The 115,343-nt window shown below is 41.2% G+C and carries 84 protein-coding genes, 1 other RNA gene and 5 pseudogenes (1 of these 90 cut by a window edge); 38 read left to right on the top strand and 52 right to left on the bottom strand.

Annotated elements, in window-relative coordinates:
• Positions 1–342: 342 nt before the first annotated feature.
• Together NSTCB13_RS14355 and NSTCB13_RS14350 are read left to right on the top strand one after the other, a co-directional pair.
• Entirely contained in the window at positions 343–1,656 is a 1,314-nt protein-coding gene (locus NSTCB13_RS14355; protein WP_445627978.1) for a TldD/PmbA family protein, read from the top strand.
• Between the two features lie 289 nt (positions 1,657–1,945).
• The gene (locus tag NSTCB13_RS14350; RefSeq protein ID WP_448272777.1) at positions 1,946–4,618 is read left to right on the top strand and encodes a chloride channel protein; all 2,673 of its coding nucleotides are present in this window, start codon (positions 1,946–1,948) and stop codon (positions 4,616–4,618) included.
• A gap of 24 nt (positions 4,619–4,642) precedes the next feature.
• Here the strand turns inward: NSTCB13_RS14350 and NSTCB13_RS14345 are convergent, their stop codons facing one another.
• The 4 genes and pseudogenes from NSTCB13_RS14345 to NSTCB13_RS14330 form a co-directional block, all read right to left on the bottom strand.
• Positions 4,643–4,834: a hypothetical protein gene (locus NSTCB13_RS14345; protein ID WP_448265275.1), complete on the bottom strand. Its 192-nt coding sequence runs from the start codon at positions 4,832–4,834 to the stop codon at positions 4,643–4,645.
• A 29-nt stretch (positions 4,835–4,863) separates the two neighbouring features.
• On the bottom strand, positions 4,864–6,009 hold the full coding sequence (locus NSTCB13_RS14340) for a glycosyltransferase family 4 protein (RefSeq protein WP_448272776.1): 1,146 nt from the start codon (positions 6,007–6,009) through the stop codon (positions 4,864–4,866).
• Complete coding sequence (locus NSTCB13_RS14335) at positions 6,006–7,268, bottom strand: O-antigen ligase family protein (RefSeq protein WP_448272775.1); 1,263 nt, start codon at positions 7,266–7,268, stop codon at positions 6,006–6,008. Before NSTCB13_RS14335 ends, NSTCB13_RS14340 begins: the two co-directional genes overlap by 4 nt.
• Positions 7,269–7,672: 404 nt before the next feature.
• Positions 7,673–9,746, bottom strand: a pseudogene (locus tag NSTCB13_RS14330) (protein kinase domain-containing protein).
• 544 nt (positions 9,747–10,290) lie between these two features.
• On the opposite strand from NSTCB13_RS14330, the gene NSTCB13_RS14325 reads away from it, so the two are divergent.
• Positions 10,291–11,529: a peptidase gene (locus NSTCB13_RS14325; RefSeq protein ID WP_448265270.1), complete on the top strand. Its 1,239-nt coding sequence runs from the start codon at positions 10,291–10,293 to the stop codon at positions 11,527–11,529.
• A 114-nt stretch (positions 11,530–11,643) separates the two neighbouring features.
• Here the strand turns inward: NSTCB13_RS14325 and NSTCB13_RS14320 are convergent, their stop codons facing one another.
• The 5 genes and pseudogenes from NSTCB13_RS14320 to NSTCB13_RS14300 all read right to left on the bottom strand — a co-directional run bounded on the left by NSTCB13_RS14320 (position 11,644) and on the right by NSTCB13_RS14300 (position 18,536).
• Complete coding sequence (locus tag NSTCB13_RS14320; protein WP_448265269.1) at positions 11,644–13,524, bottom strand: ABC transporter ATP-binding protein; 1,881 nt, start codon at positions 13,522–13,524, stop codon at positions 11,644–11,646.
• A 33-nt stretch (positions 13,525–13,557) separates the two neighbouring features.
• Positions 13,558–14,544: a glycosyltransferase family 2 protein gene (locus tag NSTCB13_RS14315; RefSeq protein ID WP_445627986.1), complete on the bottom strand. Its 987-nt coding sequence runs from the start codon at positions 14,542–14,544 to the stop codon at positions 13,558–13,560.
• Positions 14,545–14,727: 183 nt separating this feature from the next.
• Positions 14,728–15,940 (bottom strand): annotated as a pseudogene (locus NSTCB13_RS14310) (glycosyltransferase).
• Positions 15,941–16,022: 82 nt separating this feature from the next.
• Positions 16,023–17,210 carry a glycosyltransferase family protein gene (locus NSTCB13_RS14305; RefSeq protein ID WP_445627988.1) on the bottom strand — a complete coding sequence of 396 codons (1,188 nt, stop codon included), beginning with the start codon at positions 17,208–17,210 and terminating at the stop codon, positions 16,023–16,025.
• A 78-nt stretch (positions 17,211–17,288) separates the two neighbouring features.
• The gene (locus tag NSTCB13_RS14300; protein WP_448272774.1) at positions 17,289–18,536 is read right to left on the bottom strand and encodes a glycosyltransferase family protein; all 1,248 of its coding nucleotides are present in this window, start codon (positions 18,534–18,536) and stop codon (positions 17,289–17,291) included.
• Between the two features lie 310 nt (positions 18,537–18,846).
• Here NSTCB13_RS14300 and NSTCB13_RS14295 point away from each other — a divergent pair.
• Positions 18,847–19,471 (top strand): annotated as a pseudogene (locus tag NSTCB13_RS14295) (4Fe-4S single cluster domain-containing protein).
• A gap of 36 nt (positions 19,472–19,507) precedes the next feature.
• Here NSTCB13_RS14295 and NSTCB13_RS14290 read toward each other — a convergent pair.
• The gene (locus NSTCB13_RS14290; RefSeq protein ID WP_448272773.1) at positions 19,508–19,771 is read right to left on the bottom strand and encodes a hypothetical protein; all 264 of its coding nucleotides are present in this window, start codon (positions 19,769–19,771) and stop codon (positions 19,508–19,510) included.
• Positions 19,772–20,343: 572 nt separating this feature from the next.
• Here NSTCB13_RS14290 and NSTCB13_RS14285 point away from each other — a divergent pair.
• The gene (locus NSTCB13_RS14285; protein WP_448272772.1) at positions 20,344–21,636 is read left to right on the top strand and encodes a serpin family protein; all 1,293 of its coding nucleotides are present in this window, start codon (positions 20,344–20,346) and stop codon (positions 21,634–21,636) included.
• On the top strand, positions 21,623–21,859 hold the full coding sequence (locus NSTCB13_RS14280; RefSeq protein ID WP_448272771.1) for a hypothetical protein: 237 nt from the start codon (positions 21,623–21,625) through the stop codon (positions 21,857–21,859). Before NSTCB13_RS14285 ends, NSTCB13_RS14280 begins: the two co-directional genes overlap by 14 nt.
• Here the strand turns inward: NSTCB13_RS14280 and NSTCB13_RS14275 are convergent.
• Positions 21,819–21,959, bottom strand: a pseudogene (locus NSTCB13_RS14275) (AI-2E family transporter); the annotation flags it as partial. The gene NSTCB13_RS14280 and the pseudogene NSTCB13_RS14275 sit on opposite strands and share 41 nt — an antisense overlap.
• On the opposite strand from NSTCB13_RS14275, the gene NSTCB13_RS14270 reads away from it, so the two are divergent.
• From NSTCB13_RS14270 to NSTCB13_RS14260, 3 genes are all read left to right on the top strand, one after another.
• Positions 21,958–22,974, top strand: a complete 1,017-nt coding sequence (locus NSTCB13_RS14270) for a FecCD family ABC transporter permease (RefSeq protein WP_448272770.1) — start codon at positions 21,958–21,960, stop codon at positions 22,972–22,974. The pseudogene NSTCB13_RS14275 and the gene NSTCB13_RS14270 sit on opposite strands and share 2 nt — an antisense overlap.
• 287 nt (positions 22,975–23,261) lie before the next feature.
• Positions 23,262–23,453, top strand: a complete 192-nt coding sequence (locus tag NSTCB13_RS14265) for a cyclic nucleotide-binding domain-containing protein (protein WP_448272769.1) — start codon at positions 23,262–23,264, stop codon at positions 23,451–23,453.
• 4 nt (positions 23,454–23,457) lie between these two features.
• A complete protein-coding gene (locus tag NSTCB13_RS14260; protein ID WP_448272768.1) occupies positions 23,458–24,660 on the top strand; it encodes an ATP-binding protein in 1,203 nt (400 codons plus the stop codon).
• Between the two features lie 832 nt (positions 24,661–25,492).
• Here the strand turns inward: NSTCB13_RS14260 and NSTCB13_RS14255 are convergent.
• Positions 25,493–26,950 carry an alpha-amylase gene (locus NSTCB13_RS14255; RefSeq protein WP_448273204.1) on the bottom strand — a complete coding sequence of 486 codons (1,458 nt, stop codon included), beginning with the start codon at positions 26,948–26,950 and terminating at the stop codon, positions 25,493–25,495.
• 341 nt (positions 26,951–27,291) lie between these two features.
• Here NSTCB13_RS14255 and NSTCB13_RS14250 point away from each other — a divergent pair, with 341 nt between their 5' ends.
• Complete coding sequence (locus NSTCB13_RS14250; RefSeq protein WP_448265260.1) at positions 27,292–29,355, top strand: YfbK domain-containing protein; 2,064 nt, start codon at positions 27,292–27,294, stop codon at positions 29,353–29,355.
• 296 nt (positions 29,356–29,651) lie between these two features.
• On the opposite strand, the gene NSTCB13_RS14245 is transcribed toward NSTCB13_RS14250, so the two are convergent.
• From NSTCB13_RS14245 to NSTCB13_RS14235, 3 genes are all read right to left on the bottom strand, one after another.
• Complete coding sequence (locus tag NSTCB13_RS14245; RefSeq protein WP_448265259.1) at positions 29,652–30,467, bottom strand: ABC transporter ATP-binding protein; 816 nt, start codon at positions 30,465–30,467, stop codon at positions 29,652–29,654.
• Positions 30,468–30,668: 201 nt separating this feature from the next.
• Positions 30,669–30,779 carry an iron chelate uptake ABC transporter family permease subunit gene (locus NSTCB13_RS14240; protein WP_448265258.1) on the bottom strand — a complete coding sequence of 37 codons (111 nt, stop codon included), beginning with the start codon at positions 30,777–30,779 and terminating at the stop codon, positions 30,669–30,671.
• Positions 30,780–30,916: 137 nt separating this feature from the next.
• Entirely contained in the window at positions 30,917–33,043 is a 2,127-nt protein-coding gene (locus NSTCB13_RS14235; protein WP_448272767.1) for an acylase, read from the bottom strand.
• A 593-nt stretch (positions 33,044–33,636) separates the two neighbouring features.
• On the opposite strand from NSTCB13_RS14235, the gene NSTCB13_RS14230 reads away from it, so the two are divergent.
• Entirely contained in the window at positions 33,637–33,780 is a 144-nt protein-coding gene (locus NSTCB13_RS14230; protein WP_448265256.1) for a hypothetical protein, read from the top strand.
• A 50-nt stretch (positions 33,781–33,830) separates the two neighbouring features.
• On the opposite strand, the gene NSTCB13_RS14225 is transcribed toward NSTCB13_RS14230, so the two are convergent.
• The 4 genes from NSTCB13_RS14225 to NSTCB13_RS14210 all read right to left on the bottom strand — a co-directional run bounded on the left by NSTCB13_RS14225 (position 33,831) and on the right by NSTCB13_RS14210 (position 37,034).
• Positions 33,831–34,484, bottom strand: a complete 654-nt coding sequence (locus tag NSTCB13_RS14225; RefSeq protein ID WP_448265255.1) for a DUF642 domain-containing protein — start codon at positions 34,482–34,484, stop codon at positions 33,831–33,833.
• A gap of 260 nt (positions 34,485–34,744) precedes the next feature.
• Positions 34,745–35,350 carry a DUF642 domain-containing protein gene (locus tag NSTCB13_RS14220; RefSeq protein WP_448265254.1) on the bottom strand — a complete coding sequence of 202 codons (606 nt, stop codon included), beginning with the start codon at positions 35,348–35,350 and terminating at the stop codon, positions 34,745–34,747.
• A gap of 66 nt (positions 35,351–35,416) precedes the next feature.
• Complete coding sequence (gene modA, locus NSTCB13_RS14215; protein ID WP_448272766.1) at positions 35,417–36,271, bottom strand: molybdate ABC transporter substrate-binding protein; 855 nt, start codon at positions 36,269–36,271, stop codon at positions 35,417–35,419.
• 580 nt (positions 36,272–36,851) lie between these two features.
• Positions 36,852–37,034, bottom strand: coding sequence for a hypothetical protein (locus NSTCB13_RS14210; RefSeq protein ID WP_448272765.1), 183 nt, complete (start codon positions 37,032–37,034; stop codon positions 36,852–36,854).
• A gap of 170 nt (positions 37,035–37,204) precedes the next feature.
• Here NSTCB13_RS14210 and NSTCB13_RS14205 point away from each other — a divergent pair, with 170 nt between their 5' ends.
• Positions 37,205–37,606, top strand: a complete 402-nt coding sequence (locus NSTCB13_RS14205) for a fasciclin domain-containing protein (protein ID WP_322673082.1) — start codon at positions 37,205–37,207, stop codon at positions 37,604–37,606.
• Positions 37,607–37,798: 192 nt separating this feature from the next.
• Here NSTCB13_RS14205 and sfsA read toward each other — a convergent pair whose 3' ends face one another.
• A complete protein-coding gene (gene sfsA, locus NSTCB13_RS14200) occupies positions 37,799–38,524 on the bottom strand; it encodes a DNA/RNA nuclease SfsA (RefSeq protein ID WP_448272764.1) in 726 nt (241 codons plus the stop codon).
• A 239-nt stretch (positions 38,525–38,763) separates the two neighbouring features.
• On the opposite strand from sfsA, the gene NSTCB13_RS14195 reads away from it, so the two are divergent.
• The gene (locus NSTCB13_RS14195; RefSeq protein ID WP_445628005.1) at positions 38,764–39,432 is read left to right on the top strand and encodes a 2OG-Fe dioxygenase family protein; all 669 of its coding nucleotides are present in this window, start codon (positions 38,764–38,766) and stop codon (positions 39,430–39,432) included.
• Positions 39,433–39,434: 2 nt separating this feature from the next.
• Here the strand turns inward: NSTCB13_RS14195 and NSTCB13_RS14190 are convergent, their stop codons facing one another.
• Complete coding sequence (locus NSTCB13_RS14190) at positions 39,435–40,583, bottom strand: DUF711 family protein (RefSeq protein ID WP_448272763.1); 1,149 nt, start codon at positions 40,581–40,583, stop codon at positions 39,435–39,437.
• A 222-nt stretch (positions 40,584–40,805) separates the two neighbouring features.
• Between NSTCB13_RS14190 and NSTCB13_RS14185 the strand changes: the two genes are divergently transcribed.
• On the top strand, positions 40,806–42,074 hold the full coding sequence (locus NSTCB13_RS14185; protein ID WP_448272762.1) for a tetratricopeptide repeat protein: 1,269 nt from the start codon (positions 40,806–40,808) through the stop codon (positions 42,072–42,074).
• A gap of 225 nt (positions 42,075–42,299) precedes the next feature.
• On the opposite strand, the gene NSTCB13_RS14180 is transcribed toward NSTCB13_RS14185, so the two are convergent.
• Positions 42,300–43,133 carry a DUF4114 domain-containing protein gene (locus NSTCB13_RS14180; protein ID WP_448272761.1) on the bottom strand — a complete coding sequence of 278 codons (834 nt, stop codon included), beginning with the start codon at positions 43,131–43,133 and terminating at the stop codon, positions 42,300–42,302.
• A gap of 726 nt (positions 43,134–43,859) precedes the next feature.
• Between NSTCB13_RS14180 and argS the strand changes: the two are divergent.
• The 3 genes and pseudogenes from argS to NSTCB13_RS14165 all read left to right on the top strand — a co-directional run bounded on the left by argS (position 43,860) and on the right by NSTCB13_RS14165 (position 46,813).
• A pseudogene (argS, locus tag NSTCB13_RS14175) lies at positions 43,860–45,616 on the top strand (arginine--tRNA ligase).
• A gap of 125 nt (positions 45,617–45,741) precedes the next feature.
• Positions 45,742–46,305 (top strand): Uma2 family endonuclease, encoded by a 564-nt coding sequence (locus tag NSTCB13_RS14170; RefSeq protein ID WP_445628010.1) that lies wholly within the window; start codon positions 45,742–45,744, stop codon positions 46,303–46,305.
• 37 nt (positions 46,306–46,342) lie between these two features.
• Entirely contained in the window at positions 46,343–46,813 is a 471-nt protein-coding gene (locus NSTCB13_RS14165) for a cobalamin biosynthesis protein (RefSeq protein ID WP_445628011.1), read from the top strand.
• A 4-nt stretch (positions 46,814–46,817) separates the two neighbouring features.
• Here the strand turns inward: NSTCB13_RS14165 and NSTCB13_RS14160 are convergent, their stop codons facing one another.
• From NSTCB13_RS14160 to NSTCB13_RS14125, 8 genes are all read right to left on the bottom strand, one after another.
• A complete protein-coding gene (locus NSTCB13_RS14160; protein ID WP_094347683.1) occupies positions 46,818–47,171 on the bottom strand; it encodes a phage holin family protein in 354 nt (117 codons plus the stop codon).
• Positions 47,172–47,694: 523 nt separating this feature from the next.
• Positions 47,695–48,690, bottom strand: a complete 996-nt coding sequence (locus NSTCB13_RS14155; protein WP_445628012.1) for a peptidoglycan-binding domain-containing protein — start codon at positions 48,688–48,690, stop codon at positions 47,695–47,697.
• A gap of 107 nt (positions 48,691–48,797) precedes the next feature.
• Positions 48,798–50,072 carry a M16 family metallopeptidase gene (locus tag NSTCB13_RS14150; RefSeq protein ID WP_448273202.1) on the bottom strand — a complete coding sequence of 425 codons (1,275 nt, stop codon included), beginning with the start codon at positions 50,070–50,072 and terminating at the stop codon, positions 48,798–48,800.
• A gap of 132 nt (positions 50,073–50,204) precedes the next feature.
• Positions 50,205–51,470, bottom strand: a complete 1,266-nt coding sequence (locus tag NSTCB13_RS14145; protein ID WP_448272760.1) for a M16 family metallopeptidase — start codon at positions 51,468–51,470, stop codon at positions 50,205–50,207.
• Positions 51,471–51,637: 167 nt separating this feature from the next.
• Complete coding sequence (locus tag NSTCB13_RS14140; RefSeq protein ID WP_448272759.1) at positions 51,638–57,058, bottom strand: trifunctional serine/threonine-protein kinase/ATP-binding protein/sensor histidine kinase; 5,421 nt, start codon at positions 57,056–57,058, stop codon at positions 51,638–51,640.
• Between the two features lie 136 nt (positions 57,059–57,194).
• Positions 57,195–57,378, bottom strand: a non-coding RNA gene (gene ssrS / locus NSTCB13_RS14135) — 6S RNA.
• 60 nt (positions 57,379–57,438) lie between these two features.
• On the bottom strand, positions 57,439–58,605 hold the full coding sequence (locus NSTCB13_RS14130; RefSeq protein ID WP_448272758.1) for a 5-(carboxyamino)imidazole ribonucleotide synthase: 1,167 nt from the start codon (positions 58,603–58,605) through the stop codon (positions 57,439–57,441).
• Positions 58,602–59,126 carry a pentapeptide repeat-containing protein gene (locus NSTCB13_RS14125; RefSeq protein WP_448272757.1) on the bottom strand — a complete coding sequence of 175 codons (525 nt, stop codon included), beginning with the start codon at positions 59,124–59,126 and terminating at the stop codon, positions 58,602–58,604. Before NSTCB13_RS14125 ends, NSTCB13_RS14130 begins: the two co-directional genes overlap by 4 nt.
• A gap of 732 nt (positions 59,127–59,858) precedes the next feature.
• Here NSTCB13_RS14125 and NSTCB13_RS14120 point away from each other — a divergent pair.
• The gene (locus NSTCB13_RS14120) at positions 59,859–60,182 is read left to right on the top strand and encodes a slr1957 family protein (RefSeq protein ID WP_445628017.1); all 324 of its coding nucleotides are present in this window, start codon (positions 59,859–59,861) and stop codon (positions 60,180–60,182) included.
• Between the two features lie 299 nt (positions 60,183–60,481).
• Here the strand turns inward: NSTCB13_RS14120 and NSTCB13_RS14115 are convergent, their stop codons facing one another.
• Positions 60,482–60,967, bottom strand: a complete 486-nt coding sequence (locus tag NSTCB13_RS14115) for a beta-lactamase hydrolase domain-containing protein (protein ID WP_194040625.1) — start codon at positions 60,965–60,967, stop codon at positions 60,482–60,484.
• 322 nt (positions 60,968–61,289) lie between these two features.
• Here NSTCB13_RS14115 and NSTCB13_RS14110 point away from each other — a divergent pair, with 322 nt between their 5' ends.
• From NSTCB13_RS14110 to NSTCB13_RS14090, 5 genes are all read left to right on the top strand, one after another.
• Positions 61,290–62,006 (top strand): DJ-1/PfpI family protein, encoded by a 717-nt coding sequence (locus tag NSTCB13_RS14110; protein WP_445628018.1) that lies wholly within the window; start codon positions 61,290–61,292, stop codon positions 62,004–62,006.
• Between the two features lie 114 nt (positions 62,007–62,120).
• Positions 62,121–62,624: a GNAT family N-acetyltransferase gene (locus tag NSTCB13_RS14105; RefSeq protein ID WP_445628019.1), complete on the top strand. Its 504-nt coding sequence runs from the start codon at positions 62,121–62,123 to the stop codon at positions 62,622–62,624.
• 112 nt (positions 62,625–62,736) lie between these two features.
• A complete protein-coding gene (locus NSTCB13_RS14100; RefSeq protein ID WP_445628020.1) occupies positions 62,737–63,345 on the top strand; it encodes a TetR/AcrR family transcriptional regulator in 609 nt (202 codons plus the stop codon).
• Positions 63,346–63,521: 176 nt separating this feature from the next.
• The gene (locus NSTCB13_RS14095; RefSeq protein WP_448272756.1) at positions 63,522–63,902 is read left to right on the top strand and encodes a DUF120 domain-containing protein; all 381 of its coding nucleotides are present in this window, start codon (positions 63,522–63,524) and stop codon (positions 63,900–63,902) included.
• Positions 63,903–63,955: 53 nt separating this feature from the next.
• Positions 63,956–64,735 carry a class I SAM-dependent methyltransferase gene (locus tag NSTCB13_RS14090; RefSeq protein ID WP_448272755.1) on the top strand — a complete coding sequence of 260 codons (780 nt, stop codon included), beginning with the start codon at positions 63,956–63,958 and terminating at the stop codon, positions 64,733–64,735.
• A gap of 11 nt (positions 64,736–64,746) precedes the next feature.
• Here NSTCB13_RS14090 and xylB read toward each other — a convergent pair whose 3' ends face one another.
• From xylB to NSTCB13_RS14060, 6 genes are all read right to left on the bottom strand, one after another.
• On the bottom strand, positions 64,747–66,213 hold the full coding sequence (xylB, locus tag NSTCB13_RS14085) for a xylulokinase (RefSeq protein WP_448272754.1): 1,467 nt from the start codon (positions 66,211–66,213) through the stop codon (positions 64,747–64,749).
• 573 nt (positions 66,214–66,786) lie between these two features.
• Positions 66,787–68,295, bottom strand: coding sequence for a mannitol dehydrogenase family protein (locus tag NSTCB13_RS14080; protein WP_448272753.1), 1,509 nt, complete (start codon positions 68,293–68,295; stop codon positions 66,787–66,789).
• Positions 68,243–69,400: an ABC transporter ATP-binding protein gene (locus NSTCB13_RS14075; protein WP_448272752.1), complete on the bottom strand. Its 1,158-nt coding sequence runs from the start codon at positions 69,398–69,400 to the stop codon at positions 68,243–68,245. Before NSTCB13_RS14075 ends, NSTCB13_RS14080 begins: the two co-directional genes overlap by 53 nt.
• Before the next feature lie 129 nt (positions 69,401–69,529).
• Entirely contained in the window at positions 69,530–70,351 is an 822-nt protein-coding gene (locus tag NSTCB13_RS14070; RefSeq protein WP_448272751.1) for a carbohydrate ABC transporter permease, read from the bottom strand.
• Between the two features lies 1 nt (position 70,352).
• Positions 70,353–71,276: a carbohydrate ABC transporter permease gene (locus tag NSTCB13_RS14065; protein ID WP_322692251.1), complete on the bottom strand. Its 924-nt coding sequence runs from the start codon at positions 71,274–71,276 to the stop codon at positions 70,353–70,355.
• A gap of 111 nt (positions 71,277–71,387) precedes the next feature.
• Positions 71,388–72,734 carry an ABC transporter substrate-binding protein gene (locus NSTCB13_RS14060; RefSeq protein WP_448272750.1) on the bottom strand — a complete coding sequence of 449 codons (1,347 nt, stop codon included), beginning with the start codon at positions 72,732–72,734 and terminating at the stop codon, positions 71,388–71,390.
• Between the two features lie 148 nt (positions 72,735–72,882).
• Here NSTCB13_RS14060 and NSTCB13_RS14055 point away from each other — a divergent pair, with 148 nt between their 5' ends.
• The 3 genes from NSTCB13_RS14055 to NSTCB13_RS14045 all read left to right on the top strand — a co-directional run bounded on the left by NSTCB13_RS14055 (position 72,883) and on the right by NSTCB13_RS14045 (position 74,766).
• A complete protein-coding gene (locus NSTCB13_RS14055) occupies positions 72,883–73,683 on the top strand; it encodes an SDR family NAD(P)-dependent oxidoreductase (RefSeq protein ID WP_445628028.1) in 801 nt (266 codons plus the stop codon).
• Between the two features lie 101 nt (positions 73,684–73,784).
• A complete protein-coding gene (locus tag NSTCB13_RS14050) occupies positions 73,785–74,360 on the top strand; it encodes a sugar-binding domain-containing protein (protein ID WP_448272749.1) in 576 nt (191 codons plus the stop codon).
• Positions 74,296–74,766, top strand: a complete 471-nt coding sequence (locus NSTCB13_RS14045) for a sugar-binding domain-containing protein (protein WP_448272748.1) — start codon at positions 74,296–74,298, stop codon at positions 74,764–74,766. Before NSTCB13_RS14050 ends, NSTCB13_RS14045 begins: the two co-directional genes overlap by 65 nt.
• A gap of 289 nt (positions 74,767–75,055) precedes the next feature.
• On the opposite strand, the gene NSTCB13_RS14040 is transcribed toward NSTCB13_RS14045, so the two are convergent.
• Both NSTCB13_RS14040 and NSTCB13_RS14035 read right to left on the bottom strand, forming a co-directional pair.
• Positions 75,056–75,805 (bottom strand): SDR family NAD(P)-dependent oxidoreductase, encoded by a 750-nt coding sequence (locus NSTCB13_RS14040; RefSeq protein ID WP_334700088.1) that lies wholly within the window; start codon positions 75,803–75,805, stop codon positions 75,056–75,058.
• Between the two features lie 128 nt (positions 75,806–75,933).
• Positions 75,934–77,421 carry a DHA2 family efflux MFS transporter permease subunit gene (locus NSTCB13_RS14035; protein WP_448272747.1) on the bottom strand — a complete coding sequence of 496 codons (1,488 nt, stop codon included), beginning with the start codon at positions 77,419–77,421 and terminating at the stop codon, positions 75,934–75,936.
• 473 nt (positions 77,422–77,894) lie between these two features.
• Between NSTCB13_RS14035 and NSTCB13_RS14030 the strand changes: the two genes are divergently transcribed.
• The 3 genes from NSTCB13_RS14030 to NSTCB13_RS14020 all read left to right on the top strand — a co-directional run bounded on the left by NSTCB13_RS14030 (position 77,895) and on the right by NSTCB13_RS14020 (position 80,686).
• Complete coding sequence (locus NSTCB13_RS14030; RefSeq protein WP_448272746.1) at positions 77,895–78,275, top strand: hypothetical protein; 381 nt, start codon at positions 77,895–77,897, stop codon at positions 78,273–78,275.
• A gap of 369 nt (positions 78,276–78,644) precedes the next feature.
• Positions 78,645–79,673: an Npun_R2821/Npun_R2822 family protein gene (locus NSTCB13_RS14025; protein WP_448272745.1), complete on the top strand. Its 1,029-nt coding sequence runs from the start codon at positions 78,645–78,647 to the stop codon at positions 79,671–79,673.
• 65 nt (positions 79,674–79,738) lie between these two features.
• Positions 79,739–80,686 carry a glycosyltransferase family 2 protein gene (locus NSTCB13_RS14020; protein ID WP_448272744.1) on the top strand — a complete coding sequence of 316 codons (948 nt, stop codon included), beginning with the start codon at positions 79,739–79,741 and terminating at the stop codon, positions 80,684–80,686.
• Between the two features lie 134 nt (positions 80,687–80,820).
• Here NSTCB13_RS14020 and NSTCB13_RS14015 read toward each other — a convergent pair whose 3' ends face one another.
• Positions 80,821–81,552 (bottom strand): ParB N-terminal domain-containing protein, encoded by a 732-nt coding sequence (locus NSTCB13_RS14015; RefSeq protein ID WP_448272743.1) that lies wholly within the window; start codon positions 81,550–81,552, stop codon positions 80,821–80,823.
• Complete coding sequence (locus tag NSTCB13_RS14010; RefSeq protein WP_448272742.1) at positions 81,552–82,916, bottom strand: AAA family ATPase; 1,365 nt, start codon at positions 82,914–82,916, stop codon at positions 81,552–81,554. Before NSTCB13_RS14010 ends, NSTCB13_RS14015 begins: the two co-directional genes overlap by 1 nt.
• 259 nt (positions 82,917–83,175) lie before the next feature.
• Here NSTCB13_RS14010 and NSTCB13_RS14005 point away from each other — a divergent pair, with 259 nt between their 5' ends.
• Positions 83,176–83,547 (top strand): zinc ribbon domain-containing protein, encoded by a 372-nt coding sequence (locus tag NSTCB13_RS14005; RefSeq protein WP_322678886.1) that lies wholly within the window; start codon positions 83,176–83,178, stop codon positions 83,545–83,547.
• Between the two features lie 612 nt (positions 83,548–84,159).
• On the opposite strand, the gene NSTCB13_RS14000 is transcribed toward NSTCB13_RS14005, so the two are convergent.
• Entirely contained in the window at positions 84,160–88,956 is a 4,797-nt protein-coding gene (locus tag NSTCB13_RS14000) for an amino acid adenylation domain-containing protein (RefSeq protein WP_448272741.1), read from the bottom strand.
• A gap of 453 nt (positions 88,957–89,409) precedes the next feature.
• Here NSTCB13_RS14000 and NSTCB13_RS13995 point away from each other — a divergent pair, with 453 nt between their 5' ends.
• The gene (locus NSTCB13_RS13995; RefSeq protein ID WP_448272740.1) at positions 89,410–89,580 is read left to right on the top strand and encodes a hypothetical protein; all 171 of its coding nucleotides are present in this window, start codon (positions 89,410–89,412) and stop codon (positions 89,578–89,580) included.
• 66 nt (positions 89,581–89,646) lie between these two features.
• Here the strand turns inward: NSTCB13_RS13995 and NSTCB13_RS13990 are convergent, their stop codons facing one another.
• The 3 genes from NSTCB13_RS13990 to purD form a co-directional block, all read right to left on the bottom strand.
• Positions 89,647–95,088, bottom strand: a complete 5,442-nt coding sequence (locus NSTCB13_RS13990; RefSeq protein ID WP_448272739.1) for a trifunctional serine/threonine-protein kinase/ATP-binding protein/sensor histidine kinase — start codon at positions 95,086–95,088, stop codon at positions 89,647–89,649.
• A gap of 398 nt (positions 95,089–95,486) precedes the next feature.
• Positions 95,487–97,433, bottom strand: a complete 1,947-nt coding sequence (nblS, locus tag NSTCB13_RS13985; RefSeq protein WP_445628039.1) for a two-component system sensor histidine kinase NblS — start codon at positions 97,431–97,433, stop codon at positions 95,487–95,489.
• 125 nt (positions 97,434–97,558) lie between these two features.
• Positions 97,559–98,836 carry a phosphoribosylamine--glycine ligase gene (gene purD, locus NSTCB13_RS13980; protein WP_448272738.1) on the bottom strand — a complete coding sequence of 426 codons (1,278 nt, stop codon included), beginning with the start codon at positions 98,834–98,836 and terminating at the stop codon, positions 97,559–97,561.
• Between the two features lie 486 nt (positions 98,837–99,322).
• On the opposite strand from purD, the gene NSTCB13_RS13975 reads away from it, so the two are divergent.
• The gene (locus tag NSTCB13_RS13975; protein WP_448273201.1) at positions 99,323–100,282 is read left to right on the top strand and encodes an NAD-dependent epimerase/dehydratase family protein; all 960 of its coding nucleotides are present in this window, start codon (positions 99,323–99,325) and stop codon (positions 100,280–100,282) included.
• A gap of 38 nt (positions 100,283–100,320) precedes the next feature.
• On the opposite strand, the gene NSTCB13_RS13970 is transcribed toward NSTCB13_RS13975, so the two are convergent.
• Positions 100,321–100,683: a hypothetical protein gene (locus NSTCB13_RS13970; RefSeq protein WP_445628042.1), complete on the bottom strand. Its 363-nt coding sequence runs from the start codon at positions 100,681–100,683 to the stop codon at positions 100,321–100,323.
• 234 nt (positions 100,684–100,917) lie between these two features.
• Between NSTCB13_RS13970 and NSTCB13_RS13965 the strand changes: the two genes are divergently transcribed.
• From NSTCB13_RS13965 to NSTCB13_RS13955, 3 genes are all read left to right on the top strand, one after another.
• The gene (locus tag NSTCB13_RS13965; RefSeq protein WP_448272737.1) at positions 100,918–101,289 is read left to right on the top strand and encodes a hypothetical protein; all 372 of its coding nucleotides are present in this window, start codon (positions 100,918–100,920) and stop codon (positions 101,287–101,289) included.
• Positions 101,290–101,675: 386 nt separating this feature from the next.
• Positions 101,676–102,545, top strand: coding sequence for a hypothetical protein (locus NSTCB13_RS13960; protein WP_448272736.1), 870 nt, complete (start codon positions 101,676–101,678; stop codon positions 102,543–102,545).
• Between the two features lie 25 nt (positions 102,546–102,570).
• The gene (locus NSTCB13_RS13955; protein ID WP_448272735.1) at positions 102,571–102,945 is read left to right on the top strand and encodes a hypothetical protein; all 375 of its coding nucleotides are present in this window, start codon (positions 102,571–102,573) and stop codon (positions 102,943–102,945) included.
• A 79-nt stretch (positions 102,946–103,024) separates the two neighbouring features.
• Here NSTCB13_RS13955 and NSTCB13_RS13950 read toward each other — a convergent pair whose 3' ends face one another.
• The 3 genes from NSTCB13_RS13950 to NSTCB13_RS13940 form a co-directional block, all read right to left on the bottom strand.
• The gene (locus tag NSTCB13_RS13950) at positions 103,025–103,156 is read right to left on the bottom strand and encodes a hypothetical protein (protein ID WP_445628046.1); all 132 of its coding nucleotides are present in this window, start codon (positions 103,154–103,156) and stop codon (positions 103,025–103,027) included.
• On the bottom strand, positions 103,147–107,106 hold the full coding sequence (locus NSTCB13_RS13945) for a DUF2157 domain-containing protein (protein ID WP_448272734.1): 3,960 nt from the start codon (positions 107,104–107,106) through the stop codon (positions 103,147–103,149). The genes NSTCB13_RS13950 and NSTCB13_RS13945 overlap by 10 nt, the downstream gene beginning before the upstream one ends.
• A gap of 188 nt (positions 107,107–107,294) precedes the next feature.
• A complete protein-coding gene (locus NSTCB13_RS13940) occupies positions 107,295–108,908 on the bottom strand; it encodes a glycosyltransferase family 39 protein (protein WP_448272733.1) in 1,614 nt (537 codons plus the stop codon).
• 934 nt (positions 108,909–109,842) lie between these two features.
• On the opposite strand from NSTCB13_RS13940, the gene NSTCB13_RS13935 reads away from it, so the two are divergent.
• Positions 109,843–110,811, top strand: coding sequence for a TauD/TfdA dioxygenase family protein (locus NSTCB13_RS13935; RefSeq protein ID WP_322665055.1), 969 nt, complete (start codon positions 109,843–109,845; stop codon positions 110,809–110,811).
• 163 nt (positions 110,812–110,974) lie between these two features.
• Complete coding sequence (modA, locus tag NSTCB13_RS13930) at positions 110,975–111,784, top strand: molybdate ABC transporter substrate-binding protein (RefSeq protein WP_448272732.1); 810 nt, start codon at positions 110,975–110,977, stop codon at positions 111,782–111,784.
• 305 nt (positions 111,785–112,089) lie between these two features.
• Here modA (NSTCB13_RS13930) and NSTCB13_RS13925 read toward each other — a convergent pair whose 3' ends face one another.
• The 3 genes from NSTCB13_RS13925 to NSTCB13_RS13915 all read right to left on the bottom strand — a co-directional run bounded on the left by NSTCB13_RS13925 (position 112,090) and on the right by NSTCB13_RS13915 (position 113,757).
• Positions 112,090–112,647: a peroxiredoxin gene (locus NSTCB13_RS13925; protein WP_445632201.1), complete on the bottom strand. Its 558-nt coding sequence runs from the start codon at positions 112,645–112,647 to the stop codon at positions 112,090–112,092.
• A gap of 57 nt (positions 112,648–112,704) precedes the next feature.
• Positions 112,705–112,947 carry a regulatory protein SipA gene (gene sipA / locus NSTCB13_RS13920; RefSeq protein ID WP_322682666.1) on the bottom strand — a complete coding sequence of 81 codons (243 nt, stop codon included), beginning with the start codon at positions 112,945–112,947 and terminating at the stop codon, positions 112,705–112,707.
• Positions 112,948–113,244: 297 nt separating this feature from the next.
• A complete protein-coding gene (locus tag NSTCB13_RS13915) occupies positions 113,245–113,757 on the bottom strand; it encodes a Spy/CpxP family protein refolding chaperone (RefSeq protein ID WP_448270051.1) in 513 nt (170 codons plus the stop codon).
• 368 nt (positions 113,758–114,125) lie between these two features.
• Between NSTCB13_RS13915 and NSTCB13_RS13910 the strand changes: the two genes are divergently transcribed.
• Positions 114,126–115,343: the 5' portion of a sensor histidine kinase gene (locus tag NSTCB13_RS13910; RefSeq protein ID WP_448272731.1), read on the top strand. Its footprint extends 48 nt past the window's final position; 1,218 of the gene's 1,266 nt are visible here — the first part of the coding sequence; its start codon is at positions 114,126–114,128; its stop codon lies off the right edge, out of view.

Below are 115,343 nucleotides of genomic sequence, written 5' to 3'. Positions count from 1 at the left end.
TAAATAACTAATGACCAATGACCAATGACAAATGACCAATGACAAATGACAAATGACAAATGACAAATGACCAATACTTCGACTACGCTCAGTACAAGTGACAAATGACAAATGACAAATGACTAGATCCGTTGAGACATGACAATGATTTGGGATAATTAACTGCGTCCATCAGTGTCGATCTGCGGTTTCAAATCGTAACTGTAAAGAAACACTGATGATTTTTGGATAGTTATCTGCGTTCATCACTGGAAAGTGCGTAGGCGTAGCCCGTCGTAGACATCGCACTTCTCAAAAGATAGCGTTGATATGCGGTTCAAAATCCACAATTCACTAAGGGTCATGGGTTCTGAAAATTTGTCACAAGATACACTAGCCGAACAGTTGCTGGAACTAGCTATAAAATCTGGAGCAGAAGCTGCTGAAGTGTATCAGTCGCGATCGCTTTCTCGTCCCGTGTTTTTTGAGGCAAACCGACTCAAACAGCTAGAAACTAACCAATCTGAAGGCACAGCACTACGACTTTGGCGAAATGGGCGTCCGGGACTGACGGTGGCTTACGGTTCTGTCTTAGCCGAAGTAATGGTAGAAAAAGCTCTGGCTTTGAGTCAACTAAATCAACCGGAAATTGTCGAATTAGGCTCTAACTTTCAGCCTGACTACCCCAATTTAGGAGAAAGTTTCCCGATAGAGGTTTTGGTGGACTGGGGCAAAGAAGCGATCGCACTCATCCGTGATGCCTATCCCGATGTTGTATGCAATGGTGACTGGGAATGTGATATTGAAACCACCAGACTAGTCAACACCAAAGGTTTAGATTGTCATTATACAGACACTACCCTCAGCTGCTATATATCAGCAGAATGGGTGCGTGGTGATGATTTTTTAAGTGTTGCTGATGGTCAAACCAATCGGGGGGAACTCGACTCACAGAGATTAGCTAACCAAATTTTACAACGGTTAATTTGGTCTAGTGAAAATATTTCACCTCCGATTGGTCGGGTCCCGATTTTATTCACTTCTAAAGCCGCCGATATGCTTTGGGGTACTGTACAAGCCGCTTTGAATGGCAAGCGAGTTTTAGAAGCAGCTTCACCTTGGGCAGAACGTTTGGGTAAGGAAGTAGTTGCACCTAGTCTCACCATCTACCAAGATCCAGAAGCTGGTCCTTACAGTTGCCCTTTTGATGATGAAGGCACTCCGACTCAATCTCTGGTATTTATCCAAAATGGGATTTTACAGCATTTCTATAGCGATCGCACTACTGGCTCTCAACTAGGTACTAATACCACTGGAAATGGTTTTCGCCCTGGTTTAGGTAGCTATCCTACCCCTGGTTTATTTAATTTTCTCATCCAGCCCGGATCGGCATCGCTACCAGATTTGATTCAACAACTAGATGATGGCTTGATTGTCGATCAAATGTTGGGTGGTGGCGGCAGTATTTCTGGAGATTTTTCGATCAACGTTGATTTAGGCTACCGCGTCCAAAATGGTCAAGTAATTGGGCGCGTTAAGGATACGATGGTTGCAGGTAATGTTTACACAGCCCTGAAGCAATTGGTTACATTAGGCAGCGATGTTGATTGGAATGGTTCTTGTTATACTCCGTCTCTGATCGTAGAAGGGCTATCTACTACGGGAAGAAGCAATTAAATAATTCGTAATTCGTAATTCGTAATTCGTAATGGGCTACGCCCCGCTACGAAGACAGTAATTCGTAAGTGGGGACAATGCTTGTGTGGTAGCGAATTATATTTTGCCAACGACTTTTAAACATCTTCTGAAGATTCCACCGAACAGCTTTTTAGTTAAGATTTGTCATCAAAAATCGTTCGACTGAGCGTTCGCGAATGCGTCTCGCAGAGAAGTCGTACCCCTCTGGGGAGGCAAGCTACGCGTAGCGTTTTGCAGGAAAGTCCAAAATCTCAAATCCAAAACTGGTATGAATCAGCGTTTTCGCACCTGGTGGCAGCCTAGAAGAGGTTTAGCGATCGCCGAAGCCTGTATTATCGGTCTGGTTGCTGCCCTATCTGCGGTATTCCTGAAAGTCGGATCGGGATGGCTGGGGACATGGCGAGTGCATACTACCCACCTTTTGCCAACATGGCTGGTACTACCTGCAATTGGTCTTGTACTGGGATTTCTGGCTGGATGGTTGGTGGATAGATTAGCACCAGAGGCTTCTGGTAGCGGTATTCCACAAGTCAAAGCATCTTTGGCCAATGTGCCTGTGACATTATCTTGGCGGGTAGCAGGTGTGAAGTTACTCAGTGCCATCATCGCCATCGGTTCTGGCATGACTCTGGGACGGCAAGGCCCTACTGTCCAAGTGGGGGCAGGTTTGGCAGCAGGGATGAGTCGTTGGGTTCCCACTTCCCCAGATCACCGACGGCAGATGATTGCAGCTGGTGCGGGTGCGGGTTTGGCTGCTGCTTTCAATGCCCCGATCGCAGGTGTATTGTTTATCATTGAAGAATTACTCCAAGATTTATCAGGATTGACTCTCGGAACTGCCATTATCGCCTCCTTTATTGGTGGAGTGATATCCCGACTGTTGGGTGGTGGCTCTCTTGACCTTAACTTACAATTAGTAAAATCTTCCAGCCAATTTTCCATCCCAGAAATTCCCTTTTTCATCCTGTTAGGTATTTTGGCAGGCTTGTTTGGTGCATTGTTTAATCGCGGTATTATATTTAGTATTAAATTTTACGAAAGATTACACATCAGCTTACCCTGGCGGGTAGCTTTAGCTGGATTTATCTCTGGTGTTGTCGTGGCTATGCTCCCTCCATCCTTCCGTGATAATACGGGGTTACGGGAGTCATTAATTACTGGAGATTCTCATCCTAGCGTCGCCGCGATCGCCTTTGCGGCCCAGTTTATCCTCACACTGATTGCATTTGGTTCGGGTGCGCCGGGGGGATTATTCTCTCCCAGTCTGATTTTAGGTTCTTGCTTAGGACACATCATCGGTGTATCTGAGTTATATATCACCGGAGTTGGTTCTCCTACTACCTACGCCCTAGCGGGTATGGGTGGATTTTTTAGTGCTGTCTCGAAAGTGCCAATCACAGCGATTGTGATTGTCTTTGAGATGACGACAGATTTCAACTTGGTACTACCTTTGATGATTGTTTCTGTCGCTGCTTACCTGGTTGCGGATAAGGTAATGCCTGGTTCGCTTTATGAAAAACTTTTGGAGTTAAAAGGGATTACTCTCACCAAAGAAGTTGCGATGGAAGGAGCATTAACCAAGTTAACTGCAAAAGATGTGATGCAAAAACGGGTAGAAACTCTAGATGCAGAGATGAGCTTGGAAGAAGCAATGCAAGCTTTTGCTCGTTCCCATCATCGCGGTTTCCCTGTGGTAGAAGATAGCAAGTTAGTGGGGATTGTAACGCAATCAGATTTGTTAAAAATCCGCGAGAGTACAAACCACACATTTCGCGATCGCAATTTAGCCGATATTTTCTTAAAAGAAATTATGACATCTGTGCCGATGACAGTATCACCAATTCACACTTTAAGTAATGTACTATATTTACTCGATCGCCATCAAATCAGTCGCTTACCGGTGGTAGATAGACGAAAACTGATTGGGATTATTACCCGTGCAGATATTATTCGGGCGGAAGCAGATCATCTCAATGGTGAAAATGCCACACCGAAACTGCGACCAGAACCTTCATACATAGTTTACCAGACGCGATCGCCCAGCACTGGTAGAGGTAGATTATTAGTACCCGTAGCTAATCCCGAAACAGCAGGTGTTTTATTACAAATGGCAGCAGCTATTGCCCGCGATCGCCATTATGAAATAGATTGCGTGCAAGTGATGCTGATACCCCGCCACAGTTCCCCATCAGAAACACAGGTAAGAACGGCAAAAAGTCGCCGCTTGCTACGACAGGCAGAAGTCTTAGCAAAAAAGTGGAAAATTCCTTTGCACACGCAGATTCGAGTTACCCACGATGTGGCGCAGGCAATTTTGGAGACAATCAACGAACAACACATCAACCTAATTTTAATGGGGTGGAAAGGTAACACATCTACCCCTGGTCGGATTTTTGGCAGCGTTGTTGATACCATAATTCGCCAAGCCACTTGCGAAGTCGTATTAGTAAAATTAGGCACTACTCCCCACTCAAAACTCCCCACTCAGCACGGGCTAAACGCCCCGCTTCCGCTAACAGAACTCAGCACTCAGCACTCCTTTAACCGTTGGCTAGTTCCAGTGGCTGGTGGTCCCAATTCCCCACTAGCAATTAAATTGCTACCGGCTTTAATTACATTGGGAAACGATCCGAAAATTCGCCTGACACAGGTGTTTAAGCCATCTGAACTCAAGCCAGATATGTCAATTTCAGAACAAGCCATCCGCCGTTTGATGCGTCGCCGTAAATTGTCGAATACTGTAATTGCTCTCCCGGTGCAAGCTAATTCAGTCGCCGAAGGTGTGATTAACCTAGTGGAAACCGAAGGTTACGACGTTGTAGTTTTGGGAGCTTCCCGCGAGGGATTGCTACAGCAAGCGATTCAAGGTAATATTCCCGAAGCGATCGCCTCTGGTGTTGAAAGTACAGTGATTTTGGTTAGAGGTGCGATTCAAAAGTAAAAAAACATAGATTTTAGTGAGTTTTTAATGATAAAATACACCAATAATTAGAGTAACAATTATTGGTATTAAGATGGGAATAGCAACTATAAGTCCCCACTTACCAAACTTAATTTCCTCACCCTCAGATTTGAGAAACGCAATCCAACCTACAACTCCCATCAAAACCCAAATAAATCCAAAGGCAAGAAATATAACAAATATTGAATCGTCCATTTTTTTTACCAAATTTTATTAAATTGTAACTAATTACTACTAATTAACTTTGCTAAACTTTCCCGAAACTGGCTAAAATCAAAAGCTTCAATAGTTTTTTGTTGTAAGTATTCTGGTTGGTAAATTACTGGATTAGAGCAATCACCTTGTAGGATTTGAATTAGATTATCGGCAATTTCTTCAACATTATCAGGATCGACCAAACATCCCAACTTCCCCTCAGCCAAGGGATCTATAGAACCATCTTGATTACCCGCCAATACAGGTTTACCACAAGCTAAAGCTTCTAAAAAAACAATTCCAAATCCTTCTCCTTTACTAGGCAGAGCAAAAACATCGCAGAGATTGTAATGATCGCACAATTCTTGCTCTGGAACAAATCCGGCGATTGTCACACAATCTTGGAGATTTAAGTTGGTAACTAAAGTTTTAATTCGAGGTATATCATCTCCTTTACCTGCAAGAATAAAGTGAACATTAGGGAGATGCGATCGCACTTTCACTAAAGCATAAAGGATTTGGTCATAACCCTTGTATTTTGCCATACTTCCCAGCCGCGTTACTGTTAAAATTATCGGCTGTTCATCTGTTAAGTTATATCGCTTGAGTAAGTAGGTAGGTTTAGAATTTATTGGAAACTTACTAGCATCAAATGTATTAGGCAAAATAACTATTTTGTCGGAATCAATATTTGGATCTTGAAGCAAACGCTGGCGAGTATAATTACTAACACTAATGATTTTATCTGCTTTTTGTAAAGCAAATTTTGTTGCCTTATTTTCGATATCCCAAACTTCTAAGCCATGAGCAACCACCCAGTAAGGAGTTCTAGTAAAAAATTTAACAATATAACAAACAATCGCGTAGTTAACATGAGTGGAAATCACTATAACGGGATGGTGAAGAATAGCTAAAATAATTATTTTCGTGGCAAATAAAATTGGTTGCAATAATTTTGGTAAATCTCCAAAATAATGAAATGTTGTTGAACTTAAAAACTGCAATTGATCTGGCTGTTTTAAACTATACTTATCATATTTGAGAAACACATCATAATCAGCTTCAGGATATATATCTTGTAAAGCTTTCAGCAAAAACTTTGAGTAAACTTGAATACCTCCCTTGAAATCAAATATATTCGGAAATATTAAGTAAAGACGAGGTTTAACACTCATAGTTTTTTGGCATTTTCAATAATTTCAGGTTTTAATTGGGTGATAACATCTTTTCGAGAATTGATAGCTGCTGCGATAAAATAAAACTCAATAGTTGTAAAAGTATAGTCTTCAGTAAAAACATCTGGAATTTGAGACACTAAAAACATAATAATTGGAACAGTAATTAAAGGATTAGCATATTTAACTTTCAATGCTATTCTCGTTAAAAAATTAGTAAATAGCAATAATCCAGGAATTCCTTGCTCTGCTGACACATTTAAAAATATATTATGTGCGTGATAACTTTTTTTCCCCCAAACTTTCACTCCTATTTGGTCTGGAAAAACTCCTATGCCTATACCAGTAAATGGTCTTTTAATAGTTTCATTAATAGCTGCCTGCCACATTTGAAACCTTGAAAGACCTGTTCCCATAAGAGTAGGAATTTTTTTTTGATTTGGATTGACTGAACTTGAATTATCTAAAAATATATTAGTTAATGGAAATATTTTACTATCTGTTAAACCAATTCTCCGTGTAGAAACTGGTGCAGTTACAATGAATAAAAACAACAAGCTGATTAAACAAATCATTTTTCTAAAACTAATGATTTTATATATTAGTAAAAGAAACATGCCAATTATAAAAATTACCCAACCATTCCCGCTGGCAGACAAGGCTAAGGGGATTAGAAAAATGAATTCGCTTATATGTAATTCAATTTTAGAAATTTTATTCTGTTTTTCTAAAATCAGACTTAAACATAATCCAATGGCAACTATAACCCCAAACTGATTAGGGTTTTGCATAATCGAACCAATCTCAGGATAAAAGCTAGGAAACTTTAATAATTTAAAAATCCAGTTATTAGGAAGGAAAACTTCTAAAAAACCCAAACCTGCAATTATCTGTAGTAAGTATAATATGCAGCGATAATAAAATGTTAAAGCTGGTGCGGCCATATTCTTAAAAGTTAATACTAAAAAAGCAAAAAATAATATGTAATAAGTTGAGTATTTTAGACTATAAATAATAGCAATATTTGGAAAGTTGCTCATTAATGAGGAAAGCCACATCCACAAATACATCAGACCTATAGATATCACAATTATTTTATGCTTTTTAACAACTTCTGGTAGAGATTTTAAAGATAAACTAATGATTCCAAAACTAAATATAGGAAGTAATAAATAATGAATACCAATATTTATTCCTGGAAATTTAATTCGCCCTAAAATTGAAGAAAATAGTATGAGTAGAAAATATATATTAATCATAGCTTTTTATTTAAAGATATTTTTTCACAGGAGAAAAACTATCAACCCACTTTTGCAGGTTTAAGGATAGATTTTGAGATTTTTTTCAAGCTATAATCCCAAATACGTAGAGAATATTAGCATAATATAGTCTTCGCCAATATCATCTTTTGAAGCTAGATTAATTTGGGATTTTTGCACAGCAAAATGTTCTTTCTGAGGTAGAATCCAAAAAAGTCGCAATGTATTCCGTAGGACTTACGCAAGTGTCACAAAAAAATCGGATTTTTTAGTTTGTAGTAAGCGGCTTTAGCCCTTATTTTGTTCGCTACGCGTAGCTTGCTTCCCCGGAGGGGTACACTACGAACTGAAAATAATATGCCAGTTACATAAATCCTGTTCTGAATGTACGCTATCAAATATTTTTAATTAGTCATTTGCCAAATTTTGAGAATGTTCTCACCACTTCCACCACCGGCAATGGTTTGTCCATCTGGGCTAATGGCAACAGCATAAATATATCCAGAACCTGTCTCCAAAGTGCGGATTTCCTTTCCGGTGACTGGGTTCCAAAGTTTGATTGTCTTGTCACTACTGCCACTTACAAGGGTGATACCATTTGAACCTACGCTTCGCAAAAAGGCGACAGAATTAACCTTATCATTATGTCCTTTTAAGGTGTGGATTAACTTTCCTGTTTTCAGATTCCACAATTTAATTGTCTTGTCTTTACTACCACTGGCAAGGATGACGCCATCAGGAGCAAAAGCGACTGAAAGAATCGATTCTGGACTTCCCTCTAAGGTGCGGATTAACTTTCCTGTCCCTAGATTCCACAATTTAATTGTTTTATCCCAGCTACCGCTGGCAAGGGTTTTACCATCAGGACTGAAAACTACAGATGCAACACCACTGGTATGTCCTTCTAAGGTGCGGATTAACTTTCCTGTCTCCAGATTCCACAGTTTGATTTTCATATCCTTACTAGCAGTGCCACTGGCAAGGGTTTTGCCATCAGGACTGAAAGCTACAGAAGTAACTCCGTCGTTATTTCCCTGCAAAGTGCGGATTAACTTTCCTGTTTCCACATTCCACAGTTTGATTGTCTTATCCGCACTGCCACTAGCGAGGATTTTGCTATCAGGACTGAAAGCTATAGTCCAAATCCAATTGGAATGTCCTTCTAAAGTGCGGATTTCCTGTCCACCTGTCAGATTCCATAGCTTGATTGTCTTATCATCACTGGCACTGCCAAGGGTTGTACCATCAGGACTGAAAGCTACGGAATTCACGTCACTAGAATGCCCTTTGAAGGGTTTGGGTGAATAAGAATTTTCTGAAACGTTCTTTTGGGGCTGAATAGGCTGAGAAACAGGCTGAGAAACAGGTTGAGGAGCCTCGCTGACTATCTGGGGACGAGACTGAAAATACCAAACTCCCCCTAATCCCAAGACTAAAATGCTAGAACCTAACAGCAGTTGACTTTTCAGATTGTTATTTGATTTTGGTGAAACTAGCACCTTGTTTGCTGGAGGAGCTGCAAATGTTGTTGTCAGTATAGTTGGGGGCACTGATGACAATGATGGCATTTGAGGTGTCAAGTCATTGATGACTTCATCAGCCGATTGATAACGCTTTTGGATGTCTAATTGCAACAGCTTATCCAAAACTTCACCCAACTCTACAGATATAGAAATGCCATCCCTACCTGAACTGGTTAAATGTTGCCGCCAAGATGCAACCCAACCATAACCCTGGTGTATCCACAGTTGAGATGGGCGAACCCCAGTCAGGAGATGAAAACAAGTAGCCCCCAAACTGAATAAATCACTAGCTGGGTAAGCTTTTCCCTCTTGCATCTGTTCAAGTGCAGTGTAACCGTGTGAGCCAATCACAGTGCCCATTCTAGTATGCACTGTTGCTGTCAACAGCTTGGAAGCTCCAAAATCAATGAGGATTAATCGCCCGTCACTTTGACGGCGAATAATATTCTGTGGCTTGATATCTCGGTGAATCACTCCCCGCAGATGGATAAACTTCAGTACTGGCAATAAATCTAGCAAAAGTTGGCGAATCTCCGTTTCGTTATAGTTTGCCCGCGTTTCCGATTCTTTGAGCAAGTTTTGCCCATCGATAAACTGCTGCACCAAAAAGAGATAGCTATTTTGCTCAAAATAAGCCAATAAAGTTGGAATTTGTGGATGTTCTGCCAGTTCTTGCAGTCGGCTCGCTTCTTGTTTAAATAGTTCAACGGCCTTGTTTAGCGGCCCAGTTCCCTGAAGTTTTGGCGCGAATTGCTTGACAACACAGCATTCATTCAGTTTGTGTACATCTTTGGCTAGATAGGTTCTACCAAATCCACCCTCGTCTGATAAAACCTGAGTGGGACGATAGCGACCCTCCTAGCAGGGGTATCAATTCCGCTCTACAACTGTGGCAATAGTTGTTTTTATCAGGATTTAAGGGTTTTTGGCAATCGGGATTCACACAACAGAGCATACTGGGAATCCATTTCAGTTGGGGTATATATTCATCTTAAGTCATGCAGTATAATCTCTGTTGTTAGTAAATATTACTGAGACAGCATACAAATCCCCAATTTCCTTACCTCATCAGGTATTGAACAATTTAGATAAATTGCAAAAAATTGTGTTTGAGCGATGCCTTTTGACGAATTGATAGGCGTCAAGTCTTTATGTATTACATCTGTATGAGCAATTTAGTCAGGTTTACAAAAATATCTGGGCAAAATTCCGAAAAGCAGCAATTTAAGTTTGTAGCTCAGTATATACCTACGAAATTGAGATTTCCTCTAGTAGTCTAAATTGAAAATACAATTTTTCCGATTTGATTGAGGCAAACATTTGGGTATCTAGGATATAGGAATTCATTTGATTACAGGCGATGCCTTTAGCAAGCCGCTAAAGTATATACGCTAAATTTCCCTTTTCATTTACATAACTGCTGTGGCTAAAACAGCAACTAGTATTAATTTTGTTTTTCAAGAAAAGACAAAATTATCAGCAAAATTAGGAACGTAATTATGCTATTAGACAACAAAAACTATCGTCGCAAATTAAGTCATGTTTTAATTAGTTGCGTGAGTAGTAGTTTGTTAATTACAAGTAATGTGCTGCCTATAAGTGCTTTGGTGAAATCTCACAGTTCTCAAGATTTCATAATTGCTAAATCACCAGATGAGAGACAACCAGAAGCAGTAAAAAAAGGAATTGAGCAAATTCCTGCTTCTCAGGCATCAACATCTCCAAGACGGAAGATATCTATTGAGTCACCAGTACAAAAGGCTCCTCGTGTATCGTCTCATAGAGAAAATTCTCAGCGAACTTCCAGGGTTTCAGATAATAGCTCTACTCCTAGAGCATCTAGACGTAGAACTTCTAACTCAAATTCTAATCGTTCTAATGGTGGTGGCTATGCATCTAGATCGTCTAGAGCTAGAATTGCTAACTCAAACGCCAATCGTTCTAATGGTGGTTCTGGGAGAGTTCGCAAGCCAAGTTATAATGTCGCTACAGGAAACCAAAATCTCGATAATTCAGCGATTTCTTCACCTGCAACCCCAACTTACAAACAGATTAACTTTGTAGATGTTGCATTAGGTATTCTGAGTAAAGGTGACTTTCAATCTGAAGGTAGATATTTTCATTTCTATGAGTTTGAGGGCAGAGAAAATCAATTAGTTCAAATTAGATTGATTGGCAGTAATGATACACGCAGATCCAATAACTTGAGTTTAAAACCGTTGTTGTTTCTGCACGATCCTGATAACAATATCATCGTTAAAAAAGGCGCTTTGGATAAAAGCAGTGGTGGTGATGATGCATTTATTTTTGCGCGACTGCCTAAAAATGGCATTTATAAGATTGCTGTTACTAGTCAAGATCCTGGAGATACAGGCCGCTATAGTTTGGCTCTCAGGAATGATAGAGCTAGCTATACTTTAGATGAATCAGGCCAACTAACTGCTAAAAGCTCAACCTTGAAACAAAATGGAGGCGCTTACAATGTTTCTAATTTTCAAGGTAGAAAAAATCAACTGATAAGTATTCGTGTAGATAGTGTTGATGAAGAGTTTTCTCCCTATGTAGCTTTGCTAAATTCTAAAGGACAGACGATCGCGATTGATAAAGACAAAGACAAAAGTGGTGTCTACAGTGCTTTAATTGACCGAGCTAGGTTGCCTGAAGATGATACATACTATATAGTTATTACTTCCAAAAATCCACAGGAACGTGGTAAATATAGATTGACTATTTTCTGAAGTAATTACCAAATCTTGTATCGAGACTATTGCTATGAGTGGATATAGCCCGGAATATTTTTTTATTTACCGTAATAGTCTCGATGCCATTGTACAAAGTTCATTTAAGGGTTATTAGTGTAGATAATTGGTCTTTAAAGACGCGATAAATCGCGTCTTTACATGATGACTTTCATGGGAATTTCCCGCAGATTTCAAGGCATACATTGCGCTGTAATGTCCACCTAAGCGCAGTAATTCTTGATGCGTACCTTGCTCTAAAATCTGTCCGTCTTCGATGTAGAGAATTAAATCGGCTTGTTTAACGGCTCTAAGATTATGAGAAACTATAAAGGTTGTGCATTTCTGAGTCAAGCGATCGAGTGCTTCATTGACAGCGTGTTCGTTTTCGTTGTCTAAACCAGTGGTTGGCTCATCTAAAATTGCAATCGCAGCTTCACGAATAGCAGCACGAGCAATAGAAATTCTCTGCCGTTGTCCTCCCGAAAGCGTTGCTCCTCTCTCACCCAAAATAGTCTCGTAGCTTTCGGGTAGCGCCATGATAAAATCGTGAGCATTTGCTAAACGCGCAGCTTGTTCAATTGCTTGGTCTGAAGCTCCCAAACACCCGTAGGCAATATTGTCTTTGACGCTGGCAGCAAATAAAATGCTCTCTTGTAATACCACGCTAATTTGCTGGCGAATAGATTGCACCTTGTATTGCCGCAGGTCGTGACCATCAACTAAAATCCGCCCTTCTAAGGGGTCATAAAGTCGCAACAACAAACTTACTAAGGTGGATTTACCGCCACCAGACGGCCCCACTAAGGCGACGTGTTGACCAGGTTGCACCTCAAAGTTGATGTTGTGTAAAGTTCTCTTGGTCGGTTTGTAGGCAAAGGTGACATTTTCAAACCGCACACCTCCCAACAAAGGCGTTGCATCCATTGCTTTTTGCGAATCGCGGATTTCGGGTACTGTATCCAGCACATCCAAGATACGCTCCCCGGAAGCAGTAGCTTTAGCGATTTGTCCGGTGTATTTGGCAAGTTGTCGCATCGGCTTAAAAGCAATCCTGAGATAGTTGACAAATACGAGCAAATCCCCAGGTGTAATTGCCTTTGCCAATACCAACTGCACACCCCGCCATAACACTAAAGCAGTGGCAATTCCTACCAGCAGTTCCACCATCCGTTCTAAACCGGCTGCGAGTTTTTGCGCCTTGGCACTTTCTTTTAAACTTTGGCGATTATGACCGTAAAAGGTAGTTTCCAGCATATTTTGCAGAGAAAGAGCTTGCACTACTTTGATTGCCCCGATGGATTCCGCCGCCGTTGCCGCCATTGCACCTTCGCGTTGACGTTGCGATCGCACTACTTGTCGGATGCGTTTTGTCAAGCGCGTGGTGAAGAAAATAAATAAGGGAAACACGGCGACAGCAATCAGCGCTAGTTCCCAATTCAGCCAGAACATGACAAAAATCATCCCGATTAAGGTGAGGGAATGGGCAATTAAGGGTAATACTGCCATCACCGTCACCTCTCGCAGTCGTTCAATATCGGAGGTAACGCGGGTAATTAAATCGCCGGTCTTGACTTTGTGGTGAAATGATAAAGAGAGATTTTGGAGATGGCTGTAAAGTTGAGAGCGAATCTCAGTTAACACATTACTAGCTGCCAGTGCCATGCCCACTACACTGAAGTAAGCAGCAGTAGCACGAAGTAAAGCGATCGCAACTAACCCCAACGTCAAGCCTGTTAATAGGGCAAACGAACTAATTCTTGAAAGTAGGGGAATACCCAAAGACTGAGACTGAAAACCAGCTACAAGGATGTAATCAAAAATAAACTTTAGCGGCCAAGGTTCTAGCAGGTGCAAGAAAATCTCAGCTATCAGTGCCACAAAGGATACAATTAGCAGCGCCTTTTGTTTGCTCAACTGGGGCGAAAACCGCTGCAAAATCCGTACTATTCCTGGTAAAGCAGCTTTCAGACTTTTGGGATCTCGATGCGCCATATCATACCAACCAATTCTCCAAAACCTGACGAATTACGAATTATGAGTATAGCGATCGCTAATGTAGTAATTTAATTTTCTTTCAAGAGCGATCGCTATTTTCTCCAGCCACAGGGGATTTTGCCCAAAGGTAAGACGACTTAGCAACGGTTTTAAAAATCCCTGATGGCGACGATGCCCCATCCGCTTATAGCGCTTCTTGAAATACTTGTCATTCATTGTCAAATTCCACTTTTTAGAAAAGTGTTCTAAACTAGCAATTTCCCAAGCATTACTCCAACGCAGCATAAAGAATGCTAGTTCCGATAATTCAAACTTTAGCCCTGGTACATAAGTAACTACCGAAGTCGGTTGACAGTAAAATGTACCTCCTGCCTCAGCTACTTTTAGACCAAAATCGATGTGTTCTCGTGTGCTTAGAAATCCTTCATCTAACAGCCCGATTCGCCCAAAAATCTCGGTGCGAACTAACATACAGTGAAACTCGGCAAACTCACATTGTTGGCGATGAAGTCGATCCTGCACCTCAGCAACTTTCCGATTTACAAAGTAATGTTTTTCATGCACCCGTCGCTTAATTCCAGTCTCTTGCGATTCCACAACAATATGAGCTTCACCACCTGCTAAATGTACTGTTTCTCCCAATGGCTTACCAATACAAGTTAGCGGACAGACTACAGTCGCTTTTGTTTCTTTGGCGCATTCAAGTAAGGAGTTGAGCCAACCTGGACTGACAATTACATCGTTGTCAATAAATACTAAATAATCGCTATTAACTTGTTGTAAACCAAGGTTACGGGCTTGGTTGGGTGAAAGGTAATGTTCTGTGCGGATTAATTGAAATCCTTTTGCTGCGGCTTGTTCTTGAAGGTAGCGCTGGATATGCTGAGGTGAACCGCCATCGATATAAATTAGGGAAAAAGGTAATTGAGTGTGTTCATAAATGCTTTCTAAAGATTCGCGGGTGTAACTGAATCGCTCACGTTGCGAAACAATTATCGTGATTTGTGGTTTGTTCATGGTTAATTTTTAATTTTAAATTCCAAGCAAAGTGACTTAATATTTTCTATTAAGAATTCAGTACCCAGGAGTCAGAATTTATCAGGAATCTAGAGTGATTGATATATTTATTCATCAAATGCTCTGCTGATTTTTTAACTATTCACCAATCCTGAGTTCAGAAGAACTGAATTCTGACGTTTTCTATACGAGATATATTTCGCCTAACAAACCTGCATCAGATATTCCTAAGACTCGTTGGTAAACATTCATCCAGTTTTGATATTCTACTGATGGGGCAAGCTGTTGAGTTACTTTTGTCTTAGCTGATGCACCCAACTTTTGTCGCAGTTCTGGTTGTGTTGCCAAATATCGGATTGCAGCAATTAATTCCTCTGTACTGCCGGGGTTGATAAGTAAACCGTCTACACCATCTTCTATGATTTCTGCGATCGCATCTACACGAGTGCCAATTATTGCTCGACTCGCCAACATTGCTTCTAAGAGGGTATTCGGGACAACCATCATGCAGTGAAGGAATTGCAAAAATATCTAGATGTGGTAAATAAGCTAAAGCTTCTTGTCGGCTGGTAATTCCAGTAATATGGAGGCGATGGCCAATTTCACTTTGTTGTATTTGTTCCTGCCAATACTTTCCTTCTTTTTCAACAAAATCACCTATCAGTAAGAGTGTTAAATCTAACTCTTTACCCAAATCGGCGCAGGCATCGAGGAGAAATTCAATTCCCTTCTTATCTCGGAATCTACCCGATGAACCGATAACAATACCTGGCAATTCTTTAACTAAAGATGGGGTGGGGAATTGTTCAAAGTCAATAGGTGCAATGGAATTCCAGAAAGCGGATGATTTTAACTTTACACTTGGAGTAATAACACTAGCTCTTTTGAGCAAGTCACGGCTGACAAATGTCACCCAATCAGAACTCTCTAAAATCCATGCTATCTGAGCATGATTTTTAGGATTAAAAATATGTTTGTGCAAGTCGCTACCGCGAACACTATTGATTATTGGAAGATCATTTTCTTTTGCTAAAAGCGTCGTTACATAACCTGTTTCATTCAGAAAAAAGGCGTGAAATAAGTCAAAATTATGTTTTTGATGCAGACATTTGAGTTGAAAATAAACGTCGCTAAAAAAGTCTTGAATTTCTGTTGTTTGAGTGCGAACGGCTGACTTAATGCGATGCACAAACACACCATCTTGAAGCCTTGAGATGCAACTTGCTCGTCTGTGACTTCCATCAGAAACTAGCCATTGTTTCGAGCGAAACACTGCAATGTGAACTTCATAGCCTCTGTCTATTAGCATCTTTGCAATTCGATGCACTGATTCACCTACCCCGCCGAAATCGGGTGGATATTCAAGCGTAGTAATACAAATTTTTATTTTATCCATGATTGGATTTTCTGCGATTCGATCGATTATTATTTTTTGTATTTTGGAGAAAAAATCAATATACTCTACTCACTTTCTCAAACTAGGCAATTTTTTGCTTGAATACTAAAGCTTTTAATATGTTTGCAGTTTTTTCAACTCCTCCAAAATCAAAGCTAATTTTATTAGGCTGCTCTTTGAGGTAATTAATAATATTAATTGCCAGGTAATCAGGTTGTAAATAATTATGATTAAGAAATTTGACAACTCCTAAATTGCTTAACTTTTCGGCTCTAATTGTTTGTTCTCTATCCTGATTACCTGTGAATGGAAGAATCATCGCTCGTACACCTGTAGTTAAAATATTCATTGTGGTGTTATAGCCAGACATATTGATCGAAAGGTCTGCTTTTTTCATGTAATTTAGTAAGTAAGGAGTATAGCGTCGAATATAGATGTTTTTACTAAATTTTGCCATTTCTTGCAGTTCCTTAAATTTGGAATTTGGGATGAATGGCCCGGTAAAAACCTGAATATTATGTGGCAATACTTTCTCTAAGAAAGGGGCTGTATTCACTACACGTTCAAGCAACTCATGACCAAATCTACCACCTCCTACACTGGCTAGAATCAGGGGTTTGTCTGATTTAATAATTTCCCGGTCTTCATCAGTTAAAATAGGGTTTTTTGGTGGCTCTTGCACTACATATCCGGTGTAATATAATTGACATTTGAGGTCATTGACTCTCGAAAATGTTGCTTCTAGTGGGACTAATTCTGGGTCGCTGTGAACCAACAGTATATCGAAATATTTGTTGATTAAATTACATACTTTTTCTTCATGTTTTACTTGTTTTTCAGGTTTAACAACTACAATGTCTCGCAAACTAGAAACTATTTTAGTTGACCCTTTATTTGATTTTGCCAATTTTAATAATGGAATTAATTCAAAATAAAAACGTCTTCTCCCAAAAGGAAATAACTCAACAATCAAAATATCAGGCTGGAATTGCTGAAAGATTTTTAGAAGTCGATTTTTTCTAATTTCTTTGGCTTCGTCAAGGCTAAAAGCATCATCTACTACTTGTAGTTCAGAAAATTCTGGGTCAGTTTTAATTGCAGGCAGATTGATAACTTCCACACCAGCAGGAATTTCAAATCCTTGAATTATTTCACCACCATTAATAAAACAAACTTGGAAGTCTTTAGTTAAGCCTCGCACAATTTCGCGGCTGCGAACCAGATGCCCCATACCTAAAATATGTTGGCAGTAAAACATAATACGTTTCATAACAATTTTACCTCTGTGATTTTGGATGGTTGGAATCAGGCAAATGAAAGATAAAAAAATAATTTTCTTACTTTTTACTTAAACAATTTTGGCAATCATTGCTAATTTCGGTAATTGGACAACTGGGTTGTAGCAAAATGGAATCGCGCTCTTTTTTTTTGCTAGTAAGGTAGAGATGTATTGGCTAATTTTGGGCAACCCATTAAGATTAATTTTCGGTTGGGAAATCTGCGGAGTTTGGAGTTGTTGTAACAGCGATCGCAGTAATATATCTGGAGTCAGATAATTAGGATGAATCGCTGCTAAAATCCCCAAATTTGCCAAGTTTTCTGCACGAATGCACTGTTCTCGTGATGGCTTAATTCTGGGTACTACTACTGCTGGCTTACCCACTGAAAGAATCTCGCAAGTTGTGTTGTAGCCACCCATTGCGACTACGGCATCTGCGGCGGCGATGTAACTCATTAAATCATCGGTAAATTCGTCTATCTGCACTTGGGGATATACAGCAGCTTTTAGTTTCAGTGCAGCTTGGTGTTCTAGGGGCATTTCTGGGCCACATATAACTAAACTTCGTAATTTATGGGACGCTGGCAACAATACCAAACTCGCTAAATATGTGTCAATTAAGCTGTAACCATCTTCGCCACCACCTGGCGTAACTAAAATGAGTTGTTCTTCTGGATTTAATCGCAACTCACTACGGATGATATTTGGACTTTTACGCCCTAGTTGTTTGCGTATATAGCCACAAAACTGTACCTTTTGGGCAACCATTGACGGTAGTTGATATTCTTGGCAAATGTCGAAAACTTCAGGATTACCAACAACAAGCACGCAATCGTAAAATTTTTCTATTGCTTCGTAGTAATTATGCTTTTGCCATTCTGGGATTGTCACATCTGGATGATCTAAAATGTCGCGCAGCAGGAGAATTAGGGAAGTTTCCGGCAACTTTATTTTGAGATATTCGATAGCCGCTTTTAATTCATTACAGATACCATAAGGCTTTTTATCTACTAGAAATATATCAGGTTTAAAATTAGCGATCGCAGATAAAATTAACTCTGAGCGTAATTTCATTGTTTCATTAATTTCTGCATCCAGATACTTGACAGAGATTTCACCTAATGCATCCCGATTTAAGCAGGGTAATTTAATATAATCGAGTCTTTTCGGAATCCGAAAGCTGTGCAGCATCGGCGAACCAGAAACAACTAAAATAGAAAGCTCTGGAATCGAATCAAGTAAGTGAGTGCAGATTGCCAGCATTCTGCGAATATTACCGAGACCGAAGCCATCGTGGGAATATACCATCAGTCTCATGGTTAAATGTCCCTAAGTTATTCAGTGAATCGATGCCATACTAACTTAAGTAGCTTCCTAAGGTTACATGAGTCTTTTATGAAACTTTGATGAGAAAATTTTCATCATTATGTTTGTAGCAATTGTGTAATAGATTTGACAAAAATCTTACAAGATTCAGTCTAGTAAGTTAAAGCAGACTTTTCCAAAGCACCAAAAGTTTTTGAGAGATTAATCATCAATTAAATCTCCAGTTATATAACTATTGTCACGGTTATCTAACTGGAGATTCGCTATATTTAACAGTTAACGGCTAAAAGGAGTTAAAGAGATGGAAATTAAGCCAACTGACCCATCGCTAGCACTCATAGAAATTCCCCCAGGCTATCTCAATATTATGGGTTACGTCGATCAATCAGAAGTTAATGGCCCTGGTTGTCGTGCAGTCGTCTGGGTACAAGGTTGTCTGCGTGAATGTCCTGGCTGCTTTAATACTAACTCCTGGTCTTTTGAGGCTAACCAATTAATTGCCGTTGATGCTCTTGCCGAAAATATTCTCAGCAATCCCCGCAACACGGGTGTAACATTCTCTGGTGGAGAACCATTTTGGCAAGCAGCTGCACTGGCATCTTTAGCCCAGAAAGTAAAAGCTGCTGGTTTAAATGTCATGTCTTTTTCTGGCTTCACTCTTAAGCAGCTACAGTCTCAATCTGCGCCGCCAGGTTCCCAAGCATTGTTAGAACAACTCGATATTTTGATTGACGGGCCTTTTGTACAATCTCTAGCAGTTAATTCTCCCAATTCTCCAGTTTCTTCTAGCAATCAACGGGTTCGGGTGTTGAACCCGGCTTTCCAAGACCAAATTACTTGGGCTAGCGACCCAGATCGAAATCCACATCCTCAAGGATGGTGGACGCATTGTCACTGGCTATCAAGGTGGACTGGAACTAACGTAGGGGCACGGGCACGGGGGAAGAACAGGGAGTTAAAATTTAAAAATTGAGCTTCTGAAGGTCAACATTGAGCTTCCGAAGGTCAACATTGAGCTTCTGAGGGTCAACATTGAGCTTCTGAGGGTCAACATTGAGCTTCTGAGGGTCAACATTGAGCTTCTGAGGGTCAACATTGAGCTTCTGAGGGTCAACATTGAGCTTCTGAGGGTCAACATTGAGCTTCTGAGGGTCAACTTTCACCTTCTGAGGGTCAACTTTCACCTTCTGAGGGTCAACATTGAGCTTCTGAGGGTCAACTTTCACCTTCTGAGGGTCAAATTTTTAGATTCCTGCTCTCTCATCGAGAAGCTATAGCCGTAATCACACAGGTTAGGACATTTGGAAAGGGTGAATGCTAGAGTTTTGTAGGTTGGGTGCAGCGATAGCGTAACCCAACATAAAATTTGGTAGTAATGTTGGGTTGCGTTTCACTCCACCCAACCTACAAAAATATATTTTTTAAAAAACTCTAGGTTTCAACCTAGATGAGGTTTAACTTGCTGTTACAAAAACTGTAACAGTTCGATTTTGTTGATTAGAGCAAATGCAATATTTAACCCTGTTTAAACACTCTCAAAAAATAAAAAGAAGAGCCAAATTTTCAACTATAGATACAATAGGAATTTGAGCGTTTATTTTCTAATAGAACGACTTAAATCAAGTTTTTTTATATCCTTATTCCATAAGCATTCTAGATTATTCCCTCGCAATATTAATATAAGAGAGTTAATCATTGATATAGTATCTGCGTTAACTCTGAGCACAGAACGGGAATCTTTGACAAGTGAGGTGGTAAAATAAATCGGCAGAAATTTAGTAGTGTGAGAGAAAATTTTATGCAAAGACTTTACGGTGCTAGTCTCGGCAGACGTTATGCTCTGGCATCTGCAAGTGTTGTTCTATTTAGTGTATTAGGCTATTCTCAAATTGATAGTAATAAAAGTGTCCTTGCCAAATCTAGCTTACCTCAGCCAGAAACTCCATTACAAACAAAAGCGGCCAAAACTGATACAAAAATTGTTGCGTCTAGCAATAAGTTTGGCTTCAAACTATTTTCAGAAGTTCAAAAAGGTGATAAAAGTGAGAAGAATGTTTTTATCTCACCTTCGAGTGTTGCGATCGCTCTAGCTATGACCTACAATGGCGCAAGCGGCACAACTCAACTAGCGATCGCAAAAACCCTGGAATTCCAGGGGTTGAATCTATCAGAAATCAATTCTTCTTACGCGGCTGCATTAAAGCAGCTTTTAGATAATTCCGATCCGAAAGTGCAACTGAATATTGCTAATTCACTTTGGGCAAATAAAAACTTTAGCTTTCAGCCAGACTTTCTCCAAAGAGTACAATATTTCTATAAAGCTAAGGTCAGCAATTTAAATTTTAAAGATCCCACAGCGTCTAGTATTATCAATAACTGGGTCAAAGATAATACTAACGGTAAAATCAATAAGGTCGTTGACAAAATCGAGCCATATCAGGTGTTGTTTCTGATTAATGCCATATATTTTAAAGGTAAATGGAGCCAAGAATTTGATAAAAATCAAACTGCTCAATACCCTTTTTACAGGACATCTGGCAAACCAAAACAACACCCGATGATGTCACAAAATGGTGACTATAGATACTATGAAAGCAAACAATTTCAAGCAGTTAGTTTACCTTACGGCAAAGATGGTAAATTCAGTTTTTATATTTTCCTGCCGAAACAAAACTCTAATCTAAAAGCCTTCTATCAAAACTTGAATGTTGAAAACTGGGAAAAATGGATGACTCAGTTCAGCAAACAAAAAGGGTTTATTCGCCTACCCCGCTTCAAAACGGATTACGACGTTACACTCAATGATTCCTTGAAAAGTTTAGGCATGGAGGAAGCTTTCAGCAACAAAGCCAATTTTTCCGGTATGGGTAAAAATCTTCAGATTAGCGAAGTTAAGCATAAAACTTTTGTCGAAGTGAACGAAGAAGGCACAGAAGCGGCTGCTGTTACTTCAGTTGCTATATCAGCAACATCTTCTATTGATATAAATCTACCATTCCAAATGATTGTTGACCGTCCCTTTTTCTGTGCCATTAGGGATAATCAGACGGGAAGGGTTTTATTTATGGGTTCAATTATTGACCCACAGTAAAAAAGTCAAAATTTCTTCATTTTTAATTGAACTTGAGGGTAATGTCACTTCAGAAATGCTCAGAGTATTTTTAGCGCCAGGTTTCGGGGACTTGTTTGGTGCAATAGGTGCAGTTATTTCCCCGGTGGCGCTTTCGTCTGTCTTGCTGCTTAGACTACCAAAACACAAGGCGCTTAAGATTGAAATAGTAAACCAAATGGTACTTTCAGCCACAAGAAGGTAGGGATAAGGGCTGATGTTATACAGGTAGATAAAATTAACTGAGTGACGAAGAAATATTGGAAGCTCAGGCGGACTGTTTTGGAGAAAGGATCGCGAAATTTGATTAGACCATTTCAGACAATTTTTACTGAACACCGCGTATTTTGGGCTGTTTTACTTTTTGGTACAGCACTGGTGGTAACACTAGCACTGTCGCTTTCTCAAGGAGCAGTACCTTTAAATATGTCGGAATTGTGGCAAGCCATTCTCCACAAAGGCGATCCGGTTAAACAGACAATTCTCTGGGATTTACGTCTCCCGCGCATTACTGCTGCGATTATTGTCGGCGCAGCTTTGGGAATGTCAGGGGCACTGCTGCAAGGAATGTTACGCAATAGTCTCGCCGATCCATTTATTTTGGGCATTTCAGCAGGTGCAGGACTACTTGTAATTCTGATGATTGTGTGCCACATATTCCCGATCGCAATTCCTTTAGCAGCATGGATAGGAGCAATTTTAACTGCGGCGATCGTTATTTTACTGGGTCGTTCCGGGTCGGGAATTTCTGTTGAGCGGTTGATTTTAGGCGGAGTAGCGGTGAGTTCTTTATTTGGTGCTGTACAAAGTACATTGCTGCTTTTAGCTGAAGATGGGCAAATTCAAGTTGCGCTCAGTTTCCTGGTTGGTAGTCTTAATGGACGGGGTTGGCAAGAAATTGCTACGACTGGCCCTTATATCATCGTTGCGTTGATCGGGGGATGCTTGCTGGCGCGATCGCTAAACATACTTGCTTTGGGAGATGATTTAGCTGTGAGTTTAGGGCTTTCGTTGACGCGATCGCGCTTGTTAATTGGTGGTGTCGCCACTCTATTAGCCGCAGGTGCAGTCAGCATCAGTGGCTTGGTTGGATTTGTCGGTCTTGTTATCCCTCATGGTGTCCGCCTGATTGTTGGTACAGATCATCGCTTTGTTTTACCACTTTCCGCCCTTGCAGGTGCATGGTTACTCACGTTTGCAGATTTACTCTCTAGACTAGGAGCAGTAGAACTACCAGTAGGTTCCGTCACTGCTTTGTTGGGTTCACCCGTGTTTATCTGGTTACTTTATCGTCGTTCTGCTGGGTTTAATAAATTTTGAGCGATCGAACCGCTATCCATCTCCACCATATATACGGATCGGGTTTTTTGCGCATTCTGATAAACTGAGACAAAGCCTTCTTCAACTATTTAAGCCAAAATTCTCCATAGGGAAACACAGCTGTATAACCCTACTTTCTTATCCCTGCTCCCTGCCCCCTGCTCCACTTCGACTACGCTCAGTGACCACCTGCCCCCTACCCCCTGCTCCACTTCGACTACGCTCAGTGACCACCTGCCCCCTGCCCCCTGCCCCCTGCCCCCCCGCCCCCTCAAGGAGGTTAATCGATGTTATGTGTTGAGGAATTAATCAACTTAGACCCATTTCAACAACTTCCCAAAGAGCGATTGCAGTGGGTTTGCGATCGCGCTCAAACAGTTGAACTTTCCCCCGGAGATGTGTTGTCCCATGAGGGAGACCCTGTATGTCGCTTATTTATCTTAGTCAAAGGTAAAATCAACATGACCCCGCCGCAGTGAAGGAGTGGAAATTCCCATTGGGCAACACGAAGCCCCATCCTTTTTTGGTGAAATTCCAGTACTCACAGATGAACCTGCACCTGTGACAATGCGGGCATTTTCTAATTGCCACATCTATGAAATGAAGGGAGAAGACTTCCGCAAACTGCTGCATGAATGTCGTGATTTTGAGCGGATGGTCTTCCGAATTATGCAACGTCGTGTCCGGGGGCTAGAGTCTTTCATTCGTGGGCGGGAAAAGATGGCAGCTTTAGGGACTCTTGCCGCCGGTCTTGCTCATGAACTCAACAACCCAGCCGCAGCCTTGGTTCGGACTTTAAAAGAAATGCCAGCCGCCATCTTAGAGTTACAACGAATGAACTTAGTTTATGGGCAACGCAATGTTGAGGAAGCCCATACTCAACACTGGTTGAGAGTACGCGATCTTGGCTATGATGCGATTTTGAATAATCGTGTAGATCCGGTGACACTAAGCGATCGCGAAGAGATATTGCTGGAATGGTTAGAAGACTATGGTGTAAACCAAGCCTGGAAATTGGCAGAACCTTTAGCAGAAGGTGGTGTTGAAGTTGAAACCCTAGAGCAACTCATGAAACGTTGGCGCAACGACAACACAGAATTGCGAGAATTGGGATTGCACTGGCTAGCGCTTTCCTTTGAAGTCATGTCGATGATTAAACATGGTTTGCGAGGATCTGAGAGGATTTCCGAACTAGTGCAAGCGATGAAGTCTTATTCTTACCTCGATCAAGGCACTCAGCAAGAAGTAGATATACATCAAGGTTTGGAAGATACCTTGCGATTGTTTGCTCATAAACTCAAGTGCGGTGTCCAAGTGCAACGCAATTACGATCGAAGTCTTCCAAAAATCTTTGCCTATGGCAGCGAACTGAATCAAGTGTGGACGAACTTAATTGACAACGCCATCGATGCAATGGATGGTAAGGGATTGCTAGAAATTACAACACACCATTGCGATCGCTATGCCCATATTGACATCATTGATTCTGGCAGTGGAATTCCACCTGAAATTAAAACCCGTATTTTTGAACCTTTCTTCACTACCAAATCAGTAGGACATGGTTCAGGACTTGGTTTAGAAACCGTTCGCCGAATTGTAGAAAATCGCCATCACGGTACGCTTTCATTTGAATCGCGCTCAGGTAGAACTTGTTTTACCATTTGTCTACCCTTATCAAAGCAATAAATCAATCAGAAATGGGATTAGAGATGAAAAAAAATGGGAACCAATGGTTCCCAAAATCTAGCAGCAAGTGAATATTTTTGTCAGACTTCTAGTTTTTTATTGTCTCCTACACTAGAATTTGTCTTATAGTTATAAATCAATACAGTTCAGGATGAGCAACAAAACCTTCATGTAGAGACGCGATTTATCGCGTCTTCAAAGACCAATTATCTACATCAATAACCCTTAAGCCAAGCGTATTGAGCTATAAATAAAATATTGGAGTAAAAAAATTATTTATCTGATAATTCTGATCTTGTGGGCTGTTGATCGGAGTTAATAAATTCAGTCTTAGGTGGTCTTCCTATAGTATTAGGAGGTTGTTTTTTTGTTTTGGGTTGTGGATTATTATTCTCGCTCATGTTCATTTATCTCCTTAATAGCTTTAATTATTTGGCTGTTTTAAGATTTCTTGCTTGGAGTTGAACAAGCAAAAAATTCAGCGAACGCAGTCAGTTTGTGTTCTGATGATTATGACTTCAAGCGATGCGATCGCAATTCCGTAATTCTGTTGAAAATTTTGTTCCATTTCTATATTAGACTTCTTGGCATTTGTCGGGAAAAGGGGAAGGGGGGGCCCCCTCTGGGGATAAGGGGAAAGTGGGGTCCCAAGAAGGGGATAAGGGGCGAGGGGAAGGGGAAAAAGGTACTGCAAAAGTCCTTTCCCCTTTAACCTTTACCCTTTTCCCCAAGAGTGCAAAAAGCACAAATGCCAAGAGGTCTATTGTCAAAGAGGTAGATAGTGAAAAAACTCCTTACTATCTACCTCTTTAACCTTAGTTTTCTATTCAAACTATTTTTGCAGCCAGACCGATATTGAACCACCAGGACATGGAAAATTTCCCCATCCGTCGTTATTGGTGTGAATGATATCGTTTATATGTCCCGTGGCATCGTAAAATTCCTGATTGGGTCGGAACATATTCATCCACTTGTTCCCTGGTGAGCCATTGGTCAGCACTACAGCCATTGCACCTGGATGATTACTATTACCTAAGCGCGTCCAACCGATAGTATTGGGATGGTCAAAGTAATCATGCTGGTCGCCAAAACCGTATTCTCTCCGCGCCTTTAAGAACTTGTCAATTAAAAAACGGTGAGAGTAAAGGGTATTATCGCGTCCATTATCTTGATATTGTGCCCCGTAATAATCTGCATAAAAAACGCAAGGATAGCCTTCGCGACGCAGTAAGATTAGTGCATAGGCTAAGGGCTTAAACCAAGGTTCAACAGGCGACTCTAGAGATTGACAAGGTTGGGTATCATGGTTTTCAACAAAGGTAACAGCTAGGGCAGGTTGTTCTTTAGCTAGAGTTCTATCAAAAATCGATCGCAGATCGAAACTACTACCCTGGCGACTTGCTTGGTGAAACTTGAAATGTAGAGGCACATCAAATAACGATAAACGCCCATCACTGGAAGTAATATAACCGTGTAAGGCATCGATATCTTGAGACCAGTACTCGCCAACGCTAAACAGTTCCCGCCCACCAAAATGAACTCGCAGATGATTTAACCAATCACGGAAAAAAGTAGAGCGAATATGTTTAACAGCGTCAATGCGAAAGCCATTTACACCTGTGGTATCAACAAACCAACGCCCCCAATACATCAACTCACCGCGCACGAGATCGTTACCTGTATCCAGGTCGTTAGCCATTAAATAATCGTAGTTGCCGTGTTCGTGGCTAACTTCCGTCTCAAAATGTTTATCTTTAAGGCGATAGAGTTTGTCTGCCTTTTTGGTATCTACATTGTATGATAATGAATCAAAGCACCACCAATACCATTTCATACTAGAATATTTATCTCCACGACCAGAAAAATTGAACTTTGTATAAGCTCCAATTTCGTACCAATCACTGACTGGACGGTTACGGTCATTCCAATCCATTTCTTGAGCTGAGATCCGTTCTATTTCATCCCCACCATCTTTGTGGTTGAAAACCACATCGGCATAGATTTGAATACCTGCATCCTGTGCCGTTTTAATAGCCCTTAAGTATTGCTCGCGTGTTCCATATTTTGTCCGAACAGTATTTTTTTGATCGAACTCACCCAAATCGAACAAATCGTAGACTGCGTATCCAACATCCCATGTTCCACCACTGCCCTTATAAGCTGGCGGCAGCCATAAAGCAGTGAAGCCTGCATCAGCTAGCTCTTTGGCTGTTTTATCCAGCTTGTCCCATAACGTACCATCATTGGAGATGTACCAATGGTAATACTGCATTATTACGCCGTTAGTCATGCGATCGCCTTTGTAGAATCTTTGATTTTCCAGATTTCTGTCAGAAATCCTGATGCTAGAATATGTTACTTTTGTCACACATCGTAACTTCATCTGAATTTATTTAGGTTTCAATGACGACTGAGTAGCTGAAGTTAAGCGATTAAGTAATTTATTTAACCCAGATTTTTGAGTTGATACCAACAAACACTGTGATATTCCCTAATGCCAAATGGAAATGGTTAGTGTTGTATAAATTACAGTTACCAAAACTGAAACGCTTATCAAATCCCAAGCTGCTCAGGACTATTCTGGGTAAATAGTCAAATGTGACAGAAAAAATTTAGTGTGAGGATTTAGCCGTGTCTTACCCGATTCCATCCAAAATGTGGCAACGAGTCAGTATTGTAATATTGTTTTTATTGATACCCTCAATAGGAATTGCCGTTTTACGCCAGTCTGCTACGGTTGCAGTTCCAGCCAATCAGAATCCTGCCAGTTCTACTCCAAAAACTTCCGTTCTCCCCAATCACCCTGACTACCAAGCACTCCAGACATTGGTAAAACAGTATAGTTGTGTCGTTCCCGTTCAAAATTTTGGCACTCTTCCTGTAACCCGAACTGAATTTGCCACAGTCTTGAATGCCTGTGTGAATCGGAGCAATGAGCTAATAGCGACCGATCCCAAGATAGTTACCCCAGCAGATATGAAAATTCTGCAACGCTTGCAGTCAGAATTTGCACCGGAGTTAGCAACCCTAAAAAGTCCAATAGAGGAATTGGAAGCTCCTAGTCCCATCACTTTGAATCAGCCTAACAGAGAACGAATTCAAACTGAGTCTAACCAAAAGACTCAACCCTTACCTATAGCCCCACCCCTTAGTATTCCGTCTGGCTCATCTGTCCAGGATCGAGTTGCTAATCGTGCGAATATGCCTAAACTCCAAACTCGTGACAGTATTGGAAGGGTTGCCCCGGAACCTCAAATAGGTAGCGGATTCAATACAGAAAACTACAACCGGATTGAAGATAATCCCTTTCATCGCGTTGGAAACGATCCCCTTTCCACCTTTTCCATTGATGTAGATACAGCATCTTACAGCAACGTGCGACGGTTTATTACTCAAGGAGAATTACCACCCAAAGATGCAGTGCGAATTGAGGAATTAATCAATTATTTTACCTACAATTATCCCCAACCAAAAGGCGAACGTCCTTTTTCCATCACCACTGAAGTTGCTGCTGCTCCCTGGAATCCTCAACACAAGTTGGTACAGGTGGGTTTGCAAGGTAAACGCCTAGAAACCAAAACCTTACCGCCAAGCAACTTAGTATTTCTGATTGATGTCTCCGGTTCTATGGATGACCCGAATAAATTACCCTTAGTGCAACAGTCGCTCAAATTGTTGGTGAATCAACTGCGTCCTGAAGATCGGGTAAGTTTAGTAGTCTATGCGGGGAATGCTGGATTGGTGTTACCGGCTACTGCTGGTAGTCAAAAATCAACAATTCTGGCGGCGATTGACCGCTTAAAGGCTGGAGGCTCCACTGCTGGCGGTCAGGGTATTGAATTAGCTTACAAGATAGCCAAAGAAAGCTTCCTCAAGTCTGGTAATAACAGAGTCATTTTAGCTACTGATGGAGATTTTAACGTCGGGGTTTCCAGTGATGGCGACCTGACGCGATTAATTGAACAAAAGCGAGAGCAGGGAATTTTTCTGACGGTGTTGGGATTTGGCACCGGCAATTATAAGGATGGAAAAATGGAGCAACTGGCTGATAAGGGTAACGGCAACTACGCTTATATTGATACCCTATTGGAAGCCAAAAAGGTTTTAGTTAACGATCTTAGGGGAACTCTATTTACTATTGCCAAGGATGTAAAAATTCAGGTGGAATTTAATCCGGCGAAAGTTCAAGCATATCGCTTGATTGGTTACGAAAATCGCCTGCTGCAAAACCAGGATTTCAATGACGACAAGAAAGATGCAGGGGATATTGGGGCTGGTCATTCTGTGACAGCGCTTTATGAAATAATTCCCACTGGCACGAAAAGCGATGTGAAACTGCCAGAGATAGATCCTTTACGGTATCAGCGTTCTAGTGAAACTGTCTCGGATGCTGCTGGTAATGAGTTGATGCAGGTGAAACTGCGCTATAAGTCGCCCCAGGACAGCACCAGTCAACTAATTACCCAAACCATCCAAGATGATGATTTGAGAACTGACCCCTCCACAAACCTGAGATTTGCTGCTGCGGTAGCGACCTTTGGGATGGTGCTGCGTGACTCTGAGTATAAGGGAGATGCTAATTATGATTTGGTGATGAAATTGGCAACCCAAGGAAAGGGGGAAGACCAGGAGGGCTATCGGAGTGAGTTTATTCGCCTAGTGGAGCAATCTAGAGCGTTGATTACAAAAAAATGATTTTAGACCATAAATGAGACGGCGAGTAGGGAGTGGTGTAGTTGAATTACTTGAAAACCGTTATCATCTCTGGGAGATATCACAATCTACATCAAAGGACATCAAAGGCGATCGCTCTCCACTGTATTAGATATCTGCAATAAATACAGCAATTTAATTTCAGAAGAGAGCATTGCATATCTGCAAGATGTTTTGCGATCGCTGCTAGTCAGAAAAATTATTCCCTACTCTGCAAGACAAGAAAGAAGAAATGCTTAACTGAACTGTATTCTGCTGTGTAAGGTTTTGATTTGTTTTTATGTTCTCCCCTTTCTTCCCACTGGTATACACATCGGTGTGCCGGAAACCGGGTCTGGGATAACCCGACATTCCAATCCAAATACTTCCCTTACCATCTTCTCAGTAATCACCAAATTAGGTTCGCCAACAGCAAAAATTTGACCTTCTTTCACTGCTACTAAATAATCAGCATAACGACAGGCGTGATTCAAATCATGTAACACCATAACAATCGTTCGTTGCTGATTTTGGTTCAAATCATACAATAAATCTAAAACTTCTATTTGGTGCGCCAAATCTAAAAAAGTAGTTGGTTCATCTAACAATAAAATATCTGTATCTTGAGCTAATGCCATTGCAATCCAAGCACGTTGTCGCTGTCCACCGGAAAGAGTATCTAACTCGCGTTCTGCCAAATATTTAATTCCAGTAATTTCTAACGCTAGTTCCACTAATTTTCCATCTTCTTTTGTCCACTGCTGCAACCAATTTTGATAAGGAAACCTTCCACAAGCTACCAAATCTCGAACGGTTAATCCTTCTGGTGGAACGGGGCCTTGGGTAAGAATTCCTAATTTTTTAGCAACATCTTTTGTTGATAGCTTAAATAAATCTGTTGTATCTAAATGAATTGTGCCAACGCGAGGTTTTAATAATCTTGCTAAACCCCGTAATAAAGTGGATTTTCCAGAACCATTTGCACCAACTAAAGCAGTTATTTTTCCTGGTGGTATATCTAAATTTAAATCCTTAATAATAGTTATATTATCATAACCCAAAGTCAAATTCTTCGCTGACAGTTGGTAATGTAACTTATCGCTCAATATTGACATAATTAAACTTAAGAGAATCTTTGAGAATTTTGTAAATATGTAATATCATATCTACTTGATTACTTAATTAAACCCAAAGAACCCCACCCCACGAAATCAGCGCTTTGCTTCCCCTGACCGCAGGTAGATAGGGGATTAAAGGGAGCCAGCGCGGTCATGGCATGAGCGGCGCGTAGGGTGCAAGTACTATGAGAATCATAACTAATTATCTTGCCAATATAGAACAATACTAATTATTACAGCAAAAACCGCACCTGCATTCATCCCCAAAATACCAGGCTCGGCCAATGGATTACAAGTCACACTCTGCATAATTGCACCAGAGTAGACATTGCTGCACCTACCAATATTGTCAAAAGCGATCGCGTGCGTTTGTATTTAGCATTTCGGTTGCAGCTGTAACATAATCAGTCAGCATTTTGATGCATAACTTATGGTTAGCGCAGCTCTTAAAAAGTTTTGCGTTCCTCCAAATGTGCTAATACTTCTTTTCGAGTTCGCCAAACAGAACGCAATTGCTTGCGAGTAAACAGTGGTAATTGGTCAGTAATGTGGGGCGAACCGGGTTGAGTCGCGTTACCGTAGCCGATCAGAGCCATTGCTTTTACTGGTTGTGAAAACTCAATGGTTGCAACATAACTATCACCAGCGACAGCTTGAAAGCGTTCATCGTTAGCTGGAGCAAAATTTAGGGTGCGGAATATTCCTAGATCCCCATCGCCACCATTGGCAGGTAAATCTAAGTTTCCGCTATGTACTCGGAAGACTTCACCCCAAGCAACATCTAGCTTTCCATAAGCTTTTTCGACTTTTGTTGCTGCTATTTGTAGCGCTTTCGCCGCACTTTCTGGGTTTTTTAAACCATCGGGTGTGGTGCGCGGCGAGTTCTCACTCCAAGGAATACTGAAGGTTTGGTTTTTATCCATTTCTTGCCACCAAAAAGCAAACAATACCGCGCCTCGACTATCAGCATCAGCATTGCGATTCCAAGCAGCTAAAATATCAGCAGCATGACGGGCTAATTCATCGCCATATTTTTGAGCTGCGGGAATTAAATCATCAAGGATGCGTTCTGCAAGTTCCATTTTGGTGGAATGTTTGTACTTAATCATTTCCGCAAAAGAAATTTTTGGATCTTCAGCCAGCATTTTTGCAGAACTTTGTGCCCGAAAAGACATCTCTCCTCGTGGAGCCATATAAGCAGGGTAATCATCTGCTTTGATGACAGCGGGGAAAGTCGTTGTCCAAGGTGGATCGTTGGCATTTTGCAACCAACCGCTAGGCGGGTCAATTACACGCGGTAAATCTTTGTATGGGTGCATTTTTGTCCACAAAGTCTGAGATGTGTCGCCAGGAATTAAACCTTCCCAGTATTGAAAGTCTCCCTGTTGACGAATCGGCACCAGACCGTTGAATAAGTGCATGATATGTCCTTCTCGGTCTGCATACATGACGGTAAACATTGGTAGTTGCAAGCGTTTCAATACCTTTTGAAATTGGGTTAAGTTTTGGGAACGCGCCATATCCCACCACTGTTCCAACACACCGGGACGGTCTGTACCGACAACCCGCAGTGCCACAGCAAACCCATCTTTTTCTTGAATGACTGCACCGTGGACGGAACTTTTGACTAATAATGGTTGTTCGACTAACGAGCCATTCTTTTGCTTAACTTTTAACAAAAACTTTGATGTTGTAAAAGGACGGACTTTGCCATCAAAAAGATAACCATCATCAGCTAATTTCAACTTATATACATCCCAACCATCATGAGTATTGACGGTATGAGTCCAACCCAAATAATCGTTAAAAGCGATCGCTAAAACCGGAATTCCCACCAGCGCTGCTCCCGAAGCATTCATCCTTGGGGCAGTAATTTGGGCTTCGTACCAGACAAATAAATCCGACCATAACAAGTGGGGATTTGCCAGCAACATCGCCTTGCCACTGGCAGAATGTTTAGGTGCGATCGCCCAACCGTTAGAACCAGCTTCAGATTGAGTATGAGTCATATCTGCTACCTGTTCTTGATTGACAACAAAAGTAAAATACAGCACTCTTTGCAAATGTGCCAACACATCCTCTGGCTTTACAGGTAATACTATTTTTACTTGCTCGTCAATTAAATCAGGATGGGCTTTGGCATAAGTATTTATCCCACTAACAAAGGCATTTATATAACTACGGAAAGTTGGACTTTGTGCCTGATACCAAGAATTAGCACGATCGGATACTCCCATCGTCAGTACCCATTTATCAGATTCTAAATACTCTTCTCCCCAGTATTCGGCTGCTTTTCCCCTAGCTTGACCATAGAGGCGCAACAGCAAGTTAGCGTGACTCTGCATTTGTGCCCAACCAAACGCCTGAAAAGCGCTTGAAGCATCTTTACTATATATATGTGGTATGCCGTAAGTATCCCATAATATCTCTGTAGTTTTGGGTGCAGTCGCAAAACTGTTATTTGCCAAAACGATAACTAAAATCGCACTAAGGATAAAAGCTAAAAATCTAGAAAATTTTCTTTTCAGTATTGACCGATCGAATTGCCACAAATAAATTCCAATATTCAACATGATGGTTCGATTAAATTAATTTGACTGGAAAAATTTAGTGACTTTCGTCTGTATTCCGTAACAAACAGACATTAAATCTACACTCACTAGCAACATACATAAAGAGGCATCCCAGCACCTTTGTTTATGCCACCATAAGTTGATAAAAATTCCATACTAATAGCGCCATACTACTAGCGTGGAAATAATGCTTTTGAAGTAGCATTAATCCCACTGATGCCGAATAGACGAGCGATTGTATATTATCAATAATGTTTAACACTAGTTCTAGAATTCTCAAAAGCTATCTGCGACTGATTTGCATCTAACTCTAGTGCTATTAGGAGACATTATCATAAAGGCTACACCTGAGCAAGCATTTATCAAAACTTCTGAATTTTATAAATCTGACTTATGTTGTGCGATCAATCCTTATAGATAAGTCTTTTTAAGGTATTGGTATAGCAGCAGCTAAGTTTTTTAATCTAAATTAAATTATTGTCATCTATCTTTTGATATACTTTTGGAAGATTTTTGGGAATAAAAGATAATAATAGTTTTTAATTAAAATTACTTGCTATCTTAGCTAAGTTGCTTTAAAATTCTAAAATTAATTGCAAATTACTGGCAATAGTACTAATCGGTATAAAACACAAGTAACGACTCTAAATTATCGAGAGTTAGATCGATATATTAGAGCGATCGCCGTTTTAGTGGAAAATGACCAAATCCCTCATAACTACCACACAGTAGTTTGAGGGATTTACGATCTGTTCTTTTCCAAAAGGTAAAAAAAGGGCTGTTCTTTCTAGCTAATTGCTTTCTTTTTCTTCAGCCATATTCCTAATAAACCAGCAGTAACAACTATTCCTCCAATAGTTGATGGCTCAGGCACAGGTTTTACACTCACATTATCCAAGTATAAGAATTCATATTTATCCCAATCCCCAAACTTTAACTCTGTGGATGACGCATCTGCCGTGAAATTGAACTTATATTGCGTGTATGGTTGAAAAGAAATGTCTTTTTGATCGAAAAGCTTATTTCCACCTACGAATGTCTGAAATTGATTATCAAGGTCAGGGGCCTCATCTATAGATGCTAAATAGTAACTAAGTTCGTATTGCTGACCAGGTTGTGTAGAAAGTGTCTGTGATATGTAGCTGAGGTCTATAAATCCACTAAGTGATAAGCCTTGATTACCACTACCATGCTGAGGAAAATTGCTTATTCTTATCCCTGATACATCCATCGGATCGCCAGACTTAATCCAGTCTGTAATATTCGGATTTGTGGCGTTGGGATTATTAGGATCTACGAGAGGATCGAGTTCAAAGCTTCCGTTTTTAACAAGTTCTGCTGCTTGTGCTGCTGTATTATAAATATTAGCGATCGCAGCAGTACTAATTAAGGTAATAGTAAAACTAAAAACAATAATTGAGAGTTTTTTAGTTACATTCATGAAACTTGACTCCAAATAATTTTAAATTTTGACAATGAAAACAAGTTGATAGTTACATCCATGCTGGCTGGCTTTCAGTAGTGTCAATAAAAATGAACATTTTCTTCTGGTTTCTAAGAGTTAGTTATAGATGTAGATAACGATTCATACACTAAGACAATTTTCTCAATAAACCCATAATGGAGTTTTTAAATCAGATGAATGTTAGTGGCATTCTTGACACTATTGAGCCAGACATTGCTTAGGCTCCTACCTGTGGTTTATTGATATCCATAGTTTTTTCCTTGATGTTTAGGTATAGCTTTGACACTTACATCATCCAAATATAAAAACGCATACTTGGCTTGGGAGCCAAATTTTATTTCGGTGGATCTTCCTTTTGCTCTAAAATTTAACGTGTATTGTGTGTAGGATTGGTAAGGAGTATCTTTTTGAACATAAACCTTTTTACCACCTACAAAAACCTGAAATTTGTTATTCAGATCGGGTGCCTCTTCTGTCGATGCAAGATAGTAAGTAAGTTTGTAGCGTTGACCAGGAAATGTATGGATAGTCTGCGATATGTAGCTAATGGCTGAAAATCCACCAAGAGATAATCCTTGCTTACCAGTATTAGGAAAATTGTCAATTTTAGTACCTGATGTATCTATTGAATTACCAGATTTAACCCATCCTGTAACATTAGGATTTGTAGTTTCAGGATTATTAGGATCTATCAGAGAGTCGTATTCAAATCCCCCATTGATAATCAGTTCTTGTCTTTCAGCTTGTGCTGCTGACTTATAAGTATTAGTAATCACAGCAGTATGAAGGAAAGCAGTAGTCAAACTACAAACAATAATTGAGAGTTTTTTAGTGAACTTCACAAGACATGACTCCAAATAGTTCAAAATTCACGACAACGAGTACTTGATTGATTTACTTTCTGGTGATTAAGGCAGGATAAACCCGTAAGTATTTTTGAAGATATTCTGAGCTGTACTACCACTTAAGTAGTTAGAAAAACTCTGTGCCGTCGTTAAAACTTTAGTTCTGGTGAGTATACCCAGTGGATAAACAATCGAATCGCTCTCTGTTGTGAGGGCAGTTTGTACCACTCTTACCTTGTTAGAAATGGCCGCATCAGTTTTGTAAACAGCACCTGCACTGATAGTTTTAGTTACACCATCAACTAGAAGAGTTTTATTTTCAACAGCAGTTAAGACGGCACGCACATTGGCAGCACGGTATAATTTAGGACTGAGAATATTAAAAATACCTCGGCTAGTGAGAACTTGTTTGGCATAATTTCCTGCTGGCACAACTGGAGGAGTACCTGTGTAGTCACCTATGGCAATACCAGTAATGTTGGCATTGGTCAAACCATTGAAGCTAGTGAGAGCAGCACTACCAACACTAACGGGAGGTGTGGTAGGCGCAATCAAAACTAGACGGTTTTTGACAACGTTTTTGCGGCTACTTGCAACCAATTTACTTGGGGTTGAATTCTGCAATACATCTATTTGGCTGTTAGCAGCAGAAATGAAAATATCTGCTGGTGCTCCTGCTTGTATTTGACTTAGTAAAGTACCAGAAGCACCAAACGTATAAACAACGTTGACGCCTGGGTTAGCATTTTGGTACTGAGTCTTAATGGCATTCAGCGCGTTTGTTAAACTGACAGCTGCATACACGTTCAGTGTCGTTACAGAACTTGCTGGTGATAAATTAACGAACTGTAAGCCTATTACCAGCATCATGCTGCTAACTGCTGTAGCAATCCAAGCAATAAGTCTTTTTCTGTTCATGAAAGTTATAGTTTGGGGAAAATATTACCTAAAAGTCTTATTGTTGACATCCCTGACTTACGCACAGGCAACAGAAATACCAACTACACAGAAGGTAGAGGATATAGATAAATGGGAGTTAGAGAAGAGACTTCTTGGCATTTGTAGGGAATTGGGTTTGGGGGAAAGGGAAAAGGAATAAAAAAACCTTTCCCCAATAAAGATGAGTCCCTTTTCCCGCAAGAGTGCAAAAGTAACTTTTGCAAGAAATCTAAGGTTTTGGCGTAAATCTTACGCATCATAAATTCTGGAAACAACAAACGGCCAATCACAATTGCTAAAAGCATTGGTATGATGGGCCGTTTGTTATTTCCAAGTGGAATTACACAAACAGCGAGTGAAATGTATTTAGTGATGAAATAATATCAGTTAAATACGCCTGTTACCAACTTTTTTGGTTAACAAATCCTGACAAAAAGCTAATGCAAGTATATTTAAATTCTCTAAATAACCCTTATCTGTATGTAGATAGTAAATTTTTATATCGATCCTAAATATCTAAAGCTTGATTTATACCAACTAAATATTTTTAATCTTCTATTTAACTAACTTTATTGGTATGCGATCGCTGCTCTGACAATCTTTGGATGCGGCCTCTATTACTGTGTAAAAAAGAGCGATGCCCTTCTCTACGAGACGCTCCGCGTAGCTTGCTTCCACGAAGTGGTACGACAGGCTCAGGGTAAGACCTGCGGCGGTAAACTACGCATCCAGCAGCGCTCATAACTCATCCACTTGGACGATGTACGTATAATTCTTTGCTTGTATAAAAATATATGTAAACTTTTATGATATCAATAACAAAAATGATTTGACATACGCCTAATGATAGATAGATTTTATTAAGCAAATAGTTTAGATTTGTAACAAGTTACACAGAACTAGATAAAACACATGGCCAACATAATTGACACTGCCACTAACAATGGTTCTTTTAACACACTAGTTGCAGCAATCCAAGCAGCTGGTCTGGTAGATACACTTCAAGGTGATGGGCCATTTACCGTTTTTGCACCCACCGATGAAGCATTTAATAAGCTTCCAGCAGGTACAGTAGACGCATTACTTCAAGATATTCCCAAGCTCAAGAAAATCTTGACCTATCATGTTGTCTCAGGCAAGGTACTTGCTGCTGATGTAGTTAAGCTAAAGACAGCTAAAACAGTTGAAGGTTCAGATGTAAAAATTGACGCTTCTAATGGCGTTAAGATCAATGATGCAACAGTTGCGACAGCAGATGTTGCTGCTGATAACGGTGTCATCCATGTCATTGACACAGTTTTGATTCCTGCATAACCAAACGTCAGAATAGCGAACGCTATTTGTGGAGTGACGACTACCTATAGTCATTTCTTCATTACAGTCTGGTTGAATGTTTTTTAGTGAACATCAACTACCAACAAATCCATCTAGATGCTGTCTAGATGGATTTATTGTTTTATGCGTGTAGAAACTTTGCCATTGCTAGTCTCTCTTAATTAAATGCAATCAAATTTTTAGTTTTGCTAAACCCAAATAACGGATACCTTCGGGGGAAATTTCAAAACGACAAGGTAAAACTTCTAAACCGAGAGCGATCGCATCCCGCAATAATTTACCATATATAGGATCTGTGCGATCGCCAGGAGAGAACTCGATACAATCACCGCGATTGATAAAGTAAAGCATCACCGCACGAGTCAAAGGTAATAGCGCCATCAGTTCTCGCAAGTGTTTTTGTCCTCTTGTAGTCTCCGTGTCAGGAAATAAAGCTAATCTCCCTTCGGACAAAGTTGTATTTTTCACTTCTAAATAAATCGGGCGTTCCTCATTACTTCCCGTCAAGAAAAAATCCACTCGACTTTTTTTATCTAGCCCATAAACCACCTCGCCCTTAATTTGGCTGTAGTCGCCCAATTCTGGAAAAAGATGTTTCGCCAAAGCTAGCTTTACCACCCGATTGGGCAAAAAAGTATTTATGCCTACCCAAGTCGGCTCGTTGTCATGTACCTGAATTAGTTCTAAAGTGTAAGCCAATTTACGGTTAAGATTATCGCTTTTGGAAAGCTGTACTGCACTTAGAGGTGTCGATACTCCAATCATTGGCCCTGTATTGGGACAGTGTGCTGTCACTATTTCGCCAGAAGTCAGTTGAACGTCAGCAAAAAACCGCTTGTAACGCTTGAGTAAAATACCGGGATGCAAAGGTGGGTACTTGTAAAGCCAATCTATCATTATGGAACCTTGTTGCTGTTTGTAAATATACGTCGATTCTTTGCCCACCGAACCCATATCTGCAAATCTTTTCAGCAGCTACTCTGCTCTGCGACAGAAGTTGAGTAACTTGACATATCATGGATTGTCAATTTTTGTAGTCAAATTGACAACATAGTAATAAAAAGTAGCATATACTAAGTATTACAAGCCTCCCATAAAAATCTGGGAGAGTTTCAACGTGCAAGGAGGTAAATCCTATGCAAAAAGTGTGGACATCAACGGAATTAGAATATGCTTTTCTGTTTACTCTCAGAAAGGTAAATTCGATCAATCCAGAAGGTTTTAAGGCATTTTTTAGTAATATGCCTATTGACCCTTATATCAAAGGCACTTATCGTTCCAGAAGATTATCTCGGTTTACAGTTTATGGAAATCAATTAATCAAATTACCTCATGGTTACCTCTTTCAAAGTAAAGAGTACAATCCATTAGTGGGTGACATAAAAAGAGAGTTTGCAGAATTAGAAGATGGACTTATAGAACTTGATATCTTTAAGAATCTTGTCTTAGCATTCAGTGATTCTTGTAAACTTCATCCGGAAGCTGAAATCGGAGTTCATCAAATTAGAACTATTTGTTCGGCGGATAATTTGGGTAATCCAGCACCTGAAGGTATTCATCAAGATGGTACTGATTTTATCGGTATATTTTCAGTAGATAGAGATAATATTCAAGGTGGAGAAACACATCTATATACTGACAAAAAACAAAAGCCCGTATTTAGTAAAGTTCTAAATCCGGGAGAACTATTATTAGTCAACGATCGTGATTTTTTCCACTTTACCACTCCTATTAAACCACAGATTGATGGTCAGGGAAGTAGAGATGTTTTTGTGCTAACTTCTCCCAGCTTGCTTTCAGAATAATTTTAGTCGACCGTAAATATTTTACAATCTACGAGATATGGGGAATTGAATGCAGTCATTTCCCCAGCTTTTTTATTTGGAATTGGAAATAATCGTGCTGATAGTGGTTTATCTAATTTGATAGCTAAAGTTGCCATATCAATTAATAAAGCTGTAATTTTTTCTATTGTGATATCACCTGGAATCGGAACTGTATCCAGTCCACAGCCACAAACTGCTGAATATAATAATAAATTTGTAATATTATATGTTTGCTCATTAGCTCTGGTAGCTAGTCCAACATCTTCACAAACTGGAAGCATCAGTCCAGAATAACCACAGGTTTTTACTGATACATTTTTTAATACGCGAGTCAGCATCCCAGAAATTGCAAGAGTTCCTGAATGACCAAACTTGCCATTCATCAATTTTTCATAAGCAAAAGCAATACTATTTTTTTTATCTAAAGATGGAGCTAGAGATGTATCAATTCCTTTATATATAACGGCAAATCGATCGGAGATGTTTTCAGCAATAACTGCGATTTTCTTTAATTCTAATTCTAAAAGTAATTGCAGGTTTTGCTCTGCCGTAGGAATATTGTTAGCTTGGGAAAATGCTTGCATTACCAAATCGCCTAACTCTAAACCTATAGTAAAAGATGTATTGCCTGTATGATATGCCGTAGGAAAAAATGGGATATCTGGCTGGCAGTTTGCCCATGCACAAAAATGAAAGTTACCATAGCCATTTTCACTTTCTTGGGAAATACGTTTAATGGCTTTGGCAGATTCCTTAGCATTCTCAAAAATTATACCGTTTTCCCTGTCCCCTATTTTACTAGAGCAATAAATAATTGATGTATTTTTATTGATATCTGGAATTATATCTATAGTTTCCGAGTTGCTGGCATAACCAATATTGAAAAAGCTGATATTCAAACTTTGACAAAGTTGTTCGAGAGCTTGAATTTCATTAATAATTTCGATTTTAGATAAGCCTTGCAGATATTCTTCCCAGCTATTAGTAGCAATTCTAGTTGTTTGGACTTCATATCCTTGTTTTTCAAACAAAATCTGTACCTGCTGATTAAACTCAGCAGCTTGCTTAATTTTTTCCTGATATTGCAGAGATTGAATTGATATACCTGTTGTAATAGTTCTAATTTTCATTAGTATAAATAATTAGCGATCTTTTCATTAAACTTAACTCTAGAATCTGGACGCGTACAATATTCTATTGGATAAATTTCATTTATAACAACTTAGGGTAGTGTGTTGTTTTTATTTCACAAAAAATATGAAATATACTTAAAATATGAAGATGAGTGCATAGGTTAGGCTACAAAAGAAGTCTGCTGGAATTCAATGAACTGAATCAACCAAACAAATGCCATGAATGACGAATTTTACAATCGGGGATTGGAAAAGGCTAGGCGAAAAGATTACGCGGGAGCAATTGAAGAATTTAACCATGCTTTACAACTAACACCTTACTTTAGCGAAGCTTATTTACAACGGGGTTTAGCACATTATGACTCAGGTGCAATATTGAAAGCTGTTTCAGATTATACTGAAGCTCTGAGGCTGAATCCTGAGAGTGTAGAGGCATATTATTGTCGGGGATTGGCTAGGGTAGCGCTGAAAAATTTACCGGGGGCGTTGGAGGATGTAGAACGTGCGATTCGTCTCAATCTCAATTATGCTGCTGCTTATAATCTGCGGGGAATGGTGCGGCGCAAACAGGGTTATATTCAAGATGCGATCGCTAACTTTAAAAAAGCTGCTGGGTTATATCTAGAGCAACAAGATAAAGAAAATTGTCGTCTGTGTCTAGAACGAATTAAACAGCTACAACCACCAGAAAAAACTGCCATTGAGCAATCGCGTTCCATCAATACGCCGATTTTATCCACCAATGATTATTTCACGCAATTATTAGAAAAGGCTGAAAAGGGAGATACTCAAGAAGCACTCGCCGATTTAAACTGGGTATTAAAAGCCGATCCGCAAGATGCCCAAGCTTACTGCTGTCGTGGAGTTGTGCGTTATAAAATGGGGAATTATCGAGAAGCGATCGCAGATTTTAATCAAGCATTACGACTAAATTTTCAAGATGCCATTGTCTATCGTAACCGAGGTAAAGCCCGTTCTATCTTAGGAGATCATCAAGGTGCGATCGCGGATCTTAACCAAGCAGTCCAGATGCAACCCGAAGATGGCTTAGTTTATATTGCCAGAGGTAATGTCTATCGGACAATGGGTAATTATCTCGGTGCAATTCAAGATTACACCCAAGCGCTGCAAATCAATTCTGATGAGGCTCAAGCTTATTACAATCGCGGCATTGCCTATACTTGCTTAGAAGAAATACAAAACGCCGTGGAAGATTATCAACGGGCGGGGAGTATCTTTTGCGAACAAGAAGACTGGGAAAATTATCAACAAGTCTTAAGTAGCCTAGAAAAAATTCAGAAATTTAGTCCAGAGTCAAAAAAGCAAAAATATCATTTGCTACGTCAGCGACTTTTACGAATGGTTGGCGGATACTGGGAAATTGCCGAACGATTGATTCAGCAAAACAAAGATTACTATCCTGGGATGTCAGACGAGTGGTATTTGCAAAAAGTGATTGATGATTTAGAACGCGATCGCAATAGATAAAATCAGCTAATCAGCATTCAAGTTGCATAATCAGGGCGGACAAGATGTCCACCCCACAAGATATTGAGAAAATTTTAATATAGAAAATAGATGTGCTTTAGCTTATAAATGCCACTACAAACGTAAAATCACCCGTACATTATTTATACGGGTGAAAATGCGAGCGATCGCCTGTTATTTTCCAATGAAACTAAATGCGCCTTATATTAAGCACCGTCTCAAAGTTTAGTTAGAAGTGCGACTTTGACGGCGGCGGCGCAATCCAAACATACTAACTGCTCCCACCGCAAACATTGATAGAGTAACAGATGGTTCAGGAACGGTAGCACCAATTAACGCTTTAACATTTGCCTCACCGACATCAAGAACGACGACAACATCATTAAAGTCGCGATCGGAACTTTCGTTCCACTTACCAGTTGCAGAATCTACCCCTGAAGCGTATAAATTTCCGTATAAATCCTCAAATGCCAGGAGGATGTAGTTGTTGTAAGCATAAGCAACTGCGTGCTGTAGTCCATCAGCGTTAGAGGCAGTGTCAGTACCAAAGATATTAGCAGAGTTGCCACGGTTCAAACCATCAGCTCTCAACCATAAATCTAGTTGAGTACCGGCGGTAACATTACCAACTTTGACTCCATCACCTAGTTTTAGTGCGTTACCGCCCCAGCCGCCAACACATCCATCTCCTTCACAGGAAATATCATTAAAAAGCAGCCCAGATTTGTTAGTAGTTCCTGTAGCTTCAAAGGCTAACTGGTTTCTATAACCTGCGCCCTCATTAATAAAGTAAACAGAAACATCGTGGTCGTATTTTAAATTTAATTTACTGGGGTCTAATTTAAATTGTCCACTGTTTGGAAGAGCAACACTTTCTGCTTGGACAAATTGTTGAAAAGGAGCGTCGTTAAAACCAGTTTGAGACTTATTATATACAGTTGGTTGAGTCCATGAACTATTCCAATTAAAATCAGCAGCAGATGCAGTTTCTACTTTGGAAACTAATCCGGTTAATGTAGCTGTAGCGGCAATCAAGGCAGGGAATAAATTACGTTTCATATTATGAGCCATTAAGTAGGAAAGACAATTTAGATAATGCTTTTTTAGCAGCTATCTCTCTTCAGTTGTCTCTTACTTCTAACAGCTAGACTTCTGCAACGTCAATCTGTCTATTTACTTTTGCTAGTATATTTAAATAGCGCTTTATCTAAAGGATTTTTACTGAAAAGAAAGATTTTTCTTCTAGGATGATACTGTTATCAATACTGAGTACTTAAACTGATATATAATGAAAACTTCATGAATAATATATAGTTTGTATGAAAATTAGATATGCAATTTCTCTAGTGAAAAGCTAAAAGCTTTATCTATAGGAATTTTCATTTAAATGAGGTAGATAAGTAATGGTGTGCCGTCATCCGTATCAACGAAGCCAAGGCTTAGTTAATACGCTGCTATACAAATAGAGATGCTCTCCGTACTTACGTTGGAAAACGTAGTAATCTATCAAATCAATGAAACCTGGGTAAATAAGTTTAGTCTTTGTTTTAAGCGCTAAAGTGTTTACTACGTACTACGCTTTAGTTGACTGGATTAACTAGTAGTCTGTCAAAATCGACTTCGGTATCGTCAGAATCTAGAAGTTATGCCGAGGATGGGAGACAATTTAAGGGGGTTCTACTTTAAAATGAGAGTCTTTGCTTAGACTTGATGAATATCTTTTAAGGTTAAAATAATCAAGCTTTTCCAGAGCTACATTCCCCCTTTCACAGATAAAATCTATATATGAACGCTACACAAGAAAAACTAAAAGCTCTCTTAGAGCAGGCTTTAATCGCGGCTTTTGGCGCTGACTTGGCTGGAGTAGATCCAATTTTGGTTCCTGCTAGCAATCCTAAATTTGGCGATTATCAGGCGAATGTGGCTTTATCCTTGAGTAAAAAGTTAGGATTGCAACCAAGAGCGATCGCAGGTGCGATCGTTGAGAAACTAGACGTATCCGAAATCTGTGAACCGCCGGAAATAGCTGGCCCAGGATTTATCAATCTCAAACTGAAAACAGCATACTTAGAAGCACAATTAAACGCGATTCAAGCCGATCCCAGACTGGGAGTTCCAGCTGCGAAAACGCCGAAACGGGAAATTGTGGATTTTTCCAGTCCCAATATTGCCAAAGAAATGCACGTCGGGGACACTTGCGTTCGACGATTATTGGTGATTCCATCGCCCGGATTTTAGAATTTCTTGGACATGATGTGCTGCGGTTAAATCATGTCGGTGATTGGGGTACGCAGTTTGGGATGTTAATCGCCTATCTGCGCGAAGTTTACCCAGACGCCCTTACCACCGCGAATGCTTTAGATATTGGTGATTTAGTCTCTTTTTATCGCAAAGCCAAACTGCGGTTTGATGCCGATGAAGCTTTTCAAGAAACAGCACGTCAAGAAGTTGTCAGATTACAAGCAGGTGCAGAAGATACACTCCATGCTTGGAAACTTTTGTGCGAACAGTCACGGCGGGAGTTTCAAGTAATTTATAAGTTATTGGATATCAAGTTAACTGAACGAGGCGAATCTTTCTACAATCCCTTACTACCAGGAGTTGTGGAAGATTTAGATAAATCTGGATTACTGGTAGAAAACCAAGGGGCAAAATGTGTTTTCTTGGAAGGGTTTACAAATAGAGAAGGTGAACCTTTGCCCTTAATTGTGCAGAAATCAGATGGTGGTTATAACTACGCCACAACAGATTTAGCATCTGTTTGTTACCGGATTCAGCAGGATCGAGCGAAGCGGATAATTTATGTAACAGATGCTGGACAAGGAAACCACTTTGCTCAGGTTTTCCAGGTTGCACGCAAAGCTGGATGGATTCCTGATGATGTGGAATTAGTGCATGTACCCTTTGGGTTGGTGTTAGGAGAAGATGGTAAAAAATTCAAAACTCGTTCTGGGGATACTGTGCGGTTACGGGATTTATTAGATGAAGCTGTTTCTCGTGCCCATACTGACCTAAAAACTAGATTACAAAAAGAAGAACGTCAAGAAACTGAAGAATTTATTAATGAAGTTGCTAGGGTAGTTGGAATCAGCGCAGTTAAGTATGCAGACTTAAGCCAAAATCGCACCAGTAACTACATCTTCAGCTACGATAGAATGCTGGATCTTAAAGGTAATACTGCGCCCTATATGCTGTATGTTTATGCACGGATTCATGGGATTAGCCGCAAGGGTGATATTAACTTTAAAGAATTGGGAAATAATGCTGTTTTGTTGGAGCATGAAACAGAATTAGCACTAGCAAAATATTTACTTCAACTGGATGAAGTTATTAATAGTGTAGAGCAAGACTTGCTGCCCAATCGTTTATGTGAGTATTTGTTTGAACTGAGTCAGAAGTTTAACCAATTCTACGATCGCTGTCTTATACTACAAGCTGAGGAACCGCAGCGTACATCCCGTTTAGTTTTATGTGATTTGACTGCTAGAACTCTGAAGCTGGGATTATCTTTGTTGGGAATTCAGGTATTGGAGAGGATGTAATACTTTTTTTAACGCAAAGTGGCGCTAAGGTAACGCTAAGGTACGCAGAGTAAGAGTTAAGTTATAGCTTCTTTGTGTACTTTGCGGTTTTTTAATTAGAATTGCTGGACTGGAGGCGATCGCAAATGGTACAGACACCATCAAAAAGCATAACTTTGGCAGAGTTTCTGATGTTACCAGAAACAAAGCCCGCTAGTGAATACATCGATGGCCAAATTATTCAAAAACCAATGGCACAGGGAGAACATAGCACTATTCAAGGTGAACTGATTATTTTTATTAATGCTATCTTGAAACCCCAAAAAGTTGCACGAGCATATCCAGAACTGCGGTGTACTTTTGGTCGCAGATCAATTGTCCCGGATGTAGCGGTATTTACCTGGGAGAGAATACCTCGCCAAGAAAATGGCATGGTAGCAAATTTATTTTCAGCTGCTCCCGATTGGACTATTGAGATTCTATCACCTGACCAAAGACAAACGAAAGTTACAAAAAATATTCTGCATTGCCTGAATTATGAAACACAAATGGGTTGGCTGATCGATCCAGAAGAACAAACGGTATTTGTCTACATCCGCAATCAACAGCCAGTCATGTTGGATGAACTAGAAGCTTTACTCCCTGTGCCAGATTTTGCAAGTGAATTGAGGCTGACTGTAGGAGATTTATTTGGTTGGCTGTTGGAGTAAACCAAACCCTGACCAATTGAGTAAGGAAATACACCAAGTGCAACAGGTTTTATGGGTAGGAATCGGTTGTAAACGAGGAACATCATGGCAGTTGATTGATGGGGCAATTGAGCAAGTATTTCGAGAAAATCAACTTTTTCCAAGTGCGATCGCAGGTATTGCTACCATTGACACTAAAGCCTCGGAAGTTGGCTTAGTCAAACTTTGTCGCCTCCGCAATTTGCCCCTAAAAACCTTTTCTGCGGAAATACTTCGCTCTGTCTGTGTCCCCAACCCTGCCACAATTATCGACGAGCGAGTAGGTACGCCTAGCGTAGCAGAGGCAGCTGCTATTCTTGCAGCTTCTCAACTCACATCTTTGACTGTTTCCCCCTTTACAAACATAGAGAAATTGCGGGTGAAGTTTTTAGTTCCTAAACAAATTTTCCAAATACAAGGGCAACCAGGAGCGGTAACTCTTGCGGTTGCCCAAGCTTTAAATATTATTAGTATTACAAAAGTTCCTTAATTTTCTAGTCAACAACTCTCAAAAAATAGTTAATGATGCTAGAAACAATTGCTAGTACAATTGAACCTAACAAAGCAGGTAAAAAGCCCTGAATCTCAAAACCAGAACCAGGAGTTAGGACGCTTGCCAGCCAAAGGGCTAAGGCGTTAATCACCAATGTAAATAAACCAAAGGTGAGCAAGGTAATTGGAAACGTCAAAATCTGTAAAATTGGTCTAATAAATGCATTAACCAAACCAATTACAAAGGCAGCAATTAAGGCAGTCACAAAATTCTTGATAAAGAATCCTGGAACGATATTAGCTGTAATGAATAACGCCACCGCAGTACCGAGCCAAGTTAATAAAAAGTGTTGCATAAGTTTTTTTAGAGGATTTAGCAGTAAGTTTAATTAATTTCACTATTGCCAGTTGTGATTTGTAACACTATCGAGTGTTGTTTTGCTTGACTCCTAAAGTTGCCATCATCTTTTATCAGCCTAAAATCAATGTAATTTTTCAGTACTGGCAAGAGAGATACTTCTAATCGGTATATCTTTATCGTATTGCAGGATGTACCGCAGTGAACTACCCACACCGACCTGAGTACAATTTAAGTAGGAAACTTATACCATTTTAGATTTTGGATTGGGAATTGCCTTGGTGCGTCTGGCTTGGTGTGAATCCATCTGTCGCAATCATTTTTCAAAATGATATTACGATGATTTAGTTAAATTCATAAAAAATATTGTGAAGCACAAAACCTCTACAGAGGTTTATTGAAGTTGAAAAACCTCTGTAACTTGGGAATTTCCAAAAAAAATAGCTTCTCAGAACTTCGGAGCATTTTGTCAGCGTTTTTGCTCACACGCAAAGGAGATACTGGCTATGCTCATACCATGCCTAACGCCGCAAAAGAACCTCCCAGGTAGAGCCACCAACTACGCCGTCAGGTTCTAAACCATAGCGTTTTTGTGCAGCTTTCACTGCTGCTTCGGTTGTCTCGCCAAAGTCGCCATCAGCATCACCTTTCAAGAAACCAAGCTTTTTCAGTTGTTGTTGCAACTTAACAACTTCAGAACCACGTAATCCTATACGCAAAATTGGCAATCCTTCTGAGGTGTATTGAATACCAGGAGTTCGTTTTGTAGTTGTGTTTGACTGAGTTCTAGTAGTTGATGTAGTACGCTTCGGCGGTTTCTTTGTGCTAGAAGTTGTAGTTTTTCTGGGAGTAGCAGGTCTTGGCTCAGGGTTGTTCGTAACCTGGGTTACAGCTTTTTTTGGGGTAGTAGGTTTTGGTTCTGGTCTAGTCGGAACTTGTGTTACAGCTTGTCTGGGAGGGTTGGGGTTGGGATTTCTAACGTTGGTGAGGTTACTAGCCTGGGTTGGAACAGGAAAATTTGTAGCTGAGTTAAATATTGGCTGGGATGAAGGGGCGGTTGATGCTGCTACTGGTTGATTAGGAAAAAGTCGTTGCCAAGTGCTGGCATCAACAACGCCATCTGGATTCAAGCCAGCTGCTTGTTTAAATCGGGAAACAGCAGTAGCTGTATTTTCACTATAAATACCATCTACTGCACCAGAATAAAAACCCAAAAGTTTCAGAGCTGCCTGAAGTTCAGCTACACGTTCGCCTTGACTGCCAACTTTCAGGCTAGGGCGATTGATGCTATTTCCAGGATTTACTTGGGCAATTTTTTGTGGAGCTGCTATTGATACTACAGCCGTTGAGGTAATCAGCAGAGGTGTAGCAGAAAACAAGAGTATTTTAATGGCTGATAAAGATTTAGACTTCTTTGGCCACCAATCTTTTTGCCGTTTTTCCATTCTACAGCGATTTACAGTTGGGTCTAGTAATTTTAAGTAACTCAAAATACTTGCTGTCAGGCTGCGTTGCATGGAATTCACTCCCAGAAGATTCTCATGCTAATGGTACAGCCGCTTGGTCTAAAAAACAGCTGCTGCATTTTACAATATCTCCGACGGGGGGTCGTTGCGGCAGATTCTCAGTTCGCGATCGCTCGATTAATTGCTTCTTCTTGACCAACTAAAGACAAGTAAGGCTCTTTTAAATATTTACAAGCTGAAGCGATCGCATCTTTGGCACTCACCGCCGTAATCAATTCTTGGAACTTGGTGTCAAAATCAATTCCTAAGCCCAAAATTTCATACCAACCGTATATCTGAGCAATTTGTCCGTTCGTTTGTTTACCCAAGGCGTATTGCCCCAGGATCTTGTTTTTCGCAGCTTGGAGCGCGCTTTCGGATACTTCGGTAGTACACAATAAATCTACTTCTTTCCGCAGTCCTTCTAGGGCGATGCTGGTATTCTCTGGTGCTGTACCTATGTAAACTACAAAGGAGGCTGGAAATAGCCTTGTGGAGTAAAAAGCGGATACTTCGTAAGCTAAACCTCGTTTTTCCCGTAATTCGACAAACAAGCGGCTAGAAAGCCCATTTCCCAAGTAGGTACACAGCAATTTCAATGGGGCGTAGTCAACAGAACTCACTGATGTTCCCAAATAACCGAGCATCACAATTGATTGTTGTGTCTGTACTGGCTTTAGCCTTACCTGCGGTTCTACCTTAATCTCAGGTAAATTCAGTATTGGCAGTGCTTGGGGTGGAGATTGCCAATCAGCAAAAACTTCTTCCACCAACGCTGCTGCATCTGTGGGTGTGACTCTACCAGCAATACTAATTACTACATTATCTGGACGAAAGTAAGTTTGGTGATACTCCACTAAATCTGCACGAGTTAAGCGGCTCATAGTGGTTTCATCTCCCAGCACTGACATAGAGTATGGGTGATTTTGGTACATTACCTGCCGCATTTGTTCAAAGGCGACATTGAATGGTTGCTCTTTTTGCGAACGAATATCCTGGAGTGCTAAACGCCGTTCTAGTTCCACTTGAGTTTCGGGAAAAGTAGGCGATCGCAAAATCCGCCCTGCCAATGTTAAAATTTCCCCAAAATCAGATGTTACCGTCTTGAAAGATAGCAAAAAATAATCAGTGCCAGCATCCGCACTCAAACTCGCCCCTACAGACTCGACAATTTCTGCAATTTCCAAGCTAGAAAGTCCATCACATCCTTTTGTCATGACTGCTGAGAGCAAATGTGCCAACCCTGCTTGCTCCCGGTTTTCGTTACAACTACCGGCACGCACAAAAATTCGCGCTGCAATAATGTCCGCAGCCGGATTTTCTGTCACCAGCACGACAATGCCATTGTTCAATACAGTGCGATGGATGGGCGATTTTTGCAGCAAGGTTGTCATTTGTCCTTTCTCATTTGTCATTTGTCCTTTGTCCTTTGTCAAAAACTAATGCCCAATGCCCAATACTTCGACTTCGCTCAGTACAAGTGCCCAATGCCCAATGCCCCATGCCCAATGCCCAATGCCCAATAACTAACACGGTTTAAGTACAGTAACCGCGTAATTCTCTGGCGAGAGATACTGTTTAGCTAATTTTTGCAATTCTTGGGCATCAAAAGACTGAATTTGCTGGGGATATGTCACTGCTAATTCAGCTTGGGCAATGGTATTGTAATATCCATAAAGCCCTGTCAGTTGATTTGGTGTTTCGGTAGAAAACGCATACTCGTTACATAGCAACCTGCGTGTACGAGCAAGTTCTTGTTCGCTAATTCCTTTAGTCTGCAAATCATCCAAATGAGCGCAAATTAAAGACTCAACTTCCTCCAGATTTTCTGGTGCTAACCAAGCAGTAATTGTAAATAAACTCGATTCTCTTTGTAGAGAAAAACTACTGCAAATTCCCTGTACCAATTGCAAATCTTCTCGTAAATCACGCACTAAACGCGAAGTCCGCCCTTCTGCCAATAAAACTGACAAAAAATCTAAAGCATAGCCAGTACGGATATCTTCTACTCCGGGTACCAGCCACGCCATCAACAATCGCGCTTGCTCTATGCGTGGTAAACACAATTCTTGACGATGAATTCCGGCGATCGCTGGCTTTGTCACTTTCTCCAACTGCGGACAATTCGAGGGTTCGGCAAAATCACTAAATGAATGATTTACCATTTCCCAAGCTGGTTGCTGGGCTATACCCCCTGCAATTACCACCGTCATGTTTTCCGGCTGATAGTGAGTGCGGTGAAAACAGCGCATTGCTTCTGGTGATTGCTGCATCAGTTCTTGCTCAGTACCCAACACCGAACGTCCGTAAGGGTGATGCGGATAGATGCTTTGAATCAGTGCTTGAAATCCTATCCAGTCGGAATCGTCTTGACATGAGCGAATTTCCTCTAGCACTACATCCCGTTCTCGGCTAAATTCATCTTCTGGAATTGCCGCATTGAGTAGTAGTTCTCCCAAGTAGGGAAGAGTATCTTTTAAATAAGGAGCAGCTGTGGTGAGTGAATAATGAGCATAATCATAGCTTGTCGCTGCATTACTGATGCCTCCCCGATTTTCAACTTGGGAATCGAACATTCCAGGGGGTAGCGTCGCCGTACCTTTAAAAATCATGTGTTCTAAAAAGTGCGCCATGCCAAACCACGGTTTTGGCTCTAAGCTGGCTCCAGCACGCACCCAAACATCCGCCACAACGACAGGAGTAGTGGGAATTTCTTGATGAATAAAAGTTAAACCACTGTCTAGTCGGAAGATCGAGGCTGGAAATACGGTATTAGTTAGTTGTTTTAACAATTTTTTGTAGTTTTGACCACAATTTAACGCAATTGTGTCATTTTAACTCTGAACGCTACCTCATTTAGAATCAAGTTATACAGATTTAGGAGAATTATGCTATTGCTGTTCTCCAGATTACCGAAAAATTAGAAGCGTTATGCATTGAGAGGAAAATCGCAAATTAGTTAAAATACTGGAATCTCAATGACAAATTCTGTTCCTTCGCCAAGCACAGAATTGCAACTCAACCGCCCATCATGGGTTTCTTCGACAATTTGACGAGCGATCGCTAATCCTAATCCTGTTCCTTTCCCAACCTCTTTCGTTGTAAATAGGCGATCGAAGATCCTAGCTCTAACCTCCTCTGGCATTCCCTGACCGTTATCTTTGATGCGAATTACCACCATATTTTGTTCGCTGGATACTTCGGTACGAATCAGTATTTGGTGATGATTGGCTTGGGCTTGGGCAAAAGAAAGCCCCTCACAGGAAGTATCTAAGACATCGATTGCGTTAGCAAGGATATTCATAAATACTTGATTTAACTGTCCTAAAAAGCACTTAACAGGCGGCAATTTTCCGTATTCGGTGATGACTTCAATTGCTGGACGTTTTTCGTTAGCTTTGAGGCGATACTTCAAAATCAACAGGGTACTCTCAATCCCTTCGTGGATGTTACAAGCAACTTTTTCAGTTGTATCGGCTCTGGAAAAGGTGCGAAGACTAATGCTAATATCTTTGATCCGATCGCTTGCCACCTTCATCGAACTTACTAGCTTTGGTAAGTCTTCAGTCAAGAATTCTAGGTCAATTTCTTCGCTATGCTCAATGACTGCGATCGCCGGATTGGCATGATGTTGTTGGTAGCATTGGATATGGGCGAGTAAGTCTTGAATATACTCTTCGGCATTGTTAAGGCTGCCTTTCAAAAATCCAATGGGATTATTAATTTCATGTGCCACCCCAGCAACCAAATTACCCAAGGTTGCCATTTTTTCATTTTGCACCATTTGTAATTGGGTATGCTCAAGTTCTTGTAGCGATCGCTCTAACTCTTGGGCATAATTTTGAGATTCTTGATAAAGACGGGCATTTTCTAGAGAGATAGCAGCTTGAGTGCATAGCAGTTGGATAACTTCGGTGCGATCGCTTGTAAATGCACCAATTGTCAGGGGATTTTCTAGATATAGCAGCCCGATGAGTTTACCCTGATTTAACATCGGCGTACACAACACACTCTTAGGTTGTTGCTGCATAAAATATGAGTCGGCGATAAAATCTGTTTGTGCTGTTGCATCATCCAGCACAACAGTTTTTAAGCTGCGTTTGACATAGTTTACCAATGTAATCGGAATGCTTTCACTGGTTAACAATGGTGCAGATACCAGGCTGACTCCTTCATTGATGGTAGCTACAGCTTCAACCACCAAGTCGCCCTGTTGAAGTACAAGTAATGCAGCTTTTTGTGCCCCAGCATTTTCCATCACCACTTGCAAAAGGGTAGTGAGTAATTGCTCTAATTGAATTTCACTGGAGAGAACTTGTGCGGCTTTAAAGATGGTGGCAAAATCGAGGGCTTCCGAAATACTGCTGCTAGAAAGATTTGTGTGGATGGTTTGATGTGGAAATGATGATGCATCGACGGTTGAACTCAGTTGAAAGCGATGATGCTGCCCTTGTAAGATGGGAGCCAGGAGTTGAGGATAGCGTTTTTCTAAATCCTCAGTTTTGGCTTTAGCACCCCAACGAGCATAGCAGTAATAAGCTTCTTGCATATAAACTTGGGCGATTTTTTCTTTGCCCCAGTCGAGGTAGAACTTGCCAGCTAGTTCATTGCTCAAGGCTTCTTCTTGGATATATTGGTTTTCTTTCGCTAGAGTTATGGCGCGATCGTACAATTCTATTGCTGCTATTTTTTCGCCTAAAACCCGATGCCGTTCTGCTTCCACCAAATCAAATTTGTGCTGGAAATTCATCGGTGCAAATTTGGCTCGAAACTGCAATTTTTCCTGATTTTCGCCAACCTTTAAGAGTAATTGCTCTTGTTGAGATGCTTCAGCCGTAGGATAGACAGCCAGCCGAGACAGAGAATCGTAGTAGTAGAAAACAGGCACAGATAGCATTCCTGCGCCACCGTTGAGGTATTGCTCTCCCTGATTTCCATTTTCAACTGCTGCCGGAAAATTCCCAAACAAATAATTGAGTGTTAATTTACTTAGGAAGAATATATGGAGTGTTAATTCGTCGTTCTCTTCAATTAGCGCAGATAATATTTGTTTATATTGATAATCTTCACCAATTAAACGCTCTGGATTATCGCTAGATTCGGTTAAATTGTTAATGTTTTGACAGATTATATTCGACCAATTTAATAAGCGCTGATTTTGGGCAAAATTAGACTCGTAGGCTTTGATATCTGCTAAGATAATTTCCAAAACTTCTGTGCCACTTAAATAGACATAGAATAACTTGAAAATCATCGATGCCAACACATGAAAAAAATCGCCTGTTTCTAATCCAAGACTATGGGATTCCTGTAATAAACTAATTGAGGTGCGAACATGTTGTTTATTACATTGATTCAATGCACCCACCTTAAATAGAGTCATGCTTTGAACAGATTTTGCTTTAAATCTATCCACAAGTATTAAAGCTAGCTGGCCAAATTCGTAGCCTGACTCCAGTTGGTTACAAATATTAAGTACAATTCCAAAATCTGCATACCCTGGTGCAGAGAGTGGTGCATTACCGTATTTAAGAGATAAATTTACCTCTTCGCAGGCAATAATTGGTAAAAGATAGGAAGAAGTCTGGTGGATAGCGGGAGCAATGCTAGCCATAATCCGCAAAGCAACCAAAGCTTTGGTATCATCCATCAATGGCAAATCAACTAAGCTCTGAATACTTCTAGCTGCCAAAGTTGAGAGTGTGTTGACTACATATTGCTGAATGTCTGGAGGTGTTACTGATTCAGGTAATGTTACCCCAAGTTGAGCGAGAAGTTCACACCCTGTTGCGATCGCTCGGAATGGTTGACCCTGAACCTGATAAGCTTGGAGTTGCACTTCATAAACTTTCACTCTATCCAGTAAGGTGGTTGTTTGTTCGATGACAACCTGGATAAGAGATTCCATCTGCTCAAATTCATTGTTGAGAAAAGCAGCTTCGGCAGCTTCTTCGTGTAAACTTCGAGTCAATTCGTAGGCGATTTTCCAACTATTAATCGGTAGCAGCTGCATTCCAGAATACAAGTAATGAATTGCTGCACTATAAGCGGTAGCTTCTTTCGCTTTTCGACCGGCATTCAAATTTAATTGAGCTAACTGTTGACGTTCAGTCGGCTGGGTGATTAATGCCATTCCCCAATTCAACTGACTGACAATCTCGAAAATTCGCTCCTCTTGCTGAGACTCAGAGGTATTTTGCAAGAGTAATTGACCAATTTTTAGATGAGTAAATTGTTTCTCTTCATCTGGAATTAGAGAGTAAGCCGCTTGCTGCACGCGATCGTGTAAAAATTTATAGGTGGGGATTTGGAAATTAGAATCTAAGGCGTTTGAGTCATAAATATGTTCATTATCTTGAAAAAATTTATAAACTTCACTAGTAGGTAAAACTAACCCTTCTTGCAAAGCTTTCCATAAAGATGCTGCTGCTTCCGTTTCCGATTGTTCAGAAACAATTGCTAAGGTTAGCAAATCAAACTGGTTGCCAATACATGCAGCTAATTTCAACATATCTTGCGTTGTATCTGGCAACTTTTGCAACTGTAGCGCTACGAATTCTACAACATCATCCGTAAGGGCGAGTGCTTTCACAGCAACAATATCACATTGCCAGTAACCTTGAGCAAAATTAAAAGTAATCAGCCCATCTTCATATAATACTTTGAGAAAGTGGGTTGCAAAAAATGGATTTCCTTGAGTTTTTTGATAGACGAGTTGCGTTAGTGGTTGGGCAGTTTTACTTGAACAACTTAAGGTATCAACCACCAATTGATTTAAACTAGCTTTACTTAACGGAGCTAAAGTAATGCTGTGAATTGTCGCATTGGCTTTGCGAATCTCCGCTAAAGTCAACATCAACTGATGTGCGGTAGATACTTCATTGTCTCGATAAGCGCCAATTAAAAGTAAAGCTCCACTTCCTGATTCGCTCATCAACAACTGCATCAATTTGAGTGATGCAGAATCAGCCCACTGCAAATCATCGAGGAAAATTACTAATGGATGTTCTTTTGTGGTGAATACCTGAATGAACTTTTGAAAGAGTAAATTGAAGCGATTCTGGGCTGCACTCTGTGAAAGTTCCGTTGCAGGTGGTTGTTGACCAATAATTTGTTCTAGTTCGGGAATTACTTCAAGAATAACTTGCCCCTCATCCCGCAGCACTTGTAAAATTTTATTTTTCCAAGTTGACAATTGGACATCACTTTCACTCAGTAATTGTCCCATTAAGTCTCGAAATGCCTGCACAAAAGCGGAAAAGGGAATATTCCGATTAAATTGGTCAAATTTGCCTTTGATGAAGTAGCCCCTTTGCCGGACAATGGGTTTGTGAACCTCGTTAATTAAAGCAGTTTTACCAATACCAGAAAAACCAGCTACCAGCATTAGTTCTGTTTGGTTGTTGGTAACGCGTTCAAATGCTTTCAGCAGAGTTTCAACTTCATGCTCGCGCCCATAGAGTTTTTCTGTGATAATAAAGCGATCGCACACATCCCGTTGAGCAATTGGGAAACTTACAATTTTACCCGTGTCCTTAAGTTGAGCTAAACAATTTTCTAAATCATATTTCAGCCCAAATGCACTCTGATAGCGGTCTTCGGCATTTTTCGCCATCAATTTGCTAACGATAGATGAGAGTACAGGCGCAATTTGTGGATTAATCTCATGCACTAAAGACGGAAGTTTGGCAATATGACAATGTACCAATTCCATCGGATCGGGCGATTGAAATGGTAATTGCCCTGTTAGTAATTCGTAAAAAGTTACACCCAGAGAATAAAAATCAGTCCGGTAATCAATCCCCCGATTCATTCGTCCGGTTTGCTCTGGAGACAAATAGCCAAGTGTCCCTTCTAATACATTAGGACTCATGAGACTTTGAGTTTCTCGTGGCAACAAAGATGCAATACTAAAGTCAATTAACTTAACTTCTTTAGTTTCTGGATGAATTAAAATATTGGCGGGTTTAATATCTTTGTGAACGATCCGATAACGAATTAGAATATCTAATGTATTGCACAGTGCGATCGCAATTTGTAAAAACTCAATGAGAGCTTGTGTTGTTTCCCCTATTCTCCTATTCTCTACTCTGTCTTGCCACTGCTTTAGAGAAATTCCCCCAAAGTCTTCCATCACTAACACATAGCCATTCTGATAGGGTTCCAGACTATAGGTTTGGATGATTCCAGGTAGATTCAAATTTTTGGCAATGGTGAACTGGTTGCGAAACTGTAGCAATTCGCTGAAGCTGGGATAAGCAGTTTTCATCAGCTTAATCACTACAGATTTTTGGTCAGTTTCTCGATTAGCGCGATAAACCAAGGTTCGAGAACCGTTGTAGAGTTCTTTGCTAATTTGATATCCGGGAATGCTGACCATAGGGCTTAATTCTTGAGACCTCAGTATCTAGGTTTCCCAAAAACATGCCTATCTTTACTGTCAGTTCGCTTATTTTAAACTGATTTAAATAATTAAAGCTCCCAAATTCTAACTGACTTTGGAAGCTAATAATTTTAAGTTCACCGCGACGCCGTTTTACCTAAGTTTATGACCTGGGTTTATCCAGGTGGGAACCTAAATTCCTCGTTTAAAGTTTCCGGGTACATGCCCGGTCTACTGCCACGAGAACAGTTGACTCCCTTGTCATTAAAGGCATAGATCAAAAAACTTGATGGCAGTCACCAACGTCGTAGTGCAACTCACTCATTATAGCTTTTCAAAAGATGTTGTGTGTTCAATATCGAAACTTTCCGATCTATTTACCTGGGATACCAGATAGATTCTATGGTGCGGGCGATGTTATTGGCGTATGCACTTGCCGACTCTCGATTTTGATTATCCAGCAAAACAGTGACATGTCCCAACTTCCGCCCAGGACGTGATTCTGTCTTCCCATACCAGTGAACGTGCGCCTGCGGAATTTCTGCTATTTGTTGACGCTGGCTTTGGTAGTCGCTGTGAGAATTTTCATACCCCAGTAGGTTAACCATTACAGCACCCGCGCATTCTAAAGCCGGATTTCCCAAAGGTAAACCACAAACGGCTCGAAGATGCTGCTCAAACTGAGAAGTTTCGCAAGCGTCAAGAGAAAAATGTCCAGAATTGTGGGTACGTGGTGCAATTTCATTTACCAGTACTTTGCCATCAGCCCTGAGAAATAGCTCAATTCCAAAAATTCCCACTACTTCTAGGCTATTTAATAGAGTATGTGCGATCGCTTGGATTTCTGCTACTTGATTGGGCGTAATTTCGGCTGGCGCAATCGCCCGCCGACAAACTTGTTGTTCTTGTTGGGTTTCTACTACTGGGTAAGTGACAATTTCTCCCTCCACAGAACGAGCTGCAATTATTGCTAATTCTCTTTCAAAGGGAACAAATTCTTCTACCAAGAAAAGTGATTGATTTAAAGTCTTTGTTGTGGTTTCATGACTTAGCTTTTGTTCTAAAGCAGCAAAATCCTGAATTATGAAAGTACCTTGACCGTCATAACCATGACGACGGGATTTCAAGACTGCTGGAAAACCTAGATATTCTATTTTGGATTGAATATTTTCCACCTCCTCAAGGGCGAAAAATTGAGGAACTGGTAAGCCCAAATCACGTAAATAGCAACGCTGATGATATTTATCTAAAAGAGGAGCTAAAGCTTCTAATTTGGGACGGAAACAAACGCCTTGCTGTGATAAAAGAGATAAAGCTTGCAGGTTAACAAATTCGTTTTCAAAGGTGATAACATCGCATTTTTGAGCTAATATTTCCGTAGCACTTGCATCATCAACTGGCGCGAAAACAGTTTCCTGAGCGATTGACACGGCCGGGTCGTGAACGCTTGGAGTTTGTACTATTAATTCTACTCCTAGCTTCTGTGCTGCATCCGCCATCATCCAGGCTAGTTGTCCGCCACCAATTACACCAACACGCTTCATTGACATCCTAGAGAATCACGAGTTTGCACGCCTGTTTTGGAATTCACACCACTGGCTTTTTCGCACAGTTCTTTAATTTGCGCTCTATCCAAAATTGCATCTGTAAAATCTGCACCGTCTATATTTACATCATTAAATATGGCGCGGAGCAAAAGAGCTTCTTTGAAAACTGCATCGCTCAAATCGGCCTTAGTCAAGTTTACCTGATCGACCATTGCATTCGTTAAATCCGCTCCGTGGAGATTTGCTTTTGTCATCACCGAAGCGCTCATGACTGCTCCCCGTAAGTCAGCGTTTGTAAAGTTAGCCAATTCCATATTGGCGTTAGAAAACTCCGCAGCTTGCAAACTCTGTCCAGAAAAATCACGTCTTGATAGCTCTGCATTGCTAAATGACAGTGGATGAGTCCAGTCTACTGCCACTGCTGGATCGGCCACACACCAGATCATAATTCCGAGAAGGAATGCTAGTGTTTGCCGCCAAAAGATATTGAGAGCCAATTTAGTGTATAATCGCCGCATTTAATTACCGAATTTGAATATTAGCAAGACTGGATCGTACTAATTGAGACTCGCAGCCTTGCTACTGGACTTGGAAAACGTGTATTTCCGTTGCTTAATATTTTGTAACGCAAAAAGAGCATAAACTTCTGACTTTAGCAGAATTCTCCCTGCTACTTGAGGTAGAGAGTGGCAATCTGCGATCGCACTAAAATTAGAGATTCAGAACAATATTTATTAAATACAATAGCGATCGCAATGACTGAGTATAAATTGTTTCTCCGATCGAGCAAGCTTTAGCAAAATAGAGACGGGGAGCATAATCTATCGCTCTTGATAAAGATAAAACTTGAAATTCCTAACTCTAAAGGAATAATTTAGCTGAGTAAAGCAATATTTCCTATGGTCTATGCTTGTTGACCTATTTACAATTCTTCATTTGTAGATTTAAATTTTCAAGATATAAAAAGTTTTTTTGAGCAGTAATACTCATGGAGTTATTTACAATTCTTGACTTTCCATTTTTCAAGTAAAGTTTGTTGTCTTTTAAATTCAACAGCCCCGATCAACTGTTAGTCTTTTAATTAATGAAAGCAAGGTTTGAGTCGTAATTATATGCGTCTCAATTGCTTAACAAAGCTTAAATATCGAGCATTAGCGTTCACTTTATAGCGATTAGTTAGTTCTTCAGGAATCTCCAAGAGTTTACATTCACCAAGCACAAAACTTCTACAAACCGAACTCTGAAACCCGATGATGAATCATTACTCACTTCAATGGATTGAGGCATGGTGCCAAGAAAATGGCTGGACAGATTTATTTGTTGAGCGACGTAACAACTTCTGGGCTTTCCCTCCGGGTGGGGTAATGCCGGAGCCAATTCCAGTTCATGCTCTCAGATTGATTAAAGCCGAAAAAGGACTGACTTTTGAAGAGCGATTGTGGTCAATGTCCGCAGTAATAGGCACAATCCTAGCTGTTCTTTTTACCTTTTGGTTTCAGTCGCCAATGCCATTAGTTTTAGCTTTCGCTTTTAATGCTGTTACGGTGGCTCAATTTGAACTTGAAGATGCCTAAATTTTTATGTTGGGCTTTGCTATTAAAAACTGCTCTTGTCTACTTTCAGCAAGAGCAGTTTTTAATTTTTAAGAAGAAAGAATTCAGGAGTCAGGTGGTCGCCGAGCGCAGTCGAGGTGAGTCAGAATGGGCTAAACCTTAGCTATCCGCTAACAGAATTGAATTCTGTGGGACTCGCTACCGCAGCGCGAACATAGAGAACATCTTAATTTTGAATCCTAACTTCTGAATTCTTCTTCAATAATTTGTATAGCAGCCGTCTAGTCTATTAAGACATAACAATTAGAAATCACTAATACTTAAGAGCAGCTAGCAGGTAAAGCTACCTTCGCGTGTTTGTTAACATAGTCCACAAATAATTGCTTCAATCGGGGACTAACACCAGCGTGTTCAAAGAATCCAAAGCCGAGATTTCTTGCTTTTGCTAAGGTTTCCTCTGGCGTTAATCCTTCCTGGATAGCGATACTTAACAGCGCAATTCCAGTCGATCGCATTCCGGCGGCACAATGCACAACTGCTGGTTTCGGGATTTGTTCGAGTGTCGTGAGGATTTTGGTAATTACCTCTTCATTCAAATTTTTGAGATCCACCTTGAGGGGAACATTTTGATAATACAGCCCCAATGCTTCCGCTACTTTTTGCTCATCCTTAGAAAATCCTAGTTCATCAGGCGATCGCAAATTGAGAACGGATTTAAAACCTTCTTGAATAGCTTGCTCAAGCTGTTTCGGTATGACTTGTCCTGTAGTTGTCAAGTTTTCGTTAATTTGTATGGCGTTGATCACATTCACTCCTTTTGACTTTCTAATATCTCCCAGCTTGCTAAATACTCTAAGAGAGCAAGCTTTAAGCAGATATTCAAAATAAGCACAACAAAATTAGCCAAATATCACAAGATATTGCTTGATTACTTCAAAATTTGTCTTTTGAAGTTGGTTATTTTATTGCTTTATCCATAATATACGGCTTGTCGGTAGATTTAGTGGTGATTAAAGCTTGTAATACTTTTTGTCGATAAGATTACCGTAGTTTATGTTTCAGAAGTTATAGTATTTGACAAGCTGGGAGAGCAATTATATTAGAATTTTGCAAATAAGGGTATAAATAATGACTTTTATTGAACAGGTTCCTTCTCTATCGATTGGAATAGTATTATTCCCAAATGTGACGCAGTTAGATTTCACGGGGCCCTACGAAATCTTTGTCAGATTGCCAAAGGCGCAGGTATATTTGCTAGCGGAAACACTCGAACCAATTCGGAGCGATCGCGGCCTTACCTTTCTACCTGACACAACCTTTGCTCAAGCACCAGCCTTAGATGTGTTATTTGTGCCAGGAGGCCCAGGTATCAATGCCAAAATGGAAGATGAAAAGTTTCTCAATTTTCTTAGAAACCAAGGGAAACAAGCTCGCTACGTTACTGCTGTCTGCACTGGTTCTCTGCTGCTGGCGGCGGCGGGTTTACTTCAGGGGTATCATGCCACTACTCACTGGCAATCGTTGGATTTGCTTGAGATGTTGGGAGTTGAGACAATTGCCCAAAGAGTTGTCATCGATCGCAATCGAATTACAGGTGGCGGTGTGACAGCTGGCATTGATTTTGGACTAGCGATCGCTGCTGAGTTATTTGGAGAAGCGATCGCCCAAGCAATTCAACTAGGGATCGAATACAATCCCCAACCACCCTTTAACAGTGGTTCTCCCCAAACTGCTCCGGCGGCTGTACTTGCTCGTGTTACCGCTGCGAGTCATAATGTTCAGGAAATTAGACGGCAAATTGTCCAGCGAGTTGTAACTCAATTGCAAACTACTAATATCAGCTAATTGATGTGTTGCGATGTCTATGACGGGCTACTGCCTACCCAACTAAAATTTTTATATCCCAAACTCGATATCTTTGGCTTAGAAAGTCAAACAAGCATCTAATACAAATTTCAAATGAACACTAACGAAATATCTCTTCGACCTGCCCAAGAAACAGATGCGTGGGTGCTGAGTGCAATTCATATTGCTGCTATCAAAGCTCTACCTGCAACTTTCTACACCCAAAAAGAACTTTTAGCTTGGCGCAATTACCGCGACAAACCTGATGGTTCAAATATCTTGAAGAGTATGAAAACAGAATCTTTCTGGGTTGCGATCGAGGGAGATGTTGTTGTCGGTTTTGCTAGTTTCATTGTTGATGAACTCATCGGGCTGTATGTTCATCCTAAATATCAAGGTAAAGGGATTGGCCGTGCTTTAGTTCAACATTTTTGCGACGAAGCAACTGAGCAAAGTATAGACAAGGTAATTACAACTGCTAGCCTTTATGCTGAAGGGTTTTATTTACGATTGGGATTTACTGCTATCCAAAAAGCACCTCATTATTTAAGAAGTGGGATAGTTGTTCCAGTTACTAAAATGAGTAAAACATTAGCTATTGCAGCGAAATCAACTTAAGAGGGAAATATTTTCAATAACTTTAAAAATGTTGGCATTAATACTATTTTCCCTAAATTACGACTACTTTTTCTACATAATCTATGATCAAAGTAAGTACTTGCCAGCATAAATGCATAAAACTATCCGTTCATCAACTCTCACCCGTACACGTTTGATAGAAGCCGCCTTGCAGGTATTTGCCAGTTTAGGTGTTCAAGGAGCAACTACCCGTGAAATAGCTCGTGTTGCTGGTGTAAATGAGGTGACTTTATTTCGCCACTTTGCTAGCAAAGAACAACTTCTGGGAGCAGTAATGAAAAATGCCTTAGCACTCCAGACAGAAGCCCTTGCACACCCCGAAGCGTGGACACAGGATCTCAAAATTGATTTAAAACAGTATGCCCATCTTTACAATACTATGCTGGAGACGCAGGAAGACTTAATTCGTACCTTCATTGGAGAAGCCAAACGTCATCCAGAGGCAGCCAAACAAGTGATTCAAGAAGCTGCCAAGCCCTTAGCCGAAAAACTGGTAGCTTACCTGCAATCGAGTCAGAAACGAGGCACTGTCAGAGCAGACCTCGATCCATTTCCGGCTGTCGATATGTTCACAGGAATGCTGTTAGCTGGAATGCTATGCCGCAGTGCAAAATTCAATTCCAGCAGCTATAGCTGTGAGGACTATATCGAAACCTGTGTAGATATTTTTGTGCGCGGTATAAGTACTACTCCCCTCTAATACCATTTTACTTTCAGGTTGATACAAATAGGGAGCAGGGGAGCATACTTCGACTACGCTCAGTAACCGTGGGAGCAGGGGGAAAGAGTTAGAGACAAATTATTGTTTCTGGATTTTAAATTATTCTTGAAGTTTAACTAATATAAATACCAGCTTATTTATATACATAAAGATATATGAAAATTTTAAAAGGTAAGGTTGTCAGTGGTTTCGGAAACTTTTCTTACTGGATTGAGAAACTCCAAGAATATTACTTGAGAAAAACAGGGATGAAATTCTTCCCTGGAACTTTAAATATTCAATTAAATCAACCTTACCATCTCCCGAAAAATGTTATGCGTCTGGAAAAGGAAGAATATGGAGGGACTGTTTCTGTGAGCATTGTTCCTTGTCAGATATTTGGTAGAGATGCTTTTATCTTAAGAACAGACAAAAATAATACTGAAAGTGGAGATCATCCAAAAACAATTATTGAGATAGCTTGCGATGTGAAACTGCGGGAGCTATATAACCTTAAAGATAATGATTTGATTGAAGTCGAGGTTCTCGATGTCTGATTTATCTGAATTAAACAATCTGCTTGGAGATGAAGCGTTAATCCATTACGCGAGTGGTCAAGAGCAAGATCGGTTATCAAAAGGTGCAGGGTCTGCTGGAATTAGCCCGAAGCCAAGAACTTATTAGCCGCTACCTACCGCCTCCTCCCGCAGTGATTTTCGATGTTGGCGGTGGTGCTGGCGTCTATTCTTTTTGGCTTGCTCAACAAGGCTATGAAGTCCATCTCATTGATGCAGTTCCTTTGCACATAGAGCAAGCCCGACATTTGTCTCAAGCTCAACCGGAATCTCCTCTAGCTAGTTTGGCTGTTGGAGACGCTCGGCAACTCAATCGGGCGGATAATAGCGTTGATGCTGTTCTCTTACTTGGGCCTTTGTATCATCTGACTGAGCGCACAGATCGGATTATTGCTTTACGTGAAGCTCATCGGATCTTAAAAACTGGAGGTTTTGTTTTTGCTGCGGGAGTTTCTCGCTTTGCTTCAACCTTAGATGGATTATTTGGCGGACATTTAGACGATCCAGAGTTTGTAGAGATTGTTAAACAGGATTTGATTGATGGTCAACACCGCAACCCAAACAACCATCCTCGCTACTTTACAAAAACCTTCTTTCATCATCCAGAAGAACTCAGAGCAGAGGTTGAAGAAGCGGGTTTACATTCTGAAAAGATTTTAGCGATTGAAGGGCCGGGCTGGTTACTACAAAACTTTCAAGAACACTGGAATGAGCAAGGTCGCCGCGATCGCCTTTTAGAAGCGATTCGCTGGTTAGAAACCGAACCCTCTATGTTAGGGATGAGCGCTCACATCATGGCTGTTGCCCGGAAATAGGCGGTTAATGCTCAACGCACAGCTTTCAAGGTATCGTAAAGTAGCTTGTAGCGGTTAAAACCTGCTTCGTACAAAAGATTTGCCTGTGGCTGTACTACATTACTATCCTGCGGGAAAATCTTGAGTGCAGTTGCTAAATTGGGGTAAACACCAATCCCTACCATTGCCAAAATAGCTGCTCCGTAAGCAGCTCCTTCCTCAGCTTTGGGTGCAATGAGTTTTGTTTGCAAAACATCTGCCAAAATTCGTAACCAGATGTGAGAACGTGCGCCTCCACCCGTTGCTAAGAGTTGATCGAGGGGAGCGATCGCACTAATTACCTCCAATGCTGACCGCAAGCTAAATGCAACCCCTTCCAGCACAGCACGAATTATATCTGCTTGTGTATGAGCTAATGACAAATTTACCAAAGCACCGCGAGTATCTGGATCGAGGTGGGGACTGCGTTCTCCTGCAAGGTGGGGTAGAAATAGCACACCACGCGCCCCAGGGTGCGATCGCTCTGCTATATCCATCAGTTCGGTGTAAGATATATGCGGTGCAAATGTATCTCGATACCAACGCAGAGAACCACCTGCTGCTAACGTCACCCCCAGCAGATGATAGCCGCCATCCACATGGCAGAACAAATGTACCCGACCTTCGGCATCGGGAATTGGGCGATCGCATGGTGCAAAGATTACTCCGGATGTGCCGATACTCAAACTACCCCGACTCAGGTTGCTTGATGAGATACCCAAACCAATTGCTGCTGCGGCATTATCACCTCCGCCTGCGACCACAGGTAATCCTACAGGTAATCCCACGCGCGCGGCTATTTCTGATTTGAGTCGTCCAGCGATCGCGGTAGATTCGATTACCGGAGGGAATAACGCTGGATTAATATTAAGAGCATGGAGAATATCTGTATCCCATTGCCGATTTGCCAGATTTAGACAGCCGACACCAGAAGCATCAGATGGTTCCGTTACTACTTTGCCAGTTAGCACATATCCCAGATAATCTTTGGGCAAAAGAATCTGCCATAACCGAGTGTATGCAAGTGGATCTTCAGTCCGCAACCATAAGAGCTTCGGCAGTTGAAATCCTGTAATTGCCGGATTTCCAGTGCGCTGGATCAACTCCTGTCGGGGAATAGCGGCTTCAATCTCAGCAACAGCTTTACCAGTGCGCTGATCGTTCCATAAAATTGCTGGTCTAATTGCTTTACCATCCGCATCGAGAGGAACCATACCATGCATTTGTCCAGATAAACCGAGGGCGATCGCCCGATATCCGTTTAGCTGTTGAGTAACATCGAAGAGAGCATCCAAACTCGCTTCCACCCAATCCGATGAGTTCTGTTCCGTCCAGCCAGGTTGTGGAGTTAATAGGGGATAGCTTTTGGTTGCTTGAGCGATAATTTGCCCTTGGAGGTCAACTGCGATCGCTCGTACTCCTCCTGTACCCAAGTCTAAGCCAATTACGATGTCAGTCATATCAAGTTCGGATAATAGTTATACCAATTCGCAATTCGCAATGGGCGCAAGACTTTCATGATTTACATCTGTTGCCTTATTTTGGAGAATTGGTGTTATGCTTCCTACAGTCATTGCACCCCACCCCGCCAAAGCTACGCTTTGTCTCCCCTCTCCTTAGCAAAGCTATGGTGTACACACAATTCTTTTGACCTGCAACTTAATTGCATTGACTTGCAACTCTATTGCATCGACTTGCAACTTAATTGCATCGACTTGCAACTTAATTGCATTGACCCTACAACTTAATTGCATTGACTTGCAACTTAATTGCATCGACTTGCAACTTAATTGCATTGACTTGCAACTTAATTGCATCGACCTGCAAAAATTAATCCACCCGGCGTTACGTAGCAACTTTAAAATTCTTGTGTGTACACAGTAGCCTTTGCAAGGGAAGGGGATTAGGGGTGGGGTTCTTCGTGTTTAATAAGTAATCAAGCGAACATGATATTAATTGCCCCTCAAAATTTTCAAGGTTAGAAGGCGGAAATTAAACTTCCGCCTTCAAATGTTACAGCTTCCACTCTCTGGTTAAGTTTTCTGTAATAATTTAACTAATGTTTCTTTAGCTCCAAACTCATACAACCTGCGTAAATGGTTCGTAACTGCATCAACAAAAAGCGGTGATTGGGACAAATCGCCAAAAATCTCAGTTAAATTGAGCAATGGTTTGGCATCGCTGTCACTGGAATGAGCTAGTTGAGTTAGAGTACCTGCTATTGGGTCATCAATGGGAATGGGATTCCCTCGGTCATCCTGTCCGTTGAGGTAACGGAACCAAGCAGCAACCGTTAGGCTCATGTAATCAATTGCCCCTCCTTGATGCAGCGCGTCACGCACTGAGCCGAGAATAAATTTTGGCATTTTAGCGGAGCTATTCAGGCAAAGACGCGGCAGTTGATCTCGAATTTTAGGATTGGCAAAGCGTTCAATTAAGGTCTTTTTATAACTATCTAAATCAATTCCAGGTACGGGTTGAAGTGTGGGCGTAACTTCTGCCATCAAATTATCGACGGCTTGCCGAATTAATCGATCTGCCATAACTTCATGAACGTAAGTGTAGCCAGCCAAGGAGCCAAGATAGCCAATTAACAAGTGACTGGCGTTGAGCAGCCGGATTTTCATCATCTCATAGGGATGAACATCACTCGTCATCTGAACGCCAACTGATTCCCAATCAGGTCTACCCGCGCTGAAATTGTCTTCGACTACCCACTGAAGAAACGGTTCGGCAACAACTGGAAAGGCATCATCAATGTTAAACTGTTCCGCCACCATTTTGATATCTGCTGGTGTGGTGGCGGGAGTAATGCGATCGACCATGCAGTTGGGAAAAGCTACCTGTTCGGCAACCCAACTTCCCAATTTTGGGTTCTGCATTTGGGCAAATGCGGTTAACATTTTGCGGGCAATGTTACCGTTACCTTGGAGATTGTCGCAGGACAACACGGTAAATGGTGCGATTCCCTGTTGACGGCGGCGATCAAGGGCTGCTGTCAAAAAGCCATATACTCCTATTGGTTCATCAGGATGCTGCAAATCGTACTGGATTGTCGGGTGATTGGCATCGAATTCACCGCTACCTTCAATATAGTAGTAACCGCCTTCGGTAATGGTGAGGGTAACGATGCGGCATTTGGGGTCTGCTAAAGTGTCAATTACTGCTTGGCGATTATCTGGGGCAAACAGATATTTTGTAATTGCTCCAATCGCACGAGCGCGATCGCCTTCTGGGGATCTTTCAACTAAGGTATACAAACAATCTTGAGAGTTCAGTGCATCCCGCATTCGTTTGTCGAATTCCAGTAGCCCAACCCCGCAGATTCCCCATTCACTACCGGGATTTTGATGAAAGTAATTATCCAGGTATAATGCCTGATGTGCGCGATGGAACCCACCCACACCGATATGGACAATACCGTTAGTGATTTGGTGGCGATCGTAATTGGGTACGCGAATGTTATTTCCTAAATGAGACAAAGATGCTTCATTCAGCTTGATTGCCGATCCTGTGCTGATATTGCTGTTCATGGGATTCATTTTGGGTTAGGTGGTGACGATGAACTTTGGGGATGGCTTCACCGTCGCGATCGAACAAATGGCAAAGCTCACCATTAATGTAAATCGGAACGTAATCATGCATAATGGCTGGATTATCTCCGTCTGTTTGCACGACTATAGTTTCGCCACCTGCAATCTTGATGTAGAGAAAGGTTTCTCCGCCTAATCGTTCTACGACTAATACTTCACCATTCACGCTTGGGTTATTGCGATCGAGCCGCAGATGTTCGGGACGAATCCCTAATGTTGCTCTATCCCCAACTGACAGGGTTTTGGGCTTCACCGGAATTGTTACGGTTGCGTCACCAGGGAGTCTAACTGTTGCCCCAGAGTCATTGACGGCTGAAACTGTCACCGAAATAAAGTTCATTTTTGGCGAACCAATAAATCCGGCGACGAATAGATTGCGGGGATGGTGGTAGAGTTCCAGAGGAGAACCCATTTGTTCGATGATGCCGCCCTGTAACACCACAATTTTGTCGGCAAGGGTCATTGCCTCAACTTGATCGTGGGTAACATAAATCATCGTGGCTTGCAGGCTGTCGTGTAAACTGGCAAGCTCAATCCGCATTTGCACCCGCAATGAAGCATCCAGGTTGGACAGTGGCTCATCAAACAAAAATACTTTGGGATTACGCACCAAAGCACGACCGATCGCTACCCTTTGGCGTTGTCCTCCTGATAGTTCTTTGGGCTTCCGGTTCAAAAGTGGCTCCAGTTGCAGGATACGAGCGACTTCACGCGCTCTTTCATAACGCTGGGCTTTCTGCATACCCGCAAGTCGGAGGCTAAAGGCCATATTTTCTGCCACTGTCATGTGAGGATATAAGGCATAAGTTTGAAACACCATTGCTAAACCACGTTTATCCGGTGGCACATCATTGACTTTTTGTCCATCAATAAGTAAATCGCCGGAGGAAATTTCTTCTAGTCCAGCAATCATGCGGAGTAAAGTTGATTTCCCACAGCCGGAGGGGCCGACGAAGACCACAAATTCGCGATCGCCCACGTCGAGATCGATGCCTTTGATGATCTCTGTGTCAGCGTAGGTTTTATGGATATTTCTTAAAGCAACTGTTGACATAAGGTGTTTCCATTAATGGGTTTAAGTTTTTTATTGTGTAGAGAGGATTATGGTTTAAGAACTTCTGTGTTATTTAGGATTTACAAGAAATAAATTACGAACCACAGAGACGCAGAGAACACAGAGAGTTTATTTCACAGCACCGAAGGTCAGACCCCGGACTAATTGCCGTTGACTCAGCCAACCGAAGATGAGGATGGGTGCGATCGCTAGTGTTGATGCTGCCGAAAGTTTTGCCCAAAATAATCCTTGAGGGCTGGAAAATGAAGCAATAAAGGCTGTGAGTGGGGCGGCATCTGCCGTTGTCAAGTTCAAGCTCCAAAATGCTTCGTTCCATGACAAAATAATCGAAAGCAAGGCTGTGGAGGCAATTCCGGGTACTGCTAATGGCAACAACACATGCACAAGTTCTTGCTGTGTGCTTGCTCCATCCATGCGATCGGCTTCGAGAATTTCTTTAGGAACTTCTTTGAAGAAGCTGTAAATCATCCAGACGACGATTGGCAAATTAATCAGGGTATAAATGATAATCAAACCGATGCGAGTATCTAGTAATCCGGCGTTGCGGCACAAAATGTAGATTGGTACTAGCACACCAACGGGTGGCAGCATTTTGGTGGACAGCATCCAAAGTAAAGTTCCCTTGGTGCGTTTGGTTGGGAAGAATGCCATTGCGTAGGCGGCAGGTACGGCAAGCAGCAGCGCGACTATAGTCGAGCCAAGGGAAATCGCTACGCTATTAAACGCATAATTGAAATAATTTGCCCGGTCTTGGATGGCAATATAATTCTCCAATGTCGGACGGAAAAATAACTGCGGGGGAGTTGAAACTGCCGCTACTTCCGTTTTGAAACTGGTGATAAACATCCAGAAAATTGGAAAAAACAATATGCAAGCGGCAAGCCAGCCGAGCAATGTCCATAGCCAAATCTTCGAGGTTTTACGTGCCATGTTAAGTATCCAAATTACGAGCAACACTACGCATCAAAAAGATTGCCACGATGTTGGCAAGGATTACGGCAATTAATCCACCGGCTGAAGCACCGCCGACATCGAATTCCAGCAAGGCTTTTAAGAAGATGTAATAGGCAAGGTTAGTAGTTGCAAGTCCCGGCCCACCGCCTGTGGTAACAAAGATTTCAGCAAAGATAGTCAGGAAGAAAATTGTCTCAATCATGGCAACCACAGAAATGGCGCGGCTTAAATGCGGTAGCATGACGAAACGAAATAGAGCGATCGCATTTGCACCATCCATCCGCGCCGCTTCTAACTGATCGCGATCGAGTGACTGAATTGCAGTCAATAAAATCAGCAAAGCAAAGGGCAGCCATTCCCAGGACACAATAATAATAATGGCAAGTAATGGAACGCTAGCAAACCAATCGATCGCCCCTAAACCCAAACCTCTGGTAATTTGAGCAAATAGCCCATTCACTGGATGCATCAGCATATTTTTCCAGATCAGGGCGCTAACTGTGGGCATCACGAAAAATGGAGAGATTGCTAGTACCCGCGCCACTCCACGACCATAAAAGTCTTGGTCAAATAGTACTGCTAGGAGTGTCCCTAGACCAATTGTGATTGCTAAAACGGAAACAACTAAAACTATTGTGATAGCGATCGATGTCCATAAAGCTGAGTCACTGAGGATGAAAGTGAAATTTTCAATCCCGATGAATTTACGTGCATCTGGATTCAGCAAGTTATAACGCTGAAAGGAAAACCATACGGTCATCACCAGAGGCACAATCATCCACAGCAGTAGGAGAACGACTGAAGGCGCAACCAGAGGTAAGGTTGATACTTGCCGCGTAGTTCGTTGCTTGGTGGGTGGTGGCGTTTCGTGTTGAGGTTTTACTGCTAATGAAGAAGACATAACCTAAAGGAATTTTAGATTTTAGATTTTAGATTTTGGATTCTGAATGTTTTGTAGTTGAGCATTGGCTCTTTTTACCCATGCCCAATGCTCAATGCCCCATGCCCCATTTCACTCGATATAACCCGTGTGTTTCATGAAGCGTTCAGTTGATTTCTGGGATTGCTGCAAAGCTCGATCTACCGAAGTTCGATTGGTCAATGCCGCCGCCAAGGTTTGCCCAACGGAAGAACCGATCGCTTGAAATTCTGGAATATCAACGTATTGAACTCCTTTATACGGAGTTGGTTGTGCGGATGGACGGGTAACATCGGCAGATTGGATCGCTGCCAGCACGATTTCTGCAAAGGGTGCAGCTTTTCGATAGTTGGGATTCTCATAAGTGGAAGTCCGAGTCCCTGGTGGTACAGCAACCCAGCCATTTTCCTTGGCAACCAGTTGAATGTATTCCTTTGATGTTGCCCAAGCAACGAATTTTTGCGCGGCTTCGGGTGATTTTGAGGTTTTTGGAACCGCTAACGCCCAAGCCCAAAGCCAATTTGAGCCGTTAGGATATTTTTCAATTGGCGCACGAGCAAAGCCAACTTTGTTATACACTTGGGATTCTTTGGGATTGGATAATAACCCGGCAGCAACGGTTGCATCTACCCACATACCGCATTTACCCGTTGAGAATAATGCTAAATTCTCATTAAATCCATTGGAACTGGCTCCTGGCGGCCCATATTTGTTAAGCAGATCGACATAAAAGGCGATCGCCTCTTTCCAAGGTGGAGTATCGATCGTTGGTTGCCACTTCATATCAAACCACTGTCCACCATAGGTATTAACCAATGTGGAAACAAATGCGATGTTTTCACCCCAACCAGGTTTTCCGCGCAGGCAAACACCATAAACCCCATGCGCTGGATCGTGGATTTTGCTTGCCCATTCTCTCATTTGGGGATAAGTTGGCTGTTGAGGAACCGCAATCCCAGCTTTTTCAAACAAGTCTTTGCGGTAGTACAGCATGGAACTTTCCCCATAGAATGGTACGGCATAGAGTTTGCCGTTATTGGAAAGCCCTTCTCGTATGGGTTTGAGCAAATCGTTTACGTCATAATTTCCGCCTAGATCCAAGGGTCTTAACCAATCCCGCCTCGCCCAGATTGGCGTTTCATAGGAACCAATGGTCATGACATCAAACTGCCCACCTTGGCTTGCAACATCTGTAGTTGTGCGTTGACGCAACACATTTTCTTCCAGCACAACCCACCGGAGTTGAATATCAGGATTAGCTTCTTCAAATTTGCGAGAAAGCCCTTGCATCACCACCATGTCGCCATTATTTACAGTGGCGATCGTTAGTTTAGTTTTCTCTGCGGCTTGGGAGCGCGGTGAGCAAGCATATAGCAGATGCACCAGCATTACTCCAGCGAGAAATGCAGCTAGCACTTTCGCGAAGCGGCGAATACGCATCGCATAACTCCTTTAAAGTAAAAAACCGAACAAAATAAATTTTTGATTTTATGCTCTAATTTTGGGCAAAAGCTCAATAATAGAAATCATACCAATCTGATTTTGATCGTGGGCATTTGCAACAATTCTTCAATAAGAGGTTGAATCTATGACGGCAAAAGCAACTTATCAGTTTGCAGGTAAGACCATCCTAATTACGGGCGGTGCAGGAGATATTGGCAAAGCAACTGCACACCGTTTTGCTGCTAATGGCGCAGGAATAGCCCTGCTAGATTTGAATGAACCGAAGATGACAGATGTCGCTGCGGAACTAAAAGGTTACAACGTTCCAGTCGGCACGTTTCGCTGTGATGTTACATCTAGTGATGATGTTGCTAAAGCCTTTACTGCTGCTGTAGAGCAGCTTGGGCGCATCGACTATGTATTTAATAATGCGGGTTATCAAGGAGTGTTTGCCAAGACTAACGAATATCCTGAAGACGACTTTCAAAAGGTCATTAATATCAACGTCGTCGGCGTTTTCCATATTCTCAAGGCGGCTGCACAACAATTACGCGATGCAGGTGGAGGTGCGATTGTCAACATGGCGAGTTATGCAGGGGTGGTTGGGCCACCAAATATGTTGGCTTATGCCGCTTCTAAGTTTGCTGTCATTGGAATTACTCAAACGGCAGCAAAAGACTTAGCACCTTACAGCATTCGGGTAAATGCACTCTCGCCTGCGTTGATTGGCCCTGGTTTTATGTGGACGCGGCAAACTGAATTGCAAGCAGCAGTAGGATCGCAGTACTTTGATGCCGATCCCAAGATGGTTGAGCAACAGATGATTAATTCAGTACCAATGCGGCGTTTAGGAAGCCTGGAAGAGGTGGCAAATGGGGTAGCGTTTTTGATGAGTGAAGAGGCAAGCTACATTACTGGGTTTAACTTAGAGGTGACTGGGGGATAATAGAAATTTAAAAATAATTGAGCAAAGATTATTTCTTTGGGCATATAGTCTAAATAATGCAATCATACCTTTGATAGGTACATAGTTTTTGCAGGTAGTATATGGGACAACCTTTTTTAGAGCGGCGCGATGCCACCCCCCTTCGGGCGCGCAAATTAGACTTGGCTGCTCATGCTGCTTGGCTCTATTACATCGTCGGCAATACGCAAGAAGAAATTGCTGCCAAGCTCAATGTATCCCGGCAAGCTGCACAACGCTTAGTAGCACTGGCTGTCAGTGAAAAATTGATTAAATTTCGACTAGATCATCCCCTGAGTGAATGCATTGCTCTGGCTGAGTCGTTACGCGATCGCTTTGCTCTGTCACTTTGTGAAGTAGTACCAACTGACGCAGGTAGTGGTGATACATTATACGGAATTGGTGTATGTGCTGCCACCCACCTAGAGGCTTACCTGATGGCTAAAACCCCTACCATACTAGCGTTGTCATCAGGTCGCACATTGCGAACAATGGTGGAGCAGATCCCCTCAATGAACCAACCCCAGCATAAAATTGTGTCAATTATTGGCAATATGTCTCATTCTGGGCGTGCAGGGTCGTCACGAAGTGGTTATGCATTTATCCGATCGCGTCGGTTCCCAAGCTTACCCAGTGCCGACTCCCGTTGTTGCGACTAGTGTCGAAGAACGAGAACTCTTGCAGACTCAGCGATCGTTTGTCGCTGTCAAAACTCTTGCAGAGCAAGCCAAAGTAACCTTTGTTGGAATTAGTCACATTGCCTGGAATGCTCCGTTACATCAAGACGGCTTCATCAATGACGATGAGGTGGCTGAATTGATTGAACTGGGAGCAGTCGGAGAAATAGCAGGTTGGGCTTATAGCGATCGTGGAGTATTACTGCAACAAGGGACAAACAGCCGGGTTGCCAGTGTAGCCCTCGAACAACCCGCTCATCGACTGATTATTGGAGTGGCGGGTGGTGTGAGAAAGGCAGAGGCAATTTTGGCTGCTCTGCATGGCAAGTTAATTACAGGATTGATTACCGATGAAGCTGCTGCCCAAGCGATTCTTTCTAAAATTTAGTAAATACTAAGTGAGATAATTTATGCTCAGTGTTAAGTTCCTAATTCGTAATTCGTAATTTTTGGGTTTAATTCCTCTTCCCCCAAACAAAGAAGCTAAGTCTATCTATACCTATACATGGCGCTTTTTTCAGTAGTTCCCTACGAGACGCTATAGGTAGCTTTCTTCCTCGTATAGGTAAGATAGACTCAAGAAACATCTGGTTCTAAATCCCCTTACGTAACAGTCTTTAATTACGAATTACAAACTTGTACTGAGGTAGCCGAAGTATTACGAATTACAAATTATGTTAATGTTCTTGTCCCGTTGGTCGGATGAGGATTTCGTTGACATTAACGCGTGGTGGTTGCGTAAGGGCGTAAACGATCGCAGCAGCAATGTCTTCGCTTTGCAGAGGTTGAATTGACTTGCGTCGTTCTTCGATCCGTTGTTTGGCAACGGGATCGGTAATTTGGCTGTCAATTTCCGTATCCACCAACCCAGGTTCAATAATGGTGACGCGGATGTTGTCTTTGTGGACTTCTTGACGCAATGCTTCCGAGAGAGCATTAACACCCCATTTGGTAGCATTGTAAACACCAACACCCGCCCGTGCTGTCCGGCCTGCCACTGACGAGATATTGACTATATGCCCAGATTTTTGTGCTTTCAACAGAGGCAAAACAGCATGAGTCGCATATAGCAGTCCCAATACGTTGAGGTCAAACGATCGCCGCCAATCTGAGCTATTTCCCGCTTCAATCGTGCCTAATAAGGCAATCCCGGCATTATTCACAAGGATATCGACTCTTCCCAATTCTGCATTGGCCTTTGCCACCAAGTTATTTACCTGGGTTTCATCAGTCACATCAGTGACAATAGGCAATGCCTTGCCACCACTAGCTTCGATGCGTTCTGCTAATGCCTGAATGCGATCGCCACGCCTAGCAGCGAGTACAACTGTAGCTCCAACTGAAGCCAAAGCGATCGCAGTTGCTTCTCCAATTCCCGCAGAAGCACCAGTGATAATTGCCACTTTTCCTTCTAATTTACCTGTCATTTCTTTAACTCCTTAGTAATTGATAATTGAATATTGGGCATTGCGCAAAACAGTGCTGTTAGCGATAGCGGGGCGTTTAGCCCGTGCTGAGTTAAGAGTTAAGAGTTAGGAGTTAGAAGTTAGGAGTTTTATTTATCTCCTTGTCTCCCTTGTCCCCTTGTCTCCCTCATCTCCCTGCTCCCCTGCTCCCCTACCCACCTCTTACCGATCCTCAAAACAGATGCAACAGCCGCCCCACACAGTATTAGGGCTGCAAAGCGAAAAGTTCCTTGGAACCCTGCAACGATCGCATCAGCAGGGGCAACAGAGACATCTGCACCGCCAGATATGCTACCGATTAAGGCTCCAAATATTGCCCCAATTAGAGAAACTCCTACGGTGTTCCCTGATGTACGTGACAAAGACAAAAGCCCAGAAGCAATCCCTAGCCGTTCCCTCGGTACCGATCCCATAACAGTGCTGTTGTTGGGCGATTGAAATAAACCTAGACCAATGCCGTAAATAAAATAGCGCGATACATAGCCTAGTTCTGTAATTTGAGCGTCAAAGGTACTAATCCCCAGACAGCCGCCAATCATCAACCCCAGCCCAATTGAACTGATTAGTCGAGCGCCAAAGCGGTCTGAAAGTATTCCAGCCAGTGGGGCAATTAACCCACTCAGTACAGGCGATACGGCTAGTAATAGCCCTACTTTTACCGTTGGATAATGCTTGACGCTCTCTAGAAAGAAAGGGACGATCAGTAGCGAACCGCCAATAACAATGAATGCTAACCAGCCACTTAGCAAACCCATACTCAACTGAAGATTGCGAAACAGCTTTAGCTCTAGTAGTGGCTGCTTTAGAATCGCTTCAACTACCAAAAATGTAATCAAACTTACGGTAGCGATCGCTAATAATACTAATGCATTAGTACTGCCAAAGCCCTGGCTCTGTCCTAGCGTCATACCCAGCCCAAAACTACCCAGAGTCAATAAAGCCAATATGGCTCCCAAAAAGTCAAATTTCTGTTTGCCCTCAATCCGTGCAGAAGGTGGCACTACACGAGCTATTAAGAAACTAGCGATAATCCCCAAGGGTACATTGATGAAGAATATACTATGCCAGCCTGACCAGTTTAAAAGCAATCCGCCAGCAGAGGGGCCAAAAGCAATTCCTAGTGACACTACACTACCGATGATGCCAACAGCCCGACCTCGCTCGGAGGAGGGAAAAACTTCTGTGATAATTGCTAAACCAAGCCCAGAAATGAACACAGCACCTAATCCTTGAAGCGCCCGAAAGGCGATCAACCACTCGATACTAGGTGCAAAACCACACAACAGCGAACTGAAAGTGAACAGAACTAGTCCCCCTTGGTATAAGGACTTCTTACCCCACATATCCCCCAAGCGGGTTGCTCCCAAAACTAAACCAGAACTGACCAACTGGTAACTCAATACAGCCCATTGGGTGGTAGGAAAACTAGTGCCAAAGGCTTGCACTAATGTGGGCAAAGCAACATTAATGATGCCCACATCCAGGGTAGACATGAATACCCCAAGTCCGACACCGAGTAAGACCCAATTTTTTTGAGAGCTTGATAAAGCCAGAGGTTCTGCTTGGAATTGTGCCAATGTTTAGCCTCCACCTTTGACTTTACGGTTGTGAATAGTTTGCATACGTATATTCATTGTAGGGTGCTATCCTCGCTACCAAGTTCAGGAAACTAAGTTTAACGTCAGTTCTTGCAGAAGTAGGGAAAAGGTTAAGGGGTAAAGGGTAAAGGTCTAAAATTTTCCCTTACCCTTTAACCTTTCCCCAACACAGGTATCTACTTCCCAATCGGCAAGATTGGCTTTTCCACTTGTCATATATTTGGTAAAGTACTTAAGTACTCTTAACTCTGCACTCCTTCGGCTATATCAACGATAGTGTTCAACAAAGTACGGTAATTTGATAGAGTTACTGTATTTTGACTAGTTAGCAAACTATCATAGACAACTCTCAGAAGCAAGCTCTAAAGAAAATGGAGAATAGAAAATGGGAAATGTCAATTATTAAAGTTACATCTGCAACTGCAAACAAGTACCTTTTTGTTGTATAAGCAATGACTCAAAAAGCTGCCTTATCTCGATTTACTTTAGGATTTATTGCAGGCTTTGTGTCTGTTTTGCTATTTCATCAAGGTATGTTGGCGCTGCTACATGCAGTAAATTTTACACCCCGCGCCCCTTATTCAACTGCACCGACACAACCATTAGGAATCCCACAAATTTGGTCAAATGCTTTCTGGGGAGGCATTTGGGGACTGATTTTGGTAGTAATTGCACCTCGTTTTCGACACGATAAAAACTATTGGTTAGCAGCTTTAGTCTTTGGTGCAATTGCTCCGACGTTAGTAGCTTGGTTTGTGGTTGCACCACTCAAGGGGTCAACCCATCGCTGGCGGCTGGAAACTTGTGGGAATAGTGACAGGTTTATTGGTTAATGGTGCTTGGGGTGTGGGAACCGCCGGGTTGCTGAGATTATTCTCTAGGAGGCAATTGTTTAACAGCTAGAGTTTTAGGCATTTTTAAATAGGAGGGTAATGTTTAGTATCATCCGTAACCAAAATAGCTTCCTGCTTATTCAGCATCAAGTTGAAAATGTGTATATTATTATTTGAGAATAATCGGTCAAAAAATAGCGATCGCATTATTCGCGTTAGACCAATTCTGTATAAAGATGTGTAGAAATAACCCTACTACCTGCGGCGCTTCCCGTGAGTTCGGGAGGGTTGAGAGGGATCTAAATGATGTGCAGCTTCACAGAGAATTGGCTTTATTCGGTAAATCAAAAATCAAAATAATTTACTACAATGGATAATTTTGGGATTTACACACTGGCTAATGACGTGGTATTTGACCAACTAGTAGCTTTGCTAAACAGCATTGAAGTAAATGTTAGTCCAGATATTCCGATTTGTATTATTCCCTATGACGATCGCTTAAAACGAGTTAAACAGGAGATAGATTCTCGACCGAATGTCACCTTGTTTGACAATAAAAGCTCAATCAAAAAATGGGAGGATTTTGCCGTTCAAGTTTGGAACGCTTATCCCAGAAATAGTCGAAAAAATAAACCTTCTATCGAATGGAATAAAAAAAATAATTTAATCCGAAAAATGTGTGCTTTTGATGGTGAGTTTGAAAGATTTGTATTTTATGATGCTGATAGTTTGGCAATGAATAAGTTGGATAAGGTTTTAGAGAAACTAGACCAATACGACTTTGTGTTTGATGACTGGGAACACACAAAACAAACTTCAGTTGCAGCTTTCGACTTGCCGAAGTTAGAACAAAAAATGTCTTTGCCTGAATCTGAAATCAGACGAGAAATCCACTGTTCTAGTTTTTTTGGTTCAAAAAAGGGTATTTTAGGCGCTGAAGAATTAAAAATACTCAAAAAGCGATTGATAGAAGATAAAGAAGTTGAATTGATTAACGAAATCGCTTGGTGGTGTGACGCAGATTTATTTAGTTACATGACTTTTAGAATTGCTCGACCACTATTTAACTTTACACTCAGTCCTAATGGTGAAGATAGAACTGGTAACTGTGCTAATGCAAATCCATTTGTGAATATTGATAATGTTCTTTACAACCAACAGGGATTAAAACCAATTCATCGCCTTCACTATATGGGCTATTCTGCTATTGGATTTGCCCGCTTGTGTAAAGGTGAAGATGTTGATATTCGTTACAAAAATGAATTTTTGCACTATCGCTTTCTGAAGCAACCAGAGCAAAAACCAAAGCAATTAAAGCCACCCACCATAGCGGCTAGAAGCAATCGATTTATCAAAAAAGTTTGGAATAAAATTAATCAAACTATTTCTTACACTTAGCTTTTGCCCAGCCTTGCTCATTAAGCCTTTAGTTAGTGAGCAATGTCCACTCTCATCTTGCAAAAATGCCTAAAGTTAGTGTTTCCATTCCCACGTTTAATCGAGTTAATTTACTGCCTTTCGCAATTGACAGTGTACTCAATCAGTCTGAGCAAGACTTTGAGCTAATTATTTGTGATGACGGTTCTAGCGATCGCACACCCGAATTGATGTCACAATACACAGACAATCGGATAAAATATATCCGTCATCAGCAAAATATTGGTAAAAGTAATAATATGCGCTCTGGCTTTGATGCTGCCAGTGGCGAATATTTTATTAAATTTGATGATGACGACCGGCTAACACCCGATTTTCTCGCAAATACAGCAGCTATTCTTACTCAAGATTCTAGCATTGATTTTGTTGGTACAGACCATTGGATCATTGATATTAACAATGTGCGGGATGAGATAAAAACTCAAGAAAATTCTCAGCGCTGGGGTAGGAAGAATTTACCCGCAGGTGTTGTAAATAATTTGTTAGAAGTTGTATTTATTCAGCAAAGCTTTCAAGTTGGGGCAACATTATTTCGCCGTAAAACCTTGCAAGAATTAGGATATATGCAGCCAAATCTGCAAAATTGTGAGGATAATGATTTATTTGTACGTCTGGCTTTGGCTGGAAAAAAGGGCTATTACTTACCAGAATTATTGATGGAATATCGCTCTCATGCAGAGCAGCAGGGTATCAATCGAGCCATTCCTTATTTATTTGATAAAATCCAGTATTTAGAAAGTTATAAGTTTGAGTCTGAAAAATTAGAGAAAGTCAGGAAAAATCGTTTAACTGAAACGCAATTATTATTAGGTTTGCGTTTAATTGAAAAGGGTGAAACGCAAAAAGGCAGAGAGCTAGTTTTGGCGGGACAGTCTTTTTCGACTGCTAAAGCTTGGACTGGTTTAGGTTTATCGTTGTTACCGATTGGGTTGCGAGGTAAGGCGTTTAATGCACTGCGACAAATGCAAAGTTAGGCATTGACATTAAGATATTGTGCAATTGACTTATTATCTCATCTAGAAAAACTGTGTAGCTGTGTAGGTTGGGTTTCGTTCCTCAACCCAACATTAGGCGTTAATTGTTGGGTTTCGTTCCTCAACCCAACCTACTAACTACTAGCTGACCACTGATCAACTATTTCAAGCATTTTTTTAATACTTATACCTTTGATCATCTTTTTACCATGTGGAATTTTAACTCTTTCCACGACATCATTCAATGATTTAAACTGTTCTTTATTACGTTCATTTTCTACTGCTTCCGCTATCTGGGAAGCTTTTTTTTGATTAAAACCAGCATTTCGTAATTTGGAGACAATTTTAACTTGACTAAGCGTTTTAAAAACTTCTATTGGTTCAGTCTTATCAACCATCTGCTTTTTAAGCTCTTTGACTTCATTTTCTAACTTTGCATTACCAGTTGCTTGCTCTAATATTTGGTTTGTTATCTTTTCAAAACGTGATTCCAAATTTATTAAAAATTGTTCCATGTCTTGGAAGTTGAAAAATGTTTTATCTGAAGAATCAGCTTTTTGCTGTCTAAATAATTCAACTTGCTTTGTTAAAATCTCTTCATTTTCAGACTCAATGATAAATACTCCAATCATTTCGCCCTTACGAGGATCTATCTCTCTAGCTCTAACAGCAGCATAATACTCAAAGTCTCCATCGACTACCTCGTATGATTGCAGACTTGTTCTACGAACAACTATAGGATTAATAACGCCCTCAGAGTCTAAAATTAATCGAGCAGCCTGTTCTAGTTTATCATCTGTGAAAATTGAACGAAGTTTGCTTGAAGTAATTTTTTTTACAGCAACAAGTGATGTAGCTAATTTCATTAAGACAGCCCTATTTTTTGTAAAACTTCTATTGCTAATAACTCAAATTCATGTGCCGAAGTTGAGTCTGGTTTAAAATCTAACACTGATATTGGGTCAGCTATTTCAATATCTCCAACAACCTGAATTCTTTCAGCGCATTTTGCTAAATCTTCTCTTTCATAAATTACAGCATTCATCACATTGATGCCATATCGAATATAAATCTTTTCTAGACGATTTTTTAAAGTTGATTGCACAAACTTCGCATTTGTTGATATTTTACAGGCTAGAACTCCTATGATTTCAATCGGTGGTTTTCTGATTTGTTTTCTAAATCCATTAATAGTTTTTATAAATTCTTTAACATTTGTTAATCCTTGGTTAGCGAAAGGTTTTAGATCCGATGGAATAATAAGAAAATCTGTAGCTATTAACGCAATTTTGGCATATAGGTTTAAAGAAGGTGGTGTATCTATTAACACAACATCATATTGATCTTTTACTTTCTCTAGCTTTTCAATTAGTATCAACCTACTATAATCAAGTGCATTCAGTTCCGTTTCTAGTTTTATCAAATCAATGTGTGCAGGAACTACATAAATTTCTGGATTACTAAAATTAGATTTTCTGGCTACTTCTGCAATAGGATAAAAATCTTCTGATTGTAATACATGAAAAATATTAGAATCTTTTATATCATCAAACTCTTCATCATCAAATTTAACCAAACCAGTAGCAAATGTAGTGTTAGCTTGGCTATCTAAATCAATAACTAGAACTCTTTTTCCTTTCTTCCTAATAGCAGCAGCTAAATTAACTACAGTTGTTGTCTTACCAACGCCACCTTTATTATGGTAAACCGCGATTGTTTTCATTGAATGTTTCCTTTTGGTTTCAAATTTGGAATTATTTTCAGTTATTTGAGCTTCGGATATATCTACTAACTGTCTTTCTTTTAGACTCTCTCTACCAATTAAACTTTTAATCTGATCTAACTTAATTTCAACTTCTTTCCCAGAACATTGAAATATTAACTGAATATCAGTCTGTAATTTTTGATAAATTCTAATCTCTTTGCCATTAGTCAACAATCCATACCTGACATTCAAGCTGGTTAAATAATGCCTGAGTCGAGGAACATGATGATTTAAGTTTTGTTTGGGATGCTTTGCCTCCATAACAACACTTAGCGGTGAGTTGGCATCCAAGACAAAGGGAATCACTTGTGCAGCAAATGCTAAAAAATCTAAACGGATGCTACCAATGGCAACCTCTTGATGCCAGGTGTCAGGAGTATAACCTAGCTGTGGTAGCAAATATTGCACTATGAGTTTGCTTTCAACTTCGCTTTCGTTACGGCATAGCTCAGGATTAAAAGGCAATATTTTTCTACCTCTAAATAATTATTGGACTTGGGACAAAACCTGATATTTGCTAGATTATGGCATAGCCTTAATGATGTTGAGTGATAGAAATCACTGAGAAAAACATAAATAATCATGATAAAATTAGTACTTTTGCTGATACAATAACCAATTTTGAGAGTTAGCTATATTCAAAATTAATAGGCTACGTATGTATTTCCCCATTATCCCTGTAAATGGCTAAAATCAAAGTGTTTACCTATTTGCGCTAAAGGTTTTGGCTACTGTATCTTGTCCCCACTGCCATCAACTTGTTGATAGTCAAGCTATTAGTTGTCCCTACTGCCGGACTACACTTAAAGCTTACGGTCATCCCGGTATTCCATTGCACCGCGCCGCTGGGGATGGGTATCTGTGCGACACCTGCACCTATCACGCTGATGATACTTGCAATTTTCCTAAACGTCCCTACGCCAAAGACTGTACGCTCTATCAAAATATTGAAGAGACAAAATTAGAGTTGGAACAGCAGCGTTACACTAACAGTTTTGCAGTAACTGTGAAAAGTTGGGTAAAACGCAATCAGGCTTTGCTGTTACTTTTGGGTTTATTATTGGTCTGTTTGTTGTTCGTGATATTAAGGTCTTGATTTGGGTTCTCTGGGGAGTTGAAAATATAACGCTTCTGTGTTGAGTCTAATACAGAACTAAAAAGGGAGCATCTCACTTTTGCAAAAGTAAGATGCTCCCCTTTTACACGACGTGCCTTTAACAGTTGACCATCATCAGCACCAAATACAGTGTCATACCAATTCAAAATTCAAAATTCAAAATTCAAAAATAAGAAACTGAGACGTAGCAGATGTTTGAGCGTTTGCATCTGTATCATATTTTTTGTGAAATGGTGTCATTATCGCTTTGGGCTGCTAACCAGAAATCATCAGTCGTATGCCAAGGCATACTTTGATGCTCTTGGATAAGAAAGTAGCGTTTTTCAGCAGCAATACCAAATAAGAACTTGAGTGTACAACAATTCCGGTCTGCCAGCCAAACATCGTCTTATTCAATAGTAGATAAATCATACTATGCACTCCAGAATTACTGGAGCAAGTCGAAGAGAATGCAATACTTTTCGGATAAGCCTAACAATCTCTCTTTTGGTCTGGGAAAAGGTAAATTCAAACCCTTTCCCTTTCCCCTTTCCCCCAAAACCCGAAAAGTATTGGAAGGGAATGTTAAGCTGAAAATTATAGAATGAACATTTACTCCTGTCTGAAAGGTGGTGAATTTAAGAAACCACTACTAACGAAATATGAGAAGTATTTATCAAATAGTTTAACATCCATTGGCGGACAAACAATTGCAGAATCTGCCAATCCATTGAGGGTATTTTGATAGTCATAATCAACTGTATTTTGATACAACTCCATGATTGTCAAAGAATCTTGATAGACTTTTTCAGACATCATGGGTAAAAGCGGATGTAAAACATTTTCCTGAGAGTGCCTGAAATTTGCAATTAGCTCATCTTTCCACTGAGTATATGGTAACTTCTTGAGTTGATAACCATAAGAACAAATAAACTCAAAAAGCTTGATAAGTCCAATATTTTCGTCGGGTGGCGGTACTATATGGAAAGCTTTTCCTAGAGATTCTTGCTTTTTGGATAAATGGATAATTGCTCTGCTGGCGTAATCCACAGGAAGCAATTCTTCTTTTTGATCTATGAGTTCCGGATAACTACCAAGCTGTATGCATCCTTTAATAACTCTAGGCACAAAAGAATCTTGTGTATGAGCAATACCTGTTTTGCTATGTCCCATAAGAAATCCTGTTCTGAAGACGCTAACAGGTATTCCCCTAGATTTGGCAACCCATACAAGATTTTCGGCTACCCATTTGGTTTGAGCATAGCCAAGATCCAGAGCAACATAGTCTTTACAAGACTCGATGTTGTCATCTTCGTAAACTACTTTTTGTCCTGTAAAATGGCTGATTGCACCAAAAACAGCAATGGTAGAAATGTAATGCATTGGTTTAATTTTGCCCATACAAGCTAATCTGAGAACTTCTTGAGTTCCAAGAACATTGGATGCCTTGATTACAGAGTATGGTTTAGCAAAATTGACTTGGGCAGCACTGTGATAAATAGTATCAATTTGCAGACCCAGTTTTTCAAACTGTTCAATAGGAATACCCAAGTATGGCTGTTCTAAGTCTCCCGGAATCGCAATCATACGAGAGCTAAAATTTGGGTGATGAAGGGAATATTTTTCTAGGTTTTGTTGAATCTTTTTTAACCCTTCATGCTCGTTTGTGGAACGCACCAGGCAGTATATTTTTGCTTGAGTTTGATGTAGCAGTTCATCAAGTAAAAAAGCCCCCAAAAAGCCTGTAGCTCCTGTAAGAAAAACATGACGCAATTCACCGACCTGAGCAACAGTTTTTCCTTGAGCATCGATCGCAGGGTCGAGTACTACCTCAGATTTGAGATCGATCGCACTGGTTAGAGTAGAAACGCCATCTCGACGCACTGTCTCTATTACCTGAGCCAGCGCTTCTATAGTGGATTTCTCAAACAAGCTTTTTAGGGGTAAATCTACTTGAAAGGTTTCTTTTACATAAAAAATCAACTGAGATGCTAGCAGGGAATTACCGCCAAGCTCAAAGAAATTATCGTGAATCCCAACTTCTGCGATCGCCAAAACCCGGCTCCAAATTTCAGCCATTTGTGACTCAATCGGGGTACGAGGTGCGACAAATGCTGCTTCTAAATCGCTTCTATCCATTTCCGGCTCTGGTAGACTACGAATATCTACATTGCCGTTGTATAGCTGTTTAGTTTGTCGATCGCCAGGGATTGTTAATAGGGGTAAGTTGGAAATTGTCTGGTCTGGGTTAGAGACAATACTCTGTAAGAGAGTAGAAAAATGCTCTATCATCAAGGCGATCGTTTCAGCTTTAAATAGGTCAGTACTATATTCCAAGTTGCCCGATATCCCTGCTGCTGTCTCGCGTAGTTCCAGGTATAGATCGAACTTGGATGTCCCGTTGTCAATTTCCAGGCGGTTCATTGTCAATCCGGGAACAGTCAGCTTAGGTCTTGGGGTATTCTGAAGATGAAACATCACTGAAATCAGTGGATTTTGCTTCAAGTCCCGCTTAATTTGCAGACCATCAACTAGTTTCTCAAACGGTAAGTCTTGGTGAGTATAACCCGATAAAGCTACTTCCCGGACTCGGCCTAACAACTGCCGGAAACTTGGGGAGTCAGACAAGTTGGTTCGCAATACCAAAGTATTGAGCAAAAACCCAATTAGTCCTTCTAATTCAGAACGGTGGCGATCGCTAATCGGAGCGCCTACTAAAATGTCTTCTTGCCCTGTGTAGCGAAATAGGAGTGTCTGGAATGCTGCCAACAAGGTCATAAACAAGGTAGTACTTTCTTGGCGCGAGAGAACATTGAGGGCATCTGTTAGGGATTTGGGAATAACGACTGATTGACGCGCCCCTTGATATGTTGGCTCTAATGGTCGTGGATAATCGGTGGGCAATTCTAATATGGGTAGACTGCCACTCAAATGTTGCTGCCAATAGGCAAGCTTATTATCTAAAATTTCACCTTGTAGCGACTGCCGTTGCCAAGCTGCAAAGTCTGCATACTGAATAGCTAAGTCAGGAAGAGGAGAAGGGTTGCCAGTGCAGAAAGCTTGATAGAGAGCTGACAGTTCCTCGAACAAAACACTTAAAGACCAATCATCACAAAGAATGTGGTGTAGGTTGAGGAGGAATATATGTTCTTGTGAACTCAATTGCAGCAATGTTGTTCGTAGCAATGGTCCTTGAACTAAATTGAAAGGACGTTGGGCTTCTTCAAGGATGAACTGGCGGACTTGAGATTCTTGCTCGTCTGGAGACAGCCCTTGGAGATTCACCACTAAGAGTTTGATGGGAAAAGTTGAGTGGATGACCTGTATGGGTTGTCCGTTCAAGCTCGAATATGTAGTTCGTAGGACTTCATGACGGTTGATAATTTCATTCAAGCTCTGCTCTAATATTGTGGCGTTGAGTACACCTCTGAGGCGAAAGGCTTCGGGCACATTGTAAAAAGCATGATTGGGTACTAACTGGTCAATAAACCACAACCGTTCTTGCCCAAAGGAAAGCGGTAAATCGCCATCGCGCCCAATAGATTGTATTGGCACAGAACATCCTATGTTTTCCTGTTGTGCTTGTCTAATGCTTTGGGCTATTTCAGAGATGGTGGGCGCTTCAAAGAAATGCCGCATTGGTAACTCAACTTGAAAGATGTCGCGGATACGGCAGAGGATCTGAAAGGCTAGTAAGGAATGGCCTCCCAACGCTAAGAAATTGTCATGAACGCCAATGTTTTTTAGACCCAATACTGTAGACCAAATTTCTGCTACTCGTTCCTCAATAGGAGTGCGAGGAGCAACAAACTTCTCATTTGCATTCAAAGTTTGAACGGGTGCTGGGAGCGCCTTACGATCGACTTTTCCATTAGCTGTTAAGGGTAAAGCACTCAATTGCACAAACCGAGAAGGGATCGCGTAGTCGGGCAATTTCTGTTTGAGAAAACGGCGTAAATTACCAACATTCGTGTCTGATGATTCGGGCTTGGGAACTACGTAAGCTACTAGGCGTTTGTCGCCAGGGGAAAATTCTCTAGCAATCACCACAGCTTCTTGCACATCAGGATGTTGCCACAGTGCAGTTTCAATTTCTCCTAGCTCAATCCGGAAGCCGCGAATCTTTACTTGTTGGTCAATGCGTCCAATATACTCAATGTTGCCGTCTGGTAAGTAACGAGTTAAATCCCCAGTTTTATATAATTTTGAATTGTTGAATGGGTTGGGAATGAATCGCTGGTCTGTCAGTTCTGGACGGTTGAGATAACCTCTAGCTAGTCCCTCGCCGCCAATGTATAGTTCTCCAGAAACACCTGTGGGTACTATCTGCATTTGTTCGTCCAACACAAGACAGTATGTATTGGCGATCGCACGACCAATTGTCACGATGCTGTCGCCTTTCTTTATCAAGGCAAATGTGGAATAGGTTGTATCTTCTGTCGGGCCGTATAGATTAAAGACTTTTTGAATATTGTCCAACGTATATATCTGCTGCACCAAACGATTTTGCAGAGGTTCACCTGCTAAGTTAACGATGCGAACAGAAGCGGGTATACCTTGAATTCTCAGTAACTCTGCGATCGCAGATGGCACTGTATTGATGAGAGTGACTTCGTTAGCGGCAGGTAAGGTCGGTAAATACAAGGCATTTTCTGCCAAAATCACCTTACCACCCCAACTGAGGGGAACAAATATTTCAAAAACTGAGAGATCGAAGCAAATAGATGTTGCGGCTAGGACTCCAGCTAGATCCTCGGTTGTAAAAACTTCTTTTGCCCAATGCAACAAAGCGACTGTGCTGTGATGTTCGATAGCTACCCCTTTCGGTTTACCAGTCGAACCGGAGGTGTAAATGACATAAGACAGGTTTTTATCTGTGGCTAGACAGGTTAAATTCTCCTGACTTTGTTGAGTAATTGCCTCTTTATCGCTATCTAGACAAACTATATGGGCCTGATGCTCTGGAAGCTTTGAAAGTAAATTTTGTTGTGTCAGCAGTATCGATAACTGTGAGTCCTCTAGCATGAAAGCTAGGCGCTCTGAGGGATAGGCTGGATCTAAGGGGACATAAGCTCCACCTGCTTTGAGGATGGCTAATAGTCCAACGATCATTTCCAGCGATCGCTCCAGACAAATGCCAACTAAAACCTCAGGTTGGACATTCAGAGTTTGTAAATAGTGCGCTAGTTGATTAGCTCGCTGGTTAAGTTCTTGATAAGAAACTTGTTTGTCTTCAAATATGACTGCAATTTGCTCAGGTGTTTTTTCTACTTGATATTCAAACAACTGATGGATACATATATTACTTACGTAAGCTGCTGGATTTTCTTGCCATTCCAGAAGCAGCTGGTCTGCTTCTATCTTGGGTAAACTGAGGTCTTGTTGAGAACTTTCAGTAGAATTTTTCACAATAAATTAGTAGTTTTTGATACTACTAATTTATTCTTAAATACTTAAATTGGCTAGTCACAATGAAAAGTTTCTACTTGGTATGAGTTTAGAGGAATGAAAATAGTGGGCGTTTCGTAAGAATTACAGCAGATTGCAACAGGGGTGAAGTACAGACAATCTGAAGGGCACAGCATTGCTGTGCCCCTACGTGTGTACTTCATTTACCTGGTCGTGCCCAGAATGCCCAGACTATACGTCTACGTTGGTGTGGGACGGCAGTCGCTCCACTTGGTGAGCTACCGTGTACACACAAGTATAGACCGCAAGGGTTTCAACTCTTTAGTTGCCGATAAATCCCCAAATTGTAGGCAACTTGAAACTCTATTTATCCCCCTAATTTTAGAGCTAGGGCGACGAAACCAAGTTTCAGATAGGATTTCTCGACTTGTGTGTACACCGTAGACTTGGTGAGTGAGTCGCAGTCTTGGCACTCTGCGTCGATTGCGAACTCACGAACCCGAAGCGGGAGACCCCAAGACTGCGCTGCCTCATGAATGGGCACTCACCTGTCTGGGTACTTGGTACTGGGTACTGGGAAAAATTTCTCTTTCATTTGGTGGTGGGTCAAAGCCCCCACCATAATTTTTCATTTTGTAACCCAATCCCCAATCCCCAGTCCCTTTTACCTGAAAACCCTGTAATTGTTCTTCAATAGATAGGGAGAACAATCTCAAATTCAGTTCCCTCAAGGGGCTGAGAACGCACAGTTAAAGTACCGCGATGTTGTTGGATAATGGAATAGCTAACAAATAACCCCAAACCTTGACCGCGACCAATGGGTTTTGTGGTAAAAAACGGTTCAAAAATCCGCTCTTGCAGATTTACAGGAATCGTACTATCTGTATTGGCGATCGCAATTCGTAACCAGTCACGATCTATCACTCCAGTACGAATCCGAATTTCTGGGTGTTGGCTGCTTTGGGGATTATCTCGAATCGCATCAATGGCATTGTTAATCAGATTTAGGAAGACTTGATTCAACTGGCTAGGATAGCAAGTAACTAAAGGTAGATTGCCATACTCCTTAATGACGCGCACTTCGGGTTGATTTTCAGAAGCTTGTAAGCGATGTTGCAAAATTAACAGCGTGCTTTCAATACCACTGTGTAAATCTACAGCTTTGATTTCGGCTTCATCTAAGCGAGCAAAGTTGCGTAAACTCTGGACAATTTTGCTGATGCGATCGCTACCACTCTTCATAGATTCTAAGGTTTGATTAGCATCTTTAAACAGAAAATCAAGCTCAATCTCTTCCTTCATCGCTTGAATAGCTGGATTAGGTTGGGGATATTCCTGCTGATAAAGTATCAGCAAACGCATCATATCTTGAATGTAATTTTCTGTATGGGTAAGATTACCTTTAATAAAATTAACTGGATTGTTAATTTCGTGAGCAATACCAGCTACCAATTGACCGAGAGATGACATTTTTTCGCTATGAATTAATTGTCCTTGAGTTTGCTGCAATTTTTTCAAGGTCTGCTCTAAATCTTGGGCTTTTTGGTTGAGAGCTTGGGTTTTGTGTTCTACCTCTGCTTCTAGGGTGTAAGAATAGTTTTCGGTTTGTTGATACAGACGGGCATTTTCCACAGAGATAGCGGCTTGACTAGTTAGGAGTTGGAGAATCTCGATGCGATCGCTGCTAAAAGCGCCTAAAGTTAAGTTGTTCTCTAGGTACAAAATACCGATGAGTTTTCCTTGGCGACTAATGGGAGTACATAAAACTGATTTGGGCTGGTGAGCGATAATGTAGCGATCGCTGGCAAATTGCACTGCTGTACTCAAGTTTTCAAACACAGCCGTCTCTTGAGTTCTTGCTACTGCATAAATCAAACTTTGGGGAATTTCTGAGTATTGCTCCAGGGGAATTTCTAAAGTTTTTACCAGTTCTCGATCGGCTTGAGCTACAACTAACCATTGTTCATCTTGGCGAAGAACCAAATGACCGATTTGGGCGCCAGCATTGGCGATCGCGATCTGCATCAAGGTTGCCAACAATTTCTCTAATTCAATTTCTTGAGAGATGGCTTGTGCGGCTTTCATCACCGCTTGTAAGTCTAAGTATAAATTTTGGTTGCTAGAACTTTTAGTTACACTTTTCATCAAAGTTAAGGGGATGGTTGCCGTAGATGTGATGGTAAGATTAGGCGATTGGAGAATGGCTGTTAGTAGTTGCGGATATTGTTCTTCTAAATGGGCAACTTTCGCCTTTGCACCCCAATGGGCGTAGCAGTAGTAGGCTTGTTGCATATAGTCTGCGGCCAGCTTCTCTTTGCCCCAAGCTAGGTAGAATTTGGCGGCCAGCTCATTGCTGAGTGCTTCTTCTTGGATATAGTTGTTTTCTTTTGCCCCCTGAATGGCTTTTTTATAGTAGGTGATTGCGTCTAAATGACCTAAAATTTTTGCCCGCTCTGCTTCAACTAAATCATATTTGTGCTGATGATTGGCGGGAGCGTGAAAAGCCCATTGACTCATCAATTTCTGGTTTTCTGCAACTTTTTCTAGTGCCGATTGTTGCTCTGCCTCAGTGCCATTTGAACAGGTAGCCAACAGAGCGAGGGAGTAATAGAAATTATGTTCGGCATACTGCAAGAAGCCAACCATGTTTCCCAGGTATTTTTCGGCTTCTTGAGCATGGATAAGTGCCTGCTGATAGTCCTCAAAGATGAACAGAAGAATGGTCTTTGCTAGATGAAGCAGGAACAACAGAGTTCCGTTTTGAGTTTCAATTAAAATCGGCAATATTTTTTGCTCGTCGAAACTCTCCCCAACGAGTATTAGGGGATCTTCTGCTGCTCCCATCAAATTCAACACCAGCTGACGACAAATTTGCCCGAAGTAAATTTGATACTCTTGTTTGAATTTCAACAACAGATCGATGTATTTTTGCTGTTGCTGATTTACCTGCTCCAGTGCTTCACCGACAAAGAAAAGATAGTTACAGTAGGAGGCGGCGTTGTAGCAGGCATACTCTACATCACCCGTTTCTAATCCAACCTGAATCGCTTCACGTAAAGGAGCGATCGTTTTCCGAGCGGGTTCTTGCCAGTGCCGCACAAACACATCAAAAATATTGATCGCTTTTGCATACAATTTCCTCTCGTTGAAGCGCTCCAGCAATTTTAATCCTAATTTTCCAAACCGATAGCCTTTTTCAATTCCGGTTGGGGTACCACATAGAACCAGACCATAAAAGGTGTAGCCAAATGCTGAAAATGCCGAGTTGCCAAATTGAATCGATAAGTTCACTAGTGTGTAAGCAATCAGTGGTAACAACTCTGGTTTAGCATTCAGGCTGGGAGTGACCATTGCGATCGCAATTCGCATGGCTGCTAACTTGTGCGGATCGAGCATCTCTGGAAGGTTAATTAAATCCTCGATCGCTAACTCCAGTGGGGGTTCTTTAAACAGCGGTTCACCCAAAAATTCCAGCACTTGTAGAGAGGTATCGATCGCTGCCAGCATTTGATTCTGAGCAATGTAGAAATAGATTTTGATTTCATACATCTTCACCTTTTGCAGCAAATCCTGGGCGTGCTGAAGAACAATTTCTGAAAGCCGTTCTGCCTGCTCGAAATGGGTACTCAGGTACTCAATTTCAGCCGCTTCTGTATAAAGGGCAAGGGTCAGGTCGTAACGATCTGACCAACCGTTTTCTGGGAGCGCTGCCAGCCCTGCTGTGAAGTATTTATTTGCCATTTCATAGGCGGTGGCTGCCTTGGCTTTTTGTCCTGCAAGCAGGTTCAGTTGAGCTAGATCCAATTCTTGCAGCCTGGAGATTTCGTCACCATTTTCTGCATTCAACAATCCAGGAGAACTTTTTTGAGGTGTCAATTTCAGACCGTAGTTCAATTGATTGACAATTTCAAAAATTTTCCCTTCTCGCTCTGCTTCCGGCGTATTTGCCCACAGTTGCTGCCCGATTTGGAAGTGGATAGACTGTTTTCGATCTTCTGGAATCAGACTATAGGCAGTTTGTTGGACGCGATCGTGCAAGAATTTATAAGGAACGACAATCTCAGCACCGCGATTGATATGGTCTGAGTTATTTGATTGGAAGAACTTGTAAGTTTCGCTAATGGGGAGAATCAGTCCTTCTTGTAAGGCTGTCCATAGGTTGGTCGCTATATCAACAAGTGATTTTTCACAGACCATTGCCAAGGTCTTCAAATCAAATTGGTTGCCAATACAAGCCGCCAGTTTCAAAAGCTCCTGTGTATCCACCGGAAGTTTTTGTAACTGCAATGCTATGAACTCTACCACTCCATCGGTCAATGCCAACTGCCGCACCGAAGCCAGGTCGCATTGCCAGTAACCCAGTTCAGGCTGAAACTGAATGCAACCCTCTTCGTGCAGTGCTTTGAGAAACTGCGTTGTAAAAAAGGGATTGCCTTTAGTTTTTTGATATACCAATTGCGTCAGGGGTTGAGCCAGTTCGTGGGGACAACTTAAGGTGTCTGCCACCAATTGATTCACCGTTATTTCGGACAAGGGTTGCAAGGCGATCGTATTGACGGTAGCTTGGGCTTGCTGAATCTGCTCCAGCGTCAGTATCAAGGGATGAGTCGGAAAAACTTCATTATCTCGATAAGCGCCCAGAATGAGTAAATATCCAGAACTGGCTTCACTCATCAATAATTGCAGCAAATTCAGAGAAGCCGAATCTGCCCATTGCAAGTCATCTAGAAACATCACCAGCGGATGCTCAGGGGTGGTAAAAACCTCGATAAATTTCTGAAATAGCAAATTAAAACGATTTTGGGCAGCATTACCAGATAGTTCTGGGACTGGGGGCTGTTGACCGATAATTCGCTCTAGTTCCGGGATCACATCAACAATTGCTTGTCCGCTTTCACCCACAGCCGCCAAAATTTTCGCCCTCCATTGGGCCAATTGGACATTACTCTCACTCAGCAGTTGTCCCATCAAATCACGAAAGGCTTGCATCAAGGCACTGAAGGGAATATTACGCTGCAACTGATCGTACTTGCCTTTGATGAAGTAACCGCGTTGTCTGACAATCGGTTTATGAATTTCATTGATCGCCGCAGTTTTACCAATCCCGGAAAATCCTGCTACTAGCATCATTTCTGAACTGCCATTAGCGACGCGCTCAAAAGCTTTGAGCAAGTTTGCAACTTCTGTTTCTCGCCCATAGAGTTTTTCGGGGATAATGAAGCGATCGCACACATCCCGTTGTCCCAAAACAAAGGCTTCTATTCTACCCGTTGCTTTCCATTGATTGAGACAGCATTCTAAGTCATATTTCAAACCCAAGGCGCTCTGATACCGATCTTCGGCATTTTTCGCCATCAACTTCAATACTATCTCTGAAACGATCGCGGGAATTTCTGGATTAATACTGTGTGGGGCGAGTGGCAGCTTGGCTAAATGACAGTGTACTAACTCCATCGGATCGTTGGATTGAAAGGGTAATTGTCCAGTCAAAAGTTCGTACAATGTCACCCCTAAAGCATAAAAATCACTGCGGTAATCAATGCCGCGATTCATTCGTCCGGTTTGCTCTGGGGAAAGATAGGCAAGGGTTCCTTCCAACACATTCGGATTTTGGATTTTTTGGGTTTCGCGGGGGAGGAGTGAGGCAATGCTGAAGTCAATCAGCTTGACTTGTTGTGATTCTGGATGAATCAGAATGTTGGCGGGTTTGATATCTTTGTGGATGACTCGATGCTGGCAGACATCATGGAGAATATCAGCAATTTGTCGGGCTATTTCTAAAAATTCTCCTAAAGATAAGGAATAATTTTGGGTATAATCCCGTAGGGAAATGCCGCCAAAGTCTTCCATCACTAAGGCATAGCTGTTAGCGTATGCTTCTAGGCTTAATGGATGAATTATGCCAGGAATGTTGAGATTTTTAGTAATTGCATACTCGTTACGAAACTGTAATAATTCGTTAAAGTTGGGGTAGTCTTGCCGTAATAGTTTAATCACCACCGGACGCTGACTTGACTCCTGCACTGCTCGATAAACTATTGTCTGAGAACCTGCATAGAGCTGCTTAACAATGGCATAACCAGGGATATACGGCAATGGATTTGAATCGGGGATTGCTGCCAGCGTCGTCATAGGGTAAAGTTAAAATTTTTAGAAGAAGTCGATCATTTTAATATTTCCCAAGAATTTGGCAGAATAAACATTCCGTAACTTGTATACATAATTAATTGAGCCACAACTAAACAAAATTCAATGCTGCTTGCACGAAGATTGTCAATGACAGTTGTATCAACAACTATGCGAACAGTTAGTGCAGTATTTCTAGATTCAAAAGAGAGCAATGCGATTTTGTGAGACGATCCACCTAGAGAGCGATCGCTAATCAACTCTTATGTATAAATTGAATAAAGTGTGGCAATTCCTTCAAAGGCTTCATCCAAAATTGCCACTATCGGGAATGGTAAAAAATAACAAACTATACTCAATCCCTAATCTTCAGGCTGTGATGATTTTGGCTGCTTCTGCAATTTTCAAACTGTGGTGATTTTGGATGTTTCGGCAATAGGTTCAACTTGTATCGGTGGGACTTTTTCTTCAAAGATGGCTAAGTCAAACCAAAAAGTGGTGCCAATGCCGACTTCACTCACTAGATAGACTTTACTACGATGTCTGTCGATGATATTTCTAACAATCGATAAACCTAAACCCGTACCTTCTAGGGTGTGAACTCGGTTTTCTACGCGGAAGAAGCGTTCAAAAATTGAGTGTTGATCTTCTGTGGCGATGCCAATTCCAGTATCGGAAATTTCAATCCGCACTGGTGCAGATTCGTTGTGACTGGGTTTGAAATCTAGTTGGTAGGCGCGGATTGCTACTTTACCACCGGCTTTGGTGAATTTAAGCGCATTACCAATCAGGTTGCCAAACACTTGTACTAATAGATCGTAATTACCTAATACTAGCGGCAAATTAGGGGCAACTTCTTGAACAAGTTCAACACCTTTATCTTTTGCATTGAGTTGGTAAGTACGCAGGGTTTGCTCGATCGCTTGGGCTAAATCTACGCCATCAAAGCTGTAGTTGCGACCAGATTCAAGTTTTGATAAATCCAAAACATCGTTAACTAGGCGAGTTAGGCGATCGGTTTCATGGTTGACTGTTTGCAGAAACTCTTGGCGTTCTTGTAAAGCTAAGTCTTCGCCGTAGTCGTGCAAAGTTTCAATATAAGTTTTAATGTTAAATAGAGGCGTTCGCAGTTCGTGAGAAACGTTGCTGATAAATTGACTTTTTGCCTCGTTTAGTTCGACTTCACGGGTTATATCTTGAATAGTAATCGCAATACCTTTGATGCTTTCTCTTTGCAGATTGAGTACTGTAGTCAAGAGAATACGAATCGTCCGTGGGGTGGGTTGGTTAATAAAAATTCGGAATTCGGCGCTTTCGCATTCGCCTGCTGCCATTTCGTACAAGGGACGGGTGATTTCGATTTGTACTGATGCTGGCAAGTGATGCAAGACATTGCCACCGACTACATTAGCGGCTTCCCAGCCAAAAATTCGCTCTGCTGTAGGGTTGACTAAAATCACCTGCATGTTGTGATCGATCAACACGGCACCATCTGCGATCGTGGAAACTAAAGTTTCTAGCTTGGCTTTTTCTGCGGTTAGTTCTTCAATGTTCTGTTCTTCATAGCGCTCTAATCGCTCTGCCATCTCATTAAAGCTGAAAATTAATTCCCCTAGTTCGCCGCCTAAAGGTAAATTAATCCGCTGCTTAAAATTCCCGGTAGCAATTTGCTTTACCCCCACCAGTAATTCTTTAATCGGCTTGGTGATGGTCAAAGCGTTAATCACTCCTGCTAAAATCACCATTACCCAAATGGTGATAAAAACGGCAATGGTGACATCGCGGGTAAAATTGGTGGAGATAACAGCGGTCTGATTGGGGTTGATCCCGATCGCTAATACACCTAAGTATTTTTTATTGACAATCAGGGGAATAAATACATCGGTGACTGTCCCATCTGGAGTTGTGTGTTGCCGCACCATCGGCTTTTCCCCATCACCAGGGTAATCTTCTGGCAGTTGTATCCGCCGTTTAATGGTAAGGGAATTTTCTACCTCGGCTTCCCAAAAAGGAATGCCAAAAAAGATTTCCCCGTTTTCATCGGCGTAGAGCATATAACGCACGCTAGAGGTGCTGCTATAGAAACGTTGGGAAAATCGGGCGACCTCGGTGAGATTATTGTCAGCGACCAAGGGGGTAACGTTGGCAGCAAGCAGCAGCCCCAAATCACGACCAAAGCGGGTGTCATTCATCCGCGCATCCTGCTGAATTGTATTTACAGCCCAGAAGGTCAAACCACTCATCACCAACGAAACTACCATTGTGGCCACAGCCAGCAGTTTAGTCTGGAGAGTGAATTCCGACCACCAACTTGCGATCGCATCTCGAATTGATTTGAACAGACTTAGCATCTTAAATAAAGTTGTTAGTAGTCTTTGTTATAAAGCCCAACAACTTAAAAATTAACAGTTAATTTGACAAATATGTTAGGGAAAGAGGGAATAGGGCATTGGGCATGGCGAATAACTCCTAACTCTTAACTCCTAACTCTATAACCAATATCTTTCCGGTAATACATCCCCTGAAACTGAATATGTTTGATACTAGCGTAGGCTTGGGCGATCGCTTGCTCAAAATTTTCTCCAATTCCGGTCACATTTAATACTCGACCCCCATCTGTGACTATTTCTTGTTGCTGGTTCAATTTCGTACCTGCATGAAATACAGTTGCTCCTGCTGCTTCTGCCTGCTCAATGCCAGTAATTACCTGGCCTTTTTGATATTCTCCTGGATAACCACCGGAAGCGGCAACGACAGTAGCAGATGCTCCCCCTTTCCAAACAATGGGCGGCAATTCACTTAAGCGCTGCTGTACGCAAGCTAGAATCAACTCTTCTAGGGGTGTTTCTAACAGTGGTAAAATCACCTGGGTTTCCGGGTCGCCAAAGCGACAATTAAATTCCAAAACTTTCAAGTCGCCATCGGGTGCAATCATTAACCCAGCATACAGCACGCCTCGGTAATCAATGCCTTTAGCTCTTAAGGTGGCGATCGCTCTTTCTAATACTTCTGTTTGAATGCGTGCCATCAACTCTGGTGTAGCGATGGGTGCGGGGCTGTATGCTCCCATCCCGCCAGTATTTTCGCCCGTATCGCCCTCACCAATCCGCTTATGATCTTGCGCTGGCAACAAGGGTCTAATTGTTAACCCATCAGTCAACGCTAAAACTGACACCTCTTGCCCAATCAAACATTCTTCAATGACGACAAATTTACCAGCACTGCCAAATTGTCCTTGAAAAATTGCATCAACGGCACTTTCTGCCTGTGCAACTGTTTCAGCTACCGTTACACCCTTACCAGCCGCCAAGCCATCAGCTTTAACAACAATGGGCGCTCCCTGAGATTTGACGTAAGATTTTGCTGCCTTAGCTTCCGTAAATACCGCAGCCCGTGCCGTCGGAATTCCTGCTTCTTGCATCAAGGCTTTTGCCCAAGCTTTACTCGCTTCAATTTGCGCTCCGGCTCTGACTGGGCCAAATACCATCAATCCTTTATCTTGGAGATAATCTGTGATTCCCTTAGATAGGGGAATTTCTGGGCCAACTATTACCAGAGTTACGCCATTTAAGAGAGCATATCGGCTCATTCCCTCAAAATCATCTACTGCTAAGGGCAAGTTTTGGCAACGTTCCATACTTGCCGTGCCCCCATTCCCTGGTACACAGATAACTTGCTCAATTTGCTTAGATTGCAACAGTTTCCACGCCAGAGCGTGTTCGCGCCCTCCATTACCAACAACTAAAACTTTCACTGATTTCCTCGTGCGTCCCTTGCAAAATGAGAATACCTTAACTGCTCTCGCGGATCAATTTTTTCATCAATTCTCACACTTGTGCAAGTTTCTTTTGGTTTACAGGAGAATTCAGGAGTCAGAATAGGCTTATTGGTGTCAATTTAAGGTCAAATGCTTGTACCACATACACTTGAGACGCGATAAATCGCCGTCTTTACAAGACGCGATAAATCGCCGTCTCTACAAGTATTTTGGACTTATCTGAATTGTAAGTTTTTTCTTAAAAATTAAATTTGACTAATTAGTAGAATTGGAATTTTTATTGTTAACAATTACCAAATAAAGTTAGTAACATATTTTCAGCAGACGTATATTAGTTGAATTATCTTTTTTGCTGATACGAATCAAATTATCTATGAAAAAATCATCAATCAATAACCAATTTTTGATTATAATTATTAACTTGTGAATATCGCGGTTAATCAGGATATAAAAATCGGCAACATGGCTAAAATTATCGTTACTGGAGTCGCAGGCTTTATTGGTTCTCAGCTTGCAGAAACATTGCTAGAACAAGGAGAAGAAGTAATCGGGATTGATGAATTTAATGATTATTACGATCCGATGTTAAAGCGAAATAATGTTGGACACTTATATCGTTTCCCTGGTTTTGCATTAATTGAAGGAGATATGCAGTTTTTAGATTGGCAAAAACTCCTAAAAGATGTTGATGTAGTTTACCATCAAGCGGCACAAGCAGGGGTCAGAGCAAGTTGGGGTAAAGCTTTTCGAGGCTATACAGAACGAAATGTTAACGCTACACAAGTTTTGCTAGAAGCAGCTAAGGATGCTAAAGACCTCAAAAGATTAGTGTTTGCCTCTTCATCTAGTGTATATGGTGATGCGGAAACATTACCTACTCACGAGAAAATTTGTCCTCAACCTGTTTCTCCTTACGGCATTACGAAGCTAGCAGCAGAGTTTTTGTGCGAGCTGTATTACAAGAACTTTGGTGTGCCCTGTGTGACATTGCGCTATTTTACAGTTTATGGCCCCAAACAGCGCCCAGATATGGCATTTAATAAGTTTTTTCAATCCATTTTGCACGATGAGGCGATTCCTATTTACGGCGATGGCCAGCAAACGCGGGAGTTTACGTTTGTTAGTGATATCGTCGCCGCTAATTTAGCCGCCGCTAACGCACCCCAAGCAGTGGGAGAAATCTTTAATATCGGTGGTGGTAGCAGGGTGGTTTTAGCAGAAGTTTTAAATACGATTGAAGAAATTGTTGGGAAGCCAATCAAAAGAAACCATATAGAAAAAGCGATGGGAGACGCGCGCCACACGGCTGCTGATGTATCTAAAGCGCAGAAAATTCTCGGATATCAGCCGCAAGTCTCCCTAAAAGAGGGTTTGACGCAGGAATGGGAGTGGGTAAAATCTTTGTATTCCCTATCTTCTTAATTTTCCTGATTCTCTTTATCTGTTGAACCGTTTTGCCCTTAGCTGGTAGTCAAAACAACACCTTGGCGTGTAGCACGCTTGCGGTCGCTTTTACGAGTACCTCCAGCCATCTGATATTGATGGCTATTTTTACCAAACTTATGAGCAACACCAAGCAAAATTTTTTCAGAATAATCTGCTAAATCTTGTTCATTTTCAATAATTTGGGTTAATAAAACATCAATATTAGAGAGGGTAGTATTGTAAATTTCCAGAGATTGACGGAGATTTTCAATTTTGTCAGTGTAATCTTTAACTGTTAAACTTTCTCCTACATCTAGGGTAGGACTAATAGATTTAATACTTGCCAAGCGCATTTCAGCTTTGCTCAGAATACGTGAATCGCGTTTGTGCCTTGCCATTAATACTCCTTTGCCTGAAAAGATAACCTAAACTTTTAGTAATTCCATAGTGGACAATTTTTTAAAAGGTTGTCCTGAGTAAAATTATTTATTTTTTTAATCATTAAAATTTGAGTATTTTCACCAATTTTTATCTTACCTCTCTCTTTGATAACCCAATACGCTTGGGTTAAAAAAAATTGTAGGTTGGGTGAAGCAAAGCGCAACCCAACAAAGCTATGAAAATGTTGGGTTTTGTTCCTCAAACGCCACTTGCTTCTTTCTTTGGGAGACGCGCAAGGGATAAGTCGGGAAACTTCCCATGCAGAAGCGGAAGTTCTTGCAGGGAAGGCGGAAGTTATTACAAGCTGCGCGAAACACCAAAACGTCTTGGCGGAAGTTGCTACAGACTGCGCAAAACACCGAAACGTCTTGGCGGAAGTTCTTACAGGGAAGGCGGAAGTTGCTACAGACTGCGCAAAACACCGAAACGTCTTGGCGGAAGTTCTTGCAGGGAAGGCGGAAGTTCTTGCAGGGAAGGCGGAAGTTGCTACAGACTGCGCGAAACACCGAAACGTCAACCCTGGAGCAATATTTTTTGATGCGATCGCAAAATTCCGAAATTAACTAATTGGGGAGTGGAGAAGGAAACACCAGTGATTTGAGTAATATCGCAACGGTAAATAAAGATGTATTCGATAGTTGTGTCAATCAATCCTAATATTATCCTTCTGGAGGCTCTATGAATTTTCTAATTCCGATTTATATTGTGCGTAGGTCAAACAAATTTGCTTTTTACTATTTGCAATTTGCAGCGTTTTTCTCCCGGTAAGCCTACGGCATTAATGCTAAAAGGATGTCTGAGAAGTATTAAATATTTTGCTTGATCTCCCCTAGCCTCCTAAAAAAGGGGGGGATTTAGGAGGATCTACAATTCTTGAATACAACACCAAAAAGTTTTCAGATATCCTTTAACCCTCAAACTCAAGAAGAACACAAACAATCATTAGTTTATGAAGAAGACTTTTCGTAAAACCGTCGTTGTATTTGCAGTAATTGCAACGCTAACAACAGGGTGCCGCTCAACTGATGAATACAAAAAATTTGCCAAAGCAGGAAATGAATATGCCAATGCAGTTGACAAATTACTTGATGCCGCCACTGACATTCATATAGATAAAACTTCTGAGCAATTATTAAAAGATGACCAAATTACCAATCAAACACGTGAAGATTATGAAAAACTTACTGAAACTGATGAAGAACGTTTAGAGGTTATTGATAATTTATGCAAACATAACAATCTATTAAGAGATTATTTTCAACTGCTTAACGAACTTGCTTCTTCCGATGCACCTGTACGTGCAGAAGGAGAAATTAACGGAGTAGTAGATAATCTCAATAATATTGGGAAAGAACTACAAAAGAGCGATTTGATTAAAAATCCAGGTCTTTTTGAAGGCATTACTAATCTTGTAGTTTCATCACAAATTCGTGGAGCATTACGCAATGAACTAGAAAAACGTAATGGCACAATTATGCGCGAACTAACTATTCATACGGCGATGTTAAAATCTCTTGGAGATTCAATTGAACAAGATACCAAACTTATTCGTATAGCAGAAGAAGACCGTTTAGTTATTCGTCCACTAACGCAGGACGCAGAAATTCCTGACAAAGAAGCATGGATTGAAACTCGACGGGAAATATTAACAAGGAGACAAGGAAAAGAACTTAAAGATGCTAGCAATACATTAAGTGAGTTTCAAGGAGTTTTTCAAGGTCTTATTGAAGGAAAATTAAATCTTGCTAGACTCAATAGTTTTTTACAAGATGTTGATAATTTTCTACAAATTGTTGAAGCAGATAAAAACGCAAAGTAGATATTTACATTGTAAGAAAATTACCATGAATTTTAGCTCAAAAATTACACCCGAAGAAAACACAAGCATTGCTAGAGATTTTGAAGAAATTCTCAAGAGAATTAAGAATATAGAATTCAATCTCAATTTACCAGAAATACAACAAAAATTTGAAAATGAAAAGGACGAGTCACGAAAACAAGATTTTCTTGAAGAACGTAAGAATATAGCGATTCTACGCAGTCAACTTGAAACTGCGGCTCTAAAAGAAATAGCTGCGAATCTAAAGAAGTTAGAACCAGACTTGTTTAAAGGAATAGAAGACTTAACTCAAGCAATTGATCGAGTGGAAAATACCGTAAATATTCTCACTACACTCCAAAATGTAACAGGAATTATTCGACGTGTTCTCTCGTTGTAAAACGATTTAACAAGAACCTCAGTTCGGGTAAATGAAGTTGAGCTTGTGTTAATGGAATCTGTGTTATTATTTTGTGCTTCTATGCATTAGTCGTTTGCAGAGCGTCTAAAAAGCTTTGGCAAAGCCACCGCTCTTGCTTAATTTTAGAGGTATCTTCAATTTGGGCGATCGCCTGTCTAATTAGTTTAATCTTTAGCTTACCTATTCCCATGATTGAAATTCATCAATGGCGCTACGAATTAAGGAAGTGATTTGAGCGCGACGGGTTTCAAAGTTGGCGGCGATGTAAATCAATAAAATGCCAACTAACAAACCAACTACCCATTTTAAAAAGGAGTACTGCAAGCTGAAAATTACTGATTGATAGATTGTCGTAATTAAAAAAGTCGCTGTACCAATGTAGAGAAAAGCGCGCACTCGCAAAGCTAATCCAGCAAAAATAGCGATGAGACTGAAAATACCCGGTATCCAAGCTGTATTTTGATTAAATAAAATTGCCCACCCACAAATTAAACCACTCCCTAGCACTCTCAGAAGATGACGAGATGTTTTGTACTCTGGTAGCTTCAGTTGGGTATCCACTTGAGCAATATAAAGCAGTGATAACCCAATTGGTGTTACATACCACAAAGCATCAGTCAGGTGTAAGGAATCAAACCAACGGTAAAGTGCCCAATCAATCAACGCCACACTAATATAAGTGAAACGGATGTTTTCGCCTACTTTTGCTAAAAAGATGTAAAATCCAGCTGCGAGTACTAAGGTAATCGGGTAAGTTTGCAGTCTAGTTTCCCATAAAATTATCAGTGGTGTGATGTATGCAGCTTGTTGCCAAGGTCTTTTAGACCAACCCCAACTTTCCCAAGGTAGGATGTACAAAAAGTAGGCTACCACACAAGCGATCGCCCCATTCCAAGGAACTAATGGCCCAGCCCAAAATCGCCCTACTGCTGTCTCTCGCCAATAAATCCTCATCCCGGCTACCTCTAATAAACCAAGGTAAACCCACATCTCGGCGATTGTAATTCTTCCCAAGATGCTGGGGGAAGTGGGTAAATTGCGTCCCTGAAAGACGGCGTAGCGAATCAAAAATACTCCCGTTCCTAATCCCACCAAACGGTTAACTGCAATGGGAAGAGGAATAGCAGCCATTAATAAACAGCTACTCCAAACCCAGTGAATATGAGCAATTCTTTTCAATTCTTGAGGAGTTAGGTGTAAGTAGCTGACTAGCCTTGGCGACAAAATGCGGTAAGCATACATGATACTCGCGCCAAGGGCAGACATGGCGATTAATCCATCGCCTAATGCTCCTCCTGAAGCTTGTGACATTTGATAAAACAAAAGTTCATAAGCAGAAATTGATACGCCAATAATTCCTAAATACAGAAAGGGTTTGAAGCTCTCGTGCCGTCGCCCTACGCCAATAATAATTAAAGCTACACCCAAAGAATACAAACCTGTCCACTCGGTAAAGGTGTTCAAACGCAGCAACACACTAAATACACCATAAATTAATGGCAAAATGTGCAGGCTGCTAGGAAACCTTTCTAATTGATGTCGCCGCCGCCACCACTCGCCGACAAGTTGAGTAATTAAACCCAAGGCGATGTTTGCGATTGCAATTCTCACAATTGAACGTTCCCCCAACCCTAGCACCTGAGCAATCAACAATTCCAAACACCAACCAACACCATAAAATGCCCAATTTGTCGGTTCGCGCCAACTGCGATAAACAATGGCTGCCAGGGTTATTGCAGTGGCAATTAAGAACAAAAATCCTGAAGTCGTAAACCCTTGGTAAATCAGTACTGAATGCAGCGTCAAACTTAATAATTCAACACTACATAAGGCGATCGCCCATTTATCGCTAGCGGCTGCATAGATAACTGCTAATTCGTTACCGCGTCGGCTTAAAATAGTCCGCGCTAACCATAAACTTAGAATTGCGATCGCTCCGACAACAAACCAACCAGCTACCGCGAGGCGAGGTAAACCAGGCACACCCGTCCACAGCAGCGCCCCAATGAAACTTAAAACAAATCCTTCTGTAATTACCGCAGATACTTGGTTGCGCAAATAGCGCGTATTTGCAAACATCAATCCAGCACCTACAGCCAAACCGATTAATCTGATTTCTGGTAGTTGTAAAGTTAGTAACTGAGCAATTATTACAGCCAAGACACTCAAGTAACGGCTAGTAAGCCGCCGCTCTATCATTGCGGCATTGGCAACACCCATCAGAGCTAAAGGCGTAATTAGCCATAAGACTCCCCAATCAGATCGGTTATCAGTGATGCCATACCAAGATGATTCTGCATTCATCCACAAGAGGAAAAAACTCGCTGCGGCTAATCCTAAGCCGATATCCCATGCACTACCTTGCCATAGTCCTTCCTGCAAGCTGAATCGCCATTCTGCAACCATGAGAGCCAATAAAATACTTGCCCAACCTTGTTGAGTCAGGCTGGGAAATAACCAATTAATGGTAAAGCAAAATGTCAGCATCCCCATGATATGAGTTAGGTATACCAGAGGAAGGGATGAGGGGGAGCGGCGTTGAGTAACAAATGCCAGAGTGGCGGTAGAAAATAGCAGATTTAGCGATCGCAATGTGGGATTTACGAGAGCGATCGTTGTTAAAAAAGCTCCAAATAACAGAGCGAGCAGTTCGCCAAATTTAGCTAATTCTCGCTTTTGGCGGCGATACAAACTATCTGTAAGCGCCACCATCAAAATTACGTAGGGAAATAAAGCTATACCCAGTAGCGCCCAAGGTTCATTTTGAGAATTGGTGAGTTGGGTACTAGTTGCGATCGCTAATTTCTGTAAGTTATCAGGTACTAATCGCCAACCTAGCCAAATCGTCTCTAAGCCGATGACAAAAGCCCCTGCAAAGTCTCGCTTTAAACTGTACCGCCACAAGCGACTCTCCACAAACCACAAACCCAAACCACTGACAGCTATTGCTTGCCAAGGATAATTTACTACCGATACCACCCAACCCAAAAAGAGTAAAACGCCCCCAAATCTTTCCCAGAGTAAGAGGGATGAAGGAGACAAGGGAGATGAGGGGGATATTAATGTTACTTCCTCTGCTCCCACTTCGGCTACGCTCAGTGACCACCTGCCCCCCTGCTCCCCTGCCCTTCTTCCCTGTTTTGCTAACCAAGTCATCAACCAGCCGCAAATGCCAATAGCTAACCCCAACAGTGCGACATCTAACTTGGTAACAAAAATTGCCCGCACCAACAATATTATTAAAGAATAAATAATTACAGCAGCAGGTAAACTAATACTTAAGCTACGGCGATCGTTGCTGACAGTACGAGGCTGTTGGAAAAGATTGTAATAAACGGTAATGATAGTTGTAGCGATCGTTGCCAGATAAACAGCAATTAAGGGAAATCCTCTTAATTGCCAACCCCAATGCAGATAACTCAGCCCTAGAATATTTACCAGAGGTAATTTGCCAGTATGTAAATTGCTAAAAATAGTTCGATTTTTGGAGAGTAAAACAGTTATAGCAGTCAGGGTAGGACAGGCGATCGCAACTACAATCCAATCCACAGGATTTTGCCACAATTTGAAGCTATCCATTGCCCAAAAATTCACTGGCACTAACAAAAGAGTGGCAATCAGCAATGTCTGAGCCGTCAATCTGAGGTTATTTTGCCTAGTCGCCCAAAAGCTTAATCCCCAAAAACTCAAAGTATAAGCAAATAAAACCCCGTACTGTCCAGCAGCAGGAAACCTCGCCCATTGACTAGCAGCCAGTACCCCAGAGGATACAACTACCAAAAAAACCCCTAGAAAAAGTAGCCAACGCACACTCAGTTCAGCCCCCAAGGATTGCAACATTGTGCCGATGAAGTTGGGTTTAGCTGGTTTTTGTTGTGATTGTTTACCGCTACTAGATTGTAAAGCTGCTACAGGCAACTGCTGCACGGGATCGGAAGTTGCAAATACTACCTTTGTGTGAGCTTCAGCCTGGGGTTGCAACACCACCGCACACACCAGAAACTCTCGACATAACTGCCTGACTTGGGTATCAGATATCAAACCTAAACGCAACCATATATCCAGTCCTTCCAATAATTGAGGATGGGAAGATGGCAATCTGATTTCAATTTTTAGCGGGCGCTCAAGGGGCGATGACATAAGCGGCAGCAATACCAGTATATACTTAAATTATTTGTTTAATTAAAGTATATTTTTGCTCTAACTGTGCAACTTATCAGGCTAATTGATGTTAATTTTTAACCGCCAAGCGAGATTCTAATGCCAACTATCTGCTTTTAGTTTCCATTTGCAGTCTCCCAGGCGGTAGATGTGCCCGTATCCTGAGTTTAATTAGCTTTTGTTATTTTCCAGAGAAAGTCGTCTACCTGCTGTAACTTTGAGTTATAAACTTTTTCAATTCTAGCTTTTAAGAAATCAGATGGCTCGAACAAAAATAAAAATATGTCACTAAAGCCATTAGTAATCTCTGGTAACTGATTTTTTCCGACAATTTGGAATTGTACTTTTGGATCGATGAAGTTACTAAGTACTTGTAGTGGTGGAATGATGTTATCCTCATCACTAATTAAAAGCGGTTTCTTACCTTGATTAATAATATGAGCCATTTGAGGATATTTTTGGTATTTTTCAGGGAATTGGTTCCACCAAATCTGCGCTTGAGAGTGAACCATACAAGATGCAACCTCGCCCATAACTACCATAACTGCTACAAGTGACCAAAACTTTTTTTGCCAAGCATTAGTAGAAATAGACGTAATCTTAGTGGTAAATAGGTAAGCAACAGCTAACTGTATCCCTAAAACAGAAGGAAGTGTATATCGACTAGTAGCATATCGCTTTAAAAAAACGAAATCTATTATCAGTAAGGGAAGCCCTACTGATGCAATCAAGGTTAAAACAAATAACCAAACTTTTTTAGAGGTTCTTCGACATACAAAATAAATTGAGTAGCTGATTATAACTAAAAGAATCAAAATCAAAGGAATTAAGAAAAACTTAAGTTTTCCTGGATCGTTAGGACTAATACTTAAATCAAGAAACGCACGACTAAAGATACCAGCCCATCTTATAGCTGACATAAATACTGTTTGTTTAATATTCGCCCAAGTTACTGCTTCTGGCTGAGGATTGGTAATAATAATCCAAATCCAAGGTACAAACGTGATAAAACCCGCAAGCGATGATAGCAGATAATAAATTAATGTTTTACTCAATCGGAAGCGTTCGATTGTAACTACATAAATTCCTTGGGCAAAAGCAACCAAGGTAAAAAATAGATGAGTATAAAACCCTATTAATAATGTTGCTACATAAATGCACCAACTAACTTTTGTTTGAAGGCGCATGGCTCGCAGCAGGGCTACGCTCGATATTAAAATGGCTACTATTGCTAAACTATACGATCGCGCTTCTTGTGCATACACGATATGAACAGGTGAAACGGCTACCAACCCGATGGCTATCCACCCGACTAGTGAAGACTCAAATAATTCTTGACATAGCCAATAAAGACAAGGAAAGGTAAGCAGACTAATAAATGCCGAAAAACTTCTAATCGCTGCTATAGAATTGCCAAAGCACTCTACCCAAAACCGGGCCATCAAGATGTATAGTGGCAAAATCTGCGAGTCTTCTACAATAACTCCTTTAATTGTATCAATTGCATTTTTTTCAGGGTTAGGATGCTGGTATTTGTGTAAATCTTCTATGCCAATCAAACGACCATTACCTAATTGCTTCCTCATTTCTGACTGCGTATAGCCAGATATGCGTAATGAGGATAAAACTTCATCACCCCAATAAATTTTTTTATCAATATTAACGAAGCGAAAAAATACACCTATTACTAATAAAACTATAATTAAAAAACGTAACCAGTATTTAGAAATAGTCCATTTCTGTGATATCTGCGTTTTCTTTTGTGGTAATTGCTTTTTCATGTAGTTTTCGATCTCCTCAAAGCTTAATTAATCTCGGTAAAAAAGCAATTGATAATTTTTTCTTAGCCTGTTCTCATGAAAAAAGCAAATTAGTATCTCTGAATAAAAGAGTAGATGAACATGAAGATTTATCTAATTTACGAATTAAATAAAAAGTCTTATTTTCTGATTAACCAGTATCAAATTGTCTATAAACATTTTAATTAAAAATTTTTACTCTAAATAATTATTTAAATATTGATTTTGCAGCTTTTGACAATACGTAATTATCATAAATACAATTGTTTCTTTGTCATCCTACAATATAAATTAATCAAGAAATAAAATACTTGTGTGAAAAATAAAAAGATTTAATAAACTTTATATGAAATAAACCTAAGTAAGTTTGTAGTAGCGAATAACACAGAGAAAAGAGACACTAAGTAAGTCTGCGAGAAAAAAAGCAATGTATATGAAGAAATATAAATTTGAAGTAGGGTATGTGATGCCATAGACTAACGTACCTGAATTGTTGACGGTGTGTTGTTACGCAGTGCAACTCACCCTACATTTAAATTTCTTAACATAACTTTAAATATTAACCCCGGCTTACTGATTGTGGAATCGTCCAAAGTTCCAAAAAAGCACTTGCAGCAAAAATTTAGTGCTTTCTCTGTACCCATTTAATTACATAGCTTGCTTCTCACTGGATCTGAGAAGCTTCTTAATATCTGTGTTCCGAATTTTTACTTACCCTTTCCCGGACTAAATCGACTATTGCCACAGCAGTCTAAAATATGGCAAGTAAATACTACGGTAAACCGATCAATTTATAGTAATATATTGAAACTGCGATCGCTTCCTTTGGTATGTAGCCATTAAGCGCAAGCAACATATCTCAAGTAAACGGACGAGTGCGAACACCGCCCGATCGATCAAACTATGGAGAATTGAGATGAGCAACAAACACATTGAAGTCAAACAGGTAGCAGGTTTCATCGGTGCCGAAATCAGCGGCGTAGACTTGTCGCGTCCTTTGCACGATGATGCAGTCAAAGAAATTCGTCAAGCACTATTGAAGTGGAAAGTCGTGTTTTTTCGCGGTCAAAACATCGATCATGCGGCACAGATTGCATTTACGGCTCGTTTCGGCGAAGTGACTTACGCACATCCCCACGAAGATGAGCCGATTGAAGGCTTCTCAGAAATCTTGCCCATTGACCGCAGCCGTTACGAGCGGCGCAATGGTTTGCGTCGTTCCAGCTACGAGAGCCGTTGGCACACCGATGTTACAGCAGTTGTCAACCCACCTGCGGCATCAATTTTACGTGCGGTTAATGTCCCTAGCTTCGGTGGTGACACACAGTGGACAAATTTAGTTGCAGCTTATGAGGGTCTGTCAGCACCCCTACGGGCGTTGGCAGACACATTAAAGGCGGAACATCGCTTCAATGCGCGTTTGAATTTGCCCAGCAACAGCAAGATTGCCCAGCGCATCGCAGCCAATCCCCTGGTTTCAATCCATCCAGTAGTAAGGGTTCATCCTGAGACTGGTGAACGCGCATTGTACGTCAACCCTGGCTTCACCTCGCACATTCTTGACGTATCACGACAAGAGAGCGACCTGTTGCTTGAGTTGTTCTTCAACCAGATTACTAAGCCCGCCTACACCACCCGCTTCCGCTGGAATAACGGTGACATTGCGTTCTGGGACAACCGCGCCACCTCCCATTTGGCCCCTCAAGACTTGGATCATCTGGAAGTCGAGCGCGTTCTCTATCGCACCACCATCACGGGTGATGTTCCAGTTGGGCCCGATGGTTTCCGATCGCAAGTGGTTGAAGGTGAGGCGTTCAACAGCGAACTACCAACCGTATTGAAGAACAAAGCTGAGAAGTTAGAAGCAGTATCAGCACTTTCATAAGCTACAGAGCGGTAAACAAGGGCTGCGCTGTTCGTAGCCCAGTTTACCTACTGAAGTTTTTCGAGCCAGATTTTTACCGATATAGTTGGTTATATATTGGTATCTTTGGTACTATTTTACCTAACGTCAATTTTATGGAAGAAACCCTTCAAACGCCTTTTCTATGAAAAGAAGACAAATTTTTGGCTTTTTGGGTATAGCGATCGCTGGCTTGCTGCTAGCAATTGGTTTACCGTTGTTTACTCCTTCTCCTGTAATAGCACAGTCGAACACAAACATACTCGTGTCCGCAGCTGCCAGCTTAAAAGAGGCGCTGGAAGAAATTAAGCCTTTATACCAACAAAGTAAATCAAATATCAATATTAATTATAACTTTGGGGCTTCTGGTGCATTGCAGCAACAAATTGAGCAAGGGGCGCCAGCGGATATCTTTATTTCTGCTGGCAAAAAGCAAGTGGATGCCTTGGAACAAAAAGGACTGTTGCTACCAGGTAGTCGTACTAACCTGGCAAATAACCGTTTAGTCTTGGTTGTGCCTCAGGATGTTGATGGCATCTATAGCTTCTACAATTTAACAGATAGTAAGATTAAAAAAATTGCGATCGGTGAACCCAGAAGCGTACCCGCCGGTCAATATGGCGAGCAAGTCTTGAAGAAATTGAAACTTTACGATCGCCTCAAGTCGAAATTTGTCTTTGCTAACAATGTGCGTCAAGTTTTAGCAGCAGTAGAAAGTGGTAACGCCGAAGCAGGTTTAGTTTATGCCACTGATGCCAAAATTTCCAACAAGGTAAAAGTCGTAGTTGCTGCTGATGATAAATTTCATTCCCCAATTGTCTATCCGGTAGCAATAATTAAAAGCAGTAAAAATCCTTCTGCTGCCAAAGAATTTGTTCAGTATCTATCTGGGAATGAAGCCAAAACTGTACTCAAAAAATATGGTTTTATTGTGTCCGAAGGAAATAAAAAATAATCACTCTATTTCTTTAGAGATCGCTCTTACAAATTTTAAGAAAGATCCAATTAATGAATAGCCTTTAAGGGGGAGAATTTAGATGTATGCAAGTTATTCCAGTAGCTAATTTTGAATTAACCGCTTGATTATTGTTAGCCTAAGCCAAGGAGACAAATCCCTAACTTAGGCTAATCATTAGACCTCTTGCAAAAGTGCTTTTTGCACTCTTGGAAAAAAGGGGAAAGGGGAAGGGGAAAAGGTACTGCAAAAGTCCCTTTCCCCTTTAACCTTTACCCTTTTCCCGACTTATGCAATAAGTCTATTTAAGAAGCTGTGGACTGTAATTGTTCTAGTCGTGCCAGCACTTCTGAACTGTGAATAGTTGGGTTGACTTTGACAAAAGTCTCGCGCAAGACGCCTTGAGGATCGATGATGAAACTGTGGCGCATAGATAAAAAGCCGAGCCACGAACCGTAAGCTTTGCTTACTGAACCATCAGTGTCAGCCAACAGAGGGAATTTTAGTCCTTCTGAATCACAAAACTTGGCGTGGGAATCAATGTCATCAGCACTAACGCCAATAATCTGGGTATTTTTTTCGAGATATTGGGGTAAGTCTTGCTGAAAACGACGAGCCTCTATAGTGCAACCAGAGGTGAAGTCTTTAGGATAGAAGTACAGGACTAGCCATTTACCGCGCAAGTCAGAGAGGGAAATTTTGCCATCGCCTGTGTTGGTTGGCAAAGTAAACTCAGGTGCGGGTTGATTAATTGCCGGAAGTTTACCACCCATAGCATCAGCAACAGGGGTAAAATTCAGCCAGCTGATGATAGAAATACAGCTGGCAAATAATATGCTTAAAAAAGTGCGGCGGGAAATCATGGTGGAAACCAGAATCACAACTTTACACAAGTTTACAATTCTTGGTTGCGAGAAATCTTATTCTAAGTGAGATTCGGCAGGGGTATCTGTACTTTCGATATATTGACTATCTAGGAGAAAGACCCCCCTAGCAAAGCGAATCCCCCAATATCCACCGGGTCTGCGGTCAATGACTATACCTTCTTCGCCCATGTGAATTACATTAGGGGGACGTAGCATGGGCATAGGTTCAGCAGTTTTGACATAAGCTGGTAGCGCCACAACACGGACTTTACTACCAATTGCGAATTCTTTTGACATTTTAATCAAGCTAGGAGTTTTGAATTAACTCATAACTCAAAACTAGCTTGAAAGTCTACTAAATTCGGCATTGGGCAAAATACTTTCGTTAGTGGATAGCTAGGGTTTAGCCCGTGCTGAGTAAAGAAATGAGATTCTCCACTCAAAACTCAAAACTCAGCACTCAAAATAGGGAAAGGGAAAGGGGATGAAGTTTTTCCCCTTTCCGCATCTTCTGCAAGAAGTCTATATAATCTCTTTTGGGATTGAGATGGGCGAGTACTGCCCACCCCTGAATTATTATTTTTTGAAAGATGATTATTGAGGATTGCCTTGTTGACGGCGTGAAGGAGCATTTTGACGGAATTGCTCTAATTTTTGACGCTGTTCTGCGGTTAAGACTGCTTGAATCTGTTGTTTCTCAGACTCGCGGATTTGTCGCATTTGGGTTTTTTGGGCTTCAGTTAGATTTAAGTCAGCAAAACCACCCTTTCCTCGACGTTGACCGGGTTGCCGTTGACCTGTTTGCCCCTGAGCTTTACGTGCTTGCCATTCAGCCCGACGTGCTTGTTTGGCTGCCTCTAATTTTGCTTTTTGTTCTGGGGTCAAAACTGCTTCAAATTTGGCGCGGCTATCGCGGCGAATCGTCTGAATTTGGGCTTTTTGGGTATCTGTTAGACCCAAATCTTTCCAAGGGCCTCTTTCTTTTTGTGGAGTTTGGGCAAGTAACAGGGGTGAAGGAGAGGCTGTTTGAGCGTGAACAGCAAAGGAGGTTGCAGTTAAAGTGAGAGCGATCGCGGAAGCAACTAGCGATAATGCTTTGAGTTTCATTACTTGTGTGGTGGGTTTTTCCTGGTTGGATGCCACCATCATAAGAACTTATCTTCAGCAGTTACATGAGGAGAAAGTCATGGTTATACCCATGACTTTAGTCATGATTGACAAGAGATAGTTAGAAGTTAGAAGTTAGAAGTTAGGAGTTAGGAGTTAGAAATTATGAAAATTTTGATTATGATGATTTTATAAGTCATTATTTAGCTGATTATCTAACGGGTTTGTTCTTTGAATTTGCTTTTGATTTCTCACTCAACGAAAAAATTAAGTGATGAAAGCCTCTGCTAAAATATTCAAAATTCTTAACTTCTAATTCCTAACTCATAACTCATAACTCATCACTTCTAACTGGAGCAACGCGACTAATGAGTCGTCCAATTGAAATTAAGAAACATCCTTTTCCGTCTCTGCTTTATCTGGAGTGGACATTACTGGCAATCACTGCATTGACAGCTGTTATACCACCTCCGTTACGGCGATTTCGTCCTAAGCCTCCAGAGCTATCAATTTGTAGTGCATTTCCAGACTTGTCAGTTTGTAGCATATTGCCAGAACTATCAATTTATAGTCTGATTATTTTTGCGGCAATGGGCTTAACATTACCTAGAAAGAATCAGACAACTAAGGTAATATATACAGTCATTGAAATTTTATTAATTTTAATAATTGGACTTTTTGGGGAAAGATTTGCTCGGCTTTTTCCTTTTCTCTATATAATTTTAGTGACTCGCAGTTGTCTGATTTTTCAATTAAATGGGCGCTTATTCGTTACAGCTTTGTCATTTGCTTTATTTTTAGTTACTACACAACTAAAATATCAATTATTCAATTTTCAAGCATCGCCGCAGGCACAAGAGCGATATCGATTTTTGATTTTGAATTCGTCGCTAGTATTTGGCTTAAGTTTGGTTTTTGTATTATTGATGATGAATGCAGTTTTGTCTGAACGGCAAAGTCGAGAAAAGCTAGCTCTTGCTAACGACAAACTCCGTCAATATGCTATGCAAATTGAAAATCAAGCTACCCTAGAAGAACGTAACCGTATTGCTCGTGAAATTCATGATTCATTAGGACACTCTCTGACTGCTTTAAATCTGCAATTAGAAACTGCTTTAAAACTATGGCAATCTAACCCAGGTAGAGCTGAAACATTTCTTGCAACTGCAAAGGAATTAGGTTCAAAAGCGCTAAAAGATGTTCGTCAATCTGTTTCTACTATGCGTTCTAATCCATTACAAGAACAATCTTTAGAAGATGCGATCGCTAGTCTTTCAGAAAATTTTCATCGCTTTAATGGGATATTACCAATTTATCAAATTAACCTGGAATATTCTCTACCACCTGAAATAAATACTGCTATTTATCGAATTACTCAAGAATCTTTAACTAATATATCTAAATATGCAGATGCCACAGAGGTAAAATTGGAACTCACTACGACTAAAAGCAATTTGCGATTGATAATTCAGGATAATGGTAAAGGTTTTGATGTTGGGCAAAATACTACTGGTTTTGGACTTCATAGTATGCGCGATCGCACTTTAGCACTTGGGGGTCAGTTTAATATTAATAGCGCTCTTGGC

This window comes from Nostoc sp. DSM 114160 (genome assembly GCF_053470305.1).
The sequence above is the reverse complement of the archived record's forward strand: the minus strand, read 5'-3'. Positions and strand labels throughout refer to the sequence as shown.

Excerpts from the sequence above, each read along its gene's own strand:
- NSTCB13_RS14355 (WP_445627978.1), top strand. The coding sequence starts at position 343 with ATGGGTTCTGAAAATTTGTCACAAGATACACTAGCCGAACAGTTGCTG.
- NSTCB13_RS14350 (WP_448272777.1), top strand. The coding sequence starts at position 1,946 with ATGAATCAGCGTTTTCGCACCTGGTGGCAGCCTAGAAGAGGTTTAGCG.
- NSTCB13_RS14345 (WP_448265275.1), bottom strand. The coding sequence starts at position 4,834 with ATGGACGATTCAATATTTGTTATATTTCTTGCCTTTGGATTTATTTGG.
- NSTCB13_RS14340 (WP_448272776.1), bottom strand. The coding sequence starts at position 6,009 with ATGAGTGTTAAACCTCGTCTTTACTTAATATTTCCGAATATATTTGAT.
- NSTCB13_RS14335 (WP_448272775.1), bottom strand. The coding sequence starts at position 7,268 with ATGATTAATATATATTTTCTACTCATACTATTTTCTTCAATTTTAGGG.
- NSTCB13_RS14325 (WP_448265270.1), top strand. The coding sequence starts at position 10,291 with ATGCTATTAGACAACAAAAACTATCGTCGCAAATTAAGTCATGTTTTA.
- NSTCB13_RS14320 (WP_448265269.1), bottom strand. The coding sequence starts at position 13,524 with ATGGCGCATCGAGATCCCAAAAGTCTGAAAGCTGCTTTACCAGGAATA.
- NSTCB13_RS14315 (WP_445627986.1), bottom strand. The coding sequence starts at position 14,544 with ATGAACAAACCACAAATCACGATAATTGTTTCGCAACGTGAGCGATTC.
- NSTCB13_RS14305 (WP_445627988.1), bottom strand. The coding sequence starts at position 17,210 with ATGAAACGTATTATGTTTTACTGCCAACATATTTTAGGTATGGGGCAT.
- NSTCB13_RS14300 (WP_448272774.1), bottom strand. The coding sequence starts at position 18,536 with ATGAGACTGATGGTATATTCCCACGATGGCTTCGGTCTCGGTAATATT.
- NSTCB13_RS14285 (WP_448272772.1), top strand. The coding sequence starts at position 20,344 with ATGCAAAGACTTTACGGTGCTAGTCTCGGCAGACGTTATGCTCTGGCA.
- NSTCB13_RS14265 (WP_448272769.1), top strand. The coding sequence starts at position 23,262 with ATGTTATGTGTTGAGGAATTAATCAACTTAGACCCATTTCAACAACTT.
- NSTCB13_RS14255 (WP_448273204.1), bottom strand. The coding sequence starts at position 26,950 with ATGACTAACGGCGTAATAATGCAGTATTACCATTGGTACATCTCCAAT.
- NSTCB13_RS14245 (WP_448265259.1), bottom strand. The coding sequence starts at position 30,467 with ATGTCAATATTGAGCGATAAGTTACATTACCAACTGTCAGCGAAGAAT.
- NSTCB13_RS14240 (WP_448265258.1), bottom strand. The coding sequence starts at position 30,779 with ATGCAGAGTGTGACTTGTAATCCATTGGCCGAGCCTGGTATTTTGGGG.
- NSTCB13_RS14235 (WP_448272767.1), bottom strand. The coding sequence starts at position 33,043 with ATGTTGAATATTGGAATTTATTTGTGGCAATTCGATCGGTCAATACTG.
- NSTCB13_RS14225 (WP_448265255.1), bottom strand. The coding sequence starts at position 34,484 with ATGAATGTAACTAAAAAACTCTCAATTATTGTTTTTAGTTTTACTATT.
- modA (WP_448272766.1), bottom strand. The coding sequence starts at position 36,271 with ATGAACAGAAAAAGACTTATTGCTTGGATTGCTACAGCAGTTAGCAGC.
- NSTCB13_RS14210 (WP_448272765.1), bottom strand. The coding sequence starts at position 37,034 with ATGAGCGCTGCTGGATGCGTAGTTTACCGCCGCAGGTCTTACCCTGAG.
- NSTCB13_RS14205 (WP_322673082.1), top strand. The coding sequence starts at position 37,205 with ATGGCCAACATAATTGACACTGCCACTAACAATGGTTCTTTTAACACA.
- sfsA (WP_448272764.1), bottom strand. The coding sequence starts at position 38,524 with ATGATAGATTGGCTTTACAAGTACCCACCTTTGCATCCCGGTATTTTA.
- NSTCB13_RS14195 (WP_445628005.1), top strand. The coding sequence starts at position 38,764 with ATGCAAAAAGTGTGGACATCAACGGAATTAGAATATGCTTTTCTGTTT.
- NSTCB13_RS14190 (WP_448272763.1), bottom strand. The coding sequence starts at position 40,583 with ATGAAAATTAGAACTATTACAACAGGTATATCAATTCAATCTCTGCAA.
- NSTCB13_RS14185 (WP_448272762.1), top strand. The coding sequence starts at position 40,806 with ATGAATGACGAATTTTACAATCGGGGATTGGAAAAGGCTAGGCGAAAA.
- NSTCB13_RS14180 (WP_448272761.1), bottom strand. The coding sequence starts at position 43,133 with ATGAAACGTAATTTATTCCCTGCCTTGATTGCCGCTACAGCTACATTA.
- NSTCB13_RS14170 (WP_445628010.1), top strand. The coding sequence starts at position 45,742 with ATGGTACAGACACCATCAAAAAGCATAACTTTGGCAGAGTTTCTGATG.
- NSTCB13_RS14160 (WP_094347683.1), bottom strand. The coding sequence starts at position 47,171 with ATGCAACACTTTTTATTAACTTGGCTCGGTACTGCGGTGGCGTTATTC.
- NSTCB13_RS14155 (WP_445628012.1), bottom strand. The coding sequence starts at position 48,690 with ATGCAACGCAGCCTGACAGCAAGTATTTTGAGTTACTTAAAATTACTA.
- NSTCB13_RS14150 (WP_448273202.1), bottom strand. The coding sequence starts at position 50,072 with ATGACAACCTTGCTGCAAAAATCGCCCATCCATCGCACTGTATTGAAC.
- NSTCB13_RS14140 (WP_448272759.1), bottom strand. The coding sequence starts at position 57,058 with ATGGTCAGCATTCCCGGATATCAAATTAGCAAAGAACTCTACAACGGT.
- NSTCB13_RS14130 (WP_448272758.1), bottom strand. The coding sequence starts at position 58,605 with ATGAAGCGTGTTGGTGTAATTGGTGGCGGACAACTAGCCTGGATGATG.
- NSTCB13_RS14125 (WP_448272757.1), bottom strand. The coding sequence starts at position 59,126 with ATGCGGCGATTATACACTAAATTGGCTCTCAATATCTTTTGGCGGCAA.
- NSTCB13_RS14120 (WP_445628017.1), top strand. The coding sequence starts at position 59,859 with ATGATGAATCATTACTCACTTCAATGGATTGAGGCATGGTGCCAAGAA.
- NSTCB13_RS14110 (WP_445628018.1), top strand. The coding sequence starts at position 61,290 with ATGACTTTTATTGAACAGGTTCCTTCTCTATCGATTGGAATAGTATTA.
- NSTCB13_RS14105 (WP_445628019.1), top strand. The coding sequence starts at position 62,121 with ATGAACACTAACGAAATATCTCTTCGACCTGCCCAAGAAACAGATGCG.
- NSTCB13_RS14100 (WP_445628020.1), top strand. The coding sequence starts at position 62,737 with ATGCATAAAACTATCCGTTCATCAACTCTCACCCGTACACGTTTGATA.
- NSTCB13_RS14095 (WP_448272756.1), top strand. The coding sequence starts at position 63,522 with ATGAAAATTTTAAAAGGTAAGGTTGTCAGTGGTTTCGGAAACTTTTCT.
- xylB (WP_448272754.1), bottom strand. The coding sequence starts at position 66,213 with ATGACTGACATCGTAATTGGCTTAGACTTGGGTACAGGAGGAGTACGA.
- NSTCB13_RS14080 (WP_448272753.1), bottom strand. The coding sequence starts at position 68,295 with ATGAATCCCATGAACAGCAATATCAGCACAGGATCGGCAATCAAGCTG.
- NSTCB13_RS14075 (WP_448272752.1), bottom strand. The coding sequence starts at position 69,400 with ATGTCAACAGTTGCTTTAAGAAATATCCATAAAACCTACGCTGACACA.
- NSTCB13_RS14070 (WP_448272751.1), bottom strand. The coding sequence starts at position 70,351 with ATGGCACGTAAAACCTCGAAGATTTGGCTATGGACATTGCTCGGCTGG.
- NSTCB13_RS14065 (WP_322692251.1), bottom strand. The coding sequence starts at position 71,276 with ATGTCTTCTTCATTAGCAGTAAAACCTCAACACGAAACGCCACCACCC.
- NSTCB13_RS14060 (WP_448272750.1), bottom strand. The coding sequence starts at position 72,734 with ATGCGTATTCGCCGCTTCGCGAAAGTGCTAGCTGCATTTCTCGCTGGA.
- NSTCB13_RS14055 (WP_445628028.1), top strand. The coding sequence starts at position 72,883 with ATGACGGCAAAAGCAACTTATCAGTTTGCAGGTAAGACCATCCTAATT.
- NSTCB13_RS14050 (WP_448272749.1), top strand. The coding sequence starts at position 73,785 with ATGGGACAACCTTTTTTAGAGCGGCGCGATGCCACCCCCCTTCGGGCG.
- NSTCB13_RS14045 (WP_448272748.1), top strand. The coding sequence starts at position 74,296 with ATGCATTTATCCGATCGCGTCGGTTCCCAAGCTTACCCAGTGCCGACT.
- NSTCB13_RS14040 (WP_334700088.1), bottom strand. The coding sequence starts at position 75,805 with ATGACAGGTAAATTAGAAGGAAAAGTGGCAATTATCACTGGTGCTTCT.
- NSTCB13_RS14030 (WP_448272746.1), top strand. The coding sequence starts at position 77,895 with ATGACTCAAAAAGCTGCCTTATCTCGATTTACTTTAGGATTTATTGCA.
- NSTCB13_RS14025 (WP_448272745.1), top strand. The coding sequence starts at position 78,645 with ATGGATAATTTTGGGATTTACACACTGGCTAATGACGTGGTATTTGAC.
- NSTCB13_RS14020 (WP_448272744.1), top strand. The coding sequence starts at position 79,739 with ATGCCTAAAGTTAGTGTTTCCATTCCCACGTTTAATCGAGTTAATTTA.
- NSTCB13_RS14015 (WP_448272743.1), bottom strand. The coding sequence starts at position 81,552 with ATGAAATTAGCTACATCACTTGTTGCTGTAAAAAAAATTACTTCAAGC.
- NSTCB13_RS13990 (WP_448272739.1), bottom strand. The coding sequence starts at position 95,088 with ATGACGACGCTGGCAGCAATCCCCGATTCAAATCCATTGCCGTATATC.
- nblS (WP_445628039.1), bottom strand. The coding sequence starts at position 97,433 with ATGCTAAGTCTGTTCAAATCAATTCGAGATGCGATCGCAAGTTGGTGG.
- NSTCB13_RS13975 (WP_448273201.1), top strand. The coding sequence starts at position 99,323 with ATGGCTAAAATTATCGTTACTGGAGTCGCAGGCTTTATTGGTTCTCAG.
- NSTCB13_RS13970 (WP_445628042.1), bottom strand. The coding sequence starts at position 100,683 with ATGGCAAGGCACAAACGCGATTCACGTATTCTGAGCAAAGCTGAAATG.
- NSTCB13_RS13960 (WP_448272736.1), top strand. The coding sequence starts at position 101,676 with ATGAAGAAGACTTTTCGTAAAACCGTCGTTGTATTTGCAGTAATTGCA.
- NSTCB13_RS13955 (WP_448272735.1), top strand. The coding sequence starts at position 102,571 with ATGAATTTTAGCTCAAAAATTACACCCGAAGAAAACACAAGCATTGCT.
- NSTCB13_RS13950 (WP_445628046.1), bottom strand. The coding sequence starts at position 103,156 with ATGGGAATAGGTAAGCTAAAGATTAAACTAATTAGACAGGCGATCGCC.
- NSTCB13_RS13945 (WP_448272734.1), bottom strand. The coding sequence starts at position 107,106 with ATGTCATCGCCCCTTGAGCGCCCGCTAAAAATTGAAATCAGATTGCCA.
- NSTCB13_RS13940 (WP_448272733.1), bottom strand. The coding sequence starts at position 108,908 with ATGAAAAAGCAATTACCACAAAAGAAAACGCAGATATCACAGAAATGG.
- NSTCB13_RS13935 (WP_322665055.1), top strand. The coding sequence starts at position 109,843 with ATGAGCAACAAACACATTGAAGTCAAACAGGTAGCAGGTTTCATCGGT.
- modA (WP_448272732.1), top strand. The coding sequence starts at position 110,975 with ATGAAAAGAAGACAAATTTTTGGCTTTTTGGGTATAGCGATCGCTGGC.
- NSTCB13_RS13925 (WP_445632201.1), bottom strand. The coding sequence starts at position 112,647 with ATGATTTCCCGCCGCACTTTTTTAAGCATATTATTTGCCAGCTGTATT.
- sipA (WP_322682666.1), bottom strand. The coding sequence starts at position 112,947 with ATGTCAAAAGAATTCGCAATTGGTAGTAAAGTCCGTGTTGTGGCGCTA.
- NSTCB13_RS13915 (WP_448270051.1), bottom strand. The coding sequence starts at position 113,757 with ATGAAACTCAAAGCATTATCGCTAGTTGCTTCCGCGATCGCTCTCACT.